This window comes from Nonomuraea fuscirosea, from assembly GCF_003001935.1.
Classification (GTDB): domain Bacteria; phylum Actinomycetota; class Actinomycetes; order Streptosporangiales; family Streptosporangiaceae; genus Nonomuraea; species Nonomuraea fuscirosea.
The window spans coordinates 171,799-252,995 of sequence record NZ_PVNG01000020.1 but is presented as its reverse complement, the minus strand read 5'-3'; the positions used below and the strand labels follow the sequence as shown (position 1 = coordinate 252,995).

The following is an 81,197-nucleotide window of genomic DNA, read 5'->3' as shown; positions in this document are numbered from 1 at the left end:
GCCGGAAAACCCGCCGACGCCGCCAACGGCAAACCATCAGACGAGACCACCACCGCGTGCGCGACCCCCGGCACCGTGCTGACGAAGTCCGTGATCAGCCAGTCGACACCGCGCGCCGCGTGGCTGAGGTCGTTCATAGGCCCTCCTCCCTTTCGTTGTTCTTCGGGCCGGCGGGGAACGCCTTGCCGTCGGTGATGTCATCGCGTGCCGCCCTGAAGCCCTGCTGGAAGCTGGACAGCCGGTTGCGGATCCGATCCGGTGACACCGACGGCATCGGTGTCACGCCCTTGGGTGAGGCTCCCGTGTCCGCCGAGCCCGGGACCAGGTTGGCCTTGGGCACCCGTTTGGGCAGGCCCGCCGCCGTCGATCCGTCTCGTACCGGCTCCACTACCGCCTCCGCCGCGCTCCAGCCCGCGTCCGCCTTCGAGGAGCCCCAGCTCGCGCCGTTCGTGTCGCGCCCGAACCAGGCGGACTCGACGGCGGCGAAGATCGGCAGGTAGTCGTCGCCGGCGGACGCGGGCGGTGCCGCCGGCATGGGGCCTGTGACGCCGGAGTCGGACGGGGGGAAGTCGAACCCCGGCCGCTGCGACGGGTTGGTGTCCTGGTTCCAGCCGCCGGGAGGCGCTCCTGGAACGGGTCGTTTGGGCAGAGCCCCCCGGTCGCCGTTCCAGCTGGAGCCGCCGCGGGGCGGCGTCCAGATGTCACCGCCGTCGGGACCGCCGCCGCGCGGTTCGGGCGGCCAGGCAGTGGGGTCGGGCTGCCAGGGTGGCGGCGCTCCCCAGTTGCCGCCGCCGCCGTCCGGGTTGGAGGGGAAGGACGGATGTCCCGGCCCCATCTGGAACGTCGGCTGCGGCCAGTCGGTGGCCGGCGGCGCGGGATGCGGCCCCGAGTAGGGCTCGCCGCCCGGTGCTCCGGGTCCGGCCGGCCCGCTCCCCGCGCCGGCGAAGGCCGTCGGCTGGTTGCCGGAGAACTGGGGCGGCTGGTTGCCGGAGAAGGACGGCATGCCGGCGAAGTTGGGCGCCTGGGAGCCGAGCATGTTCTCGGGGATCAGCACCATCGCGGTCAGGCCGCCCGAGGCGTGCGGGCGTAACTGCACCCGGATGCCGTGGCGGTGCGCCAGCCTGGCGACCACGAACAGGCCCATGCGGCGCGACACCGAGACGTCCACGCTCGGCGCGTCCGTCAGCCGCTCGTTGGCCTGGACCAGCTCCTCCTGGGTCATGCCGATGCCGGAGTCGGTGATCGACAGCATCACGCCGCCGCCGTCGATCCGGCTGCCCGACACCGTCACCCTGGTCTCGCGCGGCGAGAACGACAGCGCGTTCTCCACCAGCTCGGCGAGCAGGTGGATGACGTCGTTGACGGCCTGCCCGGCGACCGACACGCCGTCGGGGACCTGGAGCACCACCCGCTCGTAGTTCTCGACCTCGGACAGGGAGGCGCGGGCCACGTCGACCAGCTTCACCGGCTGGCTCCAGCGGCGCGGCGGGTCCTGGCCGGCGAGCACCAGCAGGTTCTCGCTGTTACGGCGCATGCGGGTGGCCAGGTGGTCCAGCTTGAACAGGTTGCCCAGCCGGTTCTCGTCCTGCTCGCCCTGCTCCAGACCGTCGATCAGGGTGATCTGCCGCTCCACCAGCGTCTGACTGCGGCGTGACAGGTTCACGAACATCGCGTTGACGTTGCTGCGCAGCCGGGCCTCCTCGCCCGCCAGCCGCACCGCCTCGCGGTGCACCTCGTCGAACGCCCGCGCGACTTCACCGATCTCGTCGTGTGTGTCCACGCCGATCGGCAGCACGGGGCCGACCGTGCCGTCACCGCTGTCGCGCAGGCCCTGGACGGTCTCCGGCAGTCGCTGCCCGGCGATGTCGAGCGCCTCCCTGCGCAGCCTGCGCAGTGGCCTGATGAGCGAGCGGGCGATGAGCGAGATGATCGCGATGACCACGATCAGCAGCAGCAGGATGAGCCCGCCGGAGATCATCGCCGACCGGTTGGCCCCCTCGACCAGGCCCCGCGCGCGCAGGATGACGGAGGAGGACAGCTCCTTCTCCACGGCGCGCAGTGCGTCGATCTTGCCGGTGCTGACCTCGAACCAGGTGGCCACGTCCCGGTCGGGCCGCAGGCCGATGCTCAGCGCCTTGCCCTCGGCCGACTGCGCCATGGCGCGCAGCCTGAACAGGTCGGTCTGGTCGACGTCCCGGCCGACGACGGTGTTGCGGTAGAGCTCCAGCTGGTCGAGGTTCGACAGCGTGGCGAACAGCGTCTCCTCGCTCTCCTCACGCGACTTGGCGTCGGTGAGCGCGTCGAGCTCGCCGCTGTCGAAGCCCTTCTTGTCCAGCGCGCTGGCCAGGATGCCGCGCTGCTTGGACGCCTGCTCCTTGGCCCTGGCGATGGCGGCCATCGAGCCGGCGCTGTGGGCGACCTGGTCGTCCACAGCCACCTGGCCGACCTGGTCGTGGAACTGCAGCAGGGCCGCGATGATCTCGGAGTACTTGCGGATCATCGGCAGCGGCTGGATCTTGCCGTTGACGGCGGTCTCGCGCAGGGTCGGGATCTCCTCCAGGCGGCGCAGCACCGGCCGCACGGCTTCGCCGTGGGTGTCGCTGAGCGCGATCGCCCGCTGCTTGGCCTCGTTGATGAGGCCGTTCACCCCGCTGTAGGTCGTGCGGAGCTGGGCCTCGCGGTTGTCCGGCCGGCCCTGGGCGATGTAGAGAGCGGTCTCGTCGCGTTCGAAGGAGAGGTCGTGCGTGACCGCGCCGAGCTGCTGGCTGAGCTCGGCGACCTCTCTGAGGGTCTCGTACGTGTTCGCGTCGCTGAGGGAGGTGACGACGTTCAGCCCGCCCAGGCCCACGGCGACGGCGGTGGGTACGACGATCAGCGCGATCAGGCGCGACCGCACGTGCCAGTTGCCCAATCCGAACCTCTTTGAAGAGGAAGAGGGTTTGGACAGCCTGCGCTTCTGATGGCCGTGCGACTCGCGGTCAGCGGAAGCTTCAGCGCTCTGCGTTCTCACTGCCTTCGCAACCTCTCGCCCGTGAGGGAATTCCCGGTTATTGCAGGTCTTGCGCGTGGGGCAATATGTGCATCGAGATAAGCGCCATTTGAGCACAGGGCTCGATCAGGGCCAACCACTCTTAATGCCCCGATGAGGTGTTCGTCCCTATATGTCCGGAAAAAGCGGCAGAATCATACCAGCACGTTCTAGCTGGTGAAACAGGCAATGGGAGATCGTTCCACGAGCCGCCGCCTGACTCGCGGAAAAGATCGAATGACGGGCCTCACGAGCACCCGATGTCCCGCTGGTTACCTCCAATCCCAAACCGGACAAACATCAGGATTCTTGCGGGTCGTCAAATTTTCACGATATAGCGGTAAACAGACATTGCAACCACAAGTGTTATCTTCACGATAATGACCACACATTTGGTGCTACCGTCGATCCCTGTTGTGCGTCAGGCACACAGCCCCCGGGAGCAGAAGCCACCCGGTCCCCCCCTGGCTCCATCTGAAGGGAGTCCCTGACATGAGGCTTGGCCGTTCCGCCAGGGCCGCCATCATCGGGTTCGCTTTGACACTCGGCGCCGTGGCGTGCAGCACCGGCGGCGCATCCACCGCCAGCGCGCCGCCGTCGGCACCCGCCAACGGCGGCCTGGAGAAGACCCAGCTCAAGATCGCAACCCTGCCCGCCATCGACAGCGCCGCCCTGTACGTGGCCATCGATCAGGGGCTCTTCGAGAAGGAGGGACTGGAGGTCACCCCGCAGATCGTCCAGGCCGCGCCCGAGGCGATCCCCATGCTGGTCAAGGGCGAGATCGACGCGATGTTCGGTAACTACGTCTCGATGTTCGCCGCCCATGACAAGAACGCGCTGAAGCTGCGCATCCTGGCCGAGGGCTCTCGCGCAGCCCCCGACTCGCTCAGCATCATGGCGCTGCCCAACTCGCCCATCAAGACGCCGAAGGACCTCGAAGGCAAGACGATCAACGTCAACGTCCTGCACAACTTCCAGGAGCTGGCGCTCACCCAGGTGCTCAAGGCCAACAACGTCGACCCGGCCACCATCAAGTACGTCCAGGTGACGTTCCAGAACATCATGCCGTCGTGGAAGGACGGCCAGATCGACGCCGCCTACCTGGGCGAGCCGATGGTCACCGCGGCCACGGCCGGCATGGGAGCCCGCAAGATCCTCGACCCCGCCTCCGGGCCGGCCGCAGAGTTCCCCATCTCGGGCTACGTCAGCACCCAGGGCTGGTACGACGAGAACCCGAAGGTGTCGGCCGCCTTCCAGCGGGCCATCCACAACGCGGCCAAGCTGATGGAGAACAACCGTGAGGTGGTGGCCAAGGTGCTGCCCACCTTCACCCAGATCGACGCCGGCACCGCCGCCACCGTGACCTTCCCGTACTTCTCCAGCAACGACAACCCGGTCCGCCTCCAGCGGGTGGCCGACTGGATGCTGGAAGCCAAGTGGCTGACCAAGCCGATCGAAGTCAAGTCCCTCATGTCGCCCACCACGTCGGGGTGAGCGCTCAGACCCTGTCCCGCGCCGTCCCGGCGTCCGCCACCACCCGGTGGCGGCGCCGGGCGACCGGGGCTGTCTGCTTCGCCGCGCTGATCGAGCTGCTCAGCAGGACCGGGGTCGCCGATCCCGAGTTCCTGCCGCCCGCCACGGAGATCGTGGGCCGGGCGGCCACGCTGCTGCTCGACGCGGATTTCCGCGCGCACGCCCTGACCAGCGCGCTGGCCTGGGCCATCGGGCTCGGCCTCGCGGCGCTGGTCGCGGTGCCGCTCGGCCTGCTGCTCGGCAGCGTGCCGATCATCGACGCGGCCACCCGCTCGGTCGTGGAGTTCCTGCGGCCGATCCCGTCCGTGGCGCTGATCCCGCTGGTGGCCCTGGTCATCGGCACGGGGTTGCAGCACCGCGTGGCGCTGGTCGTCTACGCCTCCCTGTGGCCCATCCTCTACAACACGATGTACGGCCTGCGCGGCGTCGACCCGCTGGCCAAGGAGTCGCTGCGCGCCTACGGCTTCGGCCCCCTCGCCGTGCTGCGACGCGTGTCGCTGCCGTCGGCGGCGCCCTTCATCGCCACCGGCGTCCGGCTGGCGGCCGGGGTGGCGCTCATCCTGACCGTCAGCACCGAGATCGTGGCCGGGCGGGGCGAGGGCATCGGCGTGTTCATCTACTTCGCCGGCATCGCCGTGCCCGCGCGGATGGCCGACATCCTGGCCGGGGTGTTCTGGGTCGGGCTGTTCGGCGTCGCGGTCAACGCCCTGCTGGTGGCGGCCGAGCGGCGAGCCTTCCGCTGGCACCACGCGCAGTGGGGAGAGCGGGAATGAGGGGCAGGGGCATGCGGACGGCCGTCTTCCGGCTGCTGGTCCTCGTCGGGCTCGTCGCGATCTGGGAGGCGGGCACGTGGGCGGCGGACAACCCGTTCTTCCCCCGGCCGAGCACCATCGTGGTGCGGATGCACGAGCTGTGGTTCTCCGGGCCGCCGACCGCGTTGTTCCTCACCGAAGGGGCCGTGGCGGACATCCTGCCCAGCCTGGGCCGGATGGCGCTCGGGTTCGCCGGCGGCGCTCTGGGCGGAGTCGTGCTCGGGCTGGCGGTGGGGCTGTCGGCGCGGGTCTACGACTACCTCGACGGCGTGCTGCAGTTCCTGCGCGCGATCCCGCCGCCCGCGCTGGTGACCGTCTTCCTGGTGCTGTTCGGTTTCGGGTTGCGGATGCAACTGGCGTTCATCATGTTCAGCATCGTCTGGCCGGTGCTGCTCAACACCGCCGACGGGGCCCGCTCGGTGGAGCCGCTGCACCTGCAGACCTGCCAGGCGTTCCGGCTGTCGCGGGCCGAGCGGTTGTTCCGGGTGATCCTGCCCTCGGCGCTGCCCAAGATGTTCGCCGGGCTGCGGCTGGCCCTGTCGCTCTCCCTCATCGTCATGGTCTTCTCCGAGCTGCTGCCCGGCACCACGAACGGGATCGGCTTCCAGCTCACCTTCGCCTACCAGAGTTTCGACCTGCCCGCCATGTGGGCCGGCATCGTGCTGCTCGGGGTGCTCGGCTACCTGCTCAACGAGCTGTTCCTGGTCGTCGAGCGCCGGGTGCTCGCCTGGCACCACGCCGCCCAGCGGCTGGTCGGATAGGGGGCTTATGAGGCTGTCACTCCCATGGCGATGCCGAACGTGCAAGAGTAAGATCACGCCCTGAATAGGTTTACCTGACTGACATGTCTAGCTTTTCCCCCTCCGCTAGAGTCGTTGCGACTCCTCAAGAGTCACCGCGCTGTCCGCGGTCTCGCCCCTAGGACCTCCATTGCTCGAGATAGACAACCTTTCCCATGTGTACGGCGGCGGCACCCCCAACGAGCACCACGCCATCGACGGGCTCAACCTGAGCGTCGCCGAGGGCGAACTGCTCTGCATCGTCGGTCCCTCGGGCTGCGGGAAGTCGACGCTGCTGCGCTCCATCGCCGGTCTGATCACGCCGACGGGCGGCCAGGTCAAGGTCGAGGGCAACCTGGTGCGCCAGACGCCCGACAACCTCGCCGTGGTCTTCCAGGACTACAGCCGCTCGCTGTTCCCGTGGATGTCGGTCGCCGACAACGTGGCCCTGCCGCTGCGCCGCAAGAACATGGACAAGAGCCGGCGCCGCGAGGCCGCCCAGGAGGCCCTGGAGTCGGTGGGCCTGGAGGCCGCGGGACGCAAATACCCGTTCCAGCTGTCGGGCGGCATGCAGCAGCGGGTGGCCATCGCCAGGGCGCTGGCCTACCGGCCGACGCTGATGCTGATGGACGAGCCGTTCGGCTCGGTGGACGCGCAGACCAGGGAGGACCTGGAGGACCTGGTGCTCAAGGTCCGCGGCCACCACCAGATGACGATCGTGCTCATCACGCACGACATCGACGAGAGCGTCTACGTGGGCGACCGCGTGGTGGTGCTGTCCAAGGCGCCCGCGCACGTGGTCGGCGACCTCAAGGTCGACCTGCCCGGGCCGCGCGACCAGATCACCACCCGCGAGCACCCCGACTTCGTGCACCTGCGCGCCGAGGTCGGACGCCTCGTCCGCGGCCACGCCACGGTCTAGGGCGGTTCCCTCCGCATCCGCCCCGAGGCCCTTCTGCCCCGTGTGCCGTCCTTGTGCGCTCGTGAACGCATAGCCTGGTGAAGGTGGAGGATCTTTTAACCGGCCGGGGATGCAGTTGGACGTTCGGCCCTGACGCACTGACCATCGCACCGGGGCCGGGCAAGGCTCCGAAACTGCTCGCCGAACTCGGCGAGCGCGTCATGCCCTACGCGGCGCTGTCCGACGTCACGCTGACCCGGGGCAGGCGCGGCACGGTGGTGCTGCGGGCGATCCCCAGGCGGGGGGCCGATCCCGTGCTGGCGGCCGCGGCCGGGCAGCTCAAGGAGCGCGAGGACCCGTACCTGCTGGTGCTGCCCGCCGACAAGGAGACGCTCGCCGACTACTACGCGCAGGAGCTGCGCTCGGCCGTCACCGAGCGCGGTCCGGCCGGACGCTTCCTCGTCGACCCGCCTCCGGTGCCCCGGGCCTTCAAGGCGTGGGACGGCGCGGCCACGTTCGACGGCGAGACCGTCACCTTCACCTGGTTCTGGTCGGGCGCCTCGACGGCCAAGTACGCCACCGGCGACCAGCGCTACGAGCTGGCCGAACTGGAGGGCGTCGAGTGGCACGCGCCCGAGGGGGCCAGCGGGTCGATGCGGCTGAAGGTGCGCGGCCGGCGGATGCCGCTCGATCCCAACAAGGACCCGGCCTCCGTCGTCTTCTCGCTCGGCTACGGCGCCACGCACCAGTCGTTGCCCTTCGCCGCCGCCGTGCTGGCCGCTCTCGGCTCCTCCGGCGGATCCGGGACTCCTGAGGCGGTCGAGGCGTCCAAGTCGCCAGAGGCGCCTGCGGCGCCCCGCTGGAACGAGGTGACCGAACTGATCGCCAGGCTGGGCGAGCTGCGCGACGCCGGGGTGCTGTCGGAGGAGGAGTTCCAGGCCAAGAAGACCGAGCTGCTGTCCCGCCTCTGACCCGCCGGGCCGGTCGCGGGCGGGCCCGATGAGCCCGCCCGCGCCGAGCCGGTTACACCGGCGTGTGCATGTGGCGGGTCAGGGCGTGCTCCACCAACGTGATCAGGGTGGATTTCACCGATTCGCGCTGCCGGGCGTCGAGCCGCACGATCGGGATGTGGCCGCCGATCGACAGCGCCTCCCTGAGCTCGTCCTCCTGGTGCGCGAACTGACCGTCCCAGCCGTTGATGCCGATGACGAAGGGCAGTTTCGCCTCTTCGAAGTAGTCGATGGCCGGGAAGCTGTCGGCCAGGCGGCGGGTGTCCACCAGGACGACCGCGCCGATGGCCCCGCGTACGAGGTCGTCCCACATGAACCAGAACCGGTGCTGTCCGGGCGTGCCGAACAGGTACAGGATCAGGTCACGGTCGAGCGAGACCCGGCCGAAGTCCATGGCGACGGTCGTGGTGGTCTTGTTCGGAGTGAGAGAGACGTCGTCCACGTGCGCGGAAGCGTCTGTCATGACCGCTTCCGTGGTGAGCGGCAGAATCTCCGAGACCGCCCCCACGAACGTCGTCTTCCCCACGCCGAAGCCCCCGGCCACGACGATCTTCGTCGAGGTTAGGCCGGGGCTAGAGCCTGCGAAGTCCACTGAGCACCCTTTCGAGCAAGTTGAGGTCCGGCTTTCCCGCGTCCAGCGCAGGCTGGTGCACGCGGATCAGGCCTTCCGACGCCATGTCGGCGATCAGCACCCGGACCACACCAAGAGGCTGGCGTAAAAGGGCGGAGATCTCGGCAACCGACCGGACGTTCCGGGTCAGCTGAATGATCGCCTGATACTCCGGACTAAGTAGGGAAATGTCTTGGTATTCAGACGTCACGGAGGACACGAGTGCCTCCATGGCGAACTTCATCCGCGGCGCAGTGCGCCCTCCGGTCACGGCATAGGGCCGTACCAGAGAGCTCGGTTTCTGCGGACGGGGAGCCGCCGGATGCGGCGGAGTGCTATCACCAGCCCAACCCTGCTGACCTGACACCATATCTCCTGTCACCGCCCAAACTAGCGGGGGCGGGCCGCTTGCAGCTCAGCGCGTACGGCCGGGGTCAGCACCTGGCCGGCCCGCTCGACCAGCAGGGTCATCTGGTACGCGACCAGACCCATGTCACAGTCGGGAGCAGCCAGGACCGCCAAGCAGGAGCCATCGCTGATCGACATGATCATCAAGAGCCCGCGCTGCATCTCGATAACGGTCTGGGTCACCATACCGCCCTCGAAAACCCGCGCGGCGCCCTGGGTGAGACTGATCACGCCGGAGGCGACCGCGGCGAGCTGATCGGCCCGGTCCTTGGGAAAACCCTCGGAGAAGGCCAGCGGCAACCCGTCAGACGACACCACGACCGTGTGAGCGACGCCTGGCACGTTGTTCACGAAGTCCGTGATCAGCCAGCTTATACCGCGCGCTCCCTGGCTCATTTCTCTCATTTGTCCTCCTCATTCTCTTCTCCGCGGGTGAACGCCCGGCCTTGCCGGACACCCTGCTGGAAGCTGGAGAGCCGGCTGCGCAACCGCTCCGGTGAGATCTGGGGTGCCGGTGACGTGGCCTGGGGCTCGGCGAGACTGGCCGTGCCCGGCACCAGGTTGGCCTTGGGAACGCGGCGGGGCAGGCCCGACTGCGTCGTCCCGGCCTGCTGGGGTTGGGCCGCGGCCTGCGCGGCCTGGAAGCCGGAGTCCGCGGGCGACGACCAGGTCGCGCCCGCGCCGGAGGCGCCGGGCGTGCGCTGCGGCAGCCCGGACCTGCTCAGCGTGTGCTGGTTCTGCGCGGGGGGCGCCGGCGGGGCCGCGGGCGGCGGCGGGTCGGCGGGGATGGCCGGATGCACGGCCGTGATCTCCGGCTCGCTCTCCGGCTCCGGGTGGCGCAGCAGATCCGGCTCGGGCTGGCGCAGCACCTCGGGGTCCGGCCGGCGGAACCAGTCCGAACCGACCGACGAGAAGATCGGCAGGAACTCCTCGCTCGACTCCTCCATGGGAGAGTTGCGGACCGCGGGCAGCGGGCCCGTCATGTCCTGCGAGGAGTAGTCGCCGGGGCCGAACCGGCTGTACTGGCCGTTGCCGTTCTGCTCGAACTGGTCGACGGGCTTGGGCTCGTCGGCGAACGGCGAGTGGTAGTTGTCGCCGAAGACCGGCTTGGGCCGCTCCTCCGCCTCGAACAGCGACCTGCGCGGCGCCGGGTCCGAGAACGACGTCCAGCGCGGCTCCTCCTGGGGCTGCTGCTGCGGCGGCTCGGTGGCGAAGGACGGCCAGCGCGGCTCGTCGTCCTGCATGGGAGGCGGCTGCTCGGCGAACGACGGCCACCTGTTCTCGGCGAACGGCTGCGGTTCGGCGGCCGGCGGGGCCTCCTCCGCGAACGAGGGCCAGCGCTGCTCGCCGAACGGTTGCGGCTGCGGCGGCACGGCCGGGGGCTCCTCGGCGCCGAACGGCGGCCAGCGGGGCTCGTCGGCGGCCGGCTGCGGCTGCTCGTAGGACGGCTGCTCGTAGGAGGGCGGCTGCTCGCCGAAGGCGGCGGGCTGCTGCTCACCGAACGAGGGCCAGTTGCCGGTGCCCGGCACCGGCAGCGAGCCCGGCCACTGGGTGTCGACGACCTGGTCGGGAGCGTCGTCGAAGGAGGGGTGGCCCTGCATGCCGTTCGGCGACTGCGGGCCGTACTGGCTCGGGTCGAACGTGGTGAAGGCCTCGTACTGGCCGCCCTGCTGCGGCAGGCCCTGCCCGTTGCTGATGAGCATGTCGGGCATCATCACGAGCGCGCTCAGGCCGCCGGTCTCACGCATGCTCAGCTGGACGCGGACGCCGTGGCGCAGGGCCAGGCGGCCGACCACGAACAGGCCCATGCGCCGGGAGACGGAGACGTCCACGACGGGCGGGTTGGCCAGGCGCCAGTTGGCCTCGGCCAGCTCCTCCTGGCTCATGCCGATGCCGAGGTCGTTGATGGAGACCATCACGCCGCCCTCGACGGGCGTGCTGGTGACGGTGACCTTGCTCTCGCGCGGCGAGAAGGAGATGGCGTTCTCGATCAGCTCGGCGAGCAGGTGGACGGCGTCGGTGACGGCGGGGCCGACGATGAGGGTGCCGGACGGGATCTGGATCTGCACCCGCTCGTAGTTCTCGACCTCCGACAGCGAGGCGCGGGCGATGTCGACCAGCGGCACCGGCTCGCTCCACTTGCGCGCGGCCTCCTGGCCGGCGAGGACCAGGAGGTTCTCGCTGTTGCGGCGCATGCGGGTGGCCAGGTGGTCGAGGCGGAACAGGTTCGCCAGCCGGTTCTCGTCCTCCTCACCCTGCTCCAGGCCCTCGATGAGCTGCAGCTGCCGCTCGACCAGCGTCTGGCTGCGGCGGGAGAGGTTGACGAACATCGCGTTGACGTTGGCGCGCAGCTTGGCCTCGTCACCGGCCAGCCGGATCGCCTCACGGTGGACCTCGTCGAACGCCCGCGCCACTTCCCCGATCTCGTCGCGGGTGTTGACGCCGACCGACGGCACCTCGGGCACCTGCGCACCCTCACCGGACTCGCGCAGCACGCGGACGGTGTCGGGCAGCCGGGTCGTGGCGACCTGGAGCGCCTCGGCGCGCAGCCGGCGCAGCGGGCGGACCAGCGAGCCGGCCACGCGGGTGGTGATCACCAGGACGAGGAGCAGCAGGACGAGGATCAGCGCGCCCGAGATGATGGCGTTGCGCTGCTCGGTGTCGCTCAGGTCGCGGGTGCTGGCCACGATCTTGGTGGCCAGGCCGTTCTCGACCTTGCGCATCGCGTCGGTCGTGGTGTCGGTGCTCTTGAACCAGGTGTCGAGGTCGCGGACGAGGGTGGGGGTGGTGACGTCGAGGTCCCTGATCCGGTTGCCGTCGCTCACCTGCGCCAGCGCGCGCTGGCGCATGGCGTCGGCGAGGTCGACCTCCTGACCCCTGACCCCCTGCTGGTAGGCCTTGAGGTCCTCGGGGCCGGCCTCCTGCTCGAACGCGGCCAGCTCGGCCTGCTGCTTGTTCCACGAGCCGAGGAAGTCCGACCAGTCGGCGGCGTCGATCCTGCGCTGCACGAGGGTGACGATGAGGATGATCTGCTGCCGCGAGACCTCCTCCTTGACCTGCTGCAGCGAGTTGAGCGCGGCCACGTCGCCCTGGAGCGCGTCGTCGCTGACGCCGTCGCCCAGGTCTCCCTGGATGGAGGAGAACACGTCGATCATCGTGCTGTACGTGCCGATGGAGGCGCGGGCGGGCACGTTGCCGACCATGGAGGAGCGGAGGCTGTCGAGGCCGTCGAGCCAGCGGCGCATGTTCACGACGCCCTCGCGCACACGGACCGAGTGCGCGGCGTCGATGGCGCTGGAGGCGGACAGCACGTCCGTCTTGGCCTTGTCGGTGGCCTGCCGCTGCGTCTTCAGCTTGACGAAGCGCTGTCCCTTGCGGCGGTCGGCGACGAACCACGCGGTGAGCGTGCGCTCCTTGGCGAGCTCGTGGTTGAGCGCCCCGATGCGCTGGACCAGCTCCGCCACCTGGCTGAGCCGGCGGTATTCGGCGCTGGTGCCGATGGAGTTGGCCAGCTGGACACCGGCGAGCAGCACGCCCACGACCGTGGGGATGAGGATGAGCGCGACCAGCCTCGACCGCACACGCCAGTTCGCCAGCCGGAACCGTCCGCCTGTGTACTCCCCCGACCTGGTGTGCCTGGGGTCTTTCGTCCTCACTGAGTCTCGCAACCTCTCGCCGGTACGTGCTCGAAGAAAATCAGACACGCGTGGGGCGCATGGGATTCTGTCCGGCTGGGTAATTGGAACACAACCCGTACCAGATCGGCCAACCGAACATATCCCATCACACATGCCCAAAGAGGCACTTTGGGCACCATAGCGCTCACACGTTTTCAGGCTGGCCGGAACGAATCCCGTTCGGCGGGTGCCGCGTGCTTCACCATCAGGTGCCGCGTCACCGAATACTCCTGCACCGCCTCCTGGCTCATGTCCTTGCCGAACCCGCTGCCCTTCACCCCACCGTGCGGAGCCTCGCTGGCGATGGGCAGATGGTCGTTGACCCAGGTCACGCCCACGTCGAGCCGGTGCGCGACCCGCATCGCCCTGGCCACGTCACGCGACCAGACCGAAGAGGCCAAACCGTATCTAGTGTCGTTGGCCAGTCTCACCGCTTCGTCCTCGCCGTCGAACGGCAGAACCACCAGGACCGGTCCAAAGAGCTCACCCTGCACGATCTCGCTGGTCTGCGCGACGTCGGCGACCAGAGTGGGCGGGTAGAAAAAGCCGGGGCCCCCGATCGGCGAGCCGCCGTGCACCACGCGCCCGCCGGCCCGCGTGACGAAGCCGTGCACCCGGTCCCGGTGCGCCGCGGAGATCAGCGGGCCGATGTCCGTCTTCGGGTCCCAGGGGTCGCCCACGGTGATGCCGGCCAGCCGCTCCCTGATCGCCTCCACGGCGTCGCCGTAGACGCGCCTGTCGACGTAGACGCGGGTGGCCGCCGTGCAGTCCTGCCCCGTGTTGTACGTCGCCCCCATGGCCACGCCGTGGGCCGTCTCCGCCAGGTCGGCGTCCTCGAACACCAGCGCCGGCGCCTTGCCCCCGAGTTCGAGGTGGACCCGCTTGAGCGTGGCCGCCGCGCCGCTCATGACGGCCCTGCCGGTCTCGGTGGAGCCGGTGACGCTCACCATGTCCACGCCGGGGTCGGTGACCAGCGCCTGGCCCACCTCCGCGTCGCCCGTGACGGCCTGGACGAGCCCGGCCGGGGCGCCCGCCGCGGCGAACAGCTCCGCCAGCCGCAGCGTCGTACGGGGCGTCTGCGGCGCCGGCTTGATCACCACGGCGTTGCCCGCCGCGACCGCGGGCCCGAGCTTCCAGACCGCCATCACGAACGGGAAGTTCCACGGCGCGATCGACCCCACCACCCCGACCGGGCGGCGCAGCATGACCGAGGTGTAGCCGGAGCTGAACACCCCGGCCCCCGTGCCCTCCAGCGAACGGGCGGCCCCGGCGAAGAAGCGCAGGTTGTCGACGGCGAAGGGCAGCTCGCCGTCCCTGAACACCGCGGCCGGCTTGCCCGTCTCCTCCACCTCCAGCCTGGTCAGCTCCTCGGTCTCGGCCTCCACCAGGTCGGCCAGCCGCAGCAGCACCCGCGCCCGCTCGCCGGGAGTGGCCTGCGACCACTCCTCGAACGCGGCGCGGGCCGTACGGACGGCCGTCGCCACCTCCTCCACCGGCGTATCCGGAATTTCGGCACAAGGGAGCCCAGTGGCGGGGTTGATCAATACGCGCATCAGGAAGACTTCATCTCTCCGGGTCGGGCTACTTGCCGAGCTGCTCGATCAGGTCGGCGGCCTTGCGCAGGCCGTCGCGACGCCGGATCTCCTCGCCCGCGGCGGCGATCCGCGCCCGCAGCTCACCGTCGCCGAGCAGGCGCTCCAGCGCCCCCTTCAGCTCCTCGCCGGTGAAGGCGTAGGTCGAGAGCCTGACACCATAGCCGAGCTCGTCGATCCGCTGGGCGTTGTCGTACTGGTCCCAGAAGAGCGGCAGCAGGATCATCGGCTTGCCGAAGTGCAGCGCCTCGGTGGTGGTGTTGTTGCCGCCGTGGGTGATGACCAGGTCGCACAGTGGGATGATCTTAGTCTGCGGAACGAACTCCGCACCCCACATGTTGTCGGCGAGCTTGATCTCCTCGTGCAGCGGACCTTTGGAGACGATGAACTGGTGCGGGGTGGTGGCCAGCACGTCGATCACGCGCTGCATCAGCTCCACGTCGGAGGAGCCCAGCGAGCCGAGCGAGAAGTAGACCAGGGAGCCCTCGCCGCGCTGGAACGGCAGCGTGAAGTCCTCCTCGGTCTCGCGGACGGAGGAGTCGAGACGGTGCCACGACGGGCCGAGCGGGCGGTCACCGGCGTAGTCGGCGATCTCCGGGTAGACGTAGAGGTTCAGGTCGCCCTCGTGGATGAAGTCGAGGTCGGGCAGGGGCGCGGTGCCCTGCTCGACGCACCACTCGTTGAAGGCGGTCCAGATCTCGCGGTGGGTGCGGTCGTACTCGGCGCGGAAGGCGTCCCACTCGGAGCGGTCGGCGGCGGGCAGGCCGGAGAAGACCGGCGCGACGTTCTCGCCGCGCACCTCCAGCGGGTTGCAGGAGACGATGCGGACGAACTTGCGGCCCGCCGTGAGCAGCGCCGGGAACGTGATCACGTTGTCCTCGACGATCACGTCGGGGTTCACCCGCTCGATGATGGCCTTGAGCTGCGGCTCGCAGTATTTCGCGCCGTCGATCAGCTCGGCCCAGATCGGCTTGGTGACCGTCTCGAGCTGCTCACGCGTGCTCTTGCGGTATTCGGGCGCGGTCTCGCGGATGAAGTCCTTCCAGAACTGCCCGGGGTCCTGCTCCTCCTCGCTCGGCGGGGCCAGGTCCACCAGGTCCTCCTCGAAGCCGAGCGCTTCGAGCTTGCCCTTCCAGGACGCCTCGGCGGCGAAGACGACCCGGTGACCGCGCCGGCGAAGGATGTCGCCGATGCCGATGCAGTTGTTGGTCGGTCCGTACGCGCTTTCCGGCATGAACAGGAACGTGAGAGACATCGAGACTCCGGGAGAACTCGTCATTTTGAAGGTGAATTCAAAAATGGATCTGGCGTGAGGGTCGAGTTACGTGCACTATGGTCACGGCTAACTGAACATCATGCGAAGAGTGAGGGTGGTGAGGGTGGCGCAGCGTAAGAGCCGCAGCGATCGGCGCATCGACTTGATCGAGGCCGCGCGCAGGGCCATCATCCGCCACGGCATCGACGGTGTACAGCTCTCGCACGTCGCCGAGGAGGCCGGCCTGACCTCGGGCGCCGTGCTCTACCACTACCCCGATCTGAGCGAGCTGCTGGTCGAGGCGCAGCACGCGGGCATGGAGCGCTTCTACGAGCAGCGCCTGCGCCGGCTCGCCACGCTCACCGACCCCGTCGAGAAGCTGGTGGTCACGATCAGGTCGGGGCTGCCGACCGGCTCGCTCGACCCCGACGTGCGCCTGCTCAACGAGCTCGGCGGCGCCGCGGGCCGCAACCGCGTCTACGGCGTGCTGCTCACCTCCCTGTACGACCGGCAGGTGTCGATGTACCAGGCGATCCTGGACACCGGGGCGGCGCTCGGCGTGTTCCGGCTGAGCGCCGGCTCGCTGACGATCGCGCGCAACCTCGTGGCCCTGGAGGACGCCTACGGCTACCGCATCACGGCCAGGCATCCGGTGATCGGCCCCGACGAGGCCAACGAGCTGATCCTGTCCTACGCCCGCGCGGCCACGGGCAACGATCTGGCTCACTGACCGGCCGCCATGACGACCGCGTCCCCGGCGTCCCAGCGCACCTTGACCTTGGCGCCCACGCTCAGCGTGGCGGCGCCCTGGACGGCGGCGAGGACCGGCTTGGCCCGGCCGGGGACGTCCACCGAGACGTGGGAGACGCCGCCGTAGAAGCTGACGTCGAGGACGCTGCCGGCCAGTCCCCTGGCCGCGTTCTCGTCGGCCAGCTCGATCTTCTCCGGCCGCACGGCCAGCAGCGCCTCCGTGCCCGGCTCCAGCTCCGTCAGCGGCGTGCCGGCCAGTTCGCCGAACGTCTCGCTCTCGATCCCGCCGGAGCCGCCGGCCACCCCGGGGAAGAGGTTGTTGGCGCCGACGAAGTCGGCCACGAAGGGTGAGCGGGGGCGCTCGTACAGGGCGATCGGCTCGTCCACCTGGCGGACCTGGCCGTTGTCGAAGACGGCGATGCGGTCGGCCAGCGACATGGCCTCCTCCTGGTCGTGCGTGACGACCACGAACGTGATGCCCACCTCGTGCTGCAGGCGCTTGAGCTCCAGCTGCATGTCCGCGCGGACCTTCTTGTCCAGGGCCGACAGCGGCTCGTCGAGCAGCAGCAGCCGGGGCCGCTTGACGATGGAGCGGGCCAGCGCGACGCGCTGGCGCTGGCCGCCGGAGAGCTGGGCGGGCTTGCGGGAGGCGTGCGCGGACAGGCCGACCGTCTCCAGCACCTCGCCGACGCGCTGCCTGACCTCCTGCCGCGGCAGCCGCTCGCGCTCCAGGCCGTAGGCCACGTTCTTGGCCACGGTCATGTGCGGGAACAGCGCGTACGACTGGAACATGAGGCTGATCGGCCGCCGGTTCGGCTGCAGGGACAGCAGGTCGTCGCCGTCGAGCGTCACCGTGCCCGCGTCCGGCGTCTCGAAGCCCGCGATGATGCGCAGCAGCGTGGTCTTGCCGCAGCCGGAGGGGCCGAGCAGGGCGAAGAACTCCCCTTGGCCGATCTCCAGCGACACGCCGTCGAGCGCGGTGACGTCCCCGAACGTGCGGGAGACCCCGTCAATCTTGAGCACGAGACTCCCCGATCTTGGTCAGTCGCTGCCCGGCGATCACCGCCGTGAAGCTCACGAGCAGCAGGATCGCGGCCAGCGCGTTGATCTTCGGGGTGACCCCGAAACGGATCATTGAGTAGATGACGATCGGCAGCGTGGGCTCGGCGTTGCCGATCGTGAAGAAGGCGATCACGAACTCGTCCAGCGACAGCGTGAACGCCAGCAGCGCCCCGGCCACGATCCCCGGCGCGAGCTGCGGCAGCGTGATCCGCATGAACGTCGCCACCGGCCCGGCGCCCAGGTCGCGCGAGGCCTCCTCCAGCGAGGTGTCCGCGCCGGACAGCCTCGTGCGCACCACCGCCGCCACGAACGCCATCGCGAACACGCCGTGGGCCAGGATCACCGAGTACAGGCCGAGGGTGAGCTGGATCATCCCGTAGAAGACCAGCAGCCCGATGGCCAGCACCAGGTCGGGCAGCACCGCGGGCATTAGCGAGACCGCGTCGAGCAGCTTGGACCTGGTGTACCTGGCCAGGCCAACGGCCAGCAGCGTGCCGAGCACCGTCGCGATCACGGTCGATCCGACGGCCACGATCAGCGTGTTGACCACGCCGTTCATGATCCGGTCGTCGCCGGCCAGCTCGCCGTACCACTTGAGGCTGAAGCCCTCGTAGGTGTACGCGGACTCGCCGGCGTTGAACGACATGACGACGAGCACGGCGATCGGCGCGTAGAGGAAGACGTACGTGGCCCAGAAGGGGACGTACAGCAGCTTGGATCTACGCACGGCGCGCCACCCAGGCCTGCGCGACGAGCAGCACGAGCAGCACCGCGATGAGCGCCAGCGCCAGCGTGGAGCCGAACGGCCAGTCGCGCGCCGACAGGAACTGCTGCCTGATCAGGTTGCCCACCATCAGCGACTTGCTGCCCCCGAGCAGTTCGGGGATGACGAAGTTGCCGAAGCTCGGCACGAACACGAACAGGCTCCCCGTCAGCACGCCCGGCACCGTGAGCGGCAGCGTGACCTTCCTGAAGGTGGTCAGCCCCGAGGCTCCCAGGTTGGCCGAGGCCTCCCTGAGCTGCGGGTCGAGCTTCTCGATCGCGGCGAACAGCGGCAGCACCATCAGCGGCAGGTACGAGTACACCAGCCCCGCCACGATCGCGCCCTCGTTGTAGAGCAGTTCGAGCGGCTCGATCCCGAACACCTTCAGCCCGCTGTTGACCAGCCCGGGCCCGCTCAGCAGGATGATCCAGGCGTAGACGCGGATGATGAAGTTCGTCCAGAACGGCAGCACGATCGCGACCAGCGCGATCGTCTTCCACTTACGCGGAAGCTGGGCGATCAGGTACGCCGTCGGATAGCCGGCCAGCAGCGCGATCACGGTCGTCACCGCCGCGATCTTCAGCGAGCCGATGACCACGTCCAGGTAGAGCGGGTCGACCAGCCGCTCGAAGTTCTCGGCGGTGAACTCGTAGACCACCCCGCCGAAGCGCCCGCGCTGGAAGACCGTGTAGCTCAGCACCAGCGCCAGCGGCACCAGCAGCAGCACGACCAGGTACGTCAGCCCTGGCGTCAGGAACACGAACGCGCCCAGCCGGCGTCCTCTCGAACGGGACACCGGCCTGGCCTTGACCTCTGGCTTCACTACAACGACAACTACTTCGCCTGAACGTCGGCCGACAGGCGGGTGTACTTGGTCGAGGCGGCGCCCAGGTCGATGATCGACTCACCGTCCAGCAGCCGGGCCGGCGGGATGTCGAGCAGCGAGCCCTTGGCGATCTTCACCTTCTCCATGGCCGCCTTGTTGGGGACCTTGTAGTTGATGTTCTCGGCCGCCCAGCTGTGGATCGCGGGGTCGAGGATGTAGTTGATCAGGGCGTGCGCGGCCTCCTTGTTCTTGGAGGACTTCATGATCACCATGGTGTCCACCCAGAGGTCGCTGCCCTCCTTCGGCACCGCGAACGCGATGTTGCCCTTCGGGTCGGTGGTCGGGCACCAGCCGTCCCACGCCTCGACCATCACGGCCTCGCCACTGACCAGCTTGTCACCGAACGTGGTGTCGTCGTAGGTGAGCAGGTGGGGCTTCTGGGCCATGAGGAGCTCGCGGGCCTTCGTGATCTCCTCGTCCTTGTCGGTGTTGACCGAGTAGCCGAGCGACTTGAGCGCGGGCAGGGCCAGCCAGCGCTCGGTGGTCATCATGGTGACCTTCTTCTCGGCCCAGGCCGGGGGCTTGAGCAGATCGTTCCAACTGGTCGGCTTGCTCTTCACCAGGTCGGTGCGGTAGCAGATGCCGGTGGTGCCCCAGGTGTAGGGGACGGAGTACTTGTTGCCCTTGTCGTAGGAGAGCTGGGTGGCCTCGGGGTAGAGGTTGGCCAGGTTGGGGATCAGCTCGGGGTGGATCGGCTCCAGCAGGCCCTGGGCGTTGAGCGCCTGGGCGTACTGGCCGGACACGAACGCCACGTCGACGCCGCTGTCGCCCTGGGCGGTGAGCTTGTTCATCGCCTCTTCGTTGGTGGCGTGCAGCGCGACCTTCATGTCCTGGACCTTGAGCTTCTCCTTCACCCGCTGCGGCAGCTCCTTGGGCGTGTAACCGTCCCATACCGTGATCTGCAAGGACTGCTTCGACAGGTCCGCGTCGGGCTTGAGCTGGTCGGCCGCCGCTACCGTCGTGCCATCTGAGCTTGACGACGACTCACCGCCGCACGCCGCGACGGCAAGCGCGAGACCGGCCACCGCGACGGCGGCCGGGAGACGACGGGTGAACCGGGAACGGGACACGGCCGCTACTCCTTCTGATTTGTGGGGAAGAGGGGTCGCGCGACCTTACCGGACACAGCCGACCAGACCAGGAGTGTTGCAGCAGAAATCAACATGGGCAAGACTTTTGATGACATTGCTACCTGGAAGTTTGGTCTACTAGTTGAACTGGGATTCAATACGTCGTCGCATGATCTCTCTCGGTGAGAGGCCACTCACCGCCCGAGATCGCGGGCTCACCGCCGCGCTCCTTCTGCGATTGGAGGGGGAGGTGCCGCCGCCGTTCGCCGTACAGCGCTTCCTCCCGCTTCCAACCCTCTCGTACGGTCATGAAGATCTCCACACTGGGGCCCCAGGTGAGCGTGATTTCGGTGACCACGTGGACCAGACGAACTACTCGGTGGTGGTGGACGAGCGGGTCGTGGTGAAGTGGCTGACCCCTCCGGCGCCGCTGCCTCACCCGGCTCCGGAGATCCTCGCGCACCTCGTTGAGGCGGGCTTCAACGACACAGCGCCCCCTTACGCGGCTCTGACAGGTGTGGTGGACGGACGCGAGTGTCTGCTGGCGCTGGTGACCGGCTACCTGCCCGAGGCCAGGGACGGCTGGGAGTGGTGCGTGGACGAGGCGGAGCGCGGCGCGACCGGCTTCGCCACCGACCTCGGCCGGCTCGCCGCCGGCCTGCACCTCGCCCTGGCCACCCTCCCGGCCCCGCCCGGAGTCGTCGCCGGGATGGAAACCGCAGCGACTGAGGCCGACAGGGCGCGGGCGGCGCTGGCCGAAGCGCTGGAACTGACCGGCGGTGCGGACGGCGCGTGGCTGGCCGCCAGGGCCGGCGCCATGAGGCGGGAGCTGGCCGCGCTGGAGACGGCCCCCGCCACTTCCCCGCTGATCAGGATCCACGGCGACCTCCACGTGGGCCAGATCCTGCGCTGGCGGAACGGCTACGCGGTCATCGACTTCGACGGCAACCCCACCGTCGCCGACGCCGCGCCGTACCAGCCGGCCGCCAGGGACGTGGCCCAGCTGACCACGAGCCTCGACCATGTGGCGCAGGTGGCGATCAAGCGCAGGTCCACGCCGCCCGGCGAGGCCGCCGCCTGGGCCCGGCGGGCCCGCGCCACCCTGCTCACCGCCTACCGGCGCCGGCTGGCCGAGGCGGGCCGGGCCGGCCTGCTCGACGAGAGCCTGCTCCGCCCGTTCGAGGTGGAGCAGGAGTGCCGTGAACTGATCTACGCCGCCCGTCACCTTCCCCGCTGGCGCTACGCCCCGATGGGCGTCCTGCGTACCTGGTATCCCGAGGAGAACACCGCGTGAACGCCGAGCTCTACCTGTCCGACCTGGAGTCCAAGCCGGAGGCGCTGACGGCGCTGGCCGGCCGGCTGCGCTCCGAGGACCCGTTCGCGGGCCTGCCGCCGGGCATCGGCAGGGTGCTGTTCCTCGGCATGGGCAGCTCCCGCTACGCCGCCGGCGTCGCCGCGCTGCGTCTTCGCGCCGCCGGGGTGTTCGCCCACGCCGAGTACGCCTCGGCCGCGGCGAGCCTGCCGCCGGCCGAGGGCACCCTGGTCGTCCCGATCTCGGCCACGGGCTCCAGCCGGGAGACGCTCGACGCCGTCGCCGCGTACGCGGGCGGCCCGGCCCGCCTGGCCGCGTTCACCAACGACCCAGGCTCTCCCCTGGCCGCCGCCGCCGACCTGGTGGTCGACCTGCACGCCGGGGAGGAGCGCGGAGGCGTCGCCTGCCGGACGTTCCAGCACACGCTGGCCCTGCTGCTGGCGCTGGAGGCGAGACTCACCGGCCGCGACCGCGACCTGCCCGCCCTGCTCGAACGGGCCGCGGCGGCGACGGCCGACCTGCTGGAGCGCAGGGACGAGTGGCTGCCCCTGACCATGGAGCTGCTGGACGGCCCGCACGGCGTCTACACGATCGCCCCGGCCGAGCGGCTGTCGTCGGCGGAGCAGTCGGCGCTGATGCTGCGCGAGGGCCCGCGCCGCCAGGCCGACGCCTGCGAGAGCGGCGACTGGTCGCACGTGGACGTCTACCTCACCAAGACGCTCGACTACCGCGCCCTGCTCTTCCCCGGCTCCCGCTACGACGGGCAGGCCATGGACTGGGTGCGCGAGCGCGGGTCCACGGTGATCGCCGTCGGCGGCGAGGTGAAGGACGCCGCGGCGGCGATCAGGTACGCCCACGACGACGACCCGGACGTCGCCCTGCTCACGGAGACGCTGGTGGCCGAACTGGTGGCCGCCTACTGGTGGTCGGCCCAGTGAACCGGCCCAGTCCCAGTGAGCCGGCCCAGTGAGCCGGCCCAGTGAGCCTGCGCGCGGGTGACGGCGACCCGGTCCGCGGCCTGGCCGCTCAGCCGGTCCGTACGGTCAGCGCGTGTTCGACCAGCGTGATCAGGGTGTTCTTGACCGCCGGCCGGACCCGCGCGTCCGTGCGCACGATCGGCACGTGGGCCGAGAGCGTGAGCGCCTCCCGCACCTCGCTCTCGATGTGCGGGAACTCACCGTTCCAGCCGTTCAGACCGATGACGAACGGGATCCCGGAGTTCTCGAAGTAGTCGACCGCCGGGAAGCTGTCGGCCAGCCGCCGCGAGTCCACCAGTACCACGGCCCCGATGGCCCCGCGGACGAGGTCGTCCCACATGAACCAGAACCGGTGCTGGCCCGGGGTGCCGAAGAGATAGAGGATCAGGTCCTGGTCGAGCGAGAGCCGCCCGAAGTCCATGGCCACGGTCGTGGTGGTCTTGCCCGGAGTGTGCCCGAGGTCGTCGATGCCCTCCGACGCGTCCGTCATGACCGCCTCGGTCGTGAGCGGCATGATCTCGGACACGGAGCCCACGAACGTGGTCTTGCCCACGCCGAATCCGCCCGCCACGACGATCTTCGTGGAAGTGAGCCGGCTAGAGCCTGCGAAGTCCACTTAGTACCCTTTCGAGCAGGCCCCTGTCGGGCAAACCTGCCTCTAGCTGCGGCTGGTACACCTTGACCAGCCCATCCGCCTCCATGTCGGCGACGAGCACCCGAGCCACTCCGAGGGGCACGCTGAGCAGCGCGGAGATCTCCGCCACGGACCGCACCTGCCGGCACAGCTCACTGATCGCGCGATATTCGCGCGTGTAGGTCGTGCCGAGCTGCGCCGAGGTCGCCGACGATACCAGTGCCTCCATGGCCAGAGCCGTGCGCGGAGCGGTCCTGCCGCCGGTGACGGCGTACATCCGGACGAGCGAACTTCGCTCGGGCTCCGGCTCCCCGTTGTGCCACGATGCCACGGTTCACTCCCATCACCACGGACGCGCTGCGGAGAGCTCCGCCCTCACGGCAGGCGTCAGCACCTGCCCCGCACGCTCGACCAGGATCGTCATCTGGTAGGCGACCAAGCCCATGTCGCAGTCGGGTGCGGCCAGCACCGCCAGACAGGAACCGTCGCTGATCGACATCACCAGCAGCAGGCCGCGGTCCATCTCGACGAGGGTCTGGGTGACCCCTCCGCCTTCGAACACGCGGGCCGACCCCTGGGTGAGGCTCACCAGCCCGGCCGCGATGGCGGCGAGCTGGTCGGCGCGGTCTTTCGGAAACCCCCGGGAGAAGGCCATCGGCAGGCCGTCCGCGGAGACCACGACGGCGTGCGCCACGCCCGGGACCTCTTCGACGAAGCGGCTGACCAGCCAGTTGATGTCTCTGGCGGCCTGGCTCAGCTCCTTCATGAGTCCTCCTCGAGCTCGGCGCGTCCCTTGCGCACGCCCTGCTGGTAGCTGGCCAGCCTGCTGCGCAACCGGTCAGGGGACACCGAAGCGACGGGGACGGGCGGCGGCTGCGGGTTCGCGGTGCCCGGTACCAGATTCGCTCGTGGCGTGCGCTTCGGCAAGCCGGAGTTCGTGGTGCCGCTCTGCACGGGCTCGGCGGCCGCTCCCGCGGCCTGCCAGCCCTGGTCGGCGGGTGAGGACCAGGACTCCTCGCGGCGGTCGGCCGTCGGCGCCGACCTGCTGAACCAGCTGCTCTCCTCGACGGAGGCGAAGATCGGCAGGAACTCGTCCTTGGACGGCGCAGGGGGCGGGGGGAACGACGACGCCGGCGTGGACAGGTCGGGGTAGGACGCGGCGGGCGGCACCGGATCGGCGAACGACCGGGGCCCGCCGGAGTCGAACGACGCCGAATCGAACGAGGCCGCGTCGAACGACGCCGAGTCGAAGGACAACGATCCGCTCATCGGCGTGCGCGCCGAGCTGAACCAGGACGACGGCTCGGGCGCGCCGTTGTCGAACGACGGATGCCCGGGCGGCGGCCCCGAGGCCGGAACAGGGTGGCCGGACATCGAGCCGGGCATCGGGCCGGACGAGGGGCCCGGCGAGGAGGCGTAAGGCGGCGCGTACGACGGAGTCGGCCGGTTGACCTGCCTGGGCGCCTGGAGGCGCTGCCCCGCGCCGGGCACCGGCCCCGGCACGGCGGTGAGCAGCCGGGGCGGGACCAGCACCATGGCGGTCAGGCCGCCGATGTCCTGGCGGCGCAGCTGCACCCGGATCTGGTGCCGCAGCGCCAGCCGGCCGACCACGAACAGCCCCATCCGGCGCGAGACCGACACGTCGACGACGGGCGGGTTGGCCAGGCGCCAGTTGGTCTCGGACAGCTCCTCCTGGCTCATGCCGATGCCCTGGTCGGTGACCGACAACATCAGGCTGCCGCCGTCGATGCGGCTGCTGGAGATGACGACCTTGGTGTCGCGCGAGGAGAACGACACCGCGTTCTCGACCAGCTCGGCGAGCAGGTGGACCACGTCGGTGACGGCCTGCCCGGCGATGGCGACGTCCGACTCGACCTGGATGCTGACCCGGTCGTAGCTCTCGACCTCGCCCAGCGCCGCGCGCACGATGTCCATCAGCTCGACCGGCTCGCTCCACTTGCGCGCGGCCTCCTGGCCGGCCAGGACGAGCAGGTTCTCGCTGTTGCGGCGCATGCGGGTGGCCAGGTGGTCGAGCTTGAACAGGTCGCCGAGCCTGGTGTCGTCGCGTTCGCCGCGCTCCAGCTTCTCGATCAGTGTGAGCTGCCGTTCGACCAGCGTCTGGCTGCGCCTGGACAGGTTGACGAACATGGCGTTGACGTTGGAGCGCAGCTTGGCCTCGTCGCCCGCCAGCCGGACGGCCTCGCGGTGCACCTCGTCGAAGGCGCGCGCGACCTCGCCGACCTCGTCCTTGGAGAAGACCCCGATGGGCGGCACCTCGGCGGTGACCACGCCGTCGCGGGACTCGCGCAGGTGCTGGACGAAGTCGGGCAGGCGCTTGCCGGCGATCTCCAGGGCCTCGCCGCGCAGGCGGCGCAGGGGGCGTACCAGGGATCTGGCCACTCCGGTGGTGATGAGCAGCACGATGACGAGCAGGGCGAGCACGGCGACGGCGGTCACGATGGCCTGCTGCCGCTCGTCGGCGCTGAGCGCCTCGCTGCGCTGGACGATGCCCTCCGCCTGGCGCTCCTCGACCTGGCGCATGGAGTCGACGACGACGTTCACCGCGTCGAACCACTCTTTGGCGTCGTCGGGCTTGGACTGGTCGAGCCCGCGCAGCGGCAGCCCCCGGGTGGCTCTGATCAGCACCAGCTCGCGCAGGAAGAGCATGCGGTCGGCGGAGCGGCCGTTGACGCTCTCGTCGAAGAAGCGGCGCTCGTCGGCGGTGGCCTCGGCGGCGAATCCCCTGCGCTCGTTGAGCTCCTTGGACTGCTCGCCCAGGAAGCGCTTGAGCTGCTCCTGGTCGAAGGCGCCCTCGGCGAGGACGACGGTGACCAGCGCCTGCTGGTAGGACAGGCTCTCCTTCGCGCGGGCGAGCCCGTCGAGCATGCGCGTCTGGCGGAAGAGCTCGTCGTCCACGCTGCCCTTGACCAGCTCGTTGTGCACGGAGAGCAGGTCGTTGACGACCGTGGTGTAGAGCTCGACGGCGGGACCGGGCAGCAGGCTGGCCTCCAGCGCCTGCTCGCGCAGGGAGGTCAGGTCGTTCAGCCGGTTGAGCAGGCTCTCCAGCTGGTCGGCGGTGCGGCCGGTCGAGTCGGCCAGGAGCTGCTGGGCGATGCCGCGCACCTGCCTGGCCTCCAGGTCCACCTGGTCCATCTGTGCCTTCACCTCGGCCAGGCCGTCGGCCGGCCGGTTACGCGCGATGTACCAGGAGGTGCGCGCCCGCTCCCCGGAGACCAGGTGGGTGAGGCCGCCGAGTTCGGCGGAGAGCCTGGCGAACTGGTTCGTGCGCGCGTAGTCGCCGGCCGCGGCGGTCGAGGAGAGCACCTGGACGCCGCCGAGCAGCACGGCCGCGGCGGTGGGCACCAGGATGAGGGCCACGAGACGTGCTCGGACGCGCCAATTACCCAGCCGCCAGCCGCCCTCGCCGGCGTGCTTGACGCCCCGCTCTGTTGTCACCGAACGCACCTCGCCCGAATCGGCGTATATGAGGAGTGTGTGCCGTGGGAGAAATCAAGTTGCCGGTTATTGCAACACATCCTATGGCTCGTGGCCAAGGCAACATAACGCGACAAAAGTTGGCTCGCGTGACTGATGAGGATAGAACCTGGCACTCCATGATGGAAGCATCTGCAGCACGAAATAAACCTCTAACAGAATAAATGTCCGCTTATGGGCGGTTGGTCCGTTCCACCGAGTAACGTGCGAGGCGCACGAAGATCTCCAGAAGGTCACAGCGTTGAGAATCTCGCTATTCCCGACATATGTTGAGCGACGTCATAACGAGGAGGCGAGTGTGGGAGATTCTCCCGACAACGCGGCTATCACCGTTGCGGGCCTTTGGAAGATCTTCGGATCCAGGGCGGAGAAAGTCCTGGACAGCGAGGACAAGCATCTCGAACCCGCCGCGCTGAGGGAGAAGACCGGCTGCACCGCCGCCGTCAGGGACGTGGGCTTCGAGGTCCGCCCCGGCGAGGTCTTCGTGGTCATGGGCCTGTCGGGCAGCGGCAAGTCCACCCTGGTGCGCTGCCTGACCCGGCTCATCGAGCCGACCGCGGGCCGGATCACGATCGGCGGCGAGGACGTCCGCGCCGCCTCGCCCGCCCGGCTCCGCGAGATCCGCCGGCACCAGGTCAGCATGGTCTTCCAGCACTTCGGCCTGCTGCCGCACCGCAAGGTGATCGACAACGTCGCCTACGGGCTGGAGATCCAGGGCACCGCCAAGGCCGCCAGGCACGCGCGGGCCGGGGAGATCCTCTCGCTGGTCGGCCTCGACGGCTACGCCGACGCCTATCCCGACCAGCTCTCCGGCGGCATGCAGCAGCGGGTGGGCCTGGCCCGCGCGCTGGCCGTGGAGCCGCAGGTGATGCTGTTCGACGAGCCGTTCAGCGCGCTCGACCCGCTGATCAGGCGCGACATGCAGGCCGAGGTGATCCGGCTGCACCGCGAGGTCGGCAAGACGATGGTCTTCATCACGCACGACCTGTCCGAGGCGCTCAAGCTGGGCGAGCGGATCGCGATCATGCGGGCCGGCTCGATCGTGCAGCTCGGCACGGCCGAGGAACTGGTGGGCGCGCCGGCCGACGACTACGTGGCCGACTTCGTCCGCGACGTGCCGCGAAGTCACGTGCTGACCCTGCGCTGGATCTGCCGCGCTCCCGAGCCCGGCGAGTCCCTGGACGGCCCCGTGTTACCGGTGACCACCGTGATCAAGGACGCGATCGGCGTGTCGTCGTCCTCGGCCCAGCCGATCAGGGTGGTGGACGGCGACGAACTCGTCGGCGTGGTGGACCAGGTGGACCTGCTCGGCTTCCTGGCCGGCCAGGACACGGGCGCGAACGCGGGCCCGAGCGTGAACGCCGGCGCCGCTCCGCGCTCGGGCAGCGACGGCGGCACGGGCGCGAAGGCGGGGTCATGAGCTCGACGGCCGTCCCCACGCCATCCAGGCTCGGCCTGCCGAGGTGGGCCGCGCCGGCGGGCGTGGCGCTGCTGTTCGTGGTGGCGTACCTGGTCTTCCAGGGCACGGGCACGCTGCCGCACGACAAGGAGGCGCCGCAGTTCCTGGCCGTCACCGAGCTGCGCGAGTGGATCGACGACCACCGCAACGACAACCCGCTCTTCCTGTACTTCCTCAACTACATCCGGCTCTTCGTCGGCCTGCTCTACGGCGTGTTCCAGACCGCCCTGTACGCGCTCGGCTGGCCCGGCATCACCGGGGTCATGGGCGCGCTGGCGTGGCTGGCGGGCGGCTGGCGGATCGCGCTCCTCGCGGTCGCCGGCGTGAGCGCGTTCGGCGTGCTGGGGCTGTGGGAGTCGAGCGTCGACACGCTGGCCCTGGTCGCGGTGGCGGTGTTGCTGTCGCTGGCGATCGGCGTCCCGCTCGGCGTCTGGGCCGGGCTCTCCACCCGCATGAGGCGGGCGATCACCCCGGTGCTGGACGTCATGCAGATCATGCCGACGTTCGCGTACCTGGCGCCGCTCGCGCTGTTCTTCCACATCGGCGCGCCGGCCGGGGCCATCGCCACGATGATCTACTCGATCCCGCCCGCGATCCGCATCACCGCCCTGGCCATCTCGGGGGTCTCCCCCACCGCCGTCGAGGCGTCCACCTCACTGGGCGCCACCCGCGGGCAGACGCTGTTCAAGGTCTATCTGCCGCTGGCCAGGTCCACGATGGCGCTGGCGGTCAACCAGACGGTCATGATGGCGCTGTCCATGGTCGTCATCGCCAACCTGATCTCGGCCCCCGGGCTGGGCGGCGACATCATCCGCGGCCTGTCCCGCGCGCAGGTCGGCATCATGCTCCCGGCCGGCGTCGCGGTCGTGATCATGGCGGTGGTGCTGGACCGGATGCTGATGGCCGTGGCCCGCCGCGACCCCCACGCCAGGATCGGCCGGGCCGGCCTGGCCGGCGCGGGCGTGCTGGCCGCCGCCGGGCTCGCGCTCATCCCCGTGCTGCCCGCGACCTGGCCGGAGAACCTCACCCTCAACGTCGTCTCCCAGGTCAACGACATCGTCCGCTGGGCCGAGACGAACTGGTTCGGCGTGACGACGTGGATCAAGGACGTCACCTCCGCCGTCCTGCTCAACCCGCTGGAGTCGCTGCTCGCCTCGGCCCCCTGGTGGCTGATCGCGCTCGCGGTGCTGCTGGTGGCCTGGCGGGTGAGCGGCGCCGGCCCCGCGCTGACCGCGCTGGCCTGCCTGCTCGCCATCGCGCTGCTCGGCGTCTGGGAGCACGCCATGCAGACGATGACCACGGTCGCCGTCGCGGTGCTGGTCACCCTGCTCATCGGCCTCGTGCTCGGGGTGGCCGCGGCCCGCTCGCCGCGCTACTCGGCCATCCAGCGGCCCGTGCTGGACGCCGCCCAGACCATGCCGGCGTTCGTGTACCTGCTGCCGGCGCTGGCGCTGTTCGAGACCACCCGGTTCACCGCCATCTTCGCCTCGATCATCTACGCCGTTCCCCCCGTGGTACGCCTGGTCGAGGACGGGATCAAGGCCGTGCCCGCGACCGTCGTGGAGGCCGCGGCCTCCGCCGGCTCGACCTCGGCCCAGCTCCTGTGGAAGGTGCAGCTCCCGATGGCCAGGCGGGCGATCCTGCTCGCGGCCAACCAGGGCATCGTCATGACGCTCGCCATGGTCGTCGTCGGTGGCCTGGTCGGGGCGGGAGCACTCGGTTACGACGTGGTCGTCGGTTTCTCCCAGCGGAGCGACTTCGGCATGGGCTTCGTGGCCGGCGTCGCGACCGTCCTGCTCGGAGTCATGCTCGACCGCATCACGCAGGGCGCCGACAGGCGCCCTTCCCCCCGAAAGAGGAAGTTCACATGAAGATTCGCCTGTTCGCAGGCCTGATGGCCGTTGCGTTCGCCGCCGCAGGCTGCGGCGGAGCAACGGTGGACAGCAGTTCGACCAGCACCGCCGCTCCCCAGGCCGGCGCCTCCAGCGCCGCCGCCGGGGGCACCGTGAAGATCGCGATCAACCCCTGGGTGGGGTACGAGGCCAGCGCGAACGTCGTCGCGTACCTGCTGAAGAACGAGCTCAAGTACAACGTCGAGCTGCCCGAGATCAAGGAGCAGCTGGCCTGGGAGGGCTTCGAGACCGGCGACGTCGACGTCATCATCGAGAACTGGGGTCACCCCGACCTGAAGAAGCAGTTCATCGAGGAGAAGAAGACGGCGCAGGAGGCCGGCTCGACCGGCAACAAGGGCATCATCGGCTGGTACGTGCCCAAGTGGATGGCCGACAAGTACCCGGACATCACCGACTACAAGAACCTGAACAAGTACGCCGACCTGTTCAAGACCTCGGAGTCGGGCGGCAAGGGCCAGCTCCTCGACGGCGACCCGAGCTACGTCACCAACGACGAGGCCCTGGTCAAGAACCTCAAGCTGAACTTCAAGGTGGTCACGGGCGGCAGCGAGGCGGCCCTGCTGAAGTCGGCCACGCAGGCGCAGGAGCAGAAGAAGGCGCTGCTGTTCTACTTCTGGACGCCGCACTGGATCTTCGACAAGGTCGACCTGGTCCGCGTCAACCTGCCGGCCTGGACCGAGGGCTGCGACGCCGACCCCAAGAAGGTCGCCTGCGACTACCCGGAGATGGACCTCGACAAGATCGTCAGCACGAAGTTCGCGCAGACCGGCGGGAAGGCGTACGAGCTGGTCAAGAACTTCAGCTGGACCAACGAGGACCAGAACGCCGTGGCCAACGACATGACCAACAACGGCATGACCGGCGAGGAAGCCGCCAAGAAGTGGATCGAGGCCAACACCGCGAAGTGGCAGGCCTGGATTCCCAAGTGACCCCGTCATGACGGCGCGGCCCCGCCCCTGGGGCCGCGCGTCCCGGAGACCTCTGATGATGCGAACCAAGACGCTCGCCGCCAGGCACCTCGCCGGGCCCCTCACCCTGCCCCTCACCCTGCCCCTCGTCGGGCTCCTGCTCCTGACGGCCTGCTCGGGCGCCGAGCCCGAGACCGCCGCCCAGGCCAAGGGGACGGTCAACATCGACATCCACGCCTGGGCGGGCTACGAGGCCCAGGCCGCCGTGATGGCGCACCTGCTGGAGCGGGAACTGGGCTACAAGGTCAACAAGCGCCCCGTGAAAGAGGACCAGTCCTGGAAGGATTTCGAATCCGGCAAGGTCGACGTGATCGTGGAGAGCTGGGGTCACAACGATCTGAAGAAGACCTACATCGAGCAGAAGAAGGTCGCTCTCTCGGCGGGCCTCACGGGGAACAAAGGGGTCATCGGCTGGTACATCCCCGAGTGGATGGCCAAAAGATATCCCGGCATTACGGACTACCGAAACCTCAATAAGTACTCTAGCCTTTTCCGGACGGACAAAACAGGAACCGCCGGGCAGGTTCTGGACGGCGATCCGACCTTCGTGACGAATGACGAGGCGATCATCAAGAACCTCGGGCTGAATTACCGGGTCGTCTACTCCGGCAGCGAGGCCGCGCTGATCAAGGCCGCGCAGGAGGCGACGAAGAATCGGACGCCGCTGCTCATGTATTTCTACGAGCCGCAATGGCTGTTTACCAAGATCCGGCTGGTCAAGGTCTCGCTGCCGCCGTACGCGGTGGGCTGTGACGACACGGCGGCGAAGGTGGCCTGCGACTACCCGCCGTACCTGCTGGACAAGATCGTCAGCAAGCGGTTCGCCGAGACCGGCGGGAAGGCGTACGAGTTCGTCCGCAACTTCAACTGGACCAACGACGACCAGAACGCCGTGGCCAGTGACATGATCAACGAGAAGATGAGCGCCGAAGAGGCCGCCGAGCGGTGGGTCGACGAGAACAAGATCGTGTGGAAGGACTGGATTCCGCGTTGAGGTTCGACTTCGTCATCGTGGGCGGCGGCTCGGCCGGCTGCGCCCTGGCCAACCGGCTCAGCGCCGACCCTTCGACCTCGGTGCTGGTGCTGGAGGCCGGCCGGGCCGACTACCTGTGGGACGTGTTCATCCACATGCCGGCCGCGCTGATGTTCCCCATCGGCAGCCGCTTCTACGACTGGAAGTACGAGTCAGAACCCGAGCCGCACATGAACGGCCGGCGCGTCTACCACGCCCGCGGCAAGGTGCTGGGCGGTTCGAGCAGCATCAACGGCATGATCTTCCAGCGCGGCAACCCGCTGGACTACGAGCGCTGGGCCGGCGATCCCGGCATGAAGAACTGGGACTACGCCCACTGCCTGCCGTACTTCAAGAAGATGGAGAACTGCCTGGCCGACCCCGGTACCGACTTCCGCGGCGGTGAGGGCCCGCTCAAGCTGGAGCGCGGCCCGGCGCGCGGGCCGCTGTTCGAGGCGTTCTTCGCGGCGGTCCAGCAGGCCGGGCACCCCCTGACCGACGACGTGAACGGCTACCGCCAGGAGGGCTTCGCCGCCTTCGACCGCAACGTGCACCGCGGCCGCCGGCTCAGCGCCGCCCGCGCCTACCTCCACCCGGTGCGCCGCCGCCCCAACCTGACCGTCAGGACCCGCGCCTTCGTGGAGAAGGTGCTCTTCGACGGCGCCCGCGCCACCGGCGTGCTGTGCGGCGGCGAGCGCATCGAGGCCGGGGAGGTCATCCTGTGCGGCGGGGCCGTCAACACCCCGCAGCTCCTCCAGCTCTCCGGCGTCGGCCCGCGCGCTCTGCTCGAGCCTTTGGGCATCGAGATGGTGCACGACCTGCCCGGCGTCGGGGAGAACCTCCAGGACCACCTGGAGGTCTACATCCAGCACGCGTGCACGCAACCGGTCTCGCAGCAGCCCTCGCTGGCCAGGTGGCGCCGCCCCTTCATCGGCGCCGACTGGCTCTTCCGCCGGCGCGGCCCGGGAGCCACCAACCACTTCGAGGCCGGCGGCTTCATCCGCTCCAACGACGACGTGGCCTACCCCAACCTGATGTTCCACTTCCTGCCGATCGCCGTCCGCTACGACGGCTCGGCACCGGCCGGCGGCCACGGCTACCAGGTGCACATCGGCCCGATGTACTCCGACGCCCGCGGCTCGGTCCGCGTCGTCTCCGCCGATCCGCGCCGCAAGCCGGCCCTGCGCTTCAACTACCTGTCCACCGAGCAGGACCGGCGCGAGTGGGTGGAGGCGATCAGGCACGCCAGGGCCATCCTGTCCCAGCCCGCCTGGGCGGACCTGGACGGGGGCGAGTTGTCACCCGGGCCTGACGTGCGGACGGACGAGGAGATCCTGGCCTGGGTGGCCAAGGACGGCGAGACCGCGCTGCACCCGTCGTGCACCTGCCGGATGGGCACCGACGAGATGTCCGTGCTCGATCCGGAGACCATGCGGGTGCACGGCCTGGACGGGCTGCGCGTGGTGGACGCCTCGGCCATGCCGTACGTGACGAACGGCAACATCTACGCCCCCGTGATGATGCTGGCCGAGAAGTCCGCCGACCTCATCCTCGGCAACACTCCCCTGCCGCCCGAGCCCGTCGCATTCTACCGGCACGGATCGGCGTAAGGGGCGTTCAGCGGTCGAGGCGCTGGTACAGGCGGACCGACAGGGTGAAGAACAGCACCGTGATGACGAGCGGCCACACCACGGCCATCGCCACCGCGTGCTGCGCCACCCAGGAGTCCCCGCCCCACCCCGGGTTGCCGAACAGCTGCCTGGCCGCCGCCACCGTGGACGACAGCGGGTTCCACTCCGCGATCGTCCCCAGCCAGCCCGGCATCGTGCCCGGCGCGACGAAGGCGTTGGACAGGAAGCCGATCGGGAACTCCAAGGTCTGCACCGCCACCACCGCGCCGGGATCCCTGGTGAGCAGCCCCAGGTACATCCCCGCCCAGAGCAGTGAGAAGCGCAGGAGCAGCAGCAGGCCCACCGCTCCGAGCGCGCCGGAGAACGTGGCCGGGCGCCAGCCGACCGCCAGGCCGCAGGCCAGCAGGCCGGCCAGGACGAGGACCGAGTTGAGCAGATCGGCGACGGCCCGGCCGATCAGCACGGCCGAGGGCGCCATGGGCATGGAGCGGAAGCGGTCGGTGACGCCCTTCGAGACGTCGGTGCTGACGGCGATCATGGTGGCGCTCAGACCGAAGAGCATCGTCATGCCGTACATGCCGGGCATGAGGAAGGCGAAGTAGCCGGCCCCTTCCGGCACCTCCACCGCGCCGCCGAACAGGTAGCCGAAGGCCAGCGTGATGACCACGGGGAAGACCACCCCGAACACCACCGTCATGGGCTGGTTGGCCCAGTGGATCAGGTCCCGGCGGGCCACCGTCCAGCCGTCCACGAGCGCCCAGCGCAGCGACCCGGCGCTTATGCCACCGTCCGCCGCCGGCATCGTCTCCATCTGCCGCTCCCCTCCGCGGGTGATCGCGTTCATTCGCCGTCACCGCCGGCGGTCAGGCTCAGGAAGACCTCGTCGAGGGTCGGGCGGCGCACGGCCACGTCCTCGACCTCGATCCCGGCCGCCGACAGTGCCACCAGCACCTCCGTGAGCGCCTGGACGCGCTCGCGCACCGGCACACTCACGTGCCGGGTGTCCTGATCGACTTCCACCGCCCCGGCCGCAGCTCCATCCCTGGCACCGGCCGCGGCTCCGGATGCCGCGCGGCCGACGATCTCCGCGGCCTCCCCCAGCCGTTCCGGGTCGCGGATCACCACGTCCAGCCGGTCGCCGCCGAGCCTGGCCTTGAGCTCGTCCGGCGTGCCCTCGGCCACCACCCGGCCCGCGTCGATCACGGAGATCCGGTCCGCGAGGTGGTCGGCCTCCTCCAGGTATTGAGTGGTCAGCAGCACCGTGGTGCCGCCGGCGACCAGGTCGCGCACGGCCCGCCAGATCTCCGTGCGGCTGCGCGGGTCGAGGCCCGTGGTGGGCTCGTCGAGGAACAGCACGGGCGGCGCCAGGATCATGCCCGCCGCGAGGTCGAGCCGGCGCCGCATGCCGCCGGAATACTCCTTGGCCGGCCCCTCGTGCTCCAGGCCGAAGCGCTCCAGCAACTCCCCCGCCCTGGCCCGCGCCGCGGCGGCGCCCAGGTGGTAGAGGCGGCCGAACAACTCCAGGTTCTGCCGGCCGGTCAGGATCTCGTCCACCGCGGCGTGCTGCCCGACCAGGCCGATGCTGCGGCGTACCTGGCGGCGCTGCCGGACGACGTCGAAGCCGGCCACCTCGGCGCGCCCGCCGGTGGGGCGCAGGAGCGTGGTGAGGACGCGGACGGCCGTGGTCTTGCCCGCGCCGTTGGGGCCGAGCAGGCCGTGCACCGTGCCCTGGCCCACGTCGAGATCGATGCCGTCCAGCGCCGCCTTCTCGCCGTACGTCCTGCGCAGATCGCGCGCGAGTACCGCTGACATTGCCGCCTCCTCCACGTAGCGTACGCCGTACCGTACGCCATACGGTCGATAACGGCAACCGTACGGTGTACCGTACGAGGGTGACAGTCGAGTACTCCGGGAAAGGCGACCCGGCGCGCAGCCTGGCGCTGCTCTGGCGGACCAGCGAGCGGGCCAGCCGCAAGGGCAAGCCAGAGCTGAACGTCGACCGCATCGTGCGCGCCGCCATCGAGGTGGCCGACGCCGAGGGCCTTCAGGCGTTGTCCATGCGCCGCGTGGCCGAACGGCTGGGCGTGGGGACGATGTCGCTCTACACGTACGTGCCGGGCAAGCCGGAGTTGTTCGACGTCATGCTCGACACGGTGTACGGCGAGACCGCCAGGCCGGAGCACGCGCCCGGCGACTGGAGGGGCGCGCTCGACCGGATCGCCAGGGAGAACTGGGCCCTCTACCTGCGCCATCCCTGGCTGCTCCAGGTGGCGGTGAGCCGTCCCCCGCTCGGCCCCAACGTGACGGCCAAGTACGACTACGAACTGCGCGCCGTGGACGGCATCGGCCTGACGGACCTGGAGATGGACTCGGTGATCACCCTGATCACCGGCTTCGTGCACGGGGCGGCCAGGGGCGCGGTGGAGGCCGCGCAGGCGGAGAGCGCGACCGGGCTGACCGACGAGCAGTGGTGGGCCGCGCACGCGCCCTTCCTCAGCCGGATCGCCGACGCCGGCCGCTATCCCGTGGCTTCCAGGGTCGGGCAGTCGGCCGGCGAGGCGTTCAACGCCGCCTACAGCCCCGAGCACGCCTTCGAGTTCGGCCTGGAACGCGTCCTCGACGGCATCGAAACCCTGATCAACCGCCGCGCGCCGACGACCCGGTCGTCGCGTCCCTCAGCCTGAGACCGCGCGCTCGTAGGCGAGCAGGGTGTCCACGAACAGGCGCCGCTGCTCCGGCGTGAGCGGCTGGAGGGCCTGCCGCCACGCCTTGGCGCCGTAGCCGAGCCACTCGTTGATCGCGTCCTGGTGCCGATCGGCGATGCTCACGATCGTCCGGCGCCGGTCGGCGTCGTCCTCGCGCCGGTCCAGCACGCCCTTCCGGCTCAGCTCCCCCACCATCAGGCTGACGGTCGCGGGCGCCACCTCCAGCCGGGCCGCAAGTTCGTTCACCGTCATCGACCCGTCGAACAGCAGGTACGCCAGCAGCGACAGATGCCGGGGCGCCAGCGACAGCGCCTGCAATTCCTCCGGCACCTTCAGCCGTTTGGCCCGCCCCACCAGGCGCGGCATCAGCAGCAGCAACGTCCTGATCCCGTCGTCCACGCTCAAGCCGCCAGTTGACATGCCCAACACCTTGCTGTCTAAATTAGCTTTGCTTGCAAAGTAAATACGTCGATGGCCTCGCAAGAAGGGTAAGGGCATGACGAACGTCAACCAGCGGGTGATCGCGGAGTTCCGGGCCAACGCCGGCGAAGTGGGCGGCAGGTTCGCGGGCGTCCCGCTCGTGCTGCTGACCACGACCGGCGCCAGGACGGGCCGGCGGCACACCACACCCGCCGTCTACCTGCGCGACGGCGAACGCGTCCTGGTCTTCGCCTCCAACGCCGGCGCCGCGGCCCATCCGGCCTGGTACCACAACCTGCTGGCCGACCCGAAGGTCACGGTCGAGCTGGGCGGGCGGACGTTCACGGCCAGGGCGGCGCCGCTGCTCGGGGAGGAGCGTGAGCGCCTGTACGCCCGCCAGGCCGCCGCCGACCCGGCGTTCGCCGCGTACCAGGAGGGGACGGATCGGGTCATCCCGGTCGTCGCGCTCTACCCGGAGCGGGAGCGGCTGCGGGCGTTCGGCGCCGAGCTGGTACGCATCCACGAAGCCCTCAGGGGCGAGCTGGCGCAGCTGCGCGCGGGCGAGCGGCCGGCCGGCGACCTGCGGGAGCACTGCCTGGCCTTCTGCGAGGCGCTGACGTTCCACCACGGAGGCGAGGACCGGGTCGCGTTCCCGCACCTGGAGCAGTTGTTCCCCGAGCTGAAGCAGCCCCTCGACCGGCTGCGCGAGGAGCACGCCGTGCTCGCCGGGCTGATCGGGGAGCTGCGGCAGGCGGGCGATCAGGACACCATCGGGCGCGTCGCCGACGCGATGGAGGCGCATTTCGCCTACGAGGAGGAGCTGCTGGTCCCGGTGCTCGACTCGCTCGACGAGGTCCCCTGGGCGGCCCCGGCCCCGGCCCCGCGCCCGGGCGCCTGACCCACGAAAGCGCCGCGAGGGCCGGCGGACGGACCGGTTAGCGGACGGGGGCCGCGCGCAGGCGTACGACGTGCTCGACCAGCGAGATCAGCGTCGCCTTGACCGACTCGCGGCTGCGGGCGTCGGTGCGCACGATCGGCACGTGCGGCGAGAGCGCGAGCGCCTCCCTGACCTCGACGTCGGAGTGCGGGAACTGGCCGTCCCACCCGTTGACCCCGATGACGAACGGCAGCTTGGCCTCTTCGAAGTAGTCGATGGCCGGAAAGCTGTCGGCCAGGCGGCGCGTGTCGAGCAGCACCACGGCGCCGATCGCGCCGCGGACGAGGTCGTCCCACATGAACCAGAACCGGTGCTGACCCGGGGTGCCGAACAGGTAGAGGATCAGGTCGCGGTCGAGCGAAAGGCGGCCGAAGTCCATCGCCACGGTCGTGGTCTGCTTGTTCGGCGTCATGCCCAGGTCGTCGATGCCCGCGGACGCGTCGGTCATCACGGCTTCCGTGGTGAGCGGGAGGATCTCGGACACCGCCCCCACGAACGTCGTCTTCCCGACGCCGAACCCGCCCGCGACGACGATCTTCGTCGACGTGAGGCCGGGGCTAGAGCCTGCGTAGTCCACTGAGCACCCTTTCGAGCATGTTGAGGTCTGGCTGTCCCTGGCTGAGGCGTGGCTGGTGCAGGCGGACGAGCCCCTCGTCGGACATGTCCGCCACGAGCACCCTGGCCACGCCCAGCGGGACGCGGAGCAGGGCCGAGATCTCGGCGACCGACCGGAACGACCTGCACAGCTGCATGATGGCCTCCTGCTCGGGGGTGAGCATGGCCATCTCGTCGTCCGGGATCGACATGGACGAGATCAACGTCTCCATGGCGAGGTGATAACGCGGCTCGCTACGGCCACCGGTCACGGCGTAAGGACGGAACAGGGGTTCTTCGTCCCCGGTGCCGTCAGTGCCGTACACGGCCCTCTCCCATCAGTTCCATCACATCACCGGGACCTGGCGGCCTGAAGCTCCGCGCGAAGGGCCGGTGTCAGCGCTTGTCCCGCTCTGTCTACCAGCAACGTCATCTGGTACGCCACGAGGCCCATGTCACAATCCGGACCCGCCAGCACCGTCAGGACCGAGCCGTCGCTGATCGCCATCACCAGCAGCAGGCCGCGCTGCATCTCGACGACGGTCTGCGTCACCGCTCCGCCCTCGAACACCCTGGACGCACCCACGGTCAGGCTCAGCAGACCCGCGGAGACCGCGGCGAGCTGGTCGGCCCGGTCGGGCGGGAAGCCCTCCGAGGCGGCCAGGCAGAGCCCGTCGGCCGAGACGACGACGGCGTGCGCGACACCTGGGGTGTTGCGTACGAAGTCGGTGATCAGCCAGTCGAACTTGTGCGCCTCATGGCTAAGGGTTGTCACGCATCCTCCCCGGCGGGACGCTTACTCACTCTGTTCCTCCTGTCCACGTACTTCCTGGCGGCCCCGTCGTACACCTTGCTGGTAGCCGGCCATCCTGGCGCGCATCCGGTCGGCTGAGACCGGAGGCGCGGGGGCCTGCCGCTGGGGCTGCTGCGCCTGTGCGGGCCGGTTCGCCGTGCCCGGCACCAGGTTGGCCTTCGGGGTCCGTTTGGGCAGCCCGGCGGCGGTGACGCCGCCGAGACTGGGTTCGCTGGCCGCGGCCGCCGCACGCCATCCGGCGTCCGCGGCCGTACGCCACGCTTCCTCCCCAGAGGGTACGGCTTGCGCCGGTGTGGCCTCACCGGTGGTCGCCGTCTGGGGCGGTGCCTCCGCAGGCGGCCGGCGGAACCAGGCCGACTCCACCGAGGCGAAGATCGGCAGGAACTCCTCCTGCTCCATCGGCGACATGTCGACCGACGGGGCCCGGTCCGGCCCGCGCACGTCGTTCGTCGAGTACGACGGCGCCGGTGGCGGCGTCTGGAACGCGCCATTACCAGATCGCGGGGAACCCGCGCCGGGGTACGAGGGGTAGGTTCCCGAGTCGAACGTGCCCTGCTGCCTGCGGTAGGAGCCGCCGTCGGTGTCGGCGGTGAAGCCGCCCGGCCCCGGACGTCCCGGGTCGGAGTTGAACGCTCCGAACGCGGGCCCGGGCGTCCCCTGCGCCCTGTCGTCCTGGCTGTCGCCCCGGCGCGGACCCGGCCGCCGCGCGGGTCCTGTGTCGGACGTGCCGGGGCCCGTCCGGCCGGGCCCGCTGTTGTACGGGCCGCTGTCGTAGGAACCGTTGTCGAACGAGCCGTTGTCGAACGAGCCGGGCCCCTGGCCGGAGGGCGGGGCCGCGTGCCGCGGCCGCCCGTTGTCGGCGGAGCCGGGGCGTGGCGGGGCCGGGGCGTCGAAGGCGCCGCGACGCTGCTGGCCGCTGTCGAAGCCGCCCGGCCTGGGCTGCCCGTTCTCGAACCCGCCCGGCTGCTGCTCCCCGTTGCCGTGGCCGCCCGGCCGCGGCACCTGCCCGATCTCGAAGGAGTCGAAGCTGGCGAACGAGCGGAACGTCCCGTTCGGCGTGCCCAGCCCGTTGGCTCCGGGAGCGCCGGAAGCGGCGGGCTGGCCGGGCACGGTGCCGCCGCCGAAGGCCGGCCGCTGCGGCAGCGGCTGCTGCTGCGTCCCGTCGGCGATCAGCGTGGGCGGCAGCAGCACCATGGCGATCAGGCCGCTGCCGTCGCCCTTGCGCAGCTGCACCCTGATGCCGTGGCGCAGCGCCAGCCGGCCGACCACGAACAGGCCCATGCGGCGGGAGACCGACACGTCCACGACGGGCGGCTCGGCCAGGCGGCGGTTGGCCTCGGCCAGTTCGTCCTCGGTCATGCTGATGCCGGAGTCGGTGACGGACAGCAGCGCGCCGCCGCCCTCGATCAGGCTGCTGGTGACCGTGACCTGGGAGTTGCTCGGGGAGAACTGGATGGCGTTCTCGACCAGCTCGGCGACGAGGTGGACCAGGTCGTTGGCGCAGCTGCCGAGCACGGAGGTGGCCCGGTGCACCTTGACCTGGACCCGCTCGTACCCCTCGACCTCCGACAGCGCGGCGCGGACGACGTCGACCAGCTTGGCCGGCTGGCTGCGCCGGCGGGTGGCCTCGTGCCCGGCCAGGACCAGGAGGTTCTCGGAGTTGCGGCGCATGCGGGTGGCCAGGTGGTCGAGCTTGAACAGGTCGGAGAGCCGGCCGCCGTCCTGCTCGCCCTTCTCCAGGCCGTCGATCAGCGAGATCTGCCGCTCGACCAGCGTCTGCGTGCGGCGCGAGAGGTTGACGAACATCGAGCTGATGTTGCTGCGCAGCTCGGCCTCCTCGCCCGCCAGGCGCACGGCCTGCCGGTGCACCTGGTCGAAGGCCCTGGCCACCTCACCGATCTCGTCGTTGCCCTCGACCTCGATCGGCTGCACGTCGCGCACGGCCGCGTCACCGCTGACGCGCAGCTGGTGCACCACGTCCGGCAGCCGGAAGCCGGCCACCTCCAGCGCCTCGGTGCGCAGCCGGCGCAGCGGGCCGACCATGGAGCGGGCGATGGCGACGGTGAGCAGCAGCACGACCAGCAGCAATCCGAGGATCAGGGCGCCCGCGAGGATCGCGCTGGTGATCTCGGACTGGCGCAGCTCCTGGCTGCGCAGGTTCACCTTGTCCGCCATCTGCTTCTCGATGCCGTGCAGCACCTCGATGGCGTTGGTGTTCTGCTTGAACCACTGGTCGCGCTCGGCGTTGGCGGAGATCAGGTTGTCGGTGATCGTGGCGCCCGGCTGCCGGCCGCTGACCAGCGTGACCGCCCGCGACTTGGTGAGCTGGACGTTGACGTAGTCGTTGTTGGAGGTGAGCGCCTTGGACAGCTCAAGGCCGACCTCGACGCCGGCCTCGGCGCCGACGGTGCCGATGTCGCGCTGCTGGCGGGCGTTGGAGGCGATGAACTCCTCGACGTCCTTGGCGCCGACCCGCCTCGACTCGTAGGAGGCCTGCAGCAGCTTCACCCGCTGCCGGGACATCTCCTCCTTGGCCGAGGCGAGCGCGCTCAGGGCACGGAACTGGCCGACGATCTGGGAGTCGTCGGACATCAGGGCCAGCTCGTCGTGCAGCTTGAGCAGGGTGTCGGTGAGGAAGTCGTACCGGATGGTGTTGACCTGACCCTCGGTCCTGATCTTGGCGAGCCGGCCCAGGTCGTACTTGGCCTGTTCGACGGCCTTGACCACACGTGGCCCGTAGGAGTCGTCCATCGTGTTAAGGTCGGCTCTGACGGTCTTGATCAACGTGTCGACGGACGCCTTGCGCTGGGCGTACGGGTTGGCCAGAGCCTTGCGCACCGAGCGGCTCGCGCCGATCCAGCCGCCCGTGTCACGCTCCAGCCCGATGGCCTGCACCAGGTCACGGATGCGCCCGGCCTGCTCGGCCGCGGTGGCCGTGCGGTCGTAGACGCCGATGCTCTGGACGGACCCGACCACGCGTGCTCCCCCGAGCACGACGCCGGCGATGGTGGGCACCAGGATGAGGGCGGTCAGCCGCCATCTCACGCGCCAATTCCGCAGCCCCAGCCGTGGCAGAGACCGCTGCCCGCGATCCCTTCGTGTGGCTGGGTCGCTTCCCGCACTCCCCGTAGTCACCGCTCCCGCTACCCCTCAATCGTCCCGTCCGCCACGGGCCATAAGCCGTCCACAAGGTATCCGCAGCAACTGACTTAACAGGCATATCGGACACAATCGTTACAAACGTGACCGTAGTCGATGTGTTGTTGGTTATCGCAGTGCGGCCAGGACTTGATCGCGGACTTGAGCCCTCTGCGCGTCGTCGCTGAGGGGGCGACCCGCGCGGTCCACAACGTAGAAGACGTCCACCGCCTCCGCGCCGAGAGTCTCCACGCGAGCGGCCCTCACGTCAAGACCACACTCACCGAACGCACGCCCGATGCGCCACAGAAGTCCCGGCCTGTCATGGGCCCTGACTTCCACCACGGTAGCGGTCGCGGAGGCGTCGTCGACCAGCGTCACCCGAGGTGGGGCCACGGGTACGCGGGGCGGCCTGAGCGAGCGGGTGCGCCGGGCCAGCCGCTGCTCGATGTCAAGACGGCCGGCAAGGACGAGACGGAGATCGGCCTCCAGCGTCGCGGGGTCGGGCGGAGAGCCGTATTCGGGGATGACGGAGAACTCGATCACCGCCGTGGAGCCCGCGGACGCCGACGAGGCGGAGCGCACGACGAGCCGGTGGGCCGACAGCACCCCGGCGGCGCTCCACAGCAGGCCCACCCGGTCGGGGGCGACGACGGTGACCGCTCCCCCGTTGACCCGGACGGCGCCGCCGCCGTGCCGGGCCAGCCCGGCCTGCTCGGGCGAGAGCGTGGGCGGCTTGGGCGGCGGCGAGCCCGCCAGCACCGACCTGACCCGGCGGACGAGGTCGGCGACGAGCCCCGCCTTCCAGGCGTTCCAGGCGGCGGGACCGGTCGCGTTGCCGTCGGCGACCGCCAGCGCGGCCAGCAGGTCGAGCACCTCGCGGGTGCCGACCGTGGCGGCGACCTTCTCGATCGTCACGGGATCGTCGAGGTCCCTGCGGGTGGCGGTCTCGGGCAGCAGCAGGTGGTGGCGGACGACGACGGCCAGCGTGTCGATGTCCGGCGCGGGCAGGCCGATGCGGGTGGCGATGTCGCGGACCACGACCTCGCCGGTCGCCGAGTGGTCGCCGGGCCAGCCCTTGCCGATGTCGTGCAGCAGCGCGGAGATCAGCAGCAGGTCGGGGCGGGAGACCTCGCGGGTGTGGCCGGCCGCGTTCGCGGCGGCCTCGATCAGGTGCCGATCGACCGTGAAACGGTGGATCGGGTTGCGCTGGGGACGGTGGCGTACCCGCTCCCAGTCAGGAAGCAGCTTGACAAGGATGCCCGCCTGGTCGAGCTCCTCCCACACGGGCACGGCGGCGCGGCCGGCGCCGAGGATCGACACCAGCGCGTCGCGGGCCTCCTCGGGCCACGGCACCGGCATCGGAGCCGACTGAGCTGCGAGGACGGACACCGTCGCGGGCGCCATCGGCAGCCCCGAGTCGGCCGCCGCGGCGGCGGCGCGCAGCACCAGGACGGGGTCCTTGCGCGGGTCGGCGCCCCTGGCCAGCACCACCTCGCCGCCGTGCTCGACCACGCCGTCGGCCAGCGGGCGGCGGCCACGGGGCGCCGGGCCTGACAGCAGTCGGTCAACGGTGCGCCAGGTGGCGTCGAAGGCGTGGGAGACGGTGCGGCCGGCCTCGGCGAGGCGGCGCATCAGCGCCTCGGCGTCCAGCAGCCCGAGCAGCCCGGCCACGGCGTCCTGCTCCTGCAGGACCAGCCGGTCGGTGCCGCGGGCGGTGACGACGTGCAGCGCGTGCCGCACGTCGAGGATGAACTCGTACGCCTCCCGCGCCCGCGGGCCCGGCGCCGAGGCGACCCAGGCGGCGGCCACGGCCTGCATCGCCTGGACGTCGCGCAGCCCGCCGCGGCCGTCCTTGATGTCTGGCTCCAGGAGGAAGGCCAGCTCGCCGCTGGTCTGCGCCCGCTTGTCGGCCGCCTCGCGCAGCTCACCGAGCCTGCGCCTGGAGTCGGCGCGCCATTCGGCCAGCACCGACTCCCTGGCCTTCCTGGTCAGGTCGGGGTCGCCGGCCACGTGCCTGGCCTGGATCAGGCCGAGCACGGCCTTGAGGTCCTGCCGGGCCACCGAGACCGCCTCGTCCACCGTGCGTACGGAGTGGTCGAGGTTGACCGCCGAGTCCCAGATCGGATACCAGATCCGGTCGGCGATCCTGGCCACGTCGGGCCGGCCGTTGTGCAGCAGCACCAGGTCGAGGTCGCTGCCGGGCGCCAGCTCACCCCGTCCCAGGCTGCCGACGGCGACGAGCGAGACGTGCTCGCCGTCGCTCGCCGTACGGAAGAGATCCTTCAGCCAGCGGTCGGTGTCCGCGCCCCGCTCCTTGCGGGCCGCGGCGTACGAACGGGCCTCTCCCCTCACTGCTGTGCCCCCTTGCCGAGCTCCGCCCGGACCCCGTCGTCCGGGCATCGCCGCGGATCCGTCGTGGAACCCCTGTCGTGCTCCGCCCTGACGCCGTTGTCAGGGCTTCGCGTCTCCGACGTCACAGGGCTTCCGGACCCCGTTCTCCCGTGCGCACACGGATGACGGTGTCGACCGGCACGGACCAGACCTTGCCGTCGCCGATCTTGCCGGTGTGAGCCGCCTTGACGATGACGTCGATCACGTCCTCGGTGTCGTCCTCTTCCGCGAGGACTTCGAGGCGCACCTTCGGCACCAGGTCCACCTGGTACTCGGCGCCGCGGTAGACCTCGGTGTGGCCGCGCTGGCGGCCGTAGCCGCTGGCCTCGCTGACGGTCATGCCCTTGATGCCGAACTGTTCGAGGGCGGCCTTCACATCGTCGAGCTTGAAGGGCTTGATGATGGCGGTGATGAGCCTCATGCGTCCACCTTCTTCGTGGCGGGAGCGGTGACGGGGCCGTTGGGGGAGCTCACGCCGGAGGCGTGGACGGTGCCGAGGTCGTAGCCGGTCTCGGCGTGCGAGGTGATGTCGATGCCGGTGACCTCGTCCTCGGTGGAGATGCGGAAGCCCATCGTCTTGTCGATGATCTTGCCGATGATCCACGTGAGGATGAAGGAGTAACCGCCGACCGCGACGGGGCCGAGCACCTGGAGGCCGAGCTGGCCGAAGCCGCCGCCGTAGAACAGGCCCTCGCTCTGCTGGTCGAGGAAGGGGTAGGCGGCCAGGAAGCCGAGGGAGACGGCGCCGACGACACCGCCGACCAGGTGCACGCCGACCACGTCGAGCGAGTCGTCGTAGCCCAGCTTGTACTTCAGGCCCACCGCGTAGGCGCAGATCGCGCCGGCCAGCAGGCCGATGACCATCGCGGCCCAGGGGTCGACGAAACCACAGGCGGGGGTGATGGCGACCAGACCGGCCACCGCGCCTGAGGCGGCGCCGAGGCTGGTGGCGTGGCCGTCACGCAGCTTCTCCACCACGAGCCAGGCGCCGACGGCGACCGCGGTGGCGACCTGGGTGTTGAGGAAGGCCAGGCCCGCCGTGCCGTCCACGGCCAGCTCGGAGCCGGCGTTGAAACCGAACCAGCCGAACCACAGCAGCGCCGCGCCGAGCAACACCAGGGTCAGGTTGTGCGGCCGCATCGGCTCCTTGCGCCAGCCCTGCCGCTTGCCCAGCACCAGGGCCAGTGCCAGTGCCGCCGCACCGGCGTTGATGTGGACGACCGTGCCGCCCGCGAAGTCCTCGATGCCCATGGTGTTGAGCCAGCCGGTGCCCCACACCCAGTGGGCGACGGGGAAGTAGACGACCGCGGCCCAGATCACGGTGAACAGCATCCACGCGCCGAACTTCGCCCGGTCGGCGATCGCGCCGCTGATCAGGGCGACCGTGATGATGGCGAACGTCATCTGGAAGGCCGAGAAGACGAGACTCGGCATGCCGGTGCCGTCGTCCTTCGTCGCGGTCTCCACCAGGCTCTGCAGGCCGAGCGCGTCGAAGCCGCCGACGAAGTTGTTGAGTGCTGCGCTGGGGTTGTCGGTGAAGGCCAGGGAGTGCCCGAAGAGCATCCAGGTGATGGTTACGGTGACGATGGCGCCGAACGACATCATCATCATGTTCAGGACACTCTTGGCCCTGGTCATGCCCCCGTAGAAGAACGCGAGGCCCGGAGTCATCAACAGCACCAACGCGGTGGCCGCGAGCATCCAGGCAGTCGTGCCGCTATCGATCTTCACGACGCGACCCTCCTTACATGTGACGTGTGGCCACAGCGTGTTCGGCCGGGGTTTCGTGGCTCGACCAGGCGTGTTTCACATCTGTGAATCTCGCCACACGGGTGTTTCGGCTACGTTTCGGGCATCTCACCGCACGCATTTGGGCAACGCTGAATCAGACATGCCATACTTAGGATTGCCTAACCTAACGATCAAGGAATGCCCATGCGCCTCCGCCTGGCCGTCGCTGCCATGCTGCCCGTGTTAGTCCTCACCGCATGCGGGAGCGGCACCACCGCGTCCCAGGAAGCGGGCCCCACCCGTACCGTCAAGCACGCCATGGGCGAGACCAAGGTGCCCATGACGCCGGCCCGGGTGATCGTCCTCGACACCGACAAGCTCGACACGATGGTCTCGCTCGGGCTCACCCCCGTCGGCGCTGCGCAGGCCCAGGAGAACCAGACCTGGCCGGAGTACCTCGGCCCCGCGCTGGCGAACACCAAGCCCGTGGGCACGCTGCAGCAGCTCAACATCGAGGCCATCATGGCGCTCAAGCCGGACCTCATCCTGGGCAGCAAGTTCCGCCAGGCCGCCTTCTACGACAAGCTCGCCAAGATCGCCCCCACCGTGTTCACCGAGCGGGTCGGCATCACCTGGAAGGACAACTTCCTGCTCGACGCCGAGGCGCTGGGCAAGAAGGAGCAGGCCGAGCAGCTGCTGGCCGCGTACGGGACGCGGGCCAAGGAGGTGGGCGCCAAGTTCGCGAAGCTCCAGGTGAGCATCGTGCGGTTCATGCCGACCGAGATCCGCATGTACGGCCCCGAGTCGTTCAGCGGCATCGTGGTGGGCGACGCCGGCATCCCCCGGCCTGAGGCGCAGCAGCTGGCCGACCAGGACGACAAGCGCTTCGGCAAGCTGAGCCAGGAGAACATCGCCAAGGCCGACGCCGACGCCGTCTTCTACACCGCCTACGGGGAGGCGGCGGCCAAATCGCAGGCCACCGTCACAGCGGGGCCGCTGTGGAAGAACCTGGCGGCGGTCAAGTCGGGCAACGCGCACAACGTGGACGACGAGATCTGGATGACCGGGATCGGCGTCACGGCCGCCGGCAAGATCCTCGACGACCTGGACAAGTACCTGACACCGCTCACGAAGTAAGGCGTCGCCGGGTGGGCCCGGGCACGCTCTGACATGGGGCGTGCCGGCGGGCCTCGGGCCGGCCGGTCACGCGAGGCGTACCGGATCGCCCCTTCTCACGAGGCCGGGGCGGAGCACGCGCGCGTAGACGCCCGCGCAGGCCTGGTTGTCCAGGTCGAAGACCGTGACCCGGTTGTGCCTGGCCACGGTGCGCAGGGCGTCGGCGTCGCGCTCCAGTGACCCGTGCGCCAGCGTCGGCACGGCGCAGCGCGGGCTGGGCACGATCACGTGCAGCACCACCTCCGCGCCGATGTGCAGCTCACGCCCGGCCCAGTCGTTCTCCACGAAGCCGTCCGGCTCCGTCGCGATCACCAGGTTGGGCCGGTACCGCAGGGCCTCGACGGAGCCGCGCGGGCCGAGCGCGCCGATCCGCTCGACGGTGGAGGTGGTGATCAGGTGGAGCGGCGCGAAGTCGAAGAACGTGCCCTCGGGCGAGCCCGAGCCGAGCACGGTCGTGGTGTAGGGCACCTCGGCCTCGATGCCGTCGGCCAGCACCCGCTCGGGCACCGACCGTTCGAGGTGGGCGCCCTCCGGGGGCACGTCGATCAGCCTGACCTCGCGTCCGAGCAGCTCCGACAGCTCCGCGTCGCCCGGCGCTCGTGCGCCCTCGATCGCCAGCAGCCCGCGCCAGAGGCGGGGGTTCTTGGCGCTGGCGATCTTCCCCGTCGCGACGTCGAGCACCGCCCGCGCCCGGTCTCCGGCGAGCCCCCGCTCGCCGACCTCGCTCTCGGCGAGCTCTTCCCCCAGCATCGACTTGACCGGATAACGGCGCAGCGTCTCGACATGCATGCCGGAAAGCTTACGGCTCCCCCGAATCCCCCTGAATCACCCGAGCCCTCGCGGCTCGCTGCCTCACGGCTCCCCCGACCCTTTACGGCTCCCCCCGGAACCGCGGCGGTGTCGTGCGGCGGCTCAGGCGGCCGCGGTGGCCATCTTGCGCAGCCGGGCCAGGGCGTCGCGTTCGATCCGGCGGGCCCGGTCACGGCCGATGCCGTAGCGTTCGCCCACCTCCGTCAGCGTGTGCTCGCGCCCGTCGACCAGCCCGTAACGCCAGCGCAGCATCTCGCTGGTGACCCCTTCGAGCCCGGTGAGCCACTGGTCCAGCCGCTCGCGCTCCAGGATGTCGATGGCCTGCTGCTCGGGGTCGGCCCAGGTCTCGTCGGCGATCATGTCGCCGAGCTCGGTCTCGTCCTCGTCGCCGACGCCCAGTTGCAGCGAGACCGGGTCGGAGGCCCAGCGCCGCAGCTCACGGACCCGCTCGATGGGCAGGTCGAGGATCTCGGCGAGATCGTCGTCGGTCGGCTCGGCGTCGAACTCCGCCAGGATGTCGCGCCGCACCCGCATCAGCCGGGTCATCTGCTCGCCGGCGTGCGTCGGCAGGCGGACCGGACGGGCCTGCTCGTGAATGGCCCGGCCCACCGACTGCCTGATCCACCACGTGGCGTAGGTGGAGAACTTGTAGCCCCGCCGGTAGTCGAACTTCTCCACCGCCCGGACCAGCCCCAGGTTCCCCTCCTGGACCAGGTCGATCAGCGGCATCCCCCGGCCGGAGTATTTCCTGGCCACCGCCACGACCAGGCGCAGGTTGGCCTGGATGAACTCGTCCTTGGCCCGCTGGCCGGAGATGGCCAGACGCTCCAGCTCCTCGTCGGCCGCGTCCCCGATGCGCGGCTCCGTGCCCCCGCTGTCGAGCAGCTGTTCGGCGAACAGGCCCGCCTCGATCCGCTTGGCGAGCTCCACCTCTTCCTCAGCCGTGAGCAGCGGGACCCGGCCGATCTCGGCCAGATATGTCCCCAGCAGGTCGCGATCAGCGACGTGCTGCTCCTGCGTGCGACTCCCCGTAGGCCTTGCCATCCCCAGGCACCTCGTTCCGCAGCTGCATACTTACCCGGCCAACGTCCGAGCAGGGGCAAAGATTCCCTAAAGCACTACGTCTGCGGGATGGTTCTGGATGTCCTCCTCAAGGAGGAGACCACGGTGAAACACCTGGTGAACGAGGGGAACGCCGGGCCGGTAGGCCAGGTGCACGTAGGAAGGGGCGTCGAGGACGACGAGGTCCGCACGGGCCCCGCGCCTCAGCCAGCCTACGTCCGTACGGCGCAGCGCGCGTGCCCCTCCGTACGTCGCCGCCCTGATCGCCTCCAGCGGCGTCATCCGCATCTCGCGCACGGCCAGCGCCACGCAGAACGCCATCGACGAGGTGAACGACGAGCCGGGGTTGCAGTCGGTAGCCAGCGCCACGGTCGCGCCCGCGTCGATGAGCCGCCGCGCGTCGGGGTACGGCGAGCGGGTGGAGAACTCGGCCCCGGGCAACAGCGTCGCCACCGTCCCCGAGGAGGCCAGCGCGTCCACGTCGGCCGCCGTCAGGTGGGTGCAGTGGTCGGCCGAGGCCGCCCCCAGCTCGCAGGCCAGCCGCACCCCGGGCCCTTCCGTGAGCTGGTTGGCGTGCACGCGCACCCCGAGCCCGGCCTTGCGCCCGGCGGAGAGGATCTCGCGCGTCTGGTCCCCGTCGAAGGCCCCGCGCTCGCAGAACACGTCGACCCACTTCGCGTAGGGCGCGCACGCTTCGAGCATCTCCCCGGCCACGAGCCGCACGTAGGAGTCGGCGTCCGTGCCGGCCGGCACGACGTGGGCCCCGAGGAAGGTGGTCTCGTCGGTCAGCCCGGTGGCGATCTCCAGCGAGCGCCGCTCGTGCTCGACGGACAGCCCGTAGCCGCTCTTGATCTCCACGGTGGTGGTGCCCTGCGCGAGCATCTCGCCGACCAGGGCCCGCGCGCGGGTGGCCAGCTCGGCCTCGCTCGCCCGGCGGGTGGCGGCGACCGTGGTCCTGATGCCGCCCCCCGTGTACGCCTCCCCTGACATGCGCGCCTGGAACTCGGCCGTCCGGTCACCGGCGAAGACGAGGTGCGCGTGGCTGTCCACGAAACCGGGGATGACGGCACGCCCGCCGGCGTCCACCCGCTCGTCGGCGTCGGGCGCCTCGGCGGCGGGGCCGGTCCAGGCGACCAGGCCGTCCTCGATGACGAGCGCGGCCCCGGGGATCTCCTCGCGCTCGGGGTCGCCGGTGTAGAGCAGCCCGATCCCGTCGATCAGCGTCGTGGTCATCGCCGCTCCCCCCTCGCCGTTCCTGTCACCGTTTCTGCCACCGTTTCCGGCGCTCCCGTCACCGCCGCTATCGCCTCGGCCAGCAGGCGGCCGACGTCACCGAGCACGTGGCGGCCGTCGGCGACCACGCGCCGCCCGCCGGAGACCACCGAGTGCACGTCGGCCGCCGTCGCCGCGTACACCACCGCCTCCAGGTCAGGTGCGCCGGCCGTACGTACGGAGTCGAGCCGGAGCGTCACCAGGTCCGCCCACGCGCCGGGCACGAGCAGGCCCGCGTCGGGGAAGCCGAGCGAGGTGTGCCCCTCGGCCGTGGCGGCGCGCAGCAGGTCGGCGGCGCGCCAGTGCCCGCGTCTCTCGCTGGCCAGCCGCTCGTTCAGCTCGACCGCCCTGGCCTCCTCGAACAGGTCGATCACGGCGTGGCTGTCGGAGCCGAGAGTGATCCGCGCGCCCCGGTCGGCCGCGGTCCTGGCCGGGCCGATGCCGTCGGCGAGGTCGCGTTCGGTGGTGGGGCACATGCAGATGTAGGTGCCCGACTGCGCGAGCAGCTCGATGTCCACGTCGGTCAGGTGGGTGGCGTGCACGGCGGTCGAGCGCGGCCCCAGCGCCCCGCGTTCGTGCAGGACCTGGACGGGCGTGGCGGCGTAGCGTTCGACGCAGGCGGCGTTCTCGGCGCGCTGCTCGGAGACGTGCATGTGCAGGGGCGCGGCGTGGCGGTGGGAGAAGTCGGCCACGACCTGCATCTGCTCGGGCGGCACCGCCCGCACGGAGTGGATGGCGGCGCCGATCTCGACGTCGGCCTGCCCGTCGTAGGCGGCCTGCAGCCGTTCGGCCCTGACCGCCCAGCGCTCGGCGTCGCCGTCGCTGAAGCGCAGTTGCGGCCCGGCGAGCGGCGCGCCGATGCCGCCGGACACGTAGCAGGTGTCGAGCAGCGCGATGCGCAGCCCGGCGGCGCGGGCGGCGCGGACGAGGGCGTGCCCCATCGCGTTGTCGTCGCCCGGGTACGGCCGCCCGTCGCGGTCGTGGTGCAGATAGTGGAACTCGCCCACGCACGTCACCCCGGCCAGGGCCATCTCGGCGTAGACCGCGGTGGCCAGGCGCTGGTAGGAGCCGGGGTCGAGCCGGGCGGCCACCTCGTACATCCGCTCGCGCCAGGTCCAGAAGTCGCCCTTGCCCTCCTGGGTGAGGCCGCGCAGCGCGCGGTGGAAGGCGTGGGAGTGGGCGTTGGCCAGGCCGGGGACGGTCAGCCCTGGCAGGCGCTCGGCGTCGCCTGGCGGGCCCTGCTCGACGCGGGTGATCCTGGCGCCGTCGATCTCCACGAGCACGTCGCCGGCGACCCCTTCGGGCAGCCAGGCCCGCTCGCACCAGTAGGTCAGCGACACAGATCCTCCAGCACGTCCGCGAGTGCCACGACTCCCGCCTCGCAGTCTGCCCGCTCGGCGTGCTCCTCGGGCGAGTGGGACACGCCGGTGGGGTTCCTGACGAACAGCATGGCGCTCGGGACGCCAGCCGCCGCGAGGATCCCGGCGTCGTGTCCCGCGCCGGTGGGCAGGATGGGCGCGGGCGTGTCGCCGCCGGCCACCCGGGCCAGCCGGTCGCGCAGCGCCTCGGCGAAGACCACCTCGGGCGTCCAGGACTCCTCGCGCACCTCGCTCGCCTCGCCGCTCAGTTCCGCGACCAGTTCGCGCACGGCCGCCGCGTCGGCCCCGCGCGCGTCGAGCCAGGCGGTGACCAGGCCGGGGATGGCGTTGGCGCTGCCGGGCGAGACGCGCGTCCTGCCGACGGTGGCCACCACGCCGAGCCGCTGAGCCGCCTGCCTGGCCGCCAGCGTCATGCGGGCGAAGGGCAGCATCGGGTCGTCCCGGTCGGCCAGCCGGGTGGTGCCGGCGTGGTCGGCCCGGCCGCGGAAGTCGAGCCGCCAGCGGCCGTGCGGCCAGATCGCCCCGGCGACGCCCACCGGGCGGTCCTCGGTCACGAGCCCGCGCCCCTGCTCGACGTGGAGCTCCACGAAGGTGGCGACGGTGGCCAGCGTCTCGTCGTCGCGGCCGGCCTCGTGGGGTCTGCGCCCGGCCCGCCGCAGCACCTCGGCCAGCGTGTCGCCGTCGTCGTCGGTGAGCCCGAGCGCCCGGTCGGGGGAGAGTGCGCCGGTGAGCAGCCGCGAGCCCATGCACGGCACGCCGAACCTGGCGCCCTCCTCGTCGGTGAAGCAGGCCACGCCCAGGGGCACCGAGGGCGTCACGGCCCGCTCCTTGAGCAGGTCGAGCGCGGCGAAGGCGGACACGACGCCGAGCGGGCCGTCGAAGGCGCCGCCCTGGCGGACCGAGTCGAGGTGGCTGCCCGTCACCACGCCCGGGCGCTCGCGGGACGGGCTCCCCCACCACGCCCACAGGTTTCCGTTGCGGTCTTCACGCAGGTCGAGGCCCCTTGCGGTGGCCTCGCCGGTGAACCACTCGCGCAGCTCCAGGTCGGCGGCCGACCAGGCGTCCCGCAGGTAGCCGCCGGTCTCGGGATCTCTTCCAATGGGGGCCAGTCGCTCAAGCATGGACCCCACTGTAGTGAATGGATCCATTCAGTTCAGTTGACGGGACCCCCTCGGGGCCGCACGGTCAGCTCGGTGAGGTGCGCGTCGGGGCCGGCCATGACCGCCGCGAGCAGGGCCCGCGCCACGGTCTCCGGTTCGAGGTACTTCTCCGGCTCGAACGCGCCGCCCTCGTACGCCCGCACCTCCCGCTGCATGTCGGTGGCCGTCCGCCCCGGATAGACGGTCGTGACCCGCAGCTCAGGCTCCTCCAGCCGCAACGCGTCGGCGAAGGCCCTCAGCGCGAACTTGCTGGCCGCGTAGGACGCCCAGTGGGGGTTGGCCCGCTGGCCGGAGCCGGAGTTGACGCAGACGACGTGGCCGCCGGCCCGCCTGAGCGCGGGCAGCAGCAGCCTGGTCAGCTCGGCGACCGCGATCACGTTCAGCTCCATGGTCTGCCGCCAGGCGTCGGCCGGCTGGTCGGCGATCCGGCCGAGCCGGCTCATCCCGGCGCTGTGCACCAGCACGTCGAGCCGCTCGACGCCGGCCACGTCGGCCGCCGTGACCCGGGTCAGCTCCACCGGCCAGGGGCGCGCTCCGGGCAGGTCGGCCGCCAGCGCGGCCAGCGCCCGCTCGTCGCGCCCGCCCAGGATGACGTCATGGGTCGGGGCCAGCGCCCTGGCGACGGCCGCGCCGACGCCCCGGGAGGCGCCGGTGACCAGCGCCGTCGGTCGTTCACTCATGGAGGCAGCTTATTTGACCTTGACGGATACTCAAGTTTGTATACAAACTTGAGCACATGTCATCGACACGGATCCTGATCCTCGGCGCCCTGCTGGACGGCCCCATGAACGGCTACGGGGTCCGCCGCCGCCTGGAGGTCATGGGCATCGAATCCTGGACCAACGTGGCGTTCGGCTCGATCTACCACGGCCTGAGCAAGATGGCCGACGAGGGCCTGCTGGAGGTCGTCGAGGCGGGCAAGGGCGGCAAGGTCGTCTACGCCCTGACCGACCTCGGCCGCGAGGAGTTCCACCGGATGCTGCTCAAGGCGTGGCACGAGCTCAAGCCCATCGTCGACCCGTTCCAGGTGGCCATGACGTTCATGGACCGGCTGGAAAAGCAGGAGATATTGACGGCGCTGCGTGGCAGGATGTCCCAGCTTCGGATGTACGTCGAAACCTTGGGACACATGACCGGCGTGAAACACGCCCACGGCGCCCCTGAGCACGTCAACGAGAACCTCGCCCTGCAGCGGGCCATGCTCCAGGCCCAGCTCGACTGGGTGGAGAAGGCGATCCCGCGGATCGAGGCCGACGAGTTGCCATGAAGGAGCTGACATCTCCGATGATCATTCAGGCGCAGGGACTGCGCAAGACGTTCACCACCAGGAGCAGGAAGGGCGCCCAGACCGTCGAGGCCGTGCGCGGCGTGGACCTCGGCGTGGCCAAGGGCGAGATCTTCGGCGTGCTCGGGCCCAACGGCGCGGGCAAGACCACCACGATCAGGATGCTGGCCACGCTGATCGCCCCCGACGCGGGCACCGCCACGATCGCGGGTCACGACCTGCGCAAGGAGCCCGCGCAGGTCCGGCGCAACCTCGGCTACGTGAGCCAGGCCGGCGGGGTGGAGGACACCACGAGCGCCAGGGCGCAGGTCATGATGGCCGCCAGGATCTTCGCCATGGCCGATCCCGCGCGGGCCACCGCCGAGGTGCTCGACCGCTTCGAGCTGACCGAGCTGGCCGACCGCCCCGGCCGTACGCTGTCGGGCGGCCAGAAGCGGCGGGTGGCCATCGCCATCGGGCTCGTGCACAATCCGCCGCTGCTCTTCCTCGACGAGCCCACCACGGGGCTCGACCCCCAGAACCGGGCCAACCTCTGGGACCGGATCAGGCAGTTACGCGAGGCGGGCACCAGCGTGCTGCTCAGCACCCACTACCTCGACGAGGCCGACGCGCTGTGCGACCGGCTGATGATCGTGGACCACGGCACGGTCGTGGCCGAGGGCACGCCGTCCGCGCTCAAGCGGGAGGTCTCCGGCGACGTGATCACGCTCAGGGTGAGCGAGCCGGAACGGGCGGCGGAGACGCTCAAGCCGCTGGCCCGCGAGACCCGCGTGGACGACGACCTGCTGCGCGTCTACGTGGACGACGGCGAGCACACGCTGCCCGCCCTGCTGCGGGCGCTGGAGGAGCGGGGCCTCGGCCTGACCTCGATCGCGCTCGACCGCTCCACCCTCGATGACGTCTTCCTGGCCAAGACCGGCCGATCGCTTCGTGACGCGGGAGCCGCCGTATGATCCGCCACACCGCGCTGTTCACCGGCTACGAGCTGAAGAAGTCCTTCAGCAACCCGATCTGGCCGCTGTTCGGCCTCATGCAGCCGGTGCTCTACCTGCTCATGTTCGCGCCCCTGCTGAAGTCGCTGACACCGGGCGGCACCACGGTGGACGCGCTGCGCATGTTCACCCCGGCGTCCATGATGATGATCGCCGTGTTCGGCTCGCTCTTCTCCGGGTTCGGGCTGATCGCGGAGTTGCGCAACGGCTCGCTCGAACGCTACGCCGTCAGCCCCGCCTGGCGGCCGGCGATCGTGCTCGGGCGGGTGGCCAAGGACATGGTCGTGCTGGTGGTCCAGGCCGTCCTGGTGCTGATCGGGGCCGCCGCCATGGGAGTGCGCATCGGGGCCGTGGAGCTCGTGCTGGTGCTGCTGCTGATGGCCGCGACCGGGCTGTTCGCCTCGGGGCTGTCGCAGGGGCTGGCGCTGACCGTGCGCGACGAGAACGGCATGTCGCAGACACTCAACCTGTTCCTGCTGCCGATCATGCTGCTGGCCGGGCTGTTCGTGCCGATCTCGTTCGCGCCCGACTGGATGAAGTTCCTGGCTCCGGTCAACCCGCTCTACCACGCGGTCGAGGCGGGGCGGGCGCTGTTCGACGGGCGGCTCGGCGACCCGTCGATCCCGATCGCGTTCGGGGTCTTCGTCGTGCTGGCGGTGCTCACGACGATGTGGTCGATGCGGTCGCTAGGCAAGATCGCCGGTTAGGAACGTGCCGGTCTCGTCGGCCATCCGCTCGTACTCCTCCAGCCTGGCCCGCGTACGCAGCGGCGCGGCGTCGGCCATGGCCTCCACCAGGGCCATGGCCAGGGCCAGCGGCGCGGCGTGCGAGTCGAACACGAGCCGGTCGCCCACGGGCGCGTCGAGCACGATCTCGGCCGGGAAGTCGGCCCGGTCGGTGATGGCGGCCACCCGCAGGCCCAGCTTGCCCGCGTACTCCAGCGCCCGCACCGCCTCCGCCGGATAGCGGGGCAGGACCACGGCCACCACCCACTCGGCTCCGGCCCGCCGGGCCGCGTGCAGGCCCTCGTTCAGCTCGGAGCCGCCGTGGGTGAGCAGCCGCACGTCGGGATGGATGCGGCGGGCGTAGTAGGCGAAGGTGGTGGCCAGCCCGCACGAGACCCGCAGCCCCAGCACGGGCAGCGGCTCGGTCGCGGCCAGGTGCTCGCCCAGCTCCTTCAGCGGCAACGCGGCCAGCCGCTCCCTGACCAGGGCCAGGTTGCGGATCTCGCAGTCGATGGCGCCGCGCAGCAGGCTCTCCTGCGGCGCCTCCGTCCCGCTGCCCAGCACCAGCGGCCGCAGCGCCTGGCGCAGCTCGGGATATCCGGCGAACCCGAGCACCATGGCGAACCTGGTCACCGAGGGCTGGCTGACCCCGGCCCGGTCGGCCAGCTCCACGCTGGACAGGAAGATGGCCTCGTCCAGGTTTTCGCTCAGGTAGTGGGCGATCCTGCGCTGCACGGGTGACAGCCTCCGGCCGTCGAGGAGCACGCTGAGCCCGCCGTGATATCCGTCCGCCACGTCACCTCCAACACCGCCGACCCGGCATTCTCATCCCTCACACCGGTGACGGCTGGAAGCCCGCCCGGCCGGTCTCTTCGTGAATGAACCCATTCACGAAGAGACCGGCCGGCGCGAAGCCCTCGGCGGCTGGCCGGCGACGCTCAGCCGACCAGGAACTGGGTGGCGGCCAGCTCCCGGTAGAGCTCGTCCGCGCCCACCAGCTCGTCGTGCGTGCCGACCGCGCGCACGCCGCCGCCCTCCATCACCACGATGCGGTCGGCGTTGGTCACCGTGGACAGGCGGTGCGCGATGACCAGCACCGTGGTCTCCCGCGCGACCTCGGCGATCACCTCGCGCAGCCGCAGCTCGTTGACCGCGTCGAGCTGCGAGGTGGCCTCGTCGAGCAGCAGCAGGCGGGGCTTGCGCAGCAGCGTCCTGGCGATGGCCACCCGCTGGCGCTCCCCGCCCGACAGCAGCACGCCGCGGTGCCCGACCGGCGTGTCCAGCCCGTCGGGGAGCCGGGCCACCAGGTCGTCGAGCCTCGTCCGCGCGAGCGCCCGGTGCAGCTCCTCCTCCGTGGCGTCCCTGGCGGCGAAGAGCAGGTTCTCCCTGAGCGTGCCGGCCAGCACGGGAGCGTCCTGCTCGACGTAGCCGAGCGCGGCCCGCAGCTCGCCGAGCGGCCAGTCGCGGATGTCCCTCCCGTCGATGGCGATCGACCCGGACTGGTGGTCGTAGAAGCGTTCGAGCAGCGCGAACACCGTCGACTTGCCCGCCCCCGACGGCCCGACCAGCGCCGTCAGCCCGCCGGGTGAGACCTCGAAGCTGACGCCGTCGTGCACGACCGGCCGGTCGTCGCCGTACCGGAAGACCACGTCCGCGAACCGCACGCCGAACGGCCGCTCCTCGCGCCGCTCCGCGACGCCGACCGGCTCGGCGGGCAGGTCCTCGATCTCCTTGATCCGCTTCATCGCGGCGAGCCCCTGCTGCAGTTGCACGCCGCCCTGGACCAGCTGCCCGATCGGCGGCACCAGGTAGAACAGGTAGAGCAGGAACGCGATCAGCGACGACACCTCGAGCGTGCCGGAGGCGACCCGCGCGCCGCCGACCCCCAGCACGGCCAGGAACGCGATCTGCACCGCCATCCACGTCGCCACTCCCGCCAGCGACGTCCATCCGGCGACCTGCAACCCCCGGTCGCGGGCCCGCACGGCCGCGTCGCCGACCACGGCGATCTCCCGCTCCTCCGCGCCGCTCGCCTTGACCGTCCGGTACGCCTGCAGCGCCCGGTCCAGCACCGCGCCCATCTCGCCCACGGCCTCCTGGGCCTGGGTCTGCGCCCGCTGGATCCGGGGCATGATCAGCGCCACCATCCCGCCGATCACCACGACCACGAGCAGCGTGACCAGCAGCAGCACGCCGTCCATGGTCGCCATCAGGACGATGGCCCCCACCAGCATGAACGCCGAGCTGACCGAGTCGACGATGCCGTTGGTGAGCACGGCCCGCAGCAGCGTCGTGTCACCGGTCACCCGCGACAGCAGGTCGCCGGGCTTGAGCCGGTCCACGTCCGCGACCTTGAGCCGCAACATCCGGTCCACCAGGCTGCGGCGGGCGCCGAGCACGATGCCCTCGCCCGTGCGTTCCATCAGGTAGCTTCCCCCGGCCGAGACGACCGCCCCGACGAGCACCGCCACGGTCAGCCCGAGCAACGGCGCCGCCATCGACCCGGTCTGCCCGAAGGCGTCCACCACGTACTTGGCCAGCAACGGCATCGCCAGACCGGCCGCCGAGCCGACCAGGCCCAGTAATCCGCCCACAAGCAGGATCTTCCGGTGCGGGCGCACATAAGCCAGCAGTTCCCTGAGCACCACATCTCCCCTCACGACATTTCTCGATTCAGTCCAACGAACGGAACGCCGGGATCCGCACCGCCGGGACAGAGTCAACCTAAATTGACGACTTAAGTATGTCAACTTTGGTTGACGCTCATTCTCAGGGAGGAGACCGACATCCGCGGGCGGGCCACGGACGAATAGGGCGTCGAGGAATCCGGCCGGAACCTCGCACGTCACGAACAGCCCTTCCCGAAAGGACCGAACATGGAGCTCCGGACCAACCGGCGCGCTCTTGTCGGAATCGGCCTCGCCGCAGCCGTCGCTGTGTCGTCCCTGGCCGTGCTCCGCACCGACTCCGGCATCGCTTCCTCGCACCGCGAGGCCCCGATGATCTCGGGTGACCCGCAGCACGACAACACCGACGTGTACGCCTTCGTGAGTCCCGACAAGGCCGACTCCGTGACCCTGATCGCCAACTGGATCCCGTTCGAGGAGCCCAACGGCGGCCCGAACTTCTACCCGTTCGCGGTCAAGTCACGGCACAACATAAAGATCGACAACGACGGTGACGCCAAGACCGACATCACCTACGAGTGGACGTTCCGCAACGAGGACAAGCGCGGCAACGACACGTTCCTCTACAACGACGGCCCCGTCACCTCGCTGAACGACCCGAACCTGCTCTTCCGCCAGCGCTACACGCTCAAGCGGATCACCCCCGGCGGCTCCAAGACGCTGGTCGACGACGGCATCGTCGCGCCGAGCAACGTCGGACGCGCCTCCATGCCGAACTACGCCACCCTGCGCAACCAGTCGATCAAGAGCCTGCCGAACGGCGGCAAGACGTTCGCCGGGCAGTCGGACGAGGCGTTCTTCCTCGACCTGCGCGTCTTCGACCTGCTCTACGGCGGCGACCTGACCGAGGTCGGCCAGGACACCACCAAGGGCTACAACGTCAACACCGTGGCCCTCCAGGTCCCCGCCACGGACCTCGCGCTCAAGGGCGACCCCAGGCGCAACCCCGTGATCGGCGTCTGCTCGACCACCGACAAGTTCAACGGCGACTCCTTCGTGCAGGTCTCCCGGCTGTGCAACCCGCTGGTGAACGAGGTCGTCGCCCCCGCCGGGCTGAAGGACGCCTACAACGCCCTCGACCCGTCGAAGGACGCCGGCGTGCAGGCCCTGGTCGACCGGGTCACCGACCCCGAGGTGGCCAGGCTGCTGCAGAAGATCTACGGGATCAAGGCTCCGGCGACCCCGCGCAACGACCTGGTCGAGATCTTCCTGACCGGCATCGCCAAGCAGAACGGCCCCATCAAGGCCGACCTGAACTCGCAGGTGCTCAACAAGGACGCGGGCAAGCTGCGCCCCTCGGAGATGCTGCGGCTGAACATGGCGGTCCCGCCGGCCAAGAACCCCAACCGGCTCGGCGTCCTCGGCGGCGACCTCGCGGGCTTCCCGAACGGCCGCCGGCTCGCCGACGACGTCGTGGACATCGAACTGCAGGCCGTGGCCGGCGCCGCGCTGACCGGCAAGCTCGTCCCCGGACTGACGGACAAGGTGGACAGGAACGACAAGCCGTTCGGGCAGACGTTCCCGTACATCCCGCTGCCGAGCAACGTGGCAGTGAACCAGCGCTGACCCTCCTGACCGGCCGATCCCTCTCCAGACCGGCCGGTCCGCCCCGGCGGCAGGCACCCGTCTCCCATCGCCTGCCGCCCGCAGAAAGGGCCGGCCGGCCGTGCTCCCCGTCACGGCCGGCCGGCCCCACCTCCGACCCTGGAGCCTTGGACATGCGTGCCTTCGCGATATCCGCCGCCCTCGCCCTCGCCGGGGCGATGCTGTTCACGATCCTCACCTTCACGGCCACGCCCGAGCCACTGCCGGTGGCGGACGCGCAGCGCCGCGAGACGTTGCAGGAGCGGCTCAGGCGGCTGCCCGGCGACCATCGCGGCTGGGCGCGACTCGCCTCCCAGTACGTGGACCAGGCCAGGGTCACCGGCGACCCGGCGTACTACGGCAAGGCGGAGGGCGCGCTCGCCACGGCCGCCCGGCTCGACGGCCGCGACGACGCCGTCCTCGCCGCCCAGGCGGCGCTGGCCGCCGGCCGGCACGAGTTCACCGACGCGGTACGGCTGGCCGAACGCGCCATCGCGGCCAACCCGTACGGCGTGGCCGCGTACGGCGTGCTGGCCGACGCCAGGGCCCAGCTCGGCGACCTGCGCGGGGCGAAGCGGGCCGTGGACCGGATGATGGAGCTGCATCCCGGCGTCCCCGCCTTCACCCGCGCCTCCTACGCGGCCGAGCTGCGCGGCGACCTCGGCAAGGCCCGCGAATACCTTGAAATGGCGCAGAACGACGCCTGGGCGCCCGCCGACGTCGCCTACACCCGCTACTACCTGGGCGAGCTGGCCCTCCACGCGGGCGACCTGAAGAGCGCGGCCGACTGGTACGGCAAGGCCCTCACGGCCTACCCCGCCTATACGCCCGCCCTCGCCGGCCAGGCCAGGGCCGCGGCGCTCGGCGGCCGGCTCACCGAGGCGCTCGCCCTGTACGAGCGCGTCGTCGAGCGGCTCCCCCTCCCCCAGTACCTCATCGAGCAGGGCGAGACCCGGATCAAGGCCGGGCAGCGCGCCGACTGGACGCTGCTCAGGGCCCAGCGCAAGCTCTTCGCGGCGGCGGGCGTGCGCGACGACCTGACCTGGGCCGAGTTCGAGGCCGACCACGGCGACCCGGCCACGGCCGTGCGGCACGCCAGGGCCGAGTACGCCCGCAACCCGAACCTCGTCGCCGCCGACGCCCTGGCCTGGGCCCTGTTCAAGGCGGGCGAGCCGGCCGAGGCGCTTCGCCACGCCGAGCGGGCCACCGCGACCGGCTGGCGCAACCCGCTGCTCGCCTACCACCGCGCCACGATCGAACGGGCACTCGGCCGCCCGGCGCGGGTGGATCCGGCCTTCGACCCGACGCTTTCCGCACTGGCGAGGTTCTCATGAGAGCGGTCCTGCTCGCTTTGCCGTCCGCCGCGACGGGCCTGCTGCTGTCCCTGTCCACAGCTCTGCTGCCGGCCGCCGCCCACGCGCAGACGTCCACCCGCACCACCCACGTGCAGACGCCCACCCGCACCACCCACGTGCAGACGCCCGGCTCCGCCGCCCGCGCGAGGGCGCTGGCTCATCCGCTCGGCCGGTTCACCGTCAACCACTACAACGGGCTGCGGGTCTCGGCCTCTGGCGTGCGCAACCTCGCCGTCGTGGACCTGGCCGAGCTGCCGACCGTGCAGGCCGAGCCGGACGTGGACGCCGCCTACCCGGCCCGCCGCTGCGCCGCCCTGGCCGCCGCCCAGCGGCTGGAGGTGGCCGGGCGGACGGTGCCGTGGCGGGTGGAGGGCTCCTCCTTCACCTACGCCCCCGGCGAAGGGGGCCTGCGGACCAGCCGCCTGTCCTGCCGGCTCGTCGGCGACGTCCGCGCCTCGGGGGCCGTGACGTTCAGCGACGGGTTCGAGCAGGACAGGATCGGCTGGCGCGAGATCACCGCCGTGGGCGACGGGGTGAGCCTGACCGGCTCCTCGGTGCCCGCCCGCAGCATCAGCCAGGAGCTGCGCTCGTACCCCGACGACCTGCTCACGGACCCGCTCGACCAGCGGACGGCCACCTTCACCGTCTTCGGCACCGTCTCCGGCACGGTCTCCGGCGTCCCCGGCAACGCCGCTCCCGGGGCGTCCGGCGCTCCCCGAGGCGGCGCGGTGCCCGGCGGGATCGAGATCGGCGGGCCGATCGGGGACGCGCTGGCCGCGCTGGACCGGACGTTCACCGGCCTGATCGGCTCGGAGACGCTGACGGTGCCGCTGGGCCTGCTGGCGGTCGCGCTGGCCGTGGTGCTCGGGGCCGGACACGCGCTCATCCCCGGGCACGGCAAGACGATCATGGCCGCGTACCTGGCGGGCCGGCGCGGACGCCCGCGCGACGCGCTGGTGGTGGGCGCGACGGTGACGGCCACGCACACGGCCGGAGTGCTGGTGGTGGGGCTGCTGCTGACCGTGTTCACGGCGCTGGCCGGGGAGTCGGTGCTGGCCTGGCTGGGGGTGGCCAGCGGCGTGCTGATCGCCGTCATCGGCCTGCGCCTCCTCCAGAACACCCGAAACGGCCACACGTACGGACACGGACACGGGCATGGCCACGGCGACGGACACGGACATGGTCACGCACACGACCACGACGGCCACGGCACCCAGCAGCACGACCACGACCAGGACGGCCACCACCACGACCACGACCAGCATCGCTCCAAGCGCCGGGGCCTGATCGGGCTCGGGGTGGCGGGCGGTCTCGTCCCCAGCCCTTCCGCCCTGATCGTCCTGCTCGGCGCGATCGCCCTCGGCCGTACCTGGTTCGGCGTCGCGCTGGTCACCGCGTACGGCGTCGGCATGGCCGCCACCCTCATGGTCACCGGCCTGCTCCTGGTCAAGCTGGTGGACCGGCTGGAACGACGCGCCTCGGCCGGCCGCCGCCTGGCCGCGAAGCTGTCGGGCCTGGCCCCGATGGGCACGGCCGCCATGGTCGTCCTCCTCGGCGCGGGCCTGGCCCTGCGCTCCGTGGTCGCCCTCTAGCGCTCGCCCGCACCCACCGCCTATAGTCATGCTCATGACTACTCATATCCATGAGTACTACTGATTCGCGATGGCTCTCAGGCATGCGGTGCTGGCGGCGCTGCTCGACGGCGAGTACAGCGGCTACCAGCTCACCAAGATCTTCGACATCGGCGTCTCCAACTTCTGGTACGCCGCCCCCCAGCAGCTCTACGCCGAGCTGACCAAGCTGGAGGCCGGCGGCCTGGTCACGGGCCGGGAGGTGGTCCAGCGGGGCCGCCCCAACAAGCGCGTGTTCAAGGTCACCGAGGCAGGGCTCGCCGAGCTGGCCGCCTACGCCGCCGCCCCGGCCAGACCGCTGGTCCTGCGCGACGACCTGGCCGTCAAGGTGCACGCCGTGGACCTGCTCGACCCCGCGCCGGTGATCGAGCAGCTACGCGACCGCGCGCGGGAGGCCGGCGCCAAGCTGGAGATCTTCGAGCGGATCCTGGCCGGCCTGCGCGGCGACCTGGACGAGGAGACGTTCCTGCGCGAGGGCGGGCACGTGGGCCCCTACCTGTCCGGCCAGGCCGGCTGCCGGCTGGCCCGCGAGACGCGCGACTGGTGCCTGAGCACCGCGCGGACGCTGGAGGAGCGCTCGGAAAGGGCACGCGAACGCATCGGGAAGGAGACCTCATGACCGCCTACACGCGTTACGTCGCGCTCGGGGACAGCCAGACCGAGGGCCTGGGCGACGGCGACGACCTCAACGGCCACCGCGGCTGGGCCGACCGCCTGGCCGAGCACCTGGCCCGCGCCAACCCCGGGCTGCGTTACGCCAACCTGGCCGTGCGCGGCCGGGTGGCCGCCCAGATCCGCTCCGAGCAGCTGGACGCCGCGCTGGCGCTGCGGCCCGACCTGGTCACGGTCATGGCGGGGATGAACGACATCATCCGCCCCGGCTTCGACGCCGCCGCGGTGGCGGGCGTGGTGGAGGAGATGTTCGCCGCCCTGACCGGGGCGGGCGCGCACGTGGTCAGCGTGACGTTCCCCGACATCGCGAAGATCGCCCCCATGGCCCGGCCGCTGCGGCCCCGGGTGCTCGACCTCAACGACCGCATCCGCGCCGCCGCCGCCCGTCATGGGGTCGCGCTGGTGGACACGTTCGCGATGGAGTTCGTGACGGACGCGCGGATGTGGAGCGTCGACCGCCTGCACGCGAGCCCGGCGGGGCACGCCCGCATCGCCGCCGCCATGGCGCACGCGCTGGGACTGGCCGGCAGCGACGACTCGTGGATGCTGCCCTTCCCGCCCCTGCCTCCGGCGGCGAGGTGGCGGGTGGCGGCGGGTGAGGTGCGGTGGTTCGCCACGTTCGCGGGGCCGTGGATGGCCCGCCGCCTGCGCGGCCGCTCCTCGGGCGACGGGCGCACGGCCAAACGCCCCGACCTCACCCCGTGGGTGCAGCCGATCTCCGGCACGTCGGTGTGACGTCCTGAGGCACGCCGGGACCGCTGTACGTCCTGAGGCACGCCGGGACAGCCGTCAGGTGTGCCGGCGCCCGCGCCGGGTGGACGGCAGGTCGTGCCGCCCGGAGAGGAACTCCTGGAACGCGATCTTCGCCTTGATCACCGGCCGCCGTAACCGCTCCTCCCGGCGCACCGCCCTGGCCACCTTGCGCGGCGAGCCCTTGGCGAAGAACCAGTGGGCCCACGGCGAGCCGGGCCGCGCCAGCCGGATCGCGCCGACCAGCAGCATGGGCGGCACGAAGAGCCCCGCCATGCCGGTCCAGATCTTGCCCTTGAGCAACGTGACGACGGCGAGCGCCAGGTTGGCCACGATCAGCATGGCCGGGTTGACCGGGGTGCCGTAGTTCCAGGTGAGCGGGCGCAGGCCGATGAGGAGCAGGCCGGTGACGGCGACCGCGATGAAGACGGCGTCCACCGAGGTGCGGCCCTCCTCCTCCCAGTAGACGTCGTGCAGGTGCAGGATCAGCGCGAACTCGTCCAGCACCAGCGCCGAGCCGACGCCGAACACGGAGGCCGCGGCGGCGGTGCCGATCTGCGAGCCGGGCGAGACGATGAGGGCGACGCCGCCGATCAGCATGAGCACCACGCCGAAGACCACGTGGTGGATGTGCATCTCGCCCACGTTGACGTTGCGGAACCAGCCGATCTTCGCCCTGATCAGGCGCACGTTGATGCGGGTGGCGATGAAGGCGACGATGAGCATGACGAAGTAGCAGAACAGCGGCAGCCGTCCTGTGGAGATGATGCTCTGCTGAAACCAGTTCTGCATGGCCTTGCGTTCGATGGTACGAGCCGCGAGCCCCTTCCCGGCCCCAATGTCCCGATCATGGCCGGTCAGGACAGGAATGCCCGCAGCAGCGCGGCCGTCCCCTCCAGGTGCTCGGTGACGGCTCGCCTGGCCGCGTCGGGGTCGGCGGCGAGGATGGCGTCCACGATGGCCTGGTGCTGGACGGCGGCGTGGTCGAGGTTGACCTGGAGCATCGGGATGGCGTTCAGCAGGTCGCTGATCCTGGAGCGGGCGTCGGCGCACGTGGTGGCGAGCAGGGCCGAGCCGGTGAGCTCCGCGATGGACAGGTGGAAGGCGGTGTCGAGGCGGCGGTAGTCGTCCAGCCCGGCCCGGTTGAGCTCGGCGAGCCGGTGAACGAGGACGGCCTTCTTGTCCTCGGCGAGGTCGCAGGTGGCCAGGATCTGCGCCGCCCCGCAGTCCACCGCCAGCCGGAAGGTGAGCGCGTCCGACAGTTCGTCCTGGCCCATCCTCCTGACGGCCTGGCGCAGGTCGCCGGCGTCGGGCTTGGGCGGGACGTAGGTGACGAACGCGCCGCCGTAGCGGCCCCTCCGTACGTCGAGATAGCCCGCGTCGGACAGGGCGCGGATCGCCTCGCGCAGCGTCACCCTGCTGATGCCGAGCCGCGCGGACAGCTCGCGCTCGGCCGGAAGTTTGTCGCCCGGCGCGACCACGCCGAGTTTGATCGCCTGGAGCAGCCGTTCCACGGTCTCCTCGAAGGCGTTGCCGGCCCTGACCGGCCGCAACACCGTCATCAAACGCGCCGACTCGTCCAACGTGTCCTCAGGTCTTGACAAGCGATCGTGGCATGCACATCAATGGTCTGAGACTAGCCCAATCAACGGGTAAGCGCGTCAGGCCAGATCGGAGCGACGTAGCGTGAGCGGACGAGCGAGCACCGGGTTCCTTTCCGTCACTGAGCTGCGTGACGAGGTGGCGCTCGGGCGGATCGACACCGTGCTCCTCGCGATCGCCGACATGCAGGGCAGGTTGCAGGGCAAGCGGCTGTCGGCGCGGTACTTTCTCGAAGAGGTGCTGCAGCACGGCTCCGAGGGCTGCAACTACCTGCTCGCCGTCGACGTGGACATGAACACCGTCCAGGGCTACACGATGTCGTCCTGGGACCGGGGCTACGGCGACTTCGTGATGAAGCCCGACCTCGCCACGCTGCGCCGGGTGCCGTGGCACGAGGGGACCGCGATGCTGATGGCCGACCTGACGTGGGAGGACGGCGGCGAGGTGACCGCCTCGCCGCGCCAGATCCTGCGCCGGCAGCTCGCCCGCCTGGCCGACCGGGGGCTGGCCGCGTACGTGGGTACCGAGCTGGAGTTCGTCGTCTACGACGACAGCTACGAGGACGCCTGGCGGCGGGGCTACCGGGACCTGTCGCCCGCCAACCTCTACAACGTGGACTACTCACTGCTCGGCACGGCCCGCGTCGAGCCGCTGCTGCGCCGGATCAGGCGCGACATGGAGGGCGCGGGCCTGTACGTCGAGTCCGCCAAGGGCGAGTGCAACCTGGGCCAGCACGAGATCGCCTTCCGCTACGCCGAGGCGCTCACCACCTGCGACAACCACGCCGTCTACAAGAACGGCGCCAAGGAGATCGCCGCCCAGGAGGGCCGGTCGATCACCTTCATGGCCAAGCCGAACCAGCGTGAGGGCAACTCCTGCCACGTGCACATCTCCCTCCGCGGCGAGGACGGGGAGCTCGTCATGGCGGGCGAGGGACCGTACGGGCTCTCGCCGCTCGGCGCCCGCTTCATCGCCGGGCAGCTGGCGTGCATGCGGGAGCTGACCCTCTTGTACGCCCCCAACGTCAACTCCTACAAGCGCTTCGTCCCCGGCAGCTTCGCCCCCACGGCGGTCAAGTGGGGCGTGGACAACCGCACCTGCTCGCTCAGGCTCGTCGGCCACGGCCCGTCGCTGCGGGTGGAGAACCGGGTGCCGGGCGGCGACGTGAACCCGTACCTGGCGGTGGCGGCGCTGATCGCGGCCGGCCTGCACGGCATCGACGCGGAGCTGCCGCTGGAGGACCCGTGCGCGGGCAACGCCTACACCAGCGGGGCCGAGACCGTGCCGCACACGCTGCGCGACGCGCTGGCCCTGTTCGAGGGGTCGAAGCTGGCCAAGGAGGCGTTCGGGGAGGACGTGGTCGACCACTACGCGAACAACGCGCGGGTGGAGCTGGCCGCGTACGACGCGGCGGTGACGGACTGGGAGCTGTTCCGTGGTTTCGAACGGATGTGACGGGGGCGCATGAAGATCGTTAATCCGGCCACCGAGGACGTCCTGGCCGACGTCGAACTCTTCGACGCGGCCGAGGTCGACCGGGCGGTGGAGCGTGCCAGGAAGGCGTACGCGACGTGGCGCGAGGTGGCCCCCGGCGACCGGGCGCGGCTGCTGCGCCGCTTCGCCGACCTGGTGGACGCGCACGGCGCGGAGCTGGCGGAGCTTGAGCTGGCCAACGCCGGCCACACCGCCGCCAACGCCCGCTGGGAGGCCGGCAACGTCCGCGACGTGCTGCACTTCTACGCCGGGGCGCCGGAGCGCGACCACGGCAGGCAGATCCCGGTGCCCGGCGGGGTGAACCTGACGTTCCAGGAGCCGCTGGGCGTCGTGGGGATCATCGTGCCGTGGAACTTCCCGATGGTGATCATGACGTGGGGCATGGCCCCCGCGCTGGCGGCCGGCAACACCGTGATCGTCAAGCCGGCCGAGTGGACTCCGCTGACCGCGCTGAGGCTGGCCGAGCTGGCCCTGGCGGCGGGCCTCCCCGAGGGGGTGCTCCAGGTGCTGCCCGGAGCAGGGGAGGTCGCGGGGGCCCGCCTGGTCGAGCATCCGGACGTGGCGAAGATCGTGTTCACGGGTTCGACCGAGGTGGGCAAGGAGATCGCGGCCACGGCGGCGCGCCAGGTCAAGCGGGTCACGCTGGAGCTGGGCGGCAAGTCGGCCAACATCGTCTTCGCCGACGCCGACCTGGCCAAGGCCGCGCGCACCGCTCCCTACGCCGTCTTCGACAACGCGGGCCAGGACTGCTGCGCCCGGTCGCGCATCCTCGTCCAGTCCTCCGTGTACGACGAGTTCATGGCCCTGCTCGCCCCGGCCGTCCAGGGCGTCAAGGTCGGCGACCCGCGCGACGAGAGCACCGAGATGGGCCCGCTGATCAGCGCCGAGCACCTCGACCGCGTCCGCGGCTTCGTCGACGGCACCCCCTGGCTGCAGGGCTCCTGCCCGCAGGGCAAGGGTTACTGGTTCCCGCCGACGGTGCTGACCCCCGAGCTCACCGACCGCGCGTTCACCGAGGAGATCTTCGGCCCGGTCGTGTCGGTGGCCAGGTTCGAGGACGAGGCGCAGGCCGTGCGGATCGCCAACGACACCCCCTACGGCCTGAGCGGCTCGATCTGGACCCGCGACGTCGGCCGGGCGCTGCGCGTGGCCAGGGCGGTCGAGTCGGGCGCGCTGTCGGTCAACTCCCACTCCTCCGTCCGCTACTGGACCCCGTTCGGCGGCTTCAAGCAGTCCGGCCTCGGCAGGGAGCTCGGCCCGGACGCGCTGGCCGCGTTCACCGAGACCAAGAACGTCTTCATCTCATCGGAGTGACACATGCAGCGGTTGCAGGATCGGGTGGCGGTCATCACCGGCGCGGGCGGCGGCATCGGGCTGGCCACGGCCCGCCGCTTCGCCGACGAGGGCGCCAAGGTGGTCTGCGCGGACATCGACGAGGAGGCGGGGGTCAAGGCCGCGGCCGAGGTCGGCGGCCTGTTCGTCCGGGCCGACGTGACCAGCGAGGACGACGTCGTACGGATGTTCGCCACGGCGCACGACACCTACGGCAGCGTGGACATCGCCTTCAACAACGCCGGCATCTCGCCGCCCGACGACGACTCGATCCTGGAGACCGGCATCGACGCCTGGCGCCGCGTCCAGGAGGTCAACCTGACCAGCGTCTACCTGTGCTGCAAGCACGCGATCCCGTACATGCGCCGCCAGGGCAAGGGCTCGATCATCAACACCGCCTCCTTCGTGGCGGTGATGGGCTCGGCCACCTCGCAGATCTCCTACACCGCCTCCAAGGGCGGGGTGCTGGCGATGTCGCGGGAGCTGGGCGTGCAGTTCGCCAGGGAGGGCATCAGGGTCAACGCCCTGTGTCCGGGCCCGGTGAACACGCCGCTGCTGCAGGAGCTGTTCGCCAAGGATCCGGAACGGGCGCGGCGGCGGCTGGTGCACGTGCCCGTCGGCCGCTTCGCCGAGGCGTCCGAGATCGCGGCCGCGGTGGCGTTCCTGGCCAGCGACGACGCCTCGTTCATCACGGGCAGCGAGTTCCTGGTGGACGGCGGCATCTCCGGTGCCTACGTCACACCGCTCTAAGGAGGGTCCGTCCCATGGTGCGTCGTCCCGTCATCGGCATCACCAGTTACGTCGAGCCGGCCTCGTTCACGGTGTGGCAGGACACGACGGCGGCGCTGCTGCCGTACGCGTACGTGGAGCAGGTCGTGCGGGCCGGCGGCCAGCCGGTCGTGCTGCCTCCGGCCGGCGAGCCCGCCTCCGTCGTGCGCGGCCTGGACGGGCTGATCCTGGCCGGAGGCGGCGACATCGACCCGGCCAGGTACGGCGCCGCCCCGCACGAGCGGCTCGGCTACGTCAGGGAGTTCCGCGACGAGGCGGAGTTCTCCCTGCTCGCCGCGGCCCTGGACGCCGGGCTGCCGTACCTGGGCATCTGCCGCGGCCTCCAGGTGCTCAACGTGGCCCTGGGCGGCACCCTGCACCAGCACCTGCCCGACGTGGTCGGGCACACCGGCCACTGCCCCGCCCCCGGCCGCTTCGGCGACCTGCCGGTGAACGTCGTGCCCGGCAGCCGGCTGGCCAAGGCGCTGGGCGAGGAGCCGGTGGCGGTCCCGCACTACCATCACCAGGCCGTCGACCGCCTCGCTCCCGGCCTGACGGTCACGGCCACCAGCGCCGACGGCACGATCGAGGCCGTCGAACTGGACGCGGCCTTCGTGCTGGCCGTGCAGTGGCATGCGGAGATGGCGGAGGGGCACGCGTTGTTCGACGCACTGGTGTCCGCCTGCTGAGACGCACGCGCCGGCGGTGGGTCACGACTCCCCTGGACGCGACAACGACCCCCGGACGGCACTAGGCTGGCGGGCATCACCGACCAATCGTGCGGGAGAGCACCCTGACAGCCGGTCAGGGTCCCTGAAGGAGCAAGCCCTCCCCGCAAACCTCTCAAGGCAAAGGACCGCACGGCTAAGGGTGACCTCTGGAAAGCAGGCCTGCGGGCCTCGCCGAAGGTGAAAGTCCGGCAAAAGTCGGGCGAAGCTCTCAGGCATCGATGACAGAGGGGGAGGATCCTGGCATCCAACCCTGTCCTGAGGTGCGACTCATGTCCCGACCGACACCGCTACGAGACGTTCACGAGAGCCTCGGCGCCACGCTGACCGACTTCGCGGGCTGGCTCATGCCGCTCCGGTACGGGAGCGAGTCCGCGGAGCACAAGGCCGTGCGCGAGGCGGCCGGGCTGTTCGACCTGTCCCACATGGGAGAGATCTTCCTGACCGGGCCGCAGGCCGGCCAGGCCCTGGACCACGCGCTGGTCGGGCATCTGTCGGCGCTGACGCCCGGGCGGGCGCGCTACACCATGATCGTGGACGAGCGCGGCGGGGTGCTCGACGACCTCATCGTCTACCGGCTCGGGGACGAGGAGTTCATGGTCGTGGCCAACGCCTCGAACTACGAAAAAGTCGGAAATGAGCTGAAAATTCGCTCTAAGGCGTTCGATGTGGTCGTCGAGGACCGGTCGGACCAGTACGCGCTGATCGCCGTCCAGGGGCCCCGCTCGCAGGAGATCCTGGCCACGCTCACCGACGCCGACCTCGCCGGGCTCAAGTACTACGCCGGGCTGCCCGGCGTGGTGGACGGCCGTCAGGCCCTCATCGCCCGTACCGGATACACCGGCGAGGACGGGTTCGAGCTGTTCGTCGCCAACGACGACGCGGTGCCGCTGTGGCACGCCCTCACGGCGGCAGGCGAGCCGTACGGGCTCAAGCCCGCGGGCCTGTCCAGCCGCGACACGCTCAGGCTCGAAGCCGGCATGCCCCTGTACGGCAACGAGCTGCACGCCGAGCTCACCCCGTTCGACGCGGGGCTGGGCAGGGTGGTGAAATTCGACAAGCCCGGCGACTTCGTCGGCAGGTCGGCACTCGAGGCGGTCAAGGACGACACGCCGCGACGCCGGCTCGTCGGCCTGGTCGCGCGGGGCCGCCGGGTGCCGCGCCACGGTTACCCGGTCACCAAGGACGGCGCCGTCGTCGGCGTGGTCACCAGCGGCGCGCCTTCCCAGACCCTGGGCAAGCCGATCGCGATGGCCTACGTGGACACCGGCGCCGAAACAGGCCTGGCCGTGGACATCCGGGGCAGCCATGAACCTATGGACGTGGTCGAGCTGCCCTTCTACAGGAGGAACAAGTGAGCAACATCCCTGACGACCTCAGCTACACCAAGGAGCACGAGTGGGTGGCCGGCCTCGAAGACGGCCTCACCGTGACCGTCGGCGTCACGGCCTTCGCCGCCGAGGCCCTTGGTGACGTCGTCTACGTGCAGCTCCCCGAGATCGGCTCGACCGTCGAGCGGGGCGACTCCGTCGGCGAGGTGGAGTCGACCAAGTCCGTCAACGAGATCTACGCGCCGGTCGGCGGCGAGATCGTGGAGGTCAACCAGGCCGTCGTGGACGATCCCAGCCTGGTCAACAGCGACTCCTACGGCGAGGGCTGGATGTTCAAGGTGCGCGTGGAAGGCGACGCCGAGGACCTGCTCACGCCCGAGGAGTACACGGCGCTCACCAAGGGCAGCGAGTCCTGACCCACCGCCGGGGCCCGCGCGGACGGGCCCCGGCCCCTAAGAAGGGCGCACATCAATGGCGATCAGCGTCTTCGACCTGTTCAAGATCGGTATCGGACCGTCCAGCTCCCACACCGGCGGTCCGATGGCCGCCGCGCACAAATTCGCCCGCGGCCTGCACGAGGACGGCCTGCTCGACCGGGTGGCCCGGGTCGAGGCCATCCTGTACGGCTCGCTCGGCCTGACCGGCAAGGGCCACGGCAGCGACAAGGCGGTCCTGCTCGGCTTGTCCGGCGAGAAGCCCGAACTGGTCGACGTGGACAGCGTCGAGACCCGCGTCGCCGCGATGCGCGAGTCGGGCACGCTCCAGCTCTACGGCACGCACGAGATCCCGTTCGTCGTCGGCGAGCACCTCGTCTTCGAACGCAAGATCTCGCTGCCCGAACATCCCAACGGCATGCGCTTCACCGCCTACGCCGCCTCCGGCGAGCCGATCAGGGAGAAGGTCTACTTCTCGGTCGGCGGCGGCTTCGTGGTGGACGAGCAGGCCACCGGCGCCGACCGCATCAAGCCCGACGACACGGTGCTGCCGTTCCCGTTCACCACCGGCGAGGAGCTGCTCAAGCACTGCTCCAACACGGGCCTGTCGATCTCCGCCCTCATGCTGGAGAACGAGCAGGCGTTCGGCCGGACCGAGGAGCAGATCAGGGAAGGCCTGCTCAACCTGTGGCGGGTGATGTCGGAGTGCGTGCGCCGCGGCATCTCCAAGGAGGGCGTCCTGCCCGGCGGCCTGAAGGTCAAGCGCCGCGCCAACCAGCTCCACCGCCGCCTGCAGTCGGAGCCGGCCGAGAAGGACCCGCTCCAGGCCATGGACTGGGTGACGCTCTTCGCCCTCGCGGTCAACGAGGAGAACGCCGCCGGCGGCCGCATCGTCACCGCCCCCACCAACGGCGCGGCCGGCATCATCCCCGCCGTCCTGACCTACTACACCCGCTTCGTCCCCCACGCCGACGACGAGGGCGTGGTCCGCTTCCTGCTGACCGCCGGCGCCATCGGCGTGCTGTTCAAGGAGAACGCCTCCATCTCCGGCGCGGAGGTGGGCTGTCAGGGCGAGGTGGGCTCGGCCTGCTCCATGGCCTCCGCCGGCCTCACCGAGGTGCTCGGCGGCACCCCCGAGCAGGTGGAGAACGCCGCCGAGATCGGCATCGAGCACAACCTGGGCCTGACCTGCGACCCGATCGGCGGCCTGGTCCAGATCCCGTGCATCGAGCGCAACGCGGTCGCCTCCAACAAGGCCATCACCGCCGCCAGGATCGCCCTGCGCGGCGACGGACGGCACTACGTGGCGCTCGACAAGGCCATCAAGACGATGCGCATCACCGGGCAGGACATGCTGGACAAGTACAAGGAGACCTCACGCGGCGGCCTGGCCGTCAACGTGATCGAGTGCTGACCGGGCGGCGGACGTGCAGCCGGACGACGGCGGGGGTCTCGTCATCGCGGACCTCCCGCCGGATCCGCCCGACGATGTCGCCGTCCAGCTTGCCCACCACCGCGCCCACGTCGGCCGCCGCCGGGCAGGTCAGCGCGATGCGCAGCCCGTCATCGGCCACCCTGACCCCCGCCCGGCCCAGCCCCTCCACGCCCTTGAGCCCCACGAACAGCATGGCCGTGCCCGTGCCGTTCGGCGTGCCCCTGCGGCCCCAGCCCAGGCAGAGCAGCAGCCAGCGCAGCGAGACCAGGGCCAGCAGCATCAGGCCCAGGGCCAGGAACCACAGCGGCCACGGCTCCTCCGCCAGCGTCCGGTACGCCGGCGCGGGCAGCACCCTGGCGCCCGGCGGCAGGCCGAGGAAACGGTCCTCGCCGCGCAGCCACGCGTAGATCCCGAGGCCCAGCAGCGTCGCCCCGACGACGGCCAGACCGACCCGATTCCCGGTGTACCGCCGCATCACACGCCCTTCCCGCTGTCCCGGCAGATGGCACGATCGCGCATCACACGGGCCCTCCCGCTGTGGCGGCGCATCACACGGCCTTCCTGCGCAGGCGTACCACGACCTCGCCGGTGCCGAGCGTGCCCACGCCCGCCAGGCGGTCCCCCACCGCGGTCCCGACCTGCCGCAACATCTGGCCCGTGCTCTCCGCATCGGTCATGACCGTCACCTCGATGGTGCGGCGGCGCAGCCGTACCCGGGCCTTGTCCACCCCCGCCACCTGCTGAGCGGCGGCGCGCAGCGTACGGCGCAGGCCCGAGCGGGTGATCCCGATGACGATCAGCGGGTCGGACGTCTCCACCGGCACCGTCCTGGACCGGCCCGGCACGACCGCGAGCAGCAGCATCAGTACGCCCGCCCCCGACATGACCAGGGACGGCGTGGCGAGGTCCGGCCACGTGCTCTTCGTGGCGAGATCGACCGCCTCGTTCACCGGCACCCAGCCGAGCGGCGCGCCGAGCAGCCCCGAGACCACCTCGGCCGCGGTCGTCCCCAGCCCGGCGGCCAGCGTCAGCGCGACCGTGGCCCCCGGAACGGTACGCGCCGGCCGCAACGCCCTGTTCGCCCGGCGCAGCCCGGTGTGCCGCGGGGTGACGGCGGCACCGGGCAGTATCTGCTGAAGCGTGGTCATCACAACGACAGACGTACATGGATCCCGCATGACCTGAACCGCGCCCTCGCCGCCCGTTTGCCCGATCATTACGGGGACGACGATCAACACGAACAAGCCTCATATTCATTTGCCCGATATGTCGTTACGCTGCTGGTATGGATGACCGCCAGCGCTACGACCGCGCCACAGCGGGCCTGGAAGCGCCGTTCGCGATCCTCGACCTGGCGGCCATGCGAGCCAACGCCGCCGACCTCGTCCGCCGCGCCGCCGGCAAGCCCATCAGGGTCGCCAGCAAATCCATCCGCAGCCGGCCCCTCCTCGAACGCGTCCTGGCCATGGACGGCTTCCAGGGCATCATGGCCTTCACCCTGCCCGAGGCGCTCTGGCTGGCCGGCCACGGCTTCACCGACATCCTCGTCGCCTACCCCACCGCCGACCGGCACGCCCTCGCCACCCTGGCCGCCGACCCGGACACCGCCCGGCGGATCACCGTCACCGTCGACTCGGCCGCCCACCTCGACTTCATCGACGCCGCCGTGGCCCACGTCCACCCGCGCGCCGAGATCAGGACCTGCCTCGACATCGACGCCGCCTACCTCGCCCTCGGCGGCCGGTTCAGGGCCGGCGCGCTGCGCTCCCCCGTCCGCGAGCCCGACCAGGCCGCCGACCTGGCCGCCGGCATCGCCAAACGCCCCGGGTTCCGGCTGGCCGGGGTGATGGCGTACGAGTCACAGATCGCCGGCCTCGGCGACGACCCGCCCGGCAACGCCGCCTACACCCGCCTCATCCGGCTCATGCAGGCCCGCTCCGCCAGAGAGCTCATCCTGCGGCGCGGCCGCGTCGTGAACGCCGTACGCCAGTACACCGACCTCGAATTCGTCAACGGCGGCGGCACCGGCTCCGTGGAGCGCACCGTACGCGAGAAGGCCATCACCGAGGTGGCGGCCGGCTCAGGGCTCTTCCACCCCAGGCTGTTCGACTTCTACCGCCGCTTCACCGGCCGCCCCGCCGCCCTCTTCGCCCTGCCCGTGGTCCGCCGCCCCGACATGGAGACGGTGACCGTGCTCGGCGGCGGCTACCCCGCCTCCGGCTCGGCCGGACCCAGCCGCCTGCCCCAGCCGTACCTGCCCGCCGGACTGCGCTACGCGCCCGACGAGGGCGCGGGCGAGGTGCAGACCCCGCTCATCGGCCAGGCCGCCGCGGAGCTGCGGATCGGGGACCGGGTGTGGTTCAGGCACGCCAAGGCGGGCGAGATGTGCGAACGCTTCGACGCGCTCCACCTCGTCGACGGTGACACCCTGGTCGAAACGGTGCCGACCTACCGGGGCGAGGGCCAGACCTTCCTCTGACCCCCGGCACACACACGCGCCTGTCAGCGGCGATTGCGCCTGCGCCGCCACAGCATGATGGCCGCCCCCACGACCAGCACCGCGCCCACCCCGATCAGCACAGGACCCATGTCGGGCCGCTCGTCCTCCCAGAGCCGATCCGGCTCCTCACCGTCGTACGGCACCGGCCGCGGCGTGACCCCCAGCGCGTCACCCACGGACGCCACGAAGTTCCCCGCCCTGCTCTTGACGTCCGCCACCGTACGCTCGGCGACCCGCTTGGGGCTCACCCGGTCGGCAATGGCGTCGACCGTCTGCGCCAACTCCGCGCGCGTCCGCGCGATCCGCCGCTCCAGCTCGTCGGGATCGGTGTCAGCCATGGCTCTCCTTCCGACCGTACGCGTGCCCGGCGCCGCGTGCCGTGCTGGGCTCCGTCCGTTCTGGTCGTGATCAGTCTGTCAGGTCGGCACGCCGTACGGCACGGCGGCCAGGCCGGTAGGTTGGCGGGGAGAACTCAGGAGGGCCCATTGACCGAAACCAAGCTCGCGCCCGGCGACGCCGCGCCCGAGTTCACGCTACCCACCCATGACGGCGGCACCGTCTCCCTCGAGACCTACCGCGGCAAGCGGGTGATCCTCTATTTCTACCCCGCCGCGATGACCCCCGGCTGCACCAAGCAGGCCTGCGATTTCCGCGACAGCCTCGACCAGCTCACCGCCGAGGGTTTCGTCGTCCTCGGCGTGTCGAAGGACAAGCCGGCCAAGCTGGCCAAGTTCGCCGAGCGCGACGCGCTGACCTTCCCCCTCCTGTCCGACCCCGACCTGACCATCCACCAGGCCTACGGCGCGTACGGCACGAAGAAGCTGTACGGCAAGGAGGTCGTGGGCGTCATCCGCTCGACGTTCGTCATCGACGGGGACGGAAAGGTGGAACAGGCCCTCTACAACGTGAAGGCGACCGGCCACGTGGCCTCACTCAAGAAGAAGCTCGGCCTCCTCTGACCCGAAGGGCCCTCCATTCCCGGAGGGCCCCAAAAGTGACATTCTCCGCATTTCTGCGATGATTTCCCGGCCTCAGAAAAACGTCGGAGCCGTTCTCTAGGCTCGGGCCGTGGCCGCGTACATCAAGTATTCCCGCGAGTTGCTCGCCGAGGCCGCCGAGGCCTCGCTCAGCGTCGCCGACGTGCTCAGGCGCCTCGGGATCAAGTGGACCGGGGGCAGCCACGCGCACATCAGCCGGCGGCTCAAGCACTTCGGCATAGACACTTCTCACTTCGTCGGCCAGGCTCACGGCAAAGGGCGGCGTTCGGCGACCGCGCGTCCCTACCAGGAAGTTCTGGTGGCGCGCCCGCCCGGTTCCATTCGCGAGAAGGCGCCGATTCTCCGCCGCGCTCTGATCGGAGCAGGGGTCCCGTACACGTGCGCAGGCTGTAAGATTGGCGGCACGTGGCAGGGAAGGCCGCTGACGCTCCATGTCGACCACATCAGTGGAGACTGGCTCGACAATCGAATGGAGAATCTCCGCTTCCTGTGCCCGAATTGCCATTCCCAGACCGAGAATTTCGCGGGCAAGGGAAAGGTGAAAAGGGGTCGTAGCCCAATGGCAGAGGCGCAGTCTTTAGGTGGCTGTTAGTGTGGGTTCGAATCCCACCGGCCCTACATTCTCTCTTTCATGACGTCCTGGTGGGGGCCGGGGCGGCGGTTTCGGGGGCTTCGTCGGCGTCCTCGTCGGAGGAGTCGGGGTCGTCGAAGCGGGGTGGTGGGGCGACGCAGAAGAACTCGTCGTCCGAGCGGTAGCAGCCCCCGTCCATGGGTCTCGGCATTCGCAGGCCGTCAGGGGCGCGCCAGCGGTTCTCGTGCTGCAGCCAGACGTCGAACCGGTCGTGGTCGTGGTCGGTGGCCGAGGCGACGGTGAGGCCGCCGAGCAGGCCGCCGGCGAGCAGGCCCCCGATGGCCGCGGCCGTGATCTGGGTTCGCCTGCGGCGGAAGAAGCTCTCCGAGGAGGCGGAGGGCGGTTCTTCCCAGTTTGAGGCGTTCGGCTGGGTGGGTGGGAGGTCGGTGTACGGGCGGTCCGCCTGTTCTCCGTACCTCAGCTGGGCCGGTTCAAGTGGCTCCTGGGTCGGGTCGCGCGGCGCTTCCTCTTCGCCGCGCGACCCGGCGTCTCGATCATGATCCGCCATCACGATCTCCCTTTACTCGCCCACGAAGGGCGCTCCCGATAATGAAGGATGCCAAACTCACCGTAAGCCGCATGTAAGCGCGAAGCCATGTAAGACCTGGGTCGTACTCGCACTTCACCCTCCAGGCGGACCAAGGCCGCGTCGGGGCTACATATCGTGATGATGTGTTCGGGAGCGTACGGGCGTGGTCCAGGCGCCACGAGAAGCTGGCCACCGCCGCCGGCGTGGCCCCTCTGGTGCTGTTGTGCGCCCTGCTGGCGGTGCCGTACGCGGTGAACGGTCCCCCGCCGGGCGCCGCGCAGAACGGTCCCGGCGTGGCCGGTTATCTGGTCCTGTCGGCGGCGCTGCTGGCGCCGCTGGCGTGGCGCAGGCGGCCGCTGGTCTGCTTCGCCGCCGTCGCGCTGATCAGCTTCGGGCAGTGGCTGGCGGGGGTGAGCCCGCTGCCCGCCAACCTGGCGGTGCTGGTGGCGCTCTGGGCGGTGGCCTACCGGTGCTCGTTCCGCTGGGCGCTGGCGGCGGGACTGGTGGCGGAGCTGGGGGTGTTCCTGGCGCTGGTCCACTGGTCGGATCCGTCGTTCGGGATGTTCTTCAGCGGTTCGGTGTTCGTGGTGACGATCTGGCTGACCGGCCTGTACGCCAACACCCGCAGGCGTTACCTGGAGAGCCTGGAGGAGCGGGCGGAGCGGGCCGAGCGCGAGCGCGACCAGCAGGCCAGGATGGCCGCCGCGGCCGAGCGGGCCAGGATCGCCAGGGAGCTGCACGACGTCGTGGCCCACAACGTGAGCGTGATCGTGGTGCAGGCCGACGGCGCGGGTTTCGCCATGGACCGCGACCTCGAACAGGCCCGGCTGGCGGTGAAGACCATCTCCAAGACGGGTCGCGCGGCTCTGGCCGAGATGCGCAGGCTGGTGGGGGTGCTGCGGGAGAACGAGGCCGCGGGCACCGACTACACCCCGCAGCCGGGCCTGGGCCAGCTGGAGGAGCTGGTACGCGGCGCGGGTGTGCCTGCCCGGCTGAGCGTCGGCGGGGTGCCGGCCGAGTTGCCCGAGGGCCAGCAGCTGGCGGTCTACCGCATCGTCCAGGAGGCCCTGACGAACGCGCTCAAGCACGGCGGCCCCGGCGTCCGGGCCAGCGTGGAGATCGACTACGGCGGCCCCGAGCTGGTCGTGCGGGTGGTGGACGACGGCCGGGGCGCGGCGGCTCCCGCGAGCTCCGACGGGCACGGCCTGATCGGGATGCGCGAGCGGGCCGGCATGTACGGCGGCGCCGTGTCGGCGGGCCCCCGGCCGGGTGGCGGGTTCGAGGTGCTGGCCAGGTTGCCGATGACGAAGGAGGCGGCGTGATCAGGGTGATGCTGGTGGACGACCAGGAGCTGCTGCGAGCCGGCTTCCGGATGGTGCTGGGCGCGCAGCCGGACATCGAGGTGGTGGCGGAGGCCGCCGACGGCGCCACGGCACTGGAGGTCCTGCGCGGCACCGAGGTGGACGTGGTGCTCATGGACGTGCGCATGCCGTCCATGGACGGGCTGGAGGCGACCAGGCTGATCGACGGGCCCAAGGTGCTCATCCTGACCACGTTCGACCTGGACGAGTACGCCTTCGCGGCGGTCAAGGCGGGCGCGGCCGGTTTCCTGCTGAAGGACGTGCCGCCGGACGACCTGGTCAGCGCGATCAGGACGGTGCACGCGGGCGAGTCGGTGGTCTCGCCCAGCACGCTGCGGCGGCTGCTCGACCGTTTCGCCGCGCAGCTGCCCGCCGAGGATCCGGTGGTGCCGGCGGCCGAGCTGACGCCGCGCGAGCGTGAGGTGCTGCTGATGGTGGCGCGTGGCCTGTCCAACATGGAGATCGCGGGCCGGCTTGAGGTGGCGGAGGCGACGGTGAAGACGCATCTGGGGCGGGTGCTGGCCAAGCTGGGGCTGCGGGACCGGGCTCAGGTGGTGGTGTACGCGTACGAGGCGGGTCTGATCGTGCCCTCCCCTCGGCCGAAAGTCTGACCCCGGGTCATCTGCCGGCGCAGGTGAAGTCCCTCCTCAGGGCCCATATATCGGGAGATTTCCACTCCTAGCGTGGGGCGCGTTGCAATTTCGCGAACGAGGAGTGAACGTGACGCTCACCGAGACCCGGCGTCAGGCCCCGCCCGCCGTCGTGGCCACCGATCTGTCCAAGGTGTACGGCTCCGGCGACGCCCGGGTGCACGCCCTGCGCGGCGTGGACGTGTCCTTCGCCACGGGGGCGTTCACCGCCATCATGGGGCCGTCGGGCTCGGGCAAGTCGACGCTCATGCACTGCCTGGCCGGCCTCGACGCCGCCACGTCCGGCACCGTGCACATCGGCGACGTGGAGCTCACGGGGCTGACCGACCGGCAGCTCACGATGCTGCGCCGGGAGCGGATCGGCTTCGTCTTCCAGGCGTTCAACCTGCTGCCCACGCTGACGGCCGAGCAGAACATCCGGCTGCCGCTGGACATCGCCGCCCGCCTGGCCGACCAGGCGCTGTTCGACCGGGTCATCGAGACCGTCGGGCTGAAGGACCGGCTCGGGCACCGGCCGGGCGAGCTGTCCGGCGGCCAGCAGCAGCGGGTGGCGGTGGCCAGGGCGCTGATCAGCAAGCCCGCGGTGATCTTCGC

General features: G+C 70.6%; 77 protein-coding genes, 1 tRNA gene and 1 riboswitch (1 of these 79 running past the window's edge). Of the genes, 38 read left to right on the top strand and 40 right to left on the bottom strand.

Translation table 11 applies throughout. The features are described from left to right. Window positions 1-137, bottom strand: a 137-nt coding sequence (locus B0I32_RS39350) for a roadblock/LC7 domain-containing protein (RefSeq protein ID WP_181308284.1), incomplete at its 3' end; no start/stop codon positions are given. After that, window positions 134-2,911 carry a sensor histidine kinase gene (locus B0I32_RS39345; RefSeq protein WP_181308282.1) on the bottom strand — a complete coding sequence of 926 codons (2,778 nt, stop codon included), beginning with the start codon at window positions 2,909-2,911 and terminating at the stop codon, window positions 134-136. The genes B0I32_RS39350 and B0I32_RS39345, both read right to left, overlap by 4 nt. A gap of 609 nt (window positions 2,912-3,520) precedes the next feature. Here B0I32_RS39345 and B0I32_RS39340 point away from each other — a divergent pair. From B0I32_RS39340 to B0I32_RS39320, 5 genes are all read left to right on the top strand, one after another. Beyond that, the gene (locus B0I32_RS39340; protein ID WP_106248370.1) at window positions 3,521-4,522 is read left to right on the top strand and encodes an ABC transporter substrate-binding protein; all 1,002 of its coding nucleotides are present in this window, start codon (window positions 3,521-3,523) and stop codon (window positions 4,520-4,522) included. Further along, on the top strand, window positions 4,519-5,334 hold the full coding sequence (locus tag B0I32_RS39335; RefSeq protein WP_106248369.1) for an ABC transporter permease: 816 nt from the start codon (window positions 4,519-4,521) through the stop codon (window positions 5,332-5,334). Before B0I32_RS39340 ends, B0I32_RS39335 begins: the two co-directional genes overlap by 4 nt. A gap of 11 nt (window positions 5,335-5,345) precedes the next feature. Then, entirely contained in the window at window positions 5,346-6,134 is a 789-nt protein-coding gene (locus B0I32_RS39330) for an ABC transporter permease (protein ID WP_245956308.1), read from the top strand. Between the two features lie 169 nt (window positions 6,135-6,303). Beyond that, window positions 6,304-7,074, top strand: coding sequence for an ABC transporter ATP-binding protein (locus B0I32_RS39325; RefSeq protein WP_219912230.1), 771 nt, complete (start codon window positions 6,304-6,306; stop codon window positions 7,072-7,074). 83 nt (window positions 7,075-7,157) lie between these two features. After that, window positions 7,158-8,024, top strand: coding sequence for a DUF4429 domain-containing protein (locus B0I32_RS39320; protein WP_106248422.1), 867 nt, complete (start codon window positions 7,158-7,160; stop codon window positions 8,022-8,024). A 52-nt stretch (window positions 8,025-8,076) separates the two neighbouring features. On the opposite strand, the gene B0I32_RS39315 is transcribed toward B0I32_RS39320, so the two are convergent. The 6 genes from B0I32_RS39315 to B0I32_RS39290 form a co-directional block, all read right to left on the bottom strand. Continuing rightward, window positions 8,077-8,655 carry a GTP-binding protein gene (locus B0I32_RS39315; RefSeq protein ID WP_106248363.1) on the bottom strand — a complete coding sequence of 193 codons (579 nt, stop codon included), beginning with the start codon at window positions 8,653-8,655 and terminating at the stop codon, window positions 8,077-8,079. Continuing rightward, window positions 8,636-9,043 carry a DUF742 domain-containing protein gene (locus tag B0I32_RS39310; protein WP_245956307.1) on the bottom strand — a complete coding sequence of 136 codons (408 nt, stop codon included), beginning with the start codon at window positions 9,041-9,043 and terminating at the stop codon, window positions 8,636-8,638. The genes B0I32_RS39315 and B0I32_RS39310 overlap by 20 nt, the downstream gene beginning before the upstream one ends. Before the next feature lie 20 nt (window positions 9,044-9,063). Beyond that, the gene (locus B0I32_RS39305; protein ID WP_090935862.1) at window positions 9,064-9,486 is read right to left on the bottom strand and encodes a roadblock/LC7 domain-containing protein; all 423 of its coding nucleotides are present in this window, start codon (window positions 9,484-9,486) and stop codon (window positions 9,064-9,066) included. Beyond that, entirely contained in the window at window positions 9,483-12,737 is a 3,255-nt protein-coding gene (locus B0I32_RS39300) for a sensor histidine kinase (RefSeq protein ID WP_181308280.1), read from the bottom strand. The genes B0I32_RS39305 and B0I32_RS39300 overlap by 4 nt, the downstream gene beginning before the upstream one ends. A 176-nt stretch (window positions 12,738-12,913) precedes the next feature. Continuing rightward, window positions 12,914-14,311, bottom strand: coding sequence for an aminobutyraldehyde dehydrogenase (locus B0I32_RS39295; protein ID WP_106248359.1), 1,398 nt, complete (start codon window positions 14,309-14,311; stop codon window positions 12,914-12,916). Window positions 14,312-14,339: 28 nt separating this feature from the next. Beyond that, a complete protein-coding gene (locus tag B0I32_RS39290) occupies window positions 14,340-15,605 on the bottom strand; it encodes a glycosyltransferase (RefSeq protein WP_106248358.1) in 1,266 nt (421 codons plus the stop codon). Between the two features lie 124 nt (window positions 15,606-15,729). On the opposite strand from B0I32_RS39290, the gene B0I32_RS39285 reads away from it, so the two are divergent. Then, window positions 15,730-16,335 carry a TetR/AcrR family transcriptional regulator gene (locus B0I32_RS39285; protein WP_106248356.1) on the top strand — a complete coding sequence of 202 codons (606 nt, stop codon included), beginning with the start codon at window positions 15,730-15,732 and terminating at the stop codon, window positions 16,333-16,335. Here B0I32_RS39285 and B0I32_RS39280 read toward each other — a convergent pair. From B0I32_RS39280 to B0I32_RS39265, 4 genes are read right to left on the bottom strand one after another with little or no spacing between them, the layout of a single operon-like run. Next, on the bottom strand, window positions 16,329-17,378 hold the full coding sequence (locus B0I32_RS39280; protein WP_106248355.1) for an ABC transporter ATP-binding protein: 1,050 nt from the start codon (window positions 17,376-17,378) through the stop codon (window positions 16,329-16,331). The two genes, B0I32_RS39285 and B0I32_RS39280, sit on opposite strands and share 7 nt — an antisense overlap. Further along, window positions 17,365-18,144, bottom strand: coding sequence for an ABC transporter permease (locus B0I32_RS39275; RefSeq protein WP_106248354.1), 780 nt, complete (start codon window positions 18,142-18,144; stop codon window positions 17,365-17,367). The genes B0I32_RS39280 and B0I32_RS39275 overlap by 14 nt, the downstream gene beginning before the upstream one ends. Further along, a complete protein-coding gene (locus tag B0I32_RS39270) occupies window positions 18,137-19,003 on the bottom strand; it encodes an ABC transporter permease (RefSeq protein WP_245956305.1) in 867 nt (288 codons plus the stop codon). Before B0I32_RS39270 ends, B0I32_RS39275 begins: the two co-directional genes overlap by 8 nt. 11 nt (window positions 19,004-19,014) lie before the next feature. Then, window positions 19,015-20,136, bottom strand: coding sequence for a polyamine ABC transporter substrate-binding protein (locus B0I32_RS39265; protein ID WP_106248352.1), 1,122 nt, complete (start codon window positions 20,134-20,136; stop codon window positions 19,015-19,017). A 358-nt stretch (window positions 20,137-20,494) separates the two neighbouring features. Between B0I32_RS39265 and B0I32_RS39255 the strand changes: the two genes are divergently transcribed. Both B0I32_RS39255 and B0I32_RS39250 read left to right on the top strand, forming a co-directional pair. Then, the gene (locus B0I32_RS39255; RefSeq protein ID WP_106248349.1) at window positions 20,495-21,430 is read left to right on the top strand and encodes a phosphotransferase; all 936 of its coding nucleotides are present in this window, start codon (window positions 20,495-20,497) and stop codon (window positions 21,428-21,430) included. Next, window positions 21,427-22,386 carry an SIS domain-containing protein gene (locus B0I32_RS39250; RefSeq protein WP_106248347.1) on the top strand — a complete coding sequence of 320 codons (960 nt, stop codon included), beginning with the start codon at window positions 21,427-21,429 and terminating at the stop codon, window positions 22,384-22,386. Before B0I32_RS39255 ends, B0I32_RS39250 begins: the two co-directional genes overlap by 4 nt. 88 nt (window positions 22,387-22,474) lie before the next feature. Here the strand turns inward: B0I32_RS39250 and B0I32_RS39245 are convergent, their stop codons facing one another. The 4 genes from B0I32_RS39245 to B0I32_RS39230 all read right to left on the bottom strand — a co-directional run bounded on the left by B0I32_RS39245 (window position 22,475) and on the right by B0I32_RS39230 (window position 26,515). Further along, entirely contained in the window at window positions 22,475-23,041 is a 567-nt protein-coding gene (locus B0I32_RS39245) for a GTP-binding protein (RefSeq protein ID WP_106248346.1), read from the bottom strand. After that, window positions 23,022-23,336, bottom strand: coding sequence for a DUF742 domain-containing protein (locus B0I32_RS39240; RefSeq protein ID WP_245956310.1), 315 nt, complete (start codon window positions 23,334-23,336; stop codon window positions 23,022-23,024). The genes B0I32_RS39245 and B0I32_RS39240 overlap by 20 nt, the downstream gene beginning before the upstream one ends. 66 nt (window positions 23,337-23,402) lie before the next feature. Continuing rightward, entirely contained in the window at window positions 23,403-23,825 is a 423-nt protein-coding gene (locus B0I32_RS39235) for a roadblock/LC7 domain-containing protein (RefSeq protein ID WP_106248342.1), read from the bottom strand. Beyond that, the gene (locus B0I32_RS39230) at window positions 23,822-26,515 is read right to left on the bottom strand and encodes a sensor histidine kinase (protein ID WP_106248418.1); all 2,694 of its coding nucleotides are present in this window, start codon (window positions 26,513-26,515) and stop codon (window positions 23,822-23,824) included. The genes B0I32_RS39235 and B0I32_RS39230 overlap by 4 nt, the downstream gene beginning before the upstream one ends. A gap of 337 nt (window positions 26,516-26,852) precedes the next feature. Here B0I32_RS39230 and B0I32_RS39225 point away from each other — a divergent pair, with 337 nt between their 5' ends. The 5 genes from B0I32_RS39225 to betA are packed head-to-tail and all read left to right on the top strand — an operon-like array spanning window position 26,853 to window position 33,516. Continuing rightward, the gene (locus B0I32_RS39225) at window positions 26,853-27,974 is read left to right on the top strand and encodes a quaternary amine ABC transporter ATP-binding protein (RefSeq protein WP_245956304.1); all 1,122 of its coding nucleotides are present in this window, start codon (window positions 26,853-26,855) and stop codon (window positions 27,972-27,974) included. Further along, window positions 27,971-29,884: an ABC transporter permease gene (locus tag B0I32_RS39220; RefSeq protein ID WP_106248341.1), complete on the top strand. Its 1,914-nt coding sequence runs from the start codon at window positions 27,971-27,973 to the stop codon at window positions 29,882-29,884. The genes B0I32_RS39225 and B0I32_RS39220 overlap by 4 nt, the downstream gene beginning before the upstream one ends. Further along, on the top strand, window positions 29,881-30,855 hold the full coding sequence (locus B0I32_RS39215; RefSeq protein WP_219912229.1) for an ABC transporter substrate-binding protein: 975 nt from the start codon (window positions 29,881-29,883) through the stop codon (window positions 30,853-30,855). The genes B0I32_RS39220 and B0I32_RS39215 overlap by 4 nt, the downstream gene beginning before the upstream one ends. 7 nt (window positions 30,856-30,862) lie before the next feature. Continuing rightward, the gene (locus tag B0I32_RS39210) at window positions 30,863-31,888 is read left to right on the top strand and encodes an ABC transporter substrate-binding protein (protein WP_245956303.1); all 1,026 of its coding nucleotides are present in this window, start codon (window positions 30,863-30,865) and stop codon (window positions 31,886-31,888) included. Next, window positions 31,885-33,516, top strand: a complete 1,632-nt coding sequence (gene betA, locus B0I32_RS39205; RefSeq protein ID WP_106248339.1) for a choline dehydrogenase — start codon at window positions 31,885-31,887, stop codon at window positions 33,514-33,516. The genes B0I32_RS39210 and betA overlap by 4 nt, the downstream gene beginning before the upstream one ends. Before the next feature lie 7 nt (window positions 33,517-33,523). On the opposite strand, the gene B0I32_RS39200 is transcribed toward betA, so the two are convergent. After that, window positions 33,524-34,381 (bottom strand): ABC transporter permease, encoded by an 858-nt coding sequence (locus B0I32_RS39200; protein WP_425438133.1) that lies wholly within the window; start codon window positions 34,379-34,381, stop codon window positions 33,524-33,526. Next, window positions 34,378-35,349 (bottom strand): ATP-binding cassette domain-containing protein, encoded by a 972-nt coding sequence (locus B0I32_RS39195; protein WP_106248337.1) that lies wholly within the window; start codon window positions 35,347-35,349, stop codon window positions 34,378-34,380. The genes B0I32_RS39200 and B0I32_RS39195 overlap by 4 nt, the downstream gene beginning before the upstream one ends. A gap of 80 nt (window positions 35,350-35,429) precedes the next feature. Between B0I32_RS39195 and B0I32_RS39190 the strand changes: the two genes are divergently transcribed. Further along, window positions 35,430-36,221 carry a TetR/AcrR family transcriptional regulator gene (locus tag B0I32_RS39190; RefSeq protein ID WP_106248336.1) on the top strand — a complete coding sequence of 264 codons (792 nt, stop codon included), beginning with the start codon at window positions 35,430-35,432 and terminating at the stop codon, window positions 36,219-36,221. On the opposite strand, the gene B0I32_RS39185 is transcribed toward B0I32_RS39190, so the two are convergent. Next, complete coding sequence (locus B0I32_RS39185; RefSeq protein ID WP_106248334.1) at window positions 36,213-36,662, bottom strand: MarR family winged helix-turn-helix transcriptional regulator; 450 nt, start codon at window positions 36,660-36,662, stop codon at window positions 36,213-36,215. The genes B0I32_RS39190 and B0I32_RS39185 overlap by 9 nt on opposite strands. 76 nt (window positions 36,663-36,738) lie before the next feature. Here B0I32_RS39185 and B0I32_RS39180 point away from each other — a divergent pair, with 76 nt between their 5' ends. Continuing rightward, the gene (locus B0I32_RS39180) at window positions 36,739-37,560 is read left to right on the top strand and encodes a nitroreductase/quinone reductase family protein (protein ID WP_106248332.1); all 822 of its coding nucleotides are present in this window, start codon (window positions 36,739-36,741) and stop codon (window positions 37,558-37,560) included. 37 nt (window positions 37,561-37,597) lie between these two features. Here B0I32_RS39180 and B0I32_RS39175 read toward each other — a convergent pair whose 3' ends face one another. From B0I32_RS39175 to B0I32_RS39145, 7 genes are all read right to left on the bottom strand, one after another. Then, window positions 37,598-38,176, bottom strand: coding sequence for a GTP-binding protein (locus B0I32_RS39175; protein ID WP_106248330.1), 579 nt, complete (start codon window positions 38,174-38,176; stop codon window positions 37,598-37,600). Continuing rightward, complete coding sequence (locus B0I32_RS39170) at window positions 38,157-38,519, bottom strand: DUF742 domain-containing protein (RefSeq protein ID WP_106248329.1); 363 nt, start codon at window positions 38,517-38,519, stop codon at window positions 38,157-38,159. The genes B0I32_RS39175 and B0I32_RS39170 overlap by 20 nt, the downstream gene beginning before the upstream one ends. Window positions 38,520-38,545: 26 nt before the next feature. Next, a complete protein-coding gene (locus tag B0I32_RS39165) occupies window positions 38,546-38,968 on the bottom strand; it encodes a roadblock/LC7 domain-containing protein (RefSeq protein WP_106248327.1) in 423 nt (140 codons plus the stop codon). A 21-nt stretch (window positions 38,969-38,989) separates the two neighbouring features. After that, the gene (locus B0I32_RS39160; RefSeq protein ID WP_181308276.1) at window positions 38,990-42,052 is read right to left on the bottom strand and encodes a sensor histidine kinase; all 3,063 of its coding nucleotides are present in this window, start codon (window positions 42,050-42,052) and stop codon (window positions 38,990-38,992) included. A gap of 222 nt (window positions 42,053-42,274) precedes the next feature. Beyond that, window positions 42,275-44,500 carry a [protein-PII] uridylyltransferase gene (locus B0I32_RS39155; RefSeq protein ID WP_106248324.1) on the bottom strand — a complete coding sequence of 742 codons (2,226 nt, stop codon included), beginning with the start codon at window positions 44,498-44,500 and terminating at the stop codon, window positions 42,275-42,277. Between the two features lie 121 nt (window positions 44,501-44,621). After that, complete coding sequence (locus B0I32_RS39150) at window positions 44,622-44,960, bottom strand: P-II family nitrogen regulator (RefSeq protein WP_020546578.1); 339 nt, start codon at window positions 44,958-44,960, stop codon at window positions 44,622-44,624. Further along, a complete protein-coding gene (locus tag B0I32_RS39145; RefSeq protein WP_106248322.1) occupies window positions 44,957-46,270 on the bottom strand; it encodes an ammonium transporter in 1,314 nt (437 codons plus the stop codon). Before B0I32_RS39145 ends, B0I32_RS39150 begins: the two co-directional genes overlap by 4 nt. A gap of 204 nt (window positions 46,271-46,474) precedes the next feature. Here B0I32_RS39145 and B0I32_RS39140 point away from each other — a divergent pair, with 204 nt between their 5' ends. Next, window positions 46,475-47,407, top strand: a complete 933-nt coding sequence (locus tag B0I32_RS39140; protein WP_245956302.1) for an ABC transporter substrate-binding protein — start codon at window positions 46,475-46,477, stop codon at window positions 47,405-47,407. 66 nt (window positions 47,408-47,473) lie between these two features. Here B0I32_RS39140 and B0I32_RS39135 read toward each other — a convergent pair whose 3' ends face one another. The 6 genes from B0I32_RS39135 to B0I32_RS39110 form a co-directional block, all read right to left on the bottom strand. Next, window positions 47,474-48,235, bottom strand: a complete 762-nt coding sequence (locus B0I32_RS39135; RefSeq protein WP_181308274.1) for an MOSC domain-containing protein — start codon at window positions 48,233-48,235, stop codon at window positions 47,474-47,476. Window positions 48,236-48,358: 123 nt separating this feature from the next. Then, window positions 48,359-49,300 (bottom strand): sigma-70 family RNA polymerase sigma factor, encoded by a 942-nt coding sequence (locus tag B0I32_RS39130; protein ID WP_106248319.1) that lies wholly within the window; start codon window positions 49,298-49,300, stop codon window positions 48,359-48,361. 66 nt (window positions 49,301-49,366) lie between these two features. After that, window positions 49,367-50,551: an imidazolonepropionase gene (hutI, locus tag B0I32_RS39125; protein WP_106248317.1), complete on the bottom strand. Its 1,185-nt coding sequence runs from the start codon at window positions 50,549-50,551 to the stop codon at window positions 49,367-49,369. Continuing rightward, complete coding sequence (locus B0I32_RS39120) at window positions 50,548-51,930, bottom strand: formimidoylglutamate deiminase (RefSeq protein WP_106248315.1); 1,383 nt, start codon at window positions 51,928-51,930, stop codon at window positions 50,548-50,550. The genes hutI and B0I32_RS39120 overlap by 4 nt, the downstream gene beginning before the upstream one ends. Continuing rightward, window positions 51,921-53,090 carry an allantoate amidohydrolase gene (locus B0I32_RS39115; protein ID WP_106248314.1) on the bottom strand — a complete coding sequence of 390 codons (1,170 nt, stop codon included), beginning with the start codon at window positions 53,088-53,090 and terminating at the stop codon, window positions 51,921-51,923. The genes B0I32_RS39120 and B0I32_RS39115 overlap by 10 nt, the downstream gene beginning before the upstream one ends. Window positions 53,091-53,122: 32 nt before the next feature. Then, window positions 53,123-53,809 carry an SDR family oxidoreductase gene (locus B0I32_RS39110; RefSeq protein WP_106248312.1) on the bottom strand — a complete coding sequence of 229 codons (687 nt, stop codon included), beginning with the start codon at window positions 53,807-53,809 and terminating at the stop codon, window positions 53,123-53,125. A gap of 56 nt (window positions 53,810-53,865) precedes the next feature. On the opposite strand from B0I32_RS39110, the gene B0I32_RS39105 reads away from it, so the two are divergent. Genes B0I32_RS39105 through B0I32_RS39095 form a run of 3 tightly spaced genes read left to right on the top strand, consistent with a single transcriptional unit; the run spans window position 53,866 to window position 56,113 of the window. Continuing rightward, a complete protein-coding gene (locus B0I32_RS39105; protein WP_106248311.1) occupies window positions 53,866-54,396 on the top strand; it encodes a PadR family transcriptional regulator in 531 nt (176 codons plus the stop codon). 17 nt (window positions 54,397-54,413) lie between these two features. After that, window positions 54,414-55,367, top strand: a complete 954-nt coding sequence (locus tag B0I32_RS39100; RefSeq protein ID WP_219912228.1) for an ATP-binding cassette domain-containing protein — start codon at window positions 54,414-54,416, stop codon at window positions 55,365-55,367. Further along, on the top strand, window positions 55,364-56,113 hold the full coding sequence (locus B0I32_RS39095; RefSeq protein WP_106248309.1) for an ABC transporter permease: 750 nt from the start codon (window positions 55,364-55,366) through the stop codon (window positions 56,111-56,113). The genes B0I32_RS39100 and B0I32_RS39095 overlap by 4 nt, the downstream gene beginning before the upstream one ends. Here B0I32_RS39095 and B0I32_RS39090 read toward each other — a convergent pair. Together B0I32_RS39090 and B0I32_RS39085 are read right to left on the bottom strand one after the other, a co-directional pair. Beyond that, the gene (locus B0I32_RS39090; RefSeq protein WP_106248307.1) at window positions 56,093-56,926 is read right to left on the bottom strand and encodes a MurR/RpiR family transcriptional regulator; all 834 of its coding nucleotides are present in this window, start codon (window positions 56,924-56,926) and stop codon (window positions 56,093-56,095) included. The genes B0I32_RS39095 and B0I32_RS39090 overlap by 21 nt on opposite strands. A 143-nt stretch (window positions 56,927-57,069) precedes the next feature. Then, entirely contained in the window at window positions 57,070-58,791 is a 1,722-nt protein-coding gene (locus B0I32_RS39085) for an ABC transporter ATP-binding protein (RefSeq protein WP_245956301.1), read from the bottom strand. Between the two features lie 216 nt (window positions 58,792-59,007). Here B0I32_RS39085 and B0I32_RS39080 point away from each other — a divergent pair, with 216 nt between their 5' ends. The 5 genes from B0I32_RS39080 to B0I32_RS39060 all read left to right on the top strand — a co-directional run bounded on the left by B0I32_RS39080 (window position 59,008) and on the right by B0I32_RS39060 (window position 64,795). Continuing rightward, window positions 59,008-60,384 carry a DUF4331 domain-containing protein gene (locus tag B0I32_RS39080; protein WP_106248305.1) on the top strand — a complete coding sequence of 459 codons (1,377 nt, stop codon included), beginning with the start codon at window positions 59,008-59,010 and terminating at the stop codon, window positions 60,382-60,384. Window positions 60,385-60,536: 152 nt separating this feature from the next. Next, window positions 60,537-61,736: a tetratricopeptide repeat protein gene (locus tag B0I32_RS39075; RefSeq protein ID WP_106248304.1), complete on the top strand. Its 1,200-nt coding sequence runs from the start codon at window positions 60,537-60,539 to the stop codon at window positions 61,734-61,736. Beyond that, window positions 61,733-63,349, top strand: coding sequence for a nickel/cobalt transporter (locus B0I32_RS39070; RefSeq protein ID WP_219912227.1), 1,617 nt, complete (start codon window positions 61,733-61,735; stop codon window positions 63,347-63,349). Before B0I32_RS39075 ends, B0I32_RS39070 begins: the two co-directional genes overlap by 4 nt. Before the next feature lie 70 nt (window positions 63,350-63,419). Then, window positions 63,420-64,007, top strand: coding sequence for a PadR family transcriptional regulator (locus B0I32_RS39065; RefSeq protein ID WP_106248302.1), 588 nt, complete (start codon window positions 63,420-63,422; stop codon window positions 64,005-64,007). Further along, window positions 64,004-64,795, top strand: a complete 792-nt coding sequence (locus B0I32_RS39060; RefSeq protein WP_106248301.1) for an SGNH/GDSL hydrolase family protein — start codon at window positions 64,004-64,006, stop codon at window positions 64,793-64,795. The genes B0I32_RS39065 and B0I32_RS39060 overlap by 4 nt, the downstream gene beginning before the upstream one ends. A gap of 54 nt (window positions 64,796-64,849) precedes the next feature. Here the strand turns inward: B0I32_RS39060 and B0I32_RS39055 are convergent, their stop codons facing one another. Both B0I32_RS39055 and B0I32_RS39050 read right to left on the bottom strand, forming a co-directional pair. After that, window positions 64,850-65,602: a hypothetical protein gene (locus B0I32_RS39055; protein ID WP_106248299.1), complete on the bottom strand. Its 753-nt coding sequence runs from the start codon at window positions 65,600-65,602 to the stop codon at window positions 64,850-64,852. Window positions 65,603-65,667: 65 nt separating this feature from the next. After that, window positions 65,668-66,372 carry a FadR/GntR family transcriptional regulator gene (locus B0I32_RS39050; RefSeq protein WP_106248298.1) on the bottom strand — a complete coding sequence of 235 codons (705 nt, stop codon included), beginning with the start codon at window positions 66,370-66,372 and terminating at the stop codon, window positions 65,668-65,670. Window positions 66,373-66,496: 124 nt separating this feature from the next. Here B0I32_RS39050 and B0I32_RS39045 point away from each other — a divergent pair, with 124 nt between their 5' ends. The 7 genes from B0I32_RS39045 (at window position 66,497) to B0I32_RS39015 (ending at window position 73,913) form a co-directional block, all read left to right on the top strand. Further along, entirely contained in the window at window positions 66,497-67,867 is a 1,371-nt protein-coding gene (locus B0I32_RS39045; protein ID WP_106248296.1) for a glutamine synthetase family protein, read from the top strand. 9 nt (window positions 67,868-67,876) lie between these two features. Beyond that, window positions 67,877-69,220 carry an aldehyde dehydrogenase family protein gene (locus B0I32_RS39040; protein WP_106248295.1) on the top strand — a complete coding sequence of 448 codons (1,344 nt, stop codon included), beginning with the start codon at window positions 67,877-67,879 and terminating at the stop codon, window positions 69,218-69,220. A 3-nt stretch (window positions 69,221-69,223) separates the two neighbouring features. After that, window positions 69,224-69,988 (top strand): 3-oxoacyl-ACP reductase, encoded by a 765-nt coding sequence (locus B0I32_RS39035; protein ID WP_106248293.1) that lies wholly within the window; start codon window positions 69,224-69,226, stop codon window positions 69,986-69,988. Between the two features lie 14 nt (window positions 69,989-70,002). Beyond that, window positions 70,003-70,695, top strand: coding sequence for a gamma-glutamyl-gamma-aminobutyrate hydrolase family protein (locus tag B0I32_RS39030; protein WP_106248292.1), 693 nt, complete (start codon window positions 70,003-70,005; stop codon window positions 70,693-70,695). An 82-nt stretch (window positions 70,696-70,777) separates the two neighbouring features. Further along, window positions 70,778-70,875, top strand: a riboswitch (glycine riboswitch). Between the two features lie 131 nt (window positions 70,876-71,006). Continuing rightward, a complete protein-coding gene (gcvT, locus tag B0I32_RS39025) occupies window positions 71,007-72,092 on the top strand; it encodes a glycine cleavage system aminomethyltransferase GcvT (RefSeq protein ID WP_106248290.1) in 1,086 nt (361 codons plus the stop codon). Then, complete coding sequence (gene gcvH / locus B0I32_RS39020; protein WP_106248288.1) at window positions 72,089-72,481, top strand: glycine cleavage system protein GcvH; 393 nt, start codon at window positions 72,089-72,091, stop codon at window positions 72,479-72,481. The genes gcvT and gcvH overlap by 4 nt, the downstream gene beginning before the upstream one ends. 55 nt (window positions 72,482-72,536) lie before the next feature. Then, window positions 72,537-73,913 (top strand): L-serine ammonia-lyase, encoded by a 1,377-nt coding sequence (locus B0I32_RS39015; RefSeq protein ID WP_106248287.1) that lies wholly within the window; start codon window positions 72,537-72,539, stop codon window positions 73,911-73,913. Here B0I32_RS39015 and B0I32_RS39010 read toward each other — a convergent pair. Both B0I32_RS39010 and B0I32_RS39005 read right to left on the bottom strand, forming a co-directional pair. Beyond that, window positions 73,894-74,409 carry a hypothetical protein gene (locus B0I32_RS39010; protein WP_106248285.1) on the bottom strand — a complete coding sequence of 172 codons (516 nt, stop codon included), beginning with the start codon at window positions 74,407-74,409 and terminating at the stop codon, window positions 73,894-73,896. The genes B0I32_RS39015 and B0I32_RS39010 overlap by 20 nt on opposite strands. A gap of 73 nt (window positions 74,410-74,482) precedes the next feature. Then, window positions 74,483-75,082 carry a DUF6286 domain-containing protein gene (locus B0I32_RS39005; RefSeq protein ID WP_106248284.1) on the bottom strand — a complete coding sequence of 200 codons (600 nt, stop codon included), beginning with the start codon at window positions 75,080-75,082 and terminating at the stop codon, window positions 74,483-74,485. A gap of 137 nt (window positions 75,083-75,219) precedes the next feature. Here B0I32_RS39005 and B0I32_RS39000 point away from each other — a divergent pair, with 137 nt between their 5' ends. Beyond that, window positions 75,220-76,413, top strand: coding sequence for an amino acid deaminase/aldolase (locus tag B0I32_RS39000; protein WP_106248282.1), 1,194 nt, complete (start codon window positions 75,220-75,222; stop codon window positions 76,411-76,413). A gap of 23 nt (window positions 76,414-76,436) precedes the next feature. Here the strand turns inward: B0I32_RS39000 and B0I32_RS38995 are convergent, their stop codons facing one another. Next, a complete protein-coding gene (locus tag B0I32_RS38995; RefSeq protein ID WP_106248281.1) occupies window positions 76,437-76,772 on the bottom strand; it encodes a DUF3618 domain-containing protein in 336 nt (111 codons plus the stop codon). Window positions 76,773-76,919: 147 nt separating this feature from the next. Here B0I32_RS38995 and bcp point away from each other — a divergent pair, with 147 nt between their 5' ends. From bcp to B0I32_RS38980, 3 genes are all read left to right on the top strand, one after another. Continuing rightward, window positions 76,920-77,393, top strand: coding sequence for a thioredoxin-dependent thiol peroxidase (gene bcp, locus B0I32_RS38990; protein ID WP_106248279.1), 474 nt, complete (start codon window positions 76,920-76,922; stop codon window positions 77,391-77,393). Between the two features lie 109 nt (window positions 77,394-77,502). Then, a complete protein-coding gene (locus B0I32_RS61835) occupies window positions 77,503-78,024 on the top strand; it encodes an HNH endonuclease signature motif containing protein (protein ID WP_219912233.1) in 522 nt (173 codons plus the stop codon). Continuing rightward, window positions 77,978-78,050: transfer RNA gene (locus B0I32_RS38980), tRNA-Leu, on the top strand. Before B0I32_RS61835 ends, B0I32_RS38980 begins: the two co-directional genes overlap by 47 nt. Before the next feature lie 11 nt (window positions 78,051-78,061). Here B0I32_RS38980 and B0I32_RS38975 read toward each other — a convergent pair. Then, entirely contained in the window at window positions 78,062-78,571 is a 510-nt protein-coding gene (locus B0I32_RS38975; RefSeq protein ID WP_106248278.1) for a hypothetical protein, read from the bottom strand. A gap of 164 nt (window positions 78,572-78,735) precedes the next feature. Here B0I32_RS38975 and B0I32_RS38970 point away from each other — a divergent pair, with 164 nt between their 5' ends. The 3 genes from B0I32_RS38970 to B0I32_RS38960 all read left to right on the top strand — a co-directional run. After that, a complete protein-coding gene (locus B0I32_RS38970) occupies window positions 78,736-79,914 on the top strand; it encodes a sensor histidine kinase (RefSeq protein WP_106248277.1) in 1,179 nt (392 codons plus the stop codon). Then, window positions 79,911-80,564, top strand: a complete 654-nt coding sequence (locus tag B0I32_RS38965) for a response regulator transcription factor (RefSeq protein ID WP_219912226.1) — start codon at window positions 79,911-79,913, stop codon at window positions 80,562-80,564. Before B0I32_RS38970 ends, B0I32_RS38965 begins: the two co-directional genes overlap by 4 nt. Before the next feature lie 109 nt (window positions 80,565-80,673). Next, window positions 80,674-81,197, top strand: partial view of an ABC transporter ATP-binding protein gene (locus B0I32_RS38960; RefSeq protein ID WP_245956300.1) — the 5' portion only. The gene runs 229 nt beyond the window's last position; 524 of the gene's 753 nt are visible here — the first part of the coding sequence; its start codon is at window positions 80,674-80,676; the stop codon falls past the right edge of the window.

Excerpts from the sequence above, each read along its gene's own strand:
- B0I32_RS39150 (WP_020546578.1), bottom strand. The coding sequence starts at position 44,960 with ATGAGGCTCATCACCGCCATCATCAAGCCCTTCAAGCTCGACGATGTG.
- B0I32_RS39010 (WP_106248285.1), bottom strand. The coding sequence starts at position 74,409 with ATGCGGCGGTACACCGGGAATCGGGTCGGTCTGGCCGTCGTCGGGGCG.
- B0I32_RS39340 (WP_106248370.1), top strand. The coding sequence starts at position 3,521 with ATGAGGCTTGGCCGTTCCGCCAGGGCCGCCATCATCGGGTTCGCTTTG.
- B0I32_RS39130 (WP_106248319.1), bottom strand. The coding sequence starts at position 49,300 with ATGGCAAGGCCTACGGGGAGTCGCACGCAGGAGCAGCACGTCGCTGAT.
- B0I32_RS39290 (WP_106248358.1), bottom strand. The coding sequence starts at position 15,605 with ATGTCTCTCACGTTCCTGTTCATGCCGGAAAGCGCGTACGGACCGACC.
- B0I32_RS39105 (WP_106248311.1), top strand. The coding sequence starts at position 53,866 with ATGTCATCGACACGGATCCTGATCCTCGGCGCCCTGCTGGACGGCCCC.
- B0I32_RS39200 (WP_425438133.1), bottom strand. The coding sequence starts at position 34,381 with ATGAACGCGATCACCCGCGGAGGGGAGCGGCAGATGGAGACGATGCCG.
- B0I32_RS39215 (WP_219912229.1), top strand. The coding sequence starts at position 29,881 with ATGAAGATTCGCCTGTTCGCAGGCCTGATGGCCGTTGCGTTCGCCGCC.
- B0I32_RS39070 (WP_219912227.1), top strand. The coding sequence starts at position 61,733 with ATGAGAGCGGTCCTGCTCGCTTTGCCGTCCGCCGCGACGGGCCTGCTG.
- B0I32_RS39005 (WP_106248284.1), bottom strand. The coding sequence starts at position 75,082 with ATGACCACGCTTCAGCAGATACTGCCCGGTGCCGCCGTCACCCCGCGG.
- B0I32_RS39110 (WP_106248312.1), bottom strand. The coding sequence starts at position 53,809 with ATGAGTGAACGACCGACGGCGCTGGTCACCGGCGCCTCCCGGGGCGTC.
- B0I32_RS39135 (WP_181308274.1), bottom strand. The coding sequence starts at position 48,235 with ATGCATGTCGAGACGCTGCGCCGTTATCCGGTCAAGTCGATGCTGGGG.
- B0I32_RS39305 (WP_090935862.1), bottom strand. The coding sequence starts at position 9,486 with ATGAGAGAAATGAGCCAGGGAGCGCGCGGTATAAGCTGGCTGATCACG.
- B0I32_RS39115 (WP_106248314.1), bottom strand. The coding sequence starts at position 53,090 with ATGCTTGAGCGACTGGCCCCCATTGGAAGAGATCCCGAGACCGGCGGC.
- B0I32_RS39080 (WP_106248305.1), top strand. The coding sequence starts at position 59,008 with ATGGAGCTCCGGACCAACCGGCGCGCTCTTGTCGGAATCGGCCTCGCC.
- B0I32_RS39295 (WP_106248359.1), bottom strand. The coding sequence starts at position 14,311 with ATGCGCGTATTGATCAACCCCGCCACTGGGCTCCCTTGTGCCGAAATT.
- B0I32_RS39310 (WP_245956307.1), bottom strand. The coding sequence starts at position 9,043 with ATGGTGTCAGGTCAGCAGGGTTGGGCTGGTGATAGCACTCCGCCGCAT.
- B0I32_RS39050 (WP_106248298.1), bottom strand. The coding sequence starts at position 66,372 with ATGACGGTGTTGCGGCCGGTCAGGGCCGGCAACGCCTTCGAGGAGACC.
- B0I32_RS39185 (WP_106248334.1), bottom strand. The coding sequence starts at position 36,662 with ATGTCAACTGGCGGCTTGAGCGTGGACGACGGGATCAGGACGTTGCTG.
- B0I32_RS39000 (WP_106248282.1), top strand. The coding sequence starts at position 75,220 with ATGGATGACCGCCAGCGCTACGACCGCGCCACAGCGGGCCTGGAAGCG.
- B0I32_RS39195 (WP_106248337.1), bottom strand. The coding sequence starts at position 35,349 with ATGTCAGCGGTACTCGCGCGCGATCTGCGCAGGACGTACGGCGAGAAG.
- B0I32_RS39330 (WP_245956308.1), top strand. The coding sequence starts at position 5,346 with ATGCGGACGGCCGTCTTCCGGCTGCTGGTCCTCGTCGGGCTCGTCGCG.
- B0I32_RS39210 (WP_245956303.1), top strand. The coding sequence starts at position 30,863 with ATGACGGCGCGGCCCCGCCCCTGGGGCCGCGCGTCCCGGAGACCTCTG.
- B0I32_RS39100 (WP_219912228.1), top strand. The coding sequence starts at position 54,414 with ATGATCATTCAGGCGCAGGGACTGCGCAAGACGTTCACCACCAGGAGC.
- B0I32_RS39055 (WP_106248299.1), bottom strand. The coding sequence starts at position 65,602 with ATGCAGAACTGGTTTCAGCAGAGCATCATCTCCACAGGACGGCTGCCG.
- B0I32_RS39240 (WP_245956310.1), bottom strand. The coding sequence starts at position 23,336 with ATGTACGCCGTCACCGGCGGCAGGACCGCTCCGCGCACGGCTCTGGCC.
- B0I32_RS39030 (WP_106248292.1), top strand. The coding sequence starts at position 70,003 with ATGGTGCGTCGTCCCGTCATCGGCATCACCAGTTACGTCGAGCCGGCC.
- B0I32_RS39060 (WP_106248301.1), top strand. The coding sequence starts at position 64,004 with ATGACCGCCTACACGCGTTACGTCGCGCTCGGGGACAGCCAGACCGAG.
- hutI (WP_106248317.1), bottom strand. The coding sequence starts at position 50,551 with ATGACCACGACGCTGATCGACGGGATCGGGCTGCTCTACACCGGCGAC.
- B0I32_RS39015 (WP_106248287.1), top strand. The coding sequence starts at position 72,537 with ATGGCGATCAGCGTCTTCGACCTGTTCAAGATCGGTATCGGACCGTCC.
- B0I32_RS38975 (WP_106248278.1), bottom strand. The coding sequence starts at position 78,571 with ATGGCGGATCATGATCGAGACGCCGGGTCGCGCGGCGAAGAGGAAGCG.
- B0I32_RS39065 (WP_106248302.1), top strand. The coding sequence starts at position 63,420 with ATGGCTCTCAGGCATGCGGTGCTGGCGGCGCTGCTCGACGGCGAGTAC.
- B0I32_RS39235 (WP_106248342.1), bottom strand. The coding sequence starts at position 23,825 with ATGAAGGAGCTGAGCCAGGCCGCCAGAGACATCAACTGGCTGGTCAGC.
- B0I32_RS38995 (WP_106248281.1), bottom strand. The coding sequence starts at position 76,772 with ATGGCTGACACCGATCCCGACGAGCTGGAGCGGCGGATCGCGCGGACG.
- gcvT (WP_106248290.1), top strand. The coding sequence starts at position 71,007 with ATGTCCCGACCGACACCGCTACGAGACGTTCACGAGAGCCTCGGCGCC.
- B0I32_RS39220 (WP_106248341.1), top strand. The coding sequence starts at position 27,971 with ATGAGCTCGACGGCCGTCCCCACGCCATCCAGGCTCGGCCTGCCGAGG.
- B0I32_RS39035 (WP_106248293.1), top strand. The coding sequence starts at position 69,224 with ATGCAGCGGTTGCAGGATCGGGTGGCGGTCATCACCGGCGCGGGCGGC.
- B0I32_RS39040 (WP_106248295.1), top strand. The coding sequence starts at position 67,877 with ATGAAGATCGTTAATCCGGCCACCGAGGACGTCCTGGCCGACGTCGAA.
- B0I32_RS39075 (WP_106248304.1), top strand. The coding sequence starts at position 60,537 with ATGCGTGCCTTCGCGATATCCGCCGCCCTCGCCCTCGCCGGGGCGATG.
- B0I32_RS39180 (WP_106248332.1), top strand. The coding sequence starts at position 36,739 with ATGACGAACGTCAACCAGCGGGTGATCGCGGAGTTCCGGGCCAACGCC.
- B0I32_RS39140 (WP_245956302.1), top strand. The coding sequence starts at position 46,475 with ATGCGCCTCCGCCTGGCCGTCGCTGCCATGCTGCCCGTGTTAGTCCTC.
- B0I32_RS39095 (WP_106248309.1), top strand. The coding sequence starts at position 55,364 with ATGATCCGCCACACCGCGCTGTTCACCGGCTACGAGCTGAAGAAGTCC.